Genomic DNA, 113,626 nt, shown 5'->3' on the forward strand with positions numbered 1-113,626 from the left:
CCGAGCCTTCGCGGCCTTGCTCGGCAAAGCCGAACACGTCGGTGAGCACGGCGGCGGTCTTCTCGGCGGAGTCGAGCAGCAGGGTGATCCCATGGAAGCCGCGGATGGCGTGCTCGGCCGGGATGTCGCCATTGCTGTAGCCGGGCTCGTTCTCCGCGCCGGGAACGCCGACCAGCGCCAGCGCCATGCCGTCGGGATCGGTGAAGGGCAGCACGGATTCGCCGAAGCGCTTCTCCAGCGCCTCATAGGCGATGCCCTTCTCGGTGAGGCGCTGCGTCCAGTAGCCCAGCGAGCGCTGCGGTACGCGGAACGCGGTCTGGTGCGTTTCGCCGACGCCGCGGCGGCCCGGCCGCGCGCCGGCCCAGGGGAAGAAGGTCAGGATGGTGCCGGGGCGGCCGGTCTCGTCGCCATAATAGAAGTGATAGGTGCCGGGATCGTCGAAATTGACGGTCTTCTTGACGAAGCGCAGGCCGAGGTCGCGGGTGTAGAAGCCGAAATTGCGGATCGCATCGCCGGCGATCGCGGTCACGTGGTGCAGTCCGGGCATGTGGATCTCCTGTCGGGAGGCCCCGAAGGGCCGTTGAACTCCTGGATGCAATATTGGGCTGCTTTGATTTGGAGACAATCCGTGCTCTTGTGACGTCTCTGTCTACGATTTGGCGACAATGACAGTCCGGGAACGATGGACAAGCTTGGCAGCCTCAGGGCCTTCGTGAAGGTGGTTGAAAGCAGCAGCTTTGCCGAGGCCGGCCGGCAGCTGCGGCTGTCGCGCTCGGCGATCTCGAAATATATCGGCGAGCTCGAGCAGAGCCTCGGCGTGCAGCTGATCGTCCGCACCACCCGTCACGCCAGCCCGACCGAGGCCGGTCAGCGCTATTTCGAGCGCGCGGTCGCGATCCTGGCCGATCTCGACGCCGCCGATCAAGCCGTCAGCCAGTCGCAGGCCGCGCCGCGCGGGCTGTTGCGCGTCAACGCACCGATGTCGTTCGGCACGATGCGGCTCGGGCCTGTCGTGGCCGACTTCATGGGGCGCTATCCCGAACTGCAGCTGCAGATCGTGCTCAGCGACGATCTGCTTGATCCCGTGCAGGACGGTTTCGACGTGACCTTGCGGATCGCCGAGCTGGAATCATCGAGCCTGGTGGCGCGGCGGATCATGCCGGTGGAGCGCGTGATCTGCGCCGCGCCGTCCTATCTCGCGAAGCACGGCACTCCCGCGAGCCCGGACGCGCTGCGCCGTCACACCTCGCTGACCTATGGCTTCCTGATGACCGGCAACCAATGGAAGCTCAGCGGCGCCGATGGCGACCACTGGATCCAGCCGGCCTGGAGCTTGTGCGTCAACAACGCCGAGGTGCTGCGCGACGTCGCCATCAAGGGGCAGGGCATCGCGCTGATCCCGCGCTTCATCGCTGCGGACGCGCTCGCCAGCGGCGCGCTGACGGCGATCCTGGCCGGCTACACCGCGCCGCCGCTGACGCTCTATGCGATCTATCCGCCGACCCGGCATCTGTCGGTGAAGGTCCGGTTGTTCATCGATTTCCTGGTCGAACGCTTCGGCCCGAGCGGGGCGTGACCACGCCTTGGGCCCGTGGTGATCGGCAAAACGGCTCGAAGCTTTAACCCGGCGCTGCTAGGGTTCGGGCGGCAGCAGAAAGGGAGCGCGGATGGGGCGGCTGAGCACGCATATTCTGGACACGGTCAGGGGCAAGCCCGCGGCCGACGTCGCGATCGATCTCGATGCGCTGCAGCCGGATGGCTCCTGGCGCCGCGTCAAGCAGGTCCGGAGCAATGCCGACGGCCGCACCGACCAGCCGGTGCTGGCGGGCGACGAGCTCACGGCCGGCACCTACATGCTGACCTTCCACATGGGCGCCTATTTCAAGGCGCACGGCCTCGCCTCCGAGGAGCCGCTGTTCCTCGACCTGATCCCGCTCCGCTTCACGGTCGGCGACGCCGCTGCGCACTATCACGTGCCGCTGCTCGCGACGCCCTGGAGCTATCAGACCTATCGCGGGAGCTGAGACGGATGACTGTTGATTCCTATCCACGCGACATGGTCGGCTACGGCCGGACGCCGCCGCATCCGCGCTGGCCCGGCGATGCCCGCATCGCCGTGCAATTCGTGATCAACTACGAGGAGGGCGGCGAGAACAACATCCTGCATGGCGACGCCGCCTCCGAGGCGTTCCTCTCCGAGATCGTCGGCGCGGCGGCCTGGCCGGGCCAGCGCCACATGAACATGGAGTCGATCTACGAGTTCGGCTCGCGCGCCGGCTTCTGGCGCCTGTGGCGGATGTTCACCGCGCGCAAGCTACCGGTGACGGTGTTCGCGATCGCCACTGCGATGGCGCGCAACCCGGAGGCCGTCGCGGCGATGAAGGAGGCCGGCTGGGAGATCGCCTCGCACGGCCTGAAATGGATCGACTATCGCGACTTCTCCGAAGCCGACGAGCGCGCCCATGTCGAGCAGGCGATCCGGCTGCACACCGAGCTCACGGGCGAGCGGCCGCTCGGCTTCTACCAGGGCCGCACGTCGGAGCACACGCTGGACATCGTCCTGAACGAGCAGGGCTTCGTCTACAGCGCCGATTCCTACGCCGACGAGCTGCCGTACTGGATCGAGGGACCGCATGGTCCGCAACTCATCGTGCCCTACACGCTCGACGCCAACGACATGCGCTTCGCCACCCCGCAGGGCTTCAACGCCGGCGACCAGTTCTTCGCCTATCTGAAGGACAGCTTCGACACGCTCTATGCCGAGGGAGCAGATGCGCCGCGCATGATGTCGGTCGGGCTGCATTGCCGGCTGGTCGGACGCCCCGGGCGCGCGGCCGCGCTGGCGCGTTTCCTCGACTACATCATGGGCCATGACAAAGTCTGGGTCGCGACCCGGCTCGACATCGCCCGGCATTGGATCCGAACGCATCCCCCGACTGGCGTGTGGCGTCCCTCGCAGATGTCGCGCGTGCTGTTCGTCGAGCGTTATGGCGACATCTTCGAGCATACGCCAGAGATCGCCGCGCGCGCCTACAGCGCCGGGCTCTCCGCGTTCGACGATTCCGCCGACGCGCTGCATTCGACGCTGATGAACGTCGTCCGCGCCATGAGCCAGGACGAGAAGTTGAAGCTGATCCGCGCCCATCCCGAACTCGCCGGGCGCGAGGCACTGACCGGCGAGATGACGCAGGATTCGGTCGGCGAGCAGGGCCGGCTCGGCTTCACCTCGCTGTCGCGCGCCGAGTTCGAGCGCGTCGCCGACATCAACCGCCGCTACCGCGACAAGTTCGGCATGCCGCTGATCGTCGCGCTGGCGCTGCACGCCGATCGTGCCTCGGTCGTCGCCGAAATGGAGCGGCGCATCAGCAACGACCTGGACGCCGAAATCGCCAACGCGGTCGATCAGATCGGCCATATCACCCGCGCCAGGCTGGCGAAGAAGTTCGATCAGGGGTGAGCGCGAGTCGTTGCAAGAGTCCGCCTTCAGCCGCACCGGCGGTAGGCTCCCTCGCCCCGTTCTTCACGGGGAGAGGGTTGGGGTGAGGGGCAGCCGCACGGGTGGTGTACGTCGAAGGACCTGTACCCCCTCACCCGGATCGCATCTGGCGATGCGATCCGACCTCTCCCCCGCAGCGGCCGGCTATCGCATCTGATCATCGGGGTTTTGCGCCCGTCCGTCTCTACATCGTCATGGCCGGGCCTGTCCCGGCCCTCCACGTCGTTCGGCGTGCTGAGAACGACGTGGATGCCCGGGACAAGCCCGGGCATGACGGAGTAACTAACTGGCAGGATCTTTCATCGCGACAGCCTCGTATCCGATGGCTCTGCCAGCTGTGGGATGAGGTGCAGACCGATCACGCCACGACATGCCTGCCTAAGCCACCAACAAGCTCTCCACCCGCGCCGCCACGTCCAGCAGCATGCGGTCGCGGCCGCGGGCGGCGATCAGTTGCAGTCCGAACGGCAGGCCCTGCGCATTGGTCCCGCACGGGATCGAGATCGCCGGCACGCCGGCATGATTGACGAACGGCGTGAACACCGCGTGGCCGCGCGGGCTGGCCGGCCGGCCGCCGATCTCGGACGGGCCGAGCTGCGTGAACGGCCAGGCCACGCACGGCACCGTCGGTGCCAACAGCACGTCGACGTCGAGGAAAAACGCAGCAAGGGCGCGCGCGATCTGCGTGCTTGCCTCGAGCGCGCGCGCGACGTCCGCGCCGCTCAGGCCGAGGCCGCGCTCGATCTGCTTGGCGATATCCGGATCGAACTGCGCGGGATCGCTGCGGAAGGCGTCGCCGAACAGCGCGGCCAGTCCGGCATGTTGCAGCGGCATGATCGCATCCTCGGCGAGGCCCGCGGGCCAGACGGGATCCTTGTCGACGACCAAAAAGCCGCCGGCACGCAGTCCGTCGACGGCTCGCTGCAGGCCGACGCTCACCTCGCCATCAACGGCGACGTCGAGGCCGAGCCGTGGTGAGAAGGCGATGCGCAGCGGCTGCGCTGGGCCGGCCGCTGCGACATCGATGGCATGCGGATCGCGCGGGTCGGGGCCTGCCATGACTTCGAAAGCGAGCCTGGCGTCGCCGACGTCGGCGGTGAGCGGCCCGACCACCGATATGCCCCAGCCGGCCTCGGGAAAACCCGGCCCGTAGGGGATGGCGCCATAGGACGGCTTGAAGCCGACGACACCGACGTGGGCCGCAGGCCGCCGGATCGACCCACCGGCATCCGTCCCGATCGCGAGCGGCACGAGCCCGGCTGCGACGGCGGTTACCGGCCCACCGGACGATCCGCCTGGCGTGAGATTGGAGTCCAGCGGATGACGCGTGGGGCCATAGAGCAGCGATGTGGTCACGCCCTTGCAGGCGAACTCCGAGGTCGCGCCGATGCCGACCACGACCGCTCCGGCGCGGCGCAGCCGGGCGACGGCAATGGCGTCCTCCGGGGCGATGAAGTCGGCAAACAGTAGCGAGCCCTGCGTGATGCGCCAGCCGCCGACCCAGATGTTGTCCTTGACCACCACCGGCACGCCGGCGAGCGGCAGCGACTCTCCCGCGGCGACACGCGCGTCGACCGCATCGGCCTCCGCACGGGTGCGCTCGGGATCGACCGTGACGACGGCGTTGAGATCACGCGCGGCGGCGATGCGCGTCAGCGCCTGGTCGGCCATCTCTCGTGCCGATGTCTCGCGCGCTGTGACGGCGCGGACGATGTCAGTTGCGTGCATGAGAACGCTCCATCAGCAGCACGGTTGCACCTGCGGCCGCCGTCACGCCGAGCGCAACGAAGCTGCCGCCAAGCCCGAAACGGGGCGTCAGGGCGGCCACGAGCGGCGGCGCTGCGACGAGCCCGAGAAACGAGACGGTGAGCACGGCGCCGGTGGCTTCCGCGACACGTCCGGGTTTGGCGAGATTGGCGATCTCGGCGATGAACACGCCGTTCCAGCCGCTTGCCGTCAGCCCGAACACCACCGTGAGCAGGATCAGGAGCGGCGTGCTCATCACCGCGCCGAACATCCCGAGCAGCAGCGCGCAGACCGCCATGCCGACACCTGCCATCACGAGAACCGCGCGCGCCGAGCGCAGCCGCGTCGCCACCACGCCCCAGCCGAGCCGCCCGATCAAGCCTGCGCCTTGCGCCGAGGCCAAGAGCCAGCCGGCCTCGACATGGCTCAGCCCGAGCTCTGCCGTGCCGAAGCTGACGTAGCAGGTGTTGAGGATCACCTGCATGCCGCTGAACGGGATCGAGGCGACGGCGAGCGCCGCCATGCGGCGGTCGGAGCTGACGAGCGCGAGCCGCTCCCGCAGCCCGAGATAAGGCATCGGCTCTGACTTGATCGCATAGGCAGGCCGCAGCCGCTCGAAGCCGACGAAGCCGATGACGGCGCAGGCGATCACGGCTGCATAGGCAGAGTTCGGCGCCAGCCCGACGGCCAACGGCGGCAGCAGCAGCGAGCCGGCCATGGCGCCGATCTGGCTGCCGGTCTGCCGGATCGAGAACACCATCGCGCGCTTGTCGGGCCGCACCAGCCGCCCGAGCAGCGCCGCGCTCGCCGGCGTCTCCGGTCCGGCGGCAAGGCCAAGCACCAGGCCGGCGACCAGCAACGCCCAGGCATGGCCGAATGTCGCCAGCGACATGCCGACGCAGACGATCACCGCGCACAGCGCCGCGACGCGCAGCGAGCCGAGCTTCTGCACCAATGTGCCGCCCCAGAACGAGGACACCAGGCTGATCGCAAACGCCGCGGTCGAGAACAGCGACAGCTGCTCGATGCTGATCCCGGCGCGCGGCGCCACGGTGCCCGGTGCGAACAGCGCCAGCGACACCAGCGCCTGCAGCGCGGTCATCGCCACCAGCGCAGGCCACAGCGGCGGCGCTGGCGCCGCGGCTTGTTTCGCGTCTATCATGCGGCGACAACGTAACAGTGGAGCAGCTGATGGCCGGCGGTATCTCGGTTCATGCGGTCGATGTGGCGAACGGGCGCCCGGCGCTCGGCTTGCGCGTCGCGATCTGGCGCGTGGCGCCCGATCGCACGCTGCTCGCCGAAGGCCAGCTCGGTGCCGACGGCACGTTGCAGGCGCCGGTCGTCAAGGGCGATGGCGTCACCGCCGGCGAGTATGAGGTGCTGTTTCATATCGGCGAGTTCTTCGGGGCAGCCGTCCAGAGAAAATTCCTGACCACAGTGCCGTTTCGTTTCGCGATCGACAAGGTCGAGGAGCATTTTCATTTGCCGCTGAAATTCACGCCCTGGGGCTATTCGATTTTCCGCGGGGCTTGAGGCGCTTCGCGCCGCGCCGTCGTATGCTGATGGTTGGAAGACCCTGCTTGCCGAGGAAGTGCTCGTCATGCCCGGGCTTGTCCCGGGCATCCACGTCCATCCGCGTATGCCGGCCGACGTGGATGGCCGGGACCGCCGGCCATGACGGCGCTGATGGAGACGGGCACGAACGAGCACCGATGGGACGTGCGCCATTTCACCCCGTCAGTCGCTTCGACAGCCCCGTCGTTCGCTCCATGATCGCCATCAGGGCCACGGTCGCTATGATCAGCACGCTCGATAATGCGGCGATGGTGACGTCGAGCTTGCCTTCGAGGTCCTGCCACATCCGGATCGGCAGCATGTCGGTGGCGGCATCGCGCAGGAACAGCGATACCGGGACGTTGTCGAACGACGACATGAAGGCGATGAAGGCGCCGGAGATGATGCCGGGGCGGATCAGCGGCAGCACGATGCGCCGGAACGTGTAGAGCCTGGACGCGCCGAGGATCGCCGAGCTTTCCAGCAGCGTCGGCTCGAGCTGCGCCAGCGCGGCCACGGTATTGCGGACCACATAGGGCACGCAGACGATGGTGTGGCCGATCACCAATGTCAGCAGCGACACCGGCAGGCCGATCAGCGAGAAGAACATCAGTGCCGCGAGTCCGAAAGCGAGCGCCGGCAGCACCAGCGGCGACATGAACAGCGAGTCCAGCAGCTTTGCAGTCAGTGCCTTCGAGCGCGAGATCGCCAGCGCCGCCGCGACGCCGAGCACGATCGACAGCCCCGTCGACCACAGCGCGACGACGACGCTGTTGCGCGCGGCGAATTGCAGCTGCCAGGCGTTCCACAATTCGACGTACCAGCGCGTCGAATAGCCCGGCGGTGGGAATTTCAGCGAGAAGCCCGACGTGAACGACACGATCACGACGACCAGCGACGGCGACACGATCAGGATCAGCGCCAGGATGGCGATGACGGTCATGACGATCTGGAAGCTCAATGCCTCCCAGTTGCGCTGCCGGCCGCTCATCGTGCATCTCCATAGCCGCGGGCGCGCCGCCCGAGCGTCGAGAACAGCGCGACGATGGCCAGCACCGCGAACAGGAAGATGATCGAGATGGCGGCGGCGAACGGCCAGTTCTGCAGCGTGGAAGCCTGCTGATAGAGATACATCGGCATGAACAGCATCTGCCCGCCGCCGACCAGCGACTGGGTGATAAAGGCGGTGATCGCAGCCGCATAGGTTAGGGTGCAGCCGGCGATGATGCCGGGCATCGACAGCGGCAGCATCACCTTGAAGAACGTGCGCCAGCTGCCGGCGCCGAGCGAGGCGGAGGCGTCGGAGAGATTGGGGTCGATGCGGCTGATCGCGGTGATCAAAGGCAGCACCATCAGCGGCATCTGCACCTGCGCAAGCGCCGCGATGAGCCCGCCTTGGGTGTAGATCATGCGCAGCGGCGTGCCGATCAGGCCGAGCGACTGCAGCACGGAATTGATGATGCCCTGCCGTCCCAGGATCACGATCCAGGCGAAGGTGCGGACGACGACGCTCGTGAGCAGCGGCAGCAGCACGATCATGATGATCAGGGTCTGCAGTCGGCTGCCGGAGCGTTGATACAGCCAGGCGATGGGATAGCCGAGCACGAGGCAAGCCAACGTCACCTCGGCGCCCAGCAGCAGCGTCGAGCCGAGCACGGCGAGGCTGAAGGGGTCGGTCAGGAACTTGATGTACTGGCCGAACCCCCACACCGTCGCCGCGGTATCGTTGTGGAGCGACAGATAGAACAGCTGCGCCAGCGGCAGCACGAAGAAGATCGCGAACACCAGGCCCAAGGGCAATGCGAGCCCGAGGCTGAAGCTGGTCACGTCTCCAGGTGCTGTCGTGGCGCTCTTCATGGCGTCAGATCTTGATGTCGCGGTTGAACTTCTCGATCCAGGACGCGCGCTGCTCGTTGATCTTCTTCCAGTCCTGGAAGACGAACTTCTTCTTCAGCTCCGCGGTGTCCTTGGCCAGCACCTTGGCGATCTCGCCGGACATCGCGACCTTGGTGTTGGTCGGCACGATCAGATAGGGCGAGTTCATCAAGGTGGTCTGTACTTCCGGCGACAGCGCCGCCTCGATCAGCTTGAAGGCAAGCTCCTTGTTCGGCGAGTTCTTGACGACGTGGATCGTGGTCTTGAACGCGATCGCGCCTTCCTTCGGCGCCACGAACTCGACCGGCACGCCGCGCGCTTTCAGGATCTGGATGGCGTTGAAATTGCCGGGCGAGATGTCGATCTGGCCTTGCTGGAACAAGGTCGCCAGCGCGCCGGGATTGGCAGCGACGGCGGCGAGGTTCGGCTTCAGTTCCTCCAGCGCCTTGAAGCCCTCGTCGACATTGGCTTCCGAGCCGCCGCGCATGCGTGCGATCTCGACCAGCCAGCCGGTGCCGAGCGTAGAGTTCAGATTGGTGATACCTACCTTGCCCTTGAACTCGGGCTTCCACAGATCGGCCCACGAGGTCGGCGGCGTCTTCACCGTCTCCGGGTTGTAGGTCAGGCCGACGACTTGGAAGAACGGCGCCGGGCCCATGCCGTCCTGCGCCTCCGGAATCAGGTCCTTGAAGTAGGTGCTCTTGTCGGCCGGGTAGGGATCGACGAGGTCCTGGCCGATCGCGACCAGCGCAGGACCCGGATCGTGCAGCATCACGTCGATCGGCGGGTTGGCCTTGGCGGCGTTGACCTTGGCGATCTGGTCGACCGACAGCATCGGGTCGAGCACGATGGGCGCATCGCCATTGGCCTTGCGGAAGGCGGGGACCAGCACCGCCTTGTGCGCCTCCTCCCAGCTACCGGTGAAGGTCGCGAACACCAGTGGCCGCGCCTGCGCGAGGCTGAGGCCGGGAAAGGCGTGCATGGCTCCCAGCGTCAAGGCGCTGGTCAGGAGCCGGCGGCGATCAAGCATCATGTTTCACTCCGATATGTCCTGTTGATTCTACTGCGGGAAAACGGTGGCGAGCCCCGGCGCGAGCGGTGCGATGCGCACCGGCGAGCCGGCGTCGCGCAGTGGCGTGTCGCCGGTGCGCGCCTGCGAGATCTTGATGCTGGATCCATCGCCGGCCCTGATCTCGTGGACGACGGTGGCGCCGAGCGGCAGCGCCATGCCGATCTCGCCGGCAAAGCCGGTGGCGTCGCTGACGAAGGTGAGATGCTCGGGACGCAGGCAGACGATGACCTTGTCGGAGGCACGAACGGGCTTCGGCGCACGCGCGATGATCTCGCCGCCGGCTTCCAGACCGACCTTGACATGATCAGCGTCGGTCGCGATCACGGTGCCCTTCATCCGGTTCGCGGTGCCGACGAAAGTGTTCACGAACAGCGTCTGCGGCTGGTCGTAGATCTCGGAGGGCGTGCCGAACTGCTCGAGGTGCCCGTGGCTGAGCACGGCGACGCGGTCGGCCATCGACAGCGCTTCCTCCTGATCGTGGGTCACGATCAGCGTGGTGGTCCCGGCCATGCGCTGCAGCCGCTTGACCTCGATCTGCATGTCGAGCCGCAAATTCTTGTCGAGCGCGGCGAACGGCTCGTCGAGCAGCAGGATCGACGGCTTGATCGCGAGCGCGCGCGCCAGTGCGACGCGCTGCTGCTGGCCGCCTGACAATTGCCGCGGCAGCCGCTCGCCGAATGCGCCGAGCTGCACCATGTCGAGCAGGCGCTGCGCTTCCTTGTTACGGGTCGACTTGTCGATGCCGCGCGCAGCGAGCCCGTAGCCGACATTCTCGGAGATCGAGAGATGCGGAAACAGCGCGTAGTTCTGGAACACGATGCCGACGGCGCGGCGATTGGGCGGCAGCGCATCGACGACGTCGTTGCCGATGATGACGCGGCCTTCGCTCTGGCCGATGAAGCCGGCGATGATGCGCAGCAATGTGGTCTTGCCGCAGCCGGATGGACCGAGCAGGGCGATGATCTCACCGCCCTTGACGTCGAGATTGATGTCGGAGACGGCCATCGTGCCGCTGGCAAAGCGGTGCGTGATCCGATCGAGAACGAGCGACTTGGCTTCCGATACGCTGGCCATAAGGCTTCCTGCTCAACTCAGCTGAAAAAGCAAAAAGCGTGCCGCCTTTTGAGGCAGTCGCGGTGGTTTGTGTACAAACGACGATTTGGCCGGTACCCGAATGCGCTCGGATGAGTCGGTCGACCCCGAGCGCGCAGTTTGCGTTCGCGGCTCACTCTCTCCCGACGTCATTCCGGGGCGCGCGTCAGCGCGAGCCCGGAATCCATACCCACGACTGCATGTGCGGATCCGAGAAAAAGCCGCGAGCGTCGCGTCGCCAAACGAAGGCCTGTGGCTATGGATTCCGGGCTCGCCCTTCGGGCGCCCCGGAATGACGTGGGGAGAGAGAGAGGACTCTCCACCGCGCCCGACCGTCCGACTACCCATCGCGATGCTCCAGCCGTGCGGCGAGCGCCTCCGGCAGGCCCGTCGTCGGCTTCGCTGCGGGGCGACGGAAGGTGCCTGCGGTGGCCTTGCGCATGTTCAGCGCCAGCAGCGCCTCGGCCTGCTTCACGGCCGCGATCACCTGGTCGACCACAGGCACGGGAATGCGATGCGCGACGCGCGCGGCGAGACCGGACAGGGGCGCGCCGGCGAAGATCAGCACGTCGGCCTCGTTCTCCTCGACCGCGCGCAGCGCCAGCTCGACCAGCAGTTCCTCCTTTTCGTGCTGCACGTCGGAGATCTGCTTGAAGCTGCCGTCGAGCATGCGGATGCCGGCGCAGCGCTCCATCAGGCCGTGCATGCGGACGCATTCCTCGTACCAGGGGCCGAGCGCCTGCGCGAAGGTGACGATGGCAAAGCGCCGGCCGGCCATGCAGGCGGTCAGCATTGCCGCTTCCGCCAGTCCGATCACCGGCACGTCGAACAATTCGCGCGCGGCGAACAGGCCGGGGTCGCCGAACGCCGCGATGATCGCCGCATCGAATGTCCCATGGCGCTCCGCCAGCATCTCCAGCGCGACGGCGCCGCCGATCTGCGCCTCGGCGCGCGTCGCGATGTAGGGTACGCCGCGCGGTGCGGTGCAGGGGATCAGCGTGGTGCCGGGCGCTGCGGCGTCACGGCCAACCTGCAGCATCAGTTCGGTGATGTCGGTGCGGATGTTGGGATTGAGCAGCAGGATGTTCATGACGCCTCGCGCGGGATGCGCGAGCTTGCCGAGGGATTGCCGGCTTGTCCAGGACGACGGTGCTCAGACCGCGCCCTTGACCACGATGCTGATCAGCGTGGCGAGCAGAGCAAGCATGGCGCCGATGCTCAGCAGCCGCCGCAGCTTCAAGAACCAGGCGCGGTGATCGTCGCCGCCGAAGCTGAACTCATCGAACACCAGCGCTGCCAGCAGCACGGCCGCGAGCAGCACCAGAGCGGGCAATGGCGGCAGCAGCAGCGCAACCCAGCCGAGCAAGGAGGGCGTCACGCCCCAGGCGATGCGCGGCCAGCTTGCCAACGCCGGTGTCTGCACCGCTATGCCCCAATGCAAGGCACCGAGGAAACTGACGATGACAGCGCCGTAGCCGATCTGCGCGCGCAAGGCCGAAGCCCGGATCGCCTCGTCACCGGCGATCGCCAGCACGGCAAGGCCGATGAAGGGGATCAGGCCTGCCAGGCCGAGGACGCGCATCGGTGCGGGGATGCCTGACAACATGATACTACCGTCCTCGCGGCGTGACAGAGGGAGCAGCGGCCATTCGGTCGCGCGCGGATCGGCAGCGGTCCGAGCAGTATTTCACCTCGTCCCAGTCGCGCGCCCATTTGCGCCGCCAGGCGAACGAGCGGCCGCACGCAGCGCAGGTCTTGGTCGGAAGGTCGGCCTTGCGTCGCATCTTCGGCATGCGCGTCACCACGGCACCGGCGCACCGCGCCAGTCATGGAAGCTGCCGGAGTCCTTGGCTTCGAGCCGGTCGATGACGCCGAGCAGGTGCCGCGCGGCCTCGGCCGGCGCAACGCCGGACCCCGCGGCGAACGGCGCCGACAGCCGTGTCGCCACCGTGCCGGGATGCAGCGCAACGCAGATCGCTTCGGGGGCGCGGCGGGCGAGCTCGATCGCGGCGCAATGCACGAGCTGGTTCAGCGCGGCCTTCGACGCGCGATAGCCGTACCAGCCGCCGAGCCGGTTGTCGCCGATCGAGCCGACCCGCGCCGACAGCGCGGCCAGCATGGCCTTGCCCTTGCGGGGCAGCCGCGGCAGCACATGCTTCATGATGAGCGCCGGCCCGGTCGCGTTGACGGCGAAGGCGCGGGCGAGCCGATCGGCATCGAGCTCGCGCCAGCTCTTCTCGGGCAGCGCGTCGCCGTCGTGCAGCATGCCGGTCGCGATGATGACGAGCCGGATCTCGCCGGCGCCGGCAATCAGCTCCGCCGCGCGCGCGATGCTCGACTCATCGGTGAGCTCGAAGCCTGGCGACGTGCTGCGGCCGAGACCGAGCACGGTATCGAAGTGATTGCTTTCGCTCAAAGCAGAACTCAGCGCCGCGCCGATGCCGCCGCTCGCCCCGAATACTGCAGCCACGCCGCCGCGCGGAAACGAGGCGAGCTTCGCGGCGTGCCGAGAAATAGCCGGGTGCGGCCCCGCCTCCGACTCCTGCGTCACCGCCGGCTGATCCGTCACGTTGTCCTCGCCGCCACCCGGACAGCCGCGCGGCTATCCACGGATGGAACGTCTCAACGACGAACTCGGATCAATGTGCCTCTTTTCAGTTCGAATGAGCGGCCTGGTGAGAGCCGAGCCCTCACAGCTTGGTCACATGCACCGCAGGCGTCGCGCCAACGTTCCATTTGCCGTCGATCGCGCGCTCGATCTGGGCGGCCAGCTGCAGCAGCAGGCCGTCATCGGCCTGCTTGCCGATCGCCTGGATGCCGAGCGGCAGGCCGTGCTCATTGGTGGCGAGCGGCAGCGAGATGGCCGGGACGCCGCAGAGATTGGCGAGCGGCGTGAAGGCGAAGTTGCGCCAGAGGTTCTCGAACCAGTCGAGCACGGAGGGATTGTCGCTGATCGTCAGATATTCGGTGGTGCCGATCTTCGGCGTCGGCAGCGCCGTGATCGGGGTGAGGATGATGTCCCAGTCCTCGAAGAACGCGCCGAAGGCGCGCGAGGTGGTGTTGAACACCGCCTGCATCGCCGCGCGCTCGGCGAAGCTGGTGTCCTTGCCGGCTTCCCAGATGCGGATGTTGATCGGCTCGATCAGGTCGGCCGGGGGCTGCGTCAGCTTGCGCTGCGCCAGCAGGTTGTTGATGACGATCGCGAAGTTCGAGATGTAGCACGTGGTCTGTGCCGCGAAGGCCTTGACGTAGTCGACATCGGGCAGCGCGTAGCCGACGTAATGGCCGAGGCTCTCGAGGAACTTGCCGACACGCGCCAGCTCGGCCGCGATGTGCGGCGTGGCGCGGTAGTCGCCCCATTGATGCGACAGCGCGATCCGGAGCTTGCCGGGATCGCGCTTGATCAGCTCGACATAGGGCTCCGGCGTTGTCCAGTACGGCATGAACTCGCCGGGCGCGCCGCCGCGGCAATGATCGACGAAGGCTGCGGTGTCGCGCACGCTGCGCGACTGGCAGCCCTGGATCGACACCAAGCCGGAGAGATCCGACAGATGCGGCGCGATCGAGAACACGCCGCGCGAGACTTTCAGCCCGATATTGCCGTTGACGCCGGCGGGAATCCGGATCGAGCCGCCGCCATCCGTGGCATGCGCGATCGGCACCACGCCGGCCGCGACCATCGCGGCACTGCCGGCCGACGAGCCGCAGGTCGTGTAGTCGGTATTCCACGGATTGCGCGTGACGTAGACGGCCGGATTCTCGGCCGAGCTGCAGACGCCGAACTCCGGCGTCGTCGTGCGCCCCATCAGGTTGAGACCGGCCTTGCGCATCTTCGACGTCAGATGCGTGTCGGCGGCCGGGCGGTTGCCGCGCATGAACAGCGAGCCTTGCTCCTGCAGCCGGCCGGCCATGGTCGGCCCGAGATCCTTCATCAGGAACGGCAGCCCGGCGAACGGCCCATCGGCATTGGCGCCGGCCTTGACCGGATCCTCGACCGCATCAGTGAACACTTCCACCACGCCCGAGAGCGCGGGATCGACCTCGGCGATCCCTTCCACCGCCTGCTTCGCCAGCTCCGCCGCGGTCAGCTCGCCGCTCCTGACACGCTCGGCCAGCGCCATGCCATCATGCCGGGTCCACTCGTCCCAGCTCATCGCCAAAGTCATCGTGCTCTGATCCTTCGCGCCCCGATCGTCATTCCTCGCGCGAGGCGGGCCATGATCAGTCGCAGTTCATTGTCCGGCTGCGCAAACCTTAGAGGGCAGGGGTCTCAAGTCAATCAAGCGCCGTGCATGCCGCCAATACGGTCCGCTCATGCTGCATCGCGTACCGCTGGTGGCAACTCGTTAACGAAAGGCTGACGCGCAGCCGGTGCCGGAAAGCGGGACTTAAGCTTTTGGCGGTAGCAGGGCAGGCGGCGGAGAACGGCACGGGATCACGCATGACCATCGAGGCAGTCGCAGCGGCGGACGCGCGCATGGTGTCGGGCTCACGCCCGGTGCCGGGTTCGTGGCGTCCGATCGGCGTCGCATTGTCGGCGTGGGGCGTGCTGTTTGCCATCGAGCTCGTCGCCGGCCTCTGGCTGACCGGCGGCCGGCTCGTGTTCGCGCTGGACGATGCCTACATCCATCTCGCCGTCGCCGATCAGATCCTCGCCGGCGGCTATGGCGTCAATGCCGGGGAGTTATCCTCGCCGAGCTCGTCGATCATCTGGCCTTATCTGATGGCGCTCACCGAGGCGATGCATCTGGGCCCATGGGGACCGCTGCTGGTCAGCGCGGCCGCCGCCGCCGCGACGATCGTCACGATTATGCGACTGTTGGAGCGGAGCCGCCTGTTCGAGGCGGAGCGTGCGTGGTTCATGGCGGTGATCTCGCTGCTGATGGTCTTCATCGTCAGCGCGATCGCGTTGCCGATGACCGGCCTCGAGCACAGTCTGCACGTCTGGGCGACCGTGACCACGCTCGCCGGTCTCGCCGAGGCCGCGCAGGGGCGGACGCCGAGCCGGCTGCAGCTCATCGCTCTGGTGTTGCTGCCGCTCATTCGCTTCGAGGGGGCGGCGCTCGCCTGCGCCGCGCTCGCCGCGCTGCTGCTGCTCGGACAGCGCCGCGCCGCCGCGGCATGCGCAGCCCTGATCGCCGCCGCGCTGCTGGCCTATGGCGCGCGCATGCACGCGCTCGGGCTGCCGCTGCTGCCGAGCTCGGTGCTGCTGAAGGCACGTATCGTCGAGGCGGCCTACGATCGGACCACCGCCCTCGGTGCGATCACCGACAATCTCATCATCGCCCTGATCAATCCGTACGGAAGGCGTCTGCTGCTGCTCGGCCTCGCCGTGGCCGTGACGGCCTGGTGGCTGCGCGCCGATCGCCGCGCGCTCATCGTCGCGGGCGCGGTGCTCGCCGCGATCGGCGGCCATGTCGCCTTCGGCCAATATGACTGGTTCCACCGCTACGAGGTCTATGTCATCGCGCTGGCCGCGGTGACTTGGCTGTGGCTGCTCGGCCGGCTCAAGCCTCTGCTCGATCGCCGCATGTCGGTTGCGCTCAACGTGCCGATGCTGCTGTTGCTGGGCTTCGCCGCGTGGCCCTACATGGACGCGGCCTGGGTGACGCCGACAGCCTCGCGCAACATCTACGAGCAGCAGTATCAGATGGGCCGGTTCGTGCGCGAGCTCTATCGCCGTCCCGTCGCGGTCAATGATCTCGGGCTGGTCGCCTACCGCAATCCGAACTACGTGCTCGATCTCTGGGGGCTCGGCTCGGAGCAGGTGCGCAAGGCCAGGCTCGCCGGCCAATACGGCCCGGCCGAGATGGCGGATCTCGCAGCAGTGCGCGACGTCGGCCTGGCCATGATCTACGACCGCTGGTTCCCGCGCGGCGTGCCCGCGACCTGGACCAAGGTCGCCGTGCTGCACAGTCCCTTTGTCACGGTCGCCGTCGGCGACGTCGCCTTCTATCGCACCGCTGCCGCTGACGCTGCCGATCTCAGCCGTGCGCTCGACGCGTTCGCCGCAGACCTGCCGGCGAATGTGAGCCTGGAGAGGCTCGCGCACTGAGCGGCCTTGACCGGGCGGCATGACGTTGATCAGCGTCAATGCGGCCGGTTCGCAGGCGTGGTCGACGATCTCAATGGACTTGTCGACCTTCGTTCTCTCGGCCGCCGCGCTGCTCGCGACGCCCGGCCCGACCAACACCCTGCTGGCCACCGCCGGCGCCGGCCGCGGCGCACGCGCCTCGTTGTCCCTACTACTCGCCGAGCTCTCCGGCTATCTGCTGGCGATCGCGACGCTGCGCCTCGTGCTCGGGCCGGTGCTGGCCGCCGCGCCGCTGTTCGGCCAGGCGCTGCGCTTCGCCGTCGTGCTCTATCTGCTGCAGCTTGCCGTCGCGCTGTGGCGCAATGGCAGCGATCATGCCGGTGAGGTCGCGCCGGTGACGTTCCAGCGTGTGCTCGTCACGACGCTGTTGAACCCGAAGGCCATCATCTTCGCCTTCACCTTGCTGCCGCCGGCGGAACTCGCGGCTGACCTGCGGCCGTTCGTGCTGGCGCTGGCGTGCTCCACGATCGTGATCGGCGGCGGCTGGATCGTGCTCGGCGCGACGCTACGCCGCGGTCTCGCTGCCCACGTGCCGGCCAGGATCGGCTATCGCTGCAGCGCCGCCGCGCTGGCGATGCTGGCCTGCGTGATCCTCGCGCCCGCGCTTGCCGGGCCGTGATACGGTTCCACTTGTTACATTGTTGCAGATCGACAACGCGACGGAGCGCGTGCTATCGGCTGGGCGAACAGGGGGCGCCGTGCGCAGCATCGGTCGACATCATCTCACGGGCGGTCCGCGCATGCTGCGCCGGATCGTCGTGCTGTTGATGATGGTGACCTATCTGCTCGCCGGCGCGCTGCACGGCAGCTGCGATCTCGACGTCGCGCATGCGCCGACCGGCAAGCCTGAGATCGCCGCGCTGCTCGACAAGGCCGGCCATTCCGATCCGCGCGCCATCTCCGGTCATCATTGTCACGGCTGCTTCTCGGTGGCCGTGCCGCAGCTGCAGCTCGCGATTGTTCCGGCCGACATCATCGCCGCGACCGATTGGCCGGTTCCGGCGCTGCGCACCGGCGTGCTGTCCGAGTCCGACTCGCCGCCGCCGAAATACCTGATCTGACGCATCGTGCCTGACGGCCTGCCCCGTCGATCATTGCTCGTCCAGACAGGTTCATCTTCATGCCATTCCCGGGAATGGCTGCGCGCGCGATTGGCGCCGCAGCCCTGCTCGCCGCGTCCGTGCACGGCGCGGCGGCGCAGACCTTGACCTTGCGCGAGGCGCTGTCGCGCGCGATCGCCGCCAGCCCGCGGCTCTCCGCCGCCGATCGCGACATCGGCATCGCCTCGGGCCAGCGGCTGCAGGCCGGCGCGCTGCTCAATCCCGAGCTGTCCTACGAGCAGGACAACTCCTTCGGCTCGGGCCAGTATCGCGGCACGCGCTCGGCCGAGACGACGTTGCAGATCAGCCAGGCGTTCGAATGGTTCGGCAAGCGCGACGCGCGCATCGCCGCCGGCCAGGCCGGCGTGCGGACCGCCGAGGTCCAGCGCCAGGCTGTCAGGCTCGAAGTGTTATCGGAGACCGCGATCGCTTTCGTGACCGTGCTCGCCACCCAGCGCCGCATCCAGATCCTCGACGATCAAGTCGCAGCTCTCGATCGGCTGACGCCCTTGTTGCGGCGGCGGGTCGAGGCCGGTGCATCGTCGCCGGCGGAAACCGGCCGCGCCGAGGTCGCCTCGGCGCTGGTGCGCGCCGATCGCGAGCGCGTCAAGGCGACCTTGGCGAGCGCGCGCCGCGAACTCGCGGTGCTGATCGGCGACAGTTCGGCGAAGCTCCCGACCGTGACCGGCCGCTTCGACGCGACCGCGCAGCCGCCGTCGTTCCAGACCGTGACGGCCGCGATCGACGCCAATCCGCAGCTGGTCCGTTGGACCGCCGTCTACGCGCAGCGCAACGCCGAGCTGCTGCTGGCGCGGCTGAAACCCTATCCGGACGTTCGCGTCAGCGCCGGCTGGCGGCACTTCAACGACACCCAGGACGACGCGGTCAGGCTGAGCGTCTCCGTACCCATCCCGGTGTTCGACCAGAACCAGGGCAACATCCTCTCCGCGCAGGAGAGCGTTGCCAAGACCGAGGCCGAACGCAAGGCCCACCGCAACACGCTGCTGGTGATCGCCGGCCGCGCCTACGATTCGCTGCAAGGGTCGCTGCGCGAGTTGTCGGTGCTGCGCGAGATCGCAATTCCCAAGGCGCAGGAGGCCGCGGACGAGATCGCGCAGGGCTACAGCGCCGGTCGCTTTTCCCTGCTCGAGGTGCTCGATGCGCAGGCCAGCGTGGCGCAGGCGCGGCTGCGCGAGCAGGAGGCGCTGCAGAACATTCATGTCGCGGTGGCGACCATCGAGGGGCTGGTCGGACGTCCCTTTACCTTGGCCCGGGAGACCGCGCGATGAGAGCCTTCACCGTCATCCTCGTTGCGATCCTCGCGGCCGCAGCCGGCGCGGGCGCGTCGCGGTTTCTGGTCGAGGCCGCGCCACACGTTGAACCAGCCGCGAGCCACGCAGATCACGCCGAGAAGGCGCCGAAGGACCATGTCGAGCAGGACGAGCACGGCGCCGACCGCATCCGCATCAGCGACGTCAAGCTCGCCGCCGCCGGAGTGACGCTGGCCGAAGCGGGACCGGCGACCTTGTCGGACACGCTGGCCTTCAACGGCGTGCTCCGGGCCAATCAGGAAGCGCTGGTGCAGGTGACGCCGCGCTTTCCCGGCATCGTCCGCGCCATCAAGAAGCGGATCGGCGACAGCGTCGCCAAGGACGAGCTGCTCGCGGCGATCGAGAGCAACCAGAGCCTGACGGCCTACGATTTGAAGGCGCCGATCGGCGGCACCATCATCGACCGCCAGATCTCGCTCGGCGAATACGCCTCCGAGCAGAAGCCGGCCTTCGTCGTCGCCGATCTCTCGACCATCTGGGTCGACCTCTCGATCTATCGCCAGGATCTCCGCCGCGTCCGGCTCGACGACGAGGTGCTGATCGATCCCGATGACGGCCGCGGCCCGATCAAGGGCAACGTCTCCTACATCGCGCCCGTCGGCGCCAGCGAGACGCAGACGGCGCTGGCCCGTGTCGTGCTGCCGAATACCGACGGCCGGCTGCGCCCCGGCCTGTTCGTCACCGCGCGGCTCGTGCTCGCCAAGCGCAGCGTCGCGGTCGCGGTGCGCGCCAGCGCGATCCAGACGCTGGAGAACAAGACCGTCGTGTTCGTCCGCGAGGAGGGCGACAAGATCGAGGCGCGGCCCGTCGCTACCGGCGAGTCCGACCCGACCTACGTCGAGATCCGCGACGGCCTGTCGCCCGGCGAGCATTACGTGGCCGAGAACAGCTTCGTCGTGAAGGCCGAGATGGGCAAGGGCGAGGCCGAGCATGATTGACGCCATCCTCGCCTTCGCGGTGCGCCAGCGCTGGCTGGTGCTGCTGGTCGCGCTCGCCGCAGCCGGGTTCGGCGCCTGGAATTTCACCCGGCTGCCGATCGACGCGGTGCCCGACATCACCAACGTCCAGGTGCAGATCAACACCAAGGCGCCCGGCTATTCGCCGCTCGAGACCGAGCAGCGCATCACCTTCCCGGTCGAGACGGCGATGGGCGGACTGCCGCGCCTCGATACCACGCGCTCGCTGTCGCGCTACGGGCTGAGCCAGGTCACCGTCGTGTTCCAGGACAGCACCGACATCTACTTCGCACGCCAGCAGGTCAACGAACGCATCCAGCAGATCAAGGACCAACTGCCGCCCGGCGTCGAAGTCGCGATGGGCCCGCTGTCGACGGGCTTAGGCGAGATCTTCATGTATGCGGTCGAGGCGAAGCCGGGCGCCAAGACGCCTGACGGTGCCGACTATTCGCCGACGGACCTGCGCACCGTGCAGGACTGGATCATCCGGCCGCAATTGCGCGGCGTACCCGGCGTGATCGAGGTGAACACCATCGGCGGCTTCGAGCGCCAGTTCCACGTGCTGCCGGACCCCGGCCGCATGATGGCCTACAAGATCAGCTTCCGTGACGTCATCGCCGCGCTCGCCGCCAACAACGCCAATGTCGGCGCTGGCTATATCGAGCGCAACGGCGAGCAGTATCTGGTGCGCGCGCCCGGCCAGGTCGGCAGTGCCGCGGAGTTGAAGGACATCGTGATCGGCGCGCGCGGCGGCACGCCGGTGCGGATCGGCGACGTCGCCGAGGTCGCGGAAGGACGCGACCTGCGCACCGGCGCGGCGACCCTCAATGGCGAGGAGACGATCCTGGGCACCGCGATGCTCCTGATCGGCGAGAACAGCCGCGCCGTGGCGCGTCGCGTCGCCGCCCGGCTCGACGACATCGCGAAATCGCTGCCCGACGGCGTGATCACGCGCACGCTCTACGACCGCACCCATCTGGTCGAGGCGACGATCCGAACGGTGGAAAAGAACCTGCTCGAAGGCGCCGCGCTCGTCGTCGTCGTGCTGTTCCTGCTGCTCGGCAACATCCGCGCCGCGCTGGTCACGGCCTGCATCATTCCGCTGTCGATGGCGATGACCATCACCGGCATGGTCGAGAGCAAGGTCAGCGCCAACCTGATGAGCCTGGGTGCGATCGATTTCGGCATTATCGTCGACGGCGCCGTCATTATTGTCGAGAACTGCCTCCGCCTTCTCGCCCAGACGCAGCACCGCAAGGGCGGCCTGCTTTCGACCTCGGAGCGCCTGCAGACCATCGTTGCCGGCGCGCGCGAGGTGATCGGGCCGAGCCTGTTCGGCACGCTGATCATCGCCGTGGTCTATCTGCCGGTGCTGACCTTGACCGGCGTCGAGGGCAAGATGTTCACGCCGATGGCGCTGACGGTGCTGATGGCGCTCGGCGCCGCCGTGCTGTTCTCGATCACCTTCGTGCCCGCGGCCGTTGCGATCTTCGTCACCGGCAAGGTCTCCGAGCAGGAGAACCTCATCATGCGGGGCGCGCGGCGGATCTACGCACCGCTGCTGCGCGGCGTGATCGCCTGGCGCATGACGGTCGCAGCCGTTGCAGTCGTGATCGTCGCGGCGAGCGGCGTGGCCGCGACCCGCATGGGCGGCGAGTTCATTCCGAGTCTCGACGAGGGCGACGTCGCGCTGGCCGCGCTGCGCATTCCCGGCACCAGCCTGACGCTGTCGGTCGACCTGCAGAAGGCGCTCGAAGCGAGGCTGCGCAAGATCCCCGAGGTGAAGGACCTGTTCACCCGCATCGGCACCGCCGAGGTCGCGACCGATCCGATGGCGCCGTCGCAGGGCGACGGCTACATCATGCTGAAGCCGCGCAGCGAATGGCCTGATGCGTCGAAGCCGAAGGCGGAGCTGGTCGCCGAGATCGAGGCGGCGGCCGACGAAATCCCCGGCAGCAACTACGAGATCTCGCAGCCGATCCAGCTGCGCTTCAACGAGCTGATCTCGGGCGTGCGCAGCGATGTCGGCGTCAAGATCTTCGGCGACGATCTCGACATCCTGCAGGGCGCGGCGCGCCAGGTCGAGGCGGCCATCCGCGGCATCAATGGCGCCACCGACGTCAAGACCGAGCAGGTCGCCGGCCTGCCGATCCTGACCGTGAAGATCGACCGCCAGGCGCTGTCGCGCTATGGCCTCAGCGTCGCCGAGGTGCAGAACGTGGTCGAGATTGCGATCGGCGGCAAGGCGGTGGGCAAGCTGTTCGACGGCGACCGCCGCTTCGACATCGTCGTCCGCCTGCCCGAGCGCCTGCGCGGCAATATCGATGCGATCCGCGCCATCCCGATCCCGCTGCCGGCCGGCGAGGACGCGGCGACAACGCCGCTGCGCGCCGCCTTGTCCGCAGGCCAGCCGCGCTACGTGCCGCTGTCCTCGGTCGCCGCGGTCGCTTCGGCGCCCGGGCCGAACCAGGTCAGCCGCGAGAACGGCAAGCGGCGCATCGTCGTCACGGCCAATGTGCGCGCCCGCGATCTCGGTTCGTTCGTCACGGAGGCACAAGCGGCCGTGGCCGAGAAGGTGAAGCTGCCGCCGGGCTACTGGATCGGCTGGGGCGGCCAGTTCGAGCAGCTGCTCTCCGCCACCAAGCGGCTCACCATCGTGGTGCCGATCGCGCTCGCGCTGGTGTTCCTGCTGCTGTTCATGAGCATGGGCTCGTTCGCCGACGCGGCACTGGTGTTTTCAGGCGTGCCGCTGGCGCTGACCGGCGGCATCGCCGCGCTGCTGCTGCGCGGCCTGCCGCTGTCGATCTCGGCCGGCGTCGGCTTCATCGCGCTCTCAGGCGTCGCCGTGCTTAACGGCCTCGTCATCATCGCCTTCATCGAGCGGCTGCGCCAGGAAGGGCACAGCATTCTCGCCGCGGTGGAGGAGGGCGCATTGGCGCGACTGCGGCCAGTGCTGATGACCGCGCTGGTCGCCTCGCTCGGCTTCGTGCCGATGGCACTCGCCACCGGAGCCGGAGCCGAAGTGCAACGCCCGCTCGCCACCGTCGTGATCGGCGGCATCATCTCCTCGACGATGCTGACCCTGCTTGTGCTGCCGGCACTCTACGTGCTGTTCAGGCGCGAGACACCGGCGGCGTGAGCTGTCTCAGGACTGGTGCCGCTTGGTGATCGCGACCCGCGTCGCCTGGCCGTAGAGGCCCGAGATCTGGTCGAACTGTGCGGTCGTCGCGTGCCGGACCTCGAAGGGTGGCGGGGAAGGCCGGAGCCGGGTTGCTCATCCGCGCGCGACTACGCTCTCCGCTAATTTGGAAAAATAAAAATCCATTGCGCTTTTTCGGAATTCGTGGTTCTCTACCGCATCCCGCCTCGTTGCGGAGGGGCGTATCGCGGTCGTCACGGCACGCGGGGCGGGGAGCGGTGGGCGTGGTGGATTGCAGCGCGGGGTTGCTCGCGCGGACGAACGATCTGTCACGCACGGTCAAGTCGCGCGGTCCTGACATCCCGACGCTGATGTCAACTCACGGCGGAGCTTTGCTTCGCCTGGGGATGGTGGCCAGAAAGCCCGGCGCACCAGGGAGAACGCGAAGCAGCCGTTAGACCATCGCGCAGGGAAGGCCGGGTGAATCCGGCTGCACCTGTGGTTCTGCCGCCTGCATTTTTTTCGCAGGCGGGCCGCAGGCGCCAGTCGGCGCCTGGCCTTCCCTGCGCCCTCTCGCAGTTCGAAGAGGGTCTCGTCTCTCATAGCTCGGGCCATCCTGCCGCGAGATCGATCCGTCATGTCGTGATGCCGTTCGAGAGCAGACATGGATACGACGCGGGAGGCGGACCTCAGGCTGTGGCTTCGCCCATCACAGCTTCAGCCGCTTGAACAGCGCTTCGGGGATCAGCTTGATGATCGTCATCACCAGCCAGAATCGGCGGCCGACATAGATCACGTCGCGCGGGCTCTCCTCGGCGGCCGCGAAGATGTCGGTGGCGACGCGTGCGGGGCTGACGGTGAGCGGCGCCGGCAGCTTGAGATGCGCGGTCATGCGGGTGCGCACGAAGCCGGGCTTGACGGTGACCACGCGCACGTTGCCAGCGAGCGCCATGCGGTTGCGCAGCCCGGACAGGAATTGCGAGAAGCCGGCTTTGGCCGCGCCATAGACGTAGTTGGAGCCGCGGCCCCTGTCGCCGGCCACCGAGCTGACGCCGACGAGGGTGCCGGAGCCGCGTGCCGCGAAAGCGTTGGCGAACAGCCCGAGCAGCAGGCTCGGCGCCTCGAAATTGGTGCGCATGATCATCGCGGCGTGGGCGAGGTCGTGCTCGGCGCGGCCTTGGTCGCCGAGCTCGCCGATCATCGAGATCACGGTGTCGGGCAGGGTGGAAAAATCCTCGACGAAGCTCGCGAGCGCCGCGGTGTCCAGCACGTCGATCGCATGCACGGCGACCTCGGTGCCGGTGCGCGCCTTGATGTCGTCGGCGTTGCGCCGCGCAGCTGCCGTGTCGCGCGCCGCGAGCGCGACCTGCCAGCCGCGTTCGGCATAGCGCAGCGCGGTGGCATGGCCGATGTCGGAGCTGCCGCCGATCACGAGCACGGTCTTCGAAGGAGTCATGGCTCAGATCCCCAATCGGGCCGAGAGGTGAGAGACGAGCTTGTCGGTCGCACCGATGCGGCGGCGGATGTCGCGCAAGGCCTCGAGCCCGGCATAGCCCGCGGTGAACGTGGCGCGCGACTGACGCGCGTCCTTGGCGAGATAGATCCGGCCGCCCGCTGCCGCGACGATGGTGTCGAGCTCGTCGAGGAAGCCGAACAGCGAGTCCTGGACCGGAAAGTCCATCGCCAGCGTGTAGCCGCGCAGCGGGAACGACATCAGGCCATGGCTGTCGCCGAGCTGCTTGAGCACGGCGAGGAACGAGGCGCTGCCGCGGCGCGCGACGCGATCGAGGATCTCGGCGAGCACGCTGCGCGCCGCATCGGCGGGGATCACGCATTGATGCTGCAGGAAACCGCGCGGACCATAGATGCGGTTCCAGTGAGCGATACTATCGAGCGGGAAGAAGTAGGGATCCCAGTGCACCAGCTGCGGCGTCGGCTGCCGCGCACCGCGGCCATAGTAGAGCGCGTTGAAGGCGCGCACCGTCAGCGGGTTGAGCGCGAAGCTGGGCACGATGGCCGGCATCGTCGGGCCGGATCGGCGCTGCGGCGGGAAGGCGTCGCGGGCCGGCGCGAAGCGGTCCTTGTCGGCCGGGCTGGCGTGGTCGGCGGCGTAGATCAGCGAGCGGCCGAGCGCGGGTCCGCGGGCGAGGCAGTCGATCCAGGCAACGGAATAGGTGTGGCCGGCCGTGGCCTCGAGGGCGGCGATGGCGGCGTCGAGATCGGCGGCGACATGCGTCTCCTGCACCAGCCAGCCGGTGGTGATCGGCATCAGGCCCAGCGTCGCCTCGACGATGATTCCGATCAGGCCCATGCCGCCGATGGTGGCGTGAAACAGCTCCGGCTGGCTGTGGCGCGAGCAGGTGACGATCTCGCCGCTCGGCAGCGCCAATCGCAGCGCGATCAGCTGATCGCCGAAGCCGCCGTCGCGGTGATGGTTCTTGCCGTGCACGTCGGCCGCGATCGCGCCGCCCACGCTGACGAATTTGGTCCCGGGCACCACCTTGAGGAAGTAGCCGCGCGGTACGAAGGCCGCGAGAATGTCCGCGATGGTGACGCCGGCTTCGACGGTGAGCTCGCCGCTCGCCGGATCGAAGCTGCGCATCCGGTTCAGGCCGTTCGACGACATCGTCGCCGCCATGCCGATCGCGGCATCGCCATAGGCGCGGCCTTGGCCGCGCGCGACGACGCCGGTACGGCCGGCGAGCAGCGGGGCAACGGCGTCGAGGCGCAGCGGCGCCAGCGGCTCGGTTGGAATGCGCGGATAGTTGCCCCAGCCGGCGAGGTCGCTCATGGCCGTGTGCTACAGGGCGGCGAACATGATCGCGCCCATGCTGCCGAGGGCGAGCCAGCTGACGCGGTCCTTCAGCGCGAAGATGACGGGATCATCGTCGATCAGGCCGCGCCGGGCGAACAGCATCACGCGCGCGATCCAGTACATGAGGATCGGACAGCAGGCCCACATGATCTGCGGGTGGCTGTACAGCGCCCGTACCGTGTCGGAGGAGATGTAGAGCGTGAAGATCACCACGGCATTGAAGCCGGCCGCGGCAGCCAGAATGGCGATCATCGACAGGTCGTCCGGCTGATAGTCGCGCGACATTGGCCGGTCGCCGCTGCTGCGGCGGTCGAGCTCGACGTAGCGCTTCACCAGCGCCAGCGCCATGAAGATGAACAGCGAGAAGGCGAACAGCCATTCCGACATCGCAACGCCGATCGCCACGGCGCCGGCGACCACGCGGATCGTGTAGAGCACGGCCAGCGTGACCACGTCGACCAGAGCGATGCGCTTGAGGCGGAACGAGTAGGCGGTGGTGAGCGCGAGGTAGCCCGCGAGGACGCCGAGGAACGGCGGCGAGATCGCGGCGGCGGTGGCGACCGCTGCTGTCAGCAGGATCGCCATGGTCGCAATCGCCTGCACCGGGGCGATCGCGCCGCTCGCGATCGGGCGCTCGCGCTTGGTGGCATGGGCGCGGTCGGCGGTGACGTCGAGCAGGTCGTTGAGGATGTAGGCCGCGGAGGCGCCGAGCGAGAAGGCGAGCGCCGCGAACAGTGCCGTTATCATTGCGCCCAGGCTGAATTGATGCGCGGTCAGCAGCGGCACCAGCACCAGGGCGTTCTTGGCCCACTGATGTACGCGCAGCAGCCTGGCCCAGACGCGCCAGCCGACGGCCGGCGCGGCGGCCAGCGGCGCAGCCGCCGCGGATCGGCGCCGAATGGGCGTGGCCCCGTCCGGCAGCGCATCGGACTCCTGGCCGAGATAGTCGAAGCCCTTGCTCCAGGAGTGCAGCAGGCTGAGCGCTTCCGGATCGAGCCGTGCGCCGTTCTCGGTGGCGGACCAGGCGGTGAACACGCCGAGATGCTGGGCGATGGCGCCGACCAGCGTTCCGTCATAGTGGTCGGATGCGAGATAGACCGGACGTCCCTCGCCCAGCGCCTTGAGCATGGTGCCGACGGTCTCGGTGTCATAGGCGAGCCGGGCCGGATCGAAATGCGCCGAGATCACCAGGCGTCGCTTGAATTCGACCGGGCCGCGCAGCACTGCGGCGGCAAGGGCAAAAATGGCCGAGGGGTGATGCGCGAGCTCGGACCAGATCGCCTCGCTCGACAGGCTGGTCTGTGCCAGCACCGCGTCGACATCGACGATCAGCGGGCGCCCGGCGCGCGGTTGCGCGTCACGGCTTGCGCCGGCATGAGCCGGATCGATCGTGTCGGAATAGGGAAGAGGCATGTCTCACCGCTCGTGGCGCCGCCGTCATCCTGCGGCGGGCTTCCCTAAGATCGTGTGAACCAAAAGCGATGAGATCGAACACGGAAAGCCGGCGCTAAGGATTTTCGGCCATGGATGCGCAGTCAGCAGCACGAGCGATGAATTCGACCGCCCTTTCAGCCCCCAAACTGCTCCGCATCGCCGGCGCGCTGCTTTGCATCGGCATTTCAGCGGCGTTCGCGGCGCGTTCGGTTAACGATCCGTTGTGGGCCGACGAACTGCTGACGGTGCATCTCCTGCAGGCGGCCAGCTTGCGCAAGCTGTGGGACGGCATCGCGCTCGGCATCGACGGCAATCCGCCGCTGTATCTTACGGCGGCCTGGCTTCTCACCAGATGGTTGCCGGCGTCGGTGTCCGTGGTCACCGTGCTCAAGCTGCTCAATCTCGCACTCGTCGCCGCTGGCCTCGCTGCGCTGTGGCATCTCGGCCGACGGGTGGCGTCCGCCGCGGCCTGCTGGGGCGGTGTTCTCATTCTCGTCACGCTGAACGAGAACCTGCTGTTCGCGGCCTTCGAGCTCCGCACCTATGCCTTCTATTTCGCCGCCGCCGCGCTCACCGCCCTGCTGCAGCAGCGGCTCATGGAGCACGGCCGGCCGCGCGACGTGCTCGGCCTCGCGCTCGGGTTTGCCGCGCTGTCGCTGTCGCACACGTTCGGTATCGTCTATGCCGGCTGCATCGCGCTGGCGGGGTGGCTGAGCCGGCCGCGCGACACCGCCGCGCTGCGCAGGATGCTGTCGGCGTTTGCTCCCTCGGTGATCCTGATGCTGGCCTGGAGCCCGGTGCTGCGTGAGCAGCTGAAGGTCGCGAGCCCCTATGGCTGGATCACGCGGCCGGGCTGGACTGATCTCGCCGAGGTGCTGTTCTCCTCGCAGCTGATCTTGGTGATCAGCCTGCTTGCGGCACCGTTCGTAGCCGCGACGGCCGTCACTCTGTTGCGGCGGCAGCAATTGCGGCCAAGGACGATCCTGGTCGCCGAACCGTGGCAACCGCTCCGCTATGTCGTACTCGTCGCCGCCGGCTTCACCGGCTTCGCGCTGTGCAGCTGGCTGGTGTCGCTGATCGCATTCCCGATCGTCGTCACGCGATTTTTCACGCCGCAGCTCGTGGTCTCATTCATGGCCGGAGTCGTGCTGAGCGAATGCATGCTCGCTGCGGCAACCCGCCGGCGTGCGGTGGTGATGTCGGTCGGCCTCGTACTCGCCGCGCTGATGCTGCGCAACGTCGTGGATCATGCGGCCACGCCTGTCCACGGCAGGTCGGTCTGCGCCGACGCGAGCGGCGGCTTTTTCGAGCGTGCCCTGGTGACGGGCGACTTGCCGGTGATCACCGACTCGCCGCACGTGTTCCTGCCGCGGATCGCCTACGCGTCACATCGCGACGCCTACCGCTTCGCGCTCGATTGGGACGTGGTCCTGAACTATCCGGACCGGTCGCGCGGCAATGCCGTCGACTATCACATCCTGCAGGGCCTGCAGACATGGCTGCCGATGCCCCAGGTGATGACCACGGCGGACATCCTGCGGGACAATCGTCCGTTCCTCGTGCTCGAAACCCCCGCGCGCAGCTGGTTCGTGCAGCTGCGGGCGACGCATCGGGTCGAGGCCGAGATGCTGGCACAGAGCGCCAGCGACGCGCCCGGCGAGGTGACCTGCACCTTGTGGAAGGTCACCCGCGCCGAGGCCGCGCGCTGAACGGAGCGGTGGCGTGATGGTCGCCCTGTTAGTTGAAGGACATCGGCGAAGGGCTCCCCGTCCAGCTAGAGGGCACCATGTTGCGTGCAACGCGCCGCAACGCCGGCGCGCGGGCCTGCCGCGTGACGCTGGACGCAGCTCCGTACATGGCCGAGCCGCCGTTCGGGTTCACGATCGTGTAGCCCGCGATCGAGCGCGGATGCTCGCGGGTGACGTGGCCGCCGGAATTGCCGTCATGCACGTACCAGACGTTGCCGGCGACCTGCTGCTGCAGGATCATGACATGACCGGAGCGAACCGCCGCCATGCCCGGTGCAGGTGCGGCGCGCGGAAAGCGGCGCCAATTGGCGGCCAGATTGAGCTCGGGAATGACGCGGCCAAACGTGTAGAGCGATGCCTCACAGCCGCAGAACGCGTGCGGACATCCCGACGGCCGGCCACCGACGACGCGGCCTTCGCCCGGGATCGAGGCCATCGCATTCATCACGGAGTGGTGACGGTACGAATAGTGATGGTGATGATGGTGGCGAGGACGCGCCTCGGCTTGAACGGAGAGAGCCAGCAATGCGGCGACGACAACAACTACGCGGTACATTCGGAGGACTCCTGTACACTGTGAAATCCCCCTGCCGCGCGCCAATCAACCGCCAAACGTGTCCTCAACATGGCCGAATCGCCCACGAGCCATGCAAATGCGGGAGCAAGCTGCCCGCTGGAACCTGGTTCCAAACGAACGCAAGTCATTGACTCCTGGATTCAATGGAATGAAGCGCTTACTACCTTGGATGTACTAATGAGAGCTACGACACGTAGTCAGGTTTTGATGGCCGCCGACATCCATCCTGTTAGCTCGTCGAGCATCATCGCGGCCGAAACGAACGACCCCTTGGAACGGGAGATGGAATGACGATTTTTCGTGGCAGTTGCCTGTGCGGTGAGGTCGCCTTCGCGGTCGATGGACCGCTCGACAGGTTTCTCAATTGTCATTGTTCGCGCTGCCGCAAGGCGAGCGGGACGGCGCATTCGTGCGAGGTGATCGTCGACGCCGCCGCGCTGCATTGGCTCAAGGGCGAAGACCGCGTGACGCGCTTCGACCTGCCCCAGGCACGCAGCTTCGCCACGGCATTCTGCGGCAGATGCGGCAGTCCGATGCCGCATCTCACGCGCAGCGGCCGTGAGGCGATCATTCCCGCCGGCGGCTTCGATCAACCGCTCGGCGCGACGCCCGACCGCCATGTCCACTGGGCCTCGCGCGCGGACTGGTACGTTAATGGTGAGGGATTGCTGATGGAGGATTGACGCGAGCGCGTACGGCACGGGCGGACGGCCTTCTGCCATTGACGCTCTTCTCGATTGGCTTATCTCTGATGAATCGCAAAGCAACCAAACTGGATACCGCCCTGATGACCGCACATGCCCGCAACTTTGATGCCGCCATCGATCCCGTCAAGCTCGACCGCCTCGCCGAGGTGGCGGTGCGGGTCGGCCTGCAATTGCAGCCGGGGCAGGATCTGTTGCTGACGGCGCCCTCCGTCGCGCTGCCGCTGGTGCGGAAGGTGGCGGAGCATGCCTACAAGGCTGGCGCGGGCATCGTGACCTCGTTCTTCTCCGACGAGGAACTGACGCTGGCGCGCTATCGCTTCGGTCATGATTCGAGCTTCGACCGCGCCGCCGACTGGCTCTATCAGGGCATGGCCAAGGCGTTCTCCGAAAACACCGCGCGGCTCGCGATCGTCGGCGACAACCCGATGCTGCTGTCCGGGCAGGACCCGTCCAAGGTCGCGCGCGCCAGCAAGGCCAACTCCAAGGCCTATCAGCCGGCGCTGGAGAAGATCACCAATTTCGAGACCAACTGGAACATCATCGCCTATCCGAGCGCGTCGTGGGCCAGGCTGGTCTTCCCCGACGTGCCCGAAGAGGTCGCGGTGGCGAAGCTGGCCGATGCGATCTTCGCGGCGTCGCGCGTCGACCGCGAGGATGCGGTGTCCGCCTGGGAGCGTCACAACGCGGTGCTGCGCGAGCGCACCGAATGGCTCAACGGCCAGCGCTTCAGCGCGCTGCACTACACCGGCCCCGGCATGGATCTGACGATCGGTCTCGCCGACGGTCACGAGTGGGAAGGTGGCGCTTCCACCGCGAAGAACGGCATCGTCTGCAACGCCAACATCCCGACAGAGGAGGTGTTCACGACGCCGCACTGCCGCCGCGTGTCCGGCCACGTCGTCAGCTCGAAGCCGTTGTCCTATCAGGGTACGCTGATCGACAACATCCAGGTCAAGTTCGAAGAGGGCCGCATCGTCGAGGCCAAGGCGTCGAAGGGCGAGGAAGTCCTGAACAAGGTGCTCGACACCGACGAGGGCGCGCGCCGGCTCGGCGAGGTGGCGCTGGTGCCGCACTCGTCGCCGATCTCGAAGAGCGGCCTGTTGTTCTACAACACGCTGTTCGACGAGAACGCGGCCTCGCATATCGCGCTCGGCCAGTGCTACTCGAAGTGCTTCGTCAACGGTACCTCGCTGTCGCCGCAGCAGATTGCCGCCCAGGGCGGCAACCAGAGCCTCATCCATATCGACTGGATGATCGGCGCGGCCGAGACCGACATCGACGGTGTCCACGCCGACGGCCGCCGCGTGCCGGTGTTCCGCAAGGGCGAGTGGGCCTGATCTCAAACGCGGCCGGCGGCTCATCACTCCATGAAACCGCCGGCTGCACGTTACTGTGCGTACGTTGCTTTGCTACTGAACAAAGACCGTAAATCTACTGCACTCATTGGTTGAATATTTGTTGTCTACGCGTCTTGATTAGCTCGTCATTAAGCACGACCGATAAGATTGACCCCTGTTGCTCAATTGATTCACAGGGAACGACAATGAGTGCCTCGCTCGCCGCCCCGGCACAGGGTCGGATTCGTTTTGGGCTGAAAGGCCAAATTCTTTGCCTGGGCGTCGTCGGTGTGGCGATCATCGGCTGCCTCTATCTCACGGGCCTGTCGATCGAACGCCGCAGCCAGCAGATTGCAGATCGCGTCGCGACCTTGGCCGGCTTGAGCGGCGGCATCTGGGAAGGGCTGCTGCAGGCCCGCGGGACTGCAACGGAATTCCTGCAGAAGCCGTCAGACGCCAAGGTCGCCGCGCATGAGCAGATCGTCACGTCGATCGGGTCGCGGCTTGAGCGTGTGGACGCCGTGCTCGCGGCGGCGCCCGATGACGAAACGGCGCGGCAGACCGCGTCGATGCGCCAGGCCATCACCGGCTATGCGACGCTGTTCGCCAATGTCGTGGCCGCGCAAAAGGGCATCGGCTTCGACGAGAATGACGGGCTCCAAGGGAAGCTGCGCGGCGCCGTCCGTTCGGTCGAAGCGCAGTTGACCAAACATGATCAGCCGCGCCTCGCTGTGCTGATGCTGATGATGCGCCGGCACGAAAAGGATTTCATGCTGCGCGGCGATCCGAAATACGGCGACGACCTGCGCAAGCGCGTCGACGAGTTTGGCATTGAGCTCGCAAAGTCCGAGCTGCCGGACGCCGTCAAGGCCGAGATCATCAAGCTGATGGATGTCTATCGCACGAGCTTTCTCGCTTACATGAGCGGCCAGACCAAGCTGCTGGGCGAGGCTGCGGAGCTGACGCGGCACTATGAGAGTGTCAGTCCGACGCTGCAAGCCATCAGGTCGGCGGCGGACCAGCGGCTCGGAATCGTCAAGACCGAGCTGGCCGGTGTGAAGGACACCGTGTTCTGGTCGATCTGCGTCACCGTGCTGATCACGGCGGCGGCGGCGTTCATGTTTGGCCGCTGGCTCGCAGCGCCGTTACTGAAGATGGCCCGCGCCATGGAGCGGCTGGCGCAGAACGATCTCGATGTCCGCCTGGAGCCGGTGAAACGCCGCGACGAGGTCGGCCAGATCTCGCGTGCACTCGGCATCTTCCATGGCAAGCTGCTGGAGAACCGACGGCTCACCGAGGAGCAGGCCCGGGCCAAGGAGGTTGCCGAGCGCGAGCGCAAGAAGATGTTCGCCGAGATGTGGGAGCTGCTCGAAACCGACCTCGATTGCGCCGTCGCCGAGGTCATGACCATCAGCGGCGACGCCTCGACCCGCAGCGCGCAGGCGGTGTCAGACGCGAAGACGATCGCGACTGAGGCCGGCATGGTGGCCGATGCGTCCGCGCGCGCGAGCAGCAACGTCACCACGGTCTCGAGCTCGGCTGAAGAATTGTCGGCCACGGGGCGGGAGATCGCGCAGCGGGCCGCCGAAACCGCGGAGCTCGCCAGCCGCGCCGCAAGGGAAGCGCAGCAGGCTGGGTCTACGGTCGCTGCGCTGAGCGATGCGGCCGAGCAGATCTCCTCGGTCGTCAGTACCATCGCCGAGGTGGCGGCGCAGACCAACCTGCTGGCGCTCAACGCCACCATCGAGGCGGCGCGGGCGGGCGAGGCCGGTGCCGGCTTCGCGATCGTCGCGCACGAGGTCAAGGCGCTGGCGCGCAAGACCTCCGAGGCCGCCGACGACATCGCCCAGCGCATCGATCGCATCTCCACCGCGACCACGAATTCCACTGCCGTGATCAGCAAGATCAGCGCGGCGATCGGCAGCATCGACGGCGCCAGTGCGGCGATGGCCGCCGCCGCCGAAGAGCAGGAGGCGACGTTGCGCGAGGTGGCGCGCAGCCTCGCCGAAGCCTCGTCGGGCGTCGCCATGGTCGCCGAGAAGGTCACCCGCATCTCCGGCCGCTCGACCGAGATCGAGCAGCAGACCCAGACCGTGTCGGAGCTCGTGAACGGCACCAATGGCCGGGTCTCCGAGCTGCGCGCCAATCTGATGGTGTCGTTGCGGACCTCGAGCCTCGGCGACCGCCGCTCCTCGGACCTGCGCCGCCCAGTCAGCATCGCCGCGCGGCTGCACGGCAGAGGCGGCCACGTCGACGGCACCCTGCTCGACATCTCCGGCGGTGGCCTGCGCTTCCGTGCCGGGATGGACGTGGTCGGCCTGGCCGAGCAGCAGCAGGTCAAGGTGGAATGCGCAGCGCTCGGCTCGGCCGAATGCGACATCGTGGCGATCGGCAATCGCGACGTCCATCTCAGCTTTCGCGACCTCTCCCGGGCACAGCGCGACGCCGTCGATCGGCTGCTTGCCGAGCTCGATCTCGCCGAGCAGGCGCATGTCGACGCCGCGCTGGAGGTCGCCGGCAAGATCGCGGCGGCGATCGAGCAGTCGATCGCTTCGGGTGAGAGCTCGGTCGCGCAATGGTTCGATTTCAACTATCAGCGCATCCCGGGCACCGACCCCGAGCAGTTCGATGCGCCGTTCACGGCGCTCTGCGATCGCCTGCTGCCGCCGTTGCAGGAGGCCGCGCTGGCGGCTGATCCGAATGTCGTGTTCTGCGTGGCGATCGACCGCAACGCCTACATTCCCACCCACAATCGCAAGGTCTCACAGCCGCAGCGGCGGGGTGAGCAGGTCTGGAACGTCGCGAACTGCCGCAATCGCCGCTTCTACAAGGACCGCGCCGGGATGGCGGCCGCACGGACGCTGCACGGCCACCTCGCGCAGCGCTACGAGCGCGATATGGGGGGCGGCGTGACCGTGCCGTTGAAGGAGATCGACGTGCCGATCCGCATTAGGGACCGCCATTGGGGCGGGCTTCGGCTTGCATTCAGGGAGTAGAGGAGCGAGCGATCGGACGATCGGGACGAGGCGATGGCGCAGCCCGCAACAATGCAGGCCGCGCCGGCCCGTCTTTGTTGCGACCTGTTTATTGCGACTTGGCCTGCGTGGTGGGCTCGACCGTGATGGTGATCCGCTCGGACATCACGGGCTTGTTGTGCGGGATATGGCTCCAGTCGCCGAGCACGAGCTGCAGCGTGTGCTTGCCCGGCGCGAGGTTGACCGACGCTTCGGTCTGGCCCTTGCCGAAATGAACGTGGCCGGTGTCGACCGGGATGGCCTCGTTGAGCGCGTCGCCTTCGAGCGCTGGCGCGTCGATCAGCAGGTGGTGATGCCCGGTGTTCGGCGCCTCGGTGCCGGACGGCGCCACGCCCATGCCGGACAGGCCGAAGCGGATCAGGACCGGCGAGGAAACCGTATCGCCGTCCTTGAGGTTGATGAAGTAGGACTTGGCATTGTCGGGCGCAGGCGTTTCGCCGGCCATGACTGCCGAAGTGGTTGCAATGGTGGCGGCGGACAGCGTGAGGGCGATGGCGAGGCTCAGTCGGCGCATCCTGGGAAATCCTTGTCTCTGCGGCGGCGGAAAATCTTTAAAGGTGACGGCACGATGCCAGATGGATCATGCGTCGCTAAGGGCATGACCGCATCTTGCAGTGCGGCCGAACAGTAGATCAGAAGGTTTGGCGAGGCCGCGAACAAAATGCGGCGTTCGCGTGACGTTTATAGCGCTGGCGTGGTTGTGATGCGACGGCAGGTCGCGGGTATCAGCTCAAATCTTAATGATCGCGGCAAGCGGCCATTAGGCGCAACCCGGCTACGGTCGCAGGCTCATGCCGGCGTCCATCCGGCCTTTTCAGTCCATGCATTCTGTAGTCGAGGTTTGCGATGTCCCCGTCCTTGATCGAAACCGCCAATCTCGCCGTCGACCTGACGCCGGCCCCGATCGAGCCGTCCTGGATCATCGAGGGCAATCCGACCGCGACCTCGTGCACCGTCGCACGCAGCAGCGACGGCCTGGGGTCGACCATCGTCTGGCACTGCACCGAGGGCAAGTTCAACTGGTACTATGATTTCGACGAGACGATCCTGATCCTGGAAGGCGCCATCGTGCTGGAGAGCGAGGGCATGCCGCCGAAGCGTTACGGGCCGGGCGACGTGATCTTCTTCCGCGATGGAGCGCATGCCAAATGGCACGTCGAGGGCCACGTCAAGAAGCTCGCCTTCTGCCTGAAGACCCAGCCTTACGTGCTCGGCCTCGCGGTGCGCGTGCTCAACAAGCTCAAGCGCATGTTCCTGACACCCGAAGGTCGCCGCGGCGCCAGTCTCGCGGGCGCCTAAACGCCATCGAGGATGATCACGGTCGGCATCGACGGCAGCAGTTCGCGCGACATCTTCAGGGTCCGCTCGGCGCGGCGGTCGATCTCGAATTGCTGGCCGATCTTGCGCATGAACTCGTCGAGCGGCGTAGCGAAACGGTGCATCGGCAGCACGACTGATGCGCGCAGCCGCTTGGTGATCTCGGAGATGCCGTCGAGCGACATCGTATAGGTGCCGTCGATCGGCACCATCACCACGTCGAGCCGCCCGATCGCCGGGAAATGCGTTTCGTCGAGCTTGACGTGCAGATGGCCGAGGTGGCCAATGCACAGGCCGGCGACCTCGAAGATGAAGATCGAATTGCCGTCCTTGATCATGTCAGCGCCCATGGAGTCGCTGAAATAGCGGCGGATGTCGGTGGTGATGTTGCGGATCAGCACGTCGCCGATGCGCTCGAACACCTGGGCCGGCTTGCCGTCATCGCCCCAGCCGCGCAGCACGTGCGGGATGCGCGGATCGGGCGCCAGCGTGTAGTGCGTCGAATGCGCCCGGTTCATGGTGATCACGTCAGGTAGGCGTCCGACCTGATAGGCGCCGCTGTAGTCGGTTGCGATGCGGATGCCCATCGGCGTGTCGATGAAGTAGGTCGAGTGGCCGGCATAGGTGATCGTCACCTCGTTGCCGGCTGCGGCCGCCTGCCGCAGGCTGACCGGCATCGCGCGGGGTGGCCCGCCGGCCATCGCCAGGCATTCGCTGGTCCGGGGCCCGGATCGCGCCAGCGCGGGCGATGCAAACGAGACCAGAACGGCAAGCAGCGAGACCAGCGAGCGCAGCATGGCGGTTCCTCTTCGACGGCACGTCCCAGTGTAGCGTCAAAAGCGGATCAGAACTATCCTCCTTGCAAAGCCCGGCGACAGGTTTGGGCATCGCGAACGTGGGAGGATGTCATGACCGATCGGGGCGGATCGTCGCAGGCGTTGCAGCCGGTGCGGACAATCGATGCCGGGGTGCTCAGCATTGCCTATGCCGAGCTTGGTCCTGCCGATGGTCCCGTCGTGATCCTGCTGCACGGCTATCCCTACGACATCCACTCCTATGTCGACGTCGCGCCGCGGCTCGCGTCGCAGGGCTGCCGGGTCATCGTCCCCTATGTGCGCGGCTACGGACCGACCCGCTTCCGTGATCCGTCGGCGCCGCGCTCGGGCCAGCAGGCGGCCGTTGGGGCCGACCTGATCGCGCTCATGGATGCGCTGGCGATCCCGCGCGCGGTGTTCGCGGGGTATGATTGGGGTGGACGCGCCGCCTGCATCGGCGCGGCGCTGTGGCCCGAGCGTTGCCTCGGCCTGGTCTCGGTGAACGGCTATCTGATCCAGGACATCGCCAGCGCCTTGGAGCCTGCGCCGGTGCCGCGCGAGTTTGCGTTCTGGTATCAATGGTACTTCCAGACCGAGCGCGGCCGGGCCGGGCTCGCCGCCAACCGCGCCGAGATTGCGCGCCTGCTCTGGCAGCAATGGTCACCGAATTGGCGCTTCGACGACGCGACCTTCGCGCGCTCGGCCGCGGCGTTCGACAATCCCGACCACGTCGACGTCGTGATCAACAGCTACCGCCACCGCTATGGACTGGCGGACGGCGACCCGCGCTATCAGGAGCTCGAGCGCCGGCTGGCGGCGCAACCCATCATCGACGTGCCGACCATCACGATCGATGGCGACAGCGACGGTGTGATCCCGGCGACGGACGGCCGGGCACACGCCGCGAAGTTCAGCAACCGCATTGCCCATCGCGTGATACCGCGTGCCGGTCACAATCTGCCGCAGGAGGAGCCCGAGGCGTTCGCCGCGGCGGTCATGGAGCTGCTGCGCTGATCGCCGTCACGTCCGCGCCGGGCTGAGCCTCCAGGCGGCAAACAGCAACGCTGCGGTCATCAGGCCGCAGATCAATGCGGCTTGCGGCAGCGCGAGTGCCAGCGCGGCCGTTGCTGCCCAGCCGATGGAGGAGAACGCCTCGGTGAACGTCGCGAGCCGCGACGAGGTCTGACGGCGGCGGAATTGGCTGCGCCGGGCCTGGATGCGGAACCACAGCTGGATGGCGGTGGACGAGATCGTGGCGACCAGAACGGCGGCTGCGGTCACCAGCGCCTGCGAGGGGGCGATCCAGCCGAATGCGAGCACCAGCGGCGCGAAGATCACGGCGATCGTGATCAGCACGACCTCGATCTTGGCGCGCACTACGCGTGCACTCGTCAAGGGTGCGGTGGCGACCAGTTCGGGAGCGTCTTCGCCGGAGATCGTGAGCCAGGCGAGGCCGCCGGCGAGTTGGCCCGCGGCCATCACGATAACCGGCGTGATCAGGATGACGGCCTGCGACGTGTCGGAGTAGCTGCGCCACAGCAGCAGCGCCGGCGGCACGAGATACAGCAGTTGCATCAGCGTCTGCGAGATCAGCCAGGGATCGCGCCGCAGCAGCACGAACTCCTTGCGTCGCAGCGCCTGTTGCCGCGATCCGCTGCGAAACGCTCTGATACGGGCTCCTGCGCGGTTGGAGACACCCTGGGCCGCCGCGCTGATCGCGGTGTCGGCGAAGCGCGGCGAGAACACCGTCATCACGAGGCCGAGCAGCAGCAGGCCGCTGGCGAGCAGGACCAGCAGCGCCTGTCCGTCACCGAGCGCCGCGCGGGCCGGCAGCCAGACGAGACTGTCCGGATCGGGCGCGATCGCGGCCGCTGCGTCCGAGGTGAGGACGGCGAAGCGCGACAGCGTGCCGTAGGATACGATCGCTGCAATCTGCAGCACGATCACGAAGCCGGCGCCGATCACGGCCGCCAGAATCTGGGCGACGAGCCGCGTGCGTGCCGCGCCGATCAGGCGAAACAGGATGATGGTGATCGCGATCGCCAGCGCCGCCGCAGACAGGCCGATGGCCGCGACCACCACGAAGGCAGCCAGCCAGCGCACGCCGCCTTCGATCAGCAGGACATCGATGAACGGCGTCGCCAGCAGCAGCGCCATGCTGGTGACGGACAGGGCGATGGCCGCGATCCGGACTGAGAAAATCTCCGCGAGGCGCACCGGTGACGACATGATCAGATCGAGATCGGCGCGGGCGTAGAATACGCGCGTGACCGATTCGATGGCCTGCGACAGCATCAGCGCCCACGACAGCATGATCGTCGCGGTGATGACGATCAGCGAGGTCTTGTCGAGCGGCGGCTGCAGGTCGGCGTAGCGGCCGACGACGGCCCAGGCCGGCAGATGCATGACGGCGCCGAACAGCAGCAGGCCGATGATGGCGGCGCGCGTCCGCCGGCGCCTGCCAGCGGTGATCATGCCGAGCCATTCCCGCCAGGCGAGTCTGAGCTCGTGACGGGCGAACCAAGCGAGCGTGGCCGTCCGGGTCATGCCGCCGGCTCGACGTCGACTAGCGCGATGAACAGCTCTTCCAGGCTGGTGTCGTTCTGTCCGTTCTGCTGACGCAGTTCGGCCAGTGTTCCCTCAGCCACGAGACGCCCGGCCGCGATGACCCCGATGCGGTCGGCCATGCGCTCGGCAACCTCCAGAATGTGGGTCGTCATGATCACGGTGCCGCCGCGGCGGACCCGTTCGGCCAGCAGTCCCTTGACGTGACGCGCGGACACGGCATCGAGGCCGGTGAGCGGTTCGTCCAGGATGATCAGTTGCGGATCGTGCACCAGCGCGCCGGCCAGCGCCACCTTCTGGCGCATGCCCTTGGAAAAGCCCTCGCAGCGTTCGTGCAGGTGGCGCTCGAGCCCGAGCGAGATCAGGAGCTCCTGCGCGGTCCGGCTGGATGTCGCGGGATCGATGCCCCAGAGGCCGGCGACGAATTCGAGATATTCGAGCGGGGTGAGCTTGTCGTAGATCATCGGCTCGTCGGAGACCCAGGCCATCACCTGCTTGGCGGCGATCGGCTCGCGCAACGCATCGATGCCGAAGATCTCGACGCGACCGGCGTCCGGGCGCAGCAGGCCCGCCACCATGCGCAGCGTCGTCGTCTTGCCGGCGCCGTTCGGGCCGACCAGCGCGTAGAACTCACCCGCGCGCACCACGAGGTCTAGTCCATCGACCGCCGGGCGCTCGAAACATTTTGTTAATCCTCGCACGGCGAGGGCAGGGCTGTCCGGGGTCATGGCCGCTCGTTCGGTTCGCGTCTGCAAATTGGACGCAACTCCTTGCGGCGCGGTGAACGGCCGCCGGCTGCGATCCTTGGGCGCCATCCCTGCCGGCTGTTCCCGCCGAAACCGGCGCGTGCCGCTCGGAGTGGAGTACATCACATCGTAGCGTCGGAATCACGCTCTGGGAGAGGGGGGCCAGCGCACACTCGTTCAGTTGGACGAGGCAAAGCGCCGGGTCGCCGTCCCGCCGGAGTCCGTCCCGGCGAGGGTCATGTCCGCCGCCAGCGTGGGCTCCTGCAAGCTCGAGATGCTCACCTCGTCGAACACGAACAGCGGCCGGATCTGTCGCGCGTCGCTGTCCTGAACAAGGGCCATGCGCTGATTGTCCAGCATCAGCCAGCGTCCATCGAGGCGGGCCGCGGTCACGGCATGGTCCTCGCCCCTGATAGCATCGCGAAGGATCACGATCCGCAGATCGTCGGCGGCGACACCGGCCAGCCGCAGCGCAACGAACTTGGCGATCGCGTAATCCTCGCAATCACCGGCACGGTGCTCGAACGTCTGCAGAGGAGAGCTCCACACGTCCATCTCGCCATATTCGGCAGAGTCGCTGGTGGCGCGAATGGCGAGGTTGATGGCGCGGTTGATCTCACCGAGCCGGGCGCGACCGTCCCGGGCGCGACCCTGGTCGACGATGGCAAGCAGGCGCAGGGCTGCCGATGATGCGCAGTGCTCGCGATCTCCATCGCACAAAGCGAGCTGGACGCGCTCATCGTCCAGCCGGTTGACGAGTTGCTGCCACTTGCTCCTCAGCGGGCCCGGTCCGAGGTCCAGCCGCAACAGGCCGAACGGCTCTGCGGCGCGCTCGAGGGTCGTTGCCAATCCCAATGGCTGCCCGACCGGCCCGGCGGCAACCGGCCCGGCGGTCCAGGCGGCGGCACTGGTTGCCAGCAGCACACACCAGCGGATCAACGCGTGACTGTTCATTTTGACGCCCTGCGCCGGATCTCTGCTCACGCGGTCTCACGCCTGAGGGAACCGGATCGTTGGCCGCAGCATCGGGCGGGGGACCTTGGGGTCCGCTTAATTTCCGCGCTTTCCGGGCGGAATCCGAACAATCCTGCTGAACGTTGTGTTGCGCCGATGCGACAAACTCTAACGAAAGGACCGAGTTGGACCCGCCAAAGGTCGCAAGACTGGGAACAATTCACGTCCAAGTTGCGTGCTGCTGACCGCGCAGAGTTGCGGCCGTACGCGTTACAATCTGTCAATTGCTGTTGGCGCGAACACACACCGACACTTGAATTTCGCTGATAACGCCAGGTCGGTGGCGACAGCGTGGTCGCGCCAAGTAAAACGTATATAAGTATTACTTATTTTGACTATCGAAGCGCGATTTTCACCGCTTCAATACTTGATAATTCAGCATTTGAATTTTTCAAGTGAGGCAAAAACTTGTCGAGTTGGCAGCAATCCCATGGAAAGAGGCTCTTCTTGCGGGTTGGAAGCACAAGCTGAAGATGGTTCCGCCAGACACGCCCCAGTGATATGCAGGCATTGAGCACAAATTCTTATGTAATAATTAACCATATGTCGGTGGCCCCGTGAATTACGCTGGCAAATTTGACGCCGCGCTTTTCTCCGATGGCCTTGGCGCGTCCGCGCATACCCATGCGCATGTGCGGCTCGACGCGCCGCCGGCCCACGCGCCGGCTGACGCGATCGTCGTTCCCGACGCTCACTTTCTTTTCAACGCCGAGTTCAAGCGGTCGGGTCTCGACTTGGTCCTGTCGTCCCAAGGGCGCGACATTGTTCTGACGGACTATTTCAAGGGCGAGAAGCGCGCTCCGCTGGCGTCGCCCGACGGCGCGCATCTCACCGGAGACCTCGTCGGAGCGCTCTCGGGCGCCGTGCAGGTCAGCCAGGCGGGAGCCGCGCCGAGCGCCGGCAAGGTGATCGGTCACGTCACCAAGCTTCAGGGCACGGCGACCGCGGTCCGCAACGGCGTCTCGATCATTCTTCACAACGGCGACAACGTCGAAAAGGGTGACGTGGTCCAGTCCGGCACGGACTCGACCCTCGGCATCACCTTCATCGACGGCACGGTGTTCGGCCTGTCCTCGAATGCGAGGATGGTGCTGAACGAGATGGTGTACGACCCGAACGGGTCGAACAATTCTTCGCTGATCAGTCTGGTCGCCGGGACGATCTCCTTCGTGGCCGGCGAGACGGCCAAGCATGGCGACATGAAGGTCGACACGCCGGTCGCGACCATGGGAATTCGCGGCACCGCCGTGCTGGTCGAGATCGACTTCACCGTGCCGGGGCAGGGCAGCCTGCCCGACGCCAAGTTCCAGGTGCTCGTCGAGCCCGATGGCCGCACCGGCTCCTACGTTCTGTTCGACAAGACGACACTGCAGCCGATCGCCGTGGTCAACCAGGCCGGCCAGCAGATCCAGATCAGCAATGGCGTGGTGAACCAGAGCGCGGTCCCGCTCTCGCCCGACATTCAGAAGCTCATCAACGACGTCTTCTCGCTCAAATTCACCGACAACAACACCAACCCCAAAACGACGACCCATTTCACCGACATCGGCGCGCTGCAGACGCTGACCGGGCTGAAGTTCGCCGACGGCACCAGCACGGTCCCGAAATTCGCGGTCACCGACATCACGATCACGACGACGACCACGACCACGACGACGACCGAGCCGCCGTCGCACATTCCCGGGCCGCCGGAGGTCAGGGTTCTCGACATCGCCGGCCGGCTGACGACGGCCTTCGCGCTGGCGGAGCGTGCGGGCCAGACCGGCGTGAGCAGCGATCTCGACACCGTTCTCAGCCGCGTCAATTTCGCCGACATCAATCCCGGCGACCAGCCGACCGTCTCGGTGAAATTCAGTTCGTTTGCCTACAAGAGCGCGCAACAGACCGATGTCACCGGGACGTTGAACGCGCTGCAGTTGAAGGACGCGCTGGCGACGGCCGTGAAGGTCACGGTGACGGCGGATCCGACCAACAAGAATTACGGCTCGGCGACGCTGACCTACAGCGTCCCCGACAACGCCTTCGATTTCCTCGCGGCCGGCGAGAAGCTGACGCTGACCTACATCGTGCGCGTCGACAACAATTTCGCGCCGGCCAACGAATACTCGGAAGTGCCGATCACCATCACGGTGACCGGCACCAACGACCAGCCCGAGATCACGGCGAGCGTTCAGCCCATTGCCTTCGCGGGCGGCACCAGCGTGCCGGGTGGGCCGCTGACGACGGATGATCCGACCTCGGGCACGCTTACCTTCGATGACGTCGACCTCACCGACACCCACAGCGTCTCGGCCAAGCTGAGCGGCGCTGTGCTGGAGGGCGGCGGCAACGTTCCGCCGGCGCCGCTGGCGTTGTTCGAGCAGGCGCTCACCGCGTCACTCGTGACGGACAGCACCGGGAGCGGTACCGGCAAGATCGACTGGAGTCTGGCCGATCTTCCGGTCTATGTCGCCGATTTCATTCCGGCCGGAAAGACGCTGACGCTCACCTACACGGTGACCGTCACGGACTCTCAAGGGGCGACCTCGACCCAGACGATCACGGTAAGCATCACCGGCACCGACGATCCGGCCGTGGTCTGGATCGCGACGACGCAGGGGCAGTCCGGTGAAGGCAGCGGTGCCCAATTTCTGTTGTGGGATGACGGAGCGAACTGGGCGACCGGTCTGGCACCGACGGCAGGCGACGACGTCATCATCATCACCGATCAGTTGCACGGCCTGACGCCGGCTTTCCCGGTGACGATCGATGCCGACGCCTTCGCCAAGTCGGTCAGCCTGAACGATTTCGGCGGCGGGGCCATCCCGCAGCTGGACAATCACGGCACGCTGTCGATCAGCGGCGCGCTCACGGCCAGGGCCGATGCGCATATCATTAATTTCGCGAACGCGACCGTCACCGTCGGCGGCTCGGCGCAGATGCTGGACCAGAGCGTGCTGCACAATGCCGGCACGGTGCTGCTGGCTGGCGGCGGCGAGTTCGGCGCTGCAGCCGGCATCACCAACACGGGGACGATCGAGCTGTCCGGCGGCGTGCTGACCGTGCTTGGCAGCATCGAGAATGCCGAAGAGGACAGCTCCGGCGTGATCCAGGTCGATCGCGGGGCGAGCTTGACGCTCGATGGCGGCCGCATCGACGGCGGCACCATCGTGATCCAGGGCGCTCCCGTGGTTCATACCTTCGGAACGCTCGGGGACGGCGAAGACGCGCCGCCGCAACAGCCCGACGGCCTGCTGGTGTTGAACGATGGCGCTGTCATCAGCAATGGCGAGCTGAGCAATTTCGGCACGATCGATGTATCCGGGCTGGGCAATACGTTCTCGGACGAGAGCGTCACCAATGCCGGCCTGATCGACGTCAAGGCCGGCGGCGAACTCACGCTCGGTGTTGACACCGCGGTCGACAACACGGCGGGCGCGATCGCGGTCGAGAATGCCGCCAAGCTCACGCTGACGAGTTCGAGCGTTGCCGGCGGCACGCTGACGAATAAGGCCAGCGGAACGATCTCGTTGAGCGGTCACGCGGCGGTCAGCGGCGGCGTACTCGGGAATTCCGGCGTGATCGACGTGTCCGGCGCTGGCAATGCGCTGGAGGACGAGAGCGTCACCAACGGCGGCCTGATCGACATCAAGGCCGGCGGCGAGCTCGCGCTTGGTGTTGACACGGCGGTCGACAATGCGGAAGGCGCGATCACGGTCGAAAATGCCGCCAAGCTCACGCTGACGAATTCGAGCATTGCTGGCGGCACGCTGACGAACGAGGTCGGCGGAACGATTGCGTTGAGCGGTCACGCGGCGCTGACCGGTGGCACGCTCGGCAATTCCGGCGTGATCGCCGTGTCTGGCGCCGGCAATGCGCTGGAGGACGAGAGCGTCACCAACGACGGCCTGATCGACGTCAACGCCGGCGGCGAACTCGCGCTCGGTGTTGACACCGCGGTCGACAATGCGGAAGGCGCGATCACGGTCGAAACTGCCGCCAAGCTCACACTGACGAATTCGAGCATTGCCGGCGGTGCGCTGACGAACGAGGTCGGCGGAACAATCGCGTTGAGCGGTCACGCGGCGGTCAGCGGTGGCACACTCGGCAATTCCGGCGTGATCGCCGTGTCCGGCACCGGCAATGCGCTGGATGACGAGACGATCACCAACGCCGAGGCGGCCGCGATCACGATCGCGCTGGGGGGCGCTCTGTCGCTTGCGGGCACCAGCATTGCTGGCGGCGTGATCTCCAGCCAGGGCCTGATCGAGGTGGCCGGCGACAGCAGCATCGACGGCAGCGCGCTCGAGGGCGGCGCAATCCAGATCGGACATGCCGGCGGCGTGAACGGGGGCCTTGTCAACACCGGCGACGGTCCGTCCGCCCCATCTTGGGTGCCCGCAACCCTCCTCGTTGAGGGCGGTACGGCGGTGAGCGATGCCACGATCGGCATCGATCCCGGCTCCGTCCTCGAGGTCGCCTCGGCGGCGGGTGCAACGATGACCAGGGTGGCCGTCGACAACTCCGGAATGGTCCAGGTCGACCAGGGCTCCCTGCTGGTGCTCGAGGACAGCACTGTCACCGGCGGTGACCTCGTGAATCGCGGGACCGTGCACGTCGAGACCAAGACCGTGACCACGTTCGACGGTGTCAATATCGACAACGACGGTGGCGTGATCATCATCGACGATGCTGGCAATGCTCCGGTGCCGTCGACGCTGATGTTGGACGGCAACACCGTTCTGACCGGCGGCACGCTGAGCGTCGGCATCGTCGGCACGCTCGAGATTGCCGGCGGCGACGTGACCCTGGCCGGCATGCATGTCGAGAATCTCGGCACCTTCATCGTCGATCTCGATTCCGTTCTCGCCCTCGTCGGCACGGACGTCGTCGGCGACGGCACGCTGTACATTCATGGCACGCTCACCGCGAGCGGCCTCAGCAGCCTCGGCGGCACGATCATCAATGACGGGACGATCGAAGTCGTCGGCGGCACGTTGGAGATCAACGGCTCGATCTCCGGCCTTGGAACCATCGCAATCGATGCCGGCGCAATCCTGCACTTCGGCGCCGGCAACACCCAGACGATCGACTTCAGCGGCCTTGGCGGCAGCGAGCTTGTCGTCGACGACAGCGGCTTCTCGGTCGATGGTGTCGGCTCCTCCATCAAAATCGCCGGCCTCGACGTCTCCGACACGATTGATCTGTCGACGATCAGATGGGATGCGGCGACGACGACGGCGGCGTACGACTCGACGACCGGCATTCTGACCGTCAGCGACGACGACGGCGACAGCGTCAACCTGATCCTGACCGGCGCCGACTATTCGGGCGCGCACTTCGTCGGCAGCGATGACCACCATGGCGGAACGCTGATCACGCTGGCGGCCCAAGACTCCGCGCCGGTCATTGCCAATCCAAGCCAGACCGGATCGATCGGCGAGACGGCACAGCAGACCGGCGCGTCGAATCCGCACAGCGTCGGCGGCACCATTCAGTTCACCGACGCTGACCTGACGGATCGCCCCACCGCCGCCATCCTGTCAGGCGCGCAGAGCGTGAGCTGGACCGGAGCCGACCAGACCGATCTGTCCGGTCACTTGAGCTCGGGGCAGATCGCTGCGCTGGAGCAGGCGCTGCAACTGAGTCAGAGCGGCAACACCAACAACGGCACGGTCGACTGGACCTATACGGTCGCAGATGGCGCGCTCGATTTCCTTGGCGCCGGCCAGACCGTCAAGGTCACCTCGACGGTCACGATCAGCGACGGCAAGGGCGGCAGTGCGACCTCGACAATTGTGGTCACCATCACCGGTACCAACGACCAGCCGGTCGTCACCTCGGCGCTCCAGACCCGCGAGATCGCCGAGCAGGCGGGCACCTCCGACTCCAGTCAGCTGGATGGCGCGACCGGCGTGATCACCTTCACCGATGCCGATGCCACCGACACCCATGCGGTCAAGGTCACCGGCGTTGCTGTCGAGGGCGCGCATGACGGCCTTCCGTCCGACAGCTCGGTCCTGCTGAGCTGGCTGTCGCTCGGGCAGCTGAAGGAGTCCAGCAATGGCGGCACCGGATCGCAGGCCTGGAGCTTCTCGGCGAAGGACAAGGTGTTCGACTATCTCGGCGTCGGCCAGCATGTGACGCTGACCTACACCGTCGAGATCAACGACGGTCACGGCGGCGTGGTCGACGTGCCCGTCACCATCAAGGTCAACGGTGCCGAGGATGCGCCGGTCATCACGGGTGAGACCAACCCGATCGTCCAGACCGTGGTCCTGTCCCAACACGCGACTGTGCTCGCGAGCGGCGCCTCGGTGAATGCCGAGGGGATGCCGACCGAGACGTTCGACGATTCGTCGACAGGCAGCACGTCGGGCAACGGGCGCGGCCACGGCAGCTTCCAGAGCGCGGCGCTGCATGCGACCTTCACGGCGAGCGGCGACGCAGGAATCGTGCATGGATCCTCGCCGGTGTCGGCGGCGCCCTTTATGTCTGACGGCGCCGACAAGACCGGTTATCTCAGCATCGGCAATCACGCGCAGGAGACCATCACCTTCGACAGCGCCAAGAACAGTTTCGGGCTGTATTGGGGCTCGGTCGACGCCTACAACAGCATCTCGTTCTACAACGGCACCAAGTTGATAGCGTCCTATACCGGCAGCGACGTGGCGCCGCTGCTCGCCAATGGCGGGCAGAACTCGCTGGCCTCCAACGGCTATGTCGAATTCCTCGGATTGGCGCCGTTCAACAAGGTCGTCCTGGCGAGCAGCCAGGATGCGTTCGAGCTCGACAACGTCTCGGCCGGCACCATTGCGGGTCAGCCGGTCAAGCTGGCAAGCGGCATGTCTGGCACCCTGTCGGTGATCGACAAGGACATCGGCGACGTGTTGACGGCCTCGGTGCTCGGCAATGGCGTGGTCAAGTACTCCGGCGCGGAGAGCCTGCCGGAGACCGTCCATGTCGAGGCGCTGGCCAGCGCAGGGGCGATCACGTTCGACAGCGTGACGTCCCACGGTGGCACCGAGGTGCTGCATTGGAGCTACCATCCCGACGCCGTGAACCTGGATTTCCTGCAGCCGGGCGACACGCTGACCGTGACCTATCAGGCAAAGGTCAGCGACGGCCACGGCACGTCGGGCGCGCAGCCGCTGACGGTCACGCTGACGGGCAATGGCGCGACGACCGTCAACGGCACCGACCAGAACGACAACTTCGTCAATGTCGGCGGCGGCGTCACGATCTTCGGCAAGGCAGGCAACGACACCTTCGTCTTCAACCCCCATTTCGGCAGCGCCACGATCGGCGACCTCGATCTCGCGAAGGATATCGTCGAGATCGATCGTTCGCTGTTCGCAAGCGTCGAGGCGCTCGTCGGCGCGGCGCAGTCGGCCAATGGCGGGCACGACACCGTCATCACCGATGCGGCGCATGATACGCTGACGCTCAAGGGCGTGACGCTCGATCAGTTCAAGGCGCATCACGACGGTTTCCACCTGGTCTGAGCCGCCGACCTTGCAGCGGCGCTCTTTCAGCTGGATCGCGGGACACACGCTTTTCCTGGATGAGTCTCGAATCGCCGGTCTCGGCATGATATCGGAAGCGGCATGAAGCGTTTGAGGGCAGTGCCACGATGGTTCGCGCGCAAGTTCGGCTATGCGCGCATGATCTGCCTGCTGCTGTTGGTCGCCTTCGCGGCGGTGCGTAAAGTCGATCCCGCCCCGATGCAGGAGCTGCGTCTTCGTACGTTCGACACTTTCCAGGCCCTCAGTCCGCGGATGAAGACCGTCCGTCCGGTCACGATCGTCGATATCGACGAGAGGAGCCTCGCCGATCCCAAGCTGGGACAGTGGCCGTGGCCACGGACGCGGATCGCCGAGATCATCGAAAAGCTGACGCAACTCGGCGCCGTCGTCATTGCTTTCGACGTCGTGTTCGCCGAGCCGGACCGGTTGAATCCGGCACTTGCGGCTGAGACATTTCCCAATCTCGACGAGGTGACGCGCGAGAAGCTGAAGGCGCTGCCGTCGAATGATCAGGTGCTAGCGGATAGCTTGCGGCGATCGCGGATCGTCGTTGGTGAGTCCGGCAGCAACGAGGTGCGCGCCGACCTCGACAAGACCTTGCCCGTCACGGGCGTTGCCACGCTCGGGCCCGACGCCATTCCCTTTATGGAGAGTTTCCCGGGATTGTTGCGGAACGTTCCGGTGATCGAGCATGCGGCGTCCGGACGCGGGCTGTTTACGATTCCATCGGAGCTCGACGGCATCATCCGCCGCGTGCCGATGATCATGCAGGCGCAGGACATCACGATGCTCTCACTCAGCTTCGAGATGCTCCGTGTGGCGACCGGCTCGGACACGGTGCTCATCAGGACCGATATCGGCGGCATCACCGGCCTTCGCCTCGCCGGCTTCGAGATCCCCACCGACCGCACGGGCAAGATCTGGCTGCACTATGCCGGCCATGATCCCTCGATCTATGTATCGGCCATCGACGTGCTCGAGGGACGCGTGGCGCCCGACAAGATCGCAAGGAAACTGGTCCTGATCGGACCATCGGCGATCGGTCTGAACGACATCAAGACGACGCCGGTCGACCCGGCCATACCCGGGGTCGAAGTACATGCCCAGGTACTGGAATCCGTGCTGACGGGAGCCATCCTGAAGCCGCCGTCCTGGGGCATTGCGGCCGAGTTCTTCGGTTCTTTGCTGCTCGGCCTGCTCGTGATCGTATTCGCGCCAAAACTCGGCGCCGTCACGTTGGTGATCGTCGGAGCCGTGATCGCGGCAGCCTTGATCGGCACGTCCTGGTTCTCCTATGCGCAGCATCGTGTCCTGATCGACTTCACCTATCCGATGCTGTCGACGACGGCGATCTACCTGACGCTGATCTTCGCCAATTTCGTCCGTGAGCAGAACCAGCGTCGGCAGATCCGCGCCCACTTCGGGCAATATGTTTCGCCCGCCCTGGTCGAACGTCTCACCCAGTCGCCGCCCAAGCTTGGCGGCGAGGAGCGCGAGATGACGATCATGTTCTCCGATGTGCGTGGTTTCACCACCATTTCGGAGAGCTACAAGCACGATCCGCAGGGCCTGACACGGTTGATGAACCGGTTTCTGACGCCGCTGACCAACGCGATCCTGGCGCGCCAGGGCACGATCGACAAATACATGGGCGACGCCATCATGGCGTTCTGGAATGCCCCTGCCGATGATCCCCAGCATCATCTGAATGCATGCGAGTCCGCGATCGACATGCTCGTATGCGTCGACGAGCTGAACCGGGCGCGCGAGCAGGAGGCCAGGGACGGCGGTCACGTCTACATCCCGCTCAACATCGGCATCGGTCTCAATACCGGCGTGTGCGTCGTCGGTAATTTTGGCACGGACCAGCGCTTCGACTATTCAGTGCTGGGCGACAGCGTCAACCTTGCCTCCCGCCTCGAGGGTCAGTCCAAGGAATACGGCTTCCCCGTCATCGTCGGCTCGGCGACGGCGATGGCAGTCAAGGACAAGCTCGCAATCCTCGAGCTCGACTTCATCATGGTGAAGGGCAAGACCGAGCCGGAGGTGATCTACGCCATCGCCGGCCGCGAGGACGTGATGTATTCCGAGCGCTTCCAGCTGTTGCGCAACCTGACAATCGAGATGCTGGCCGCGTATCGCAGCCGCGACTGGGACGAGGCGCTGGCCGCGATCGCACGTGGACGGAAGAACGACGACGCGAAGGAGCTGACGAAGCTGTTCGATCTCTACGAGGCGCGGATTGGCAACTACCAGCAGAACCCGCCGCCGGACGACTGGAACGGCGCCCACGCGCTGACGTCGAAGTAGCCGGGGTCCGTGGGGTGGGCAAAGCGGCGCCGTAGGCGACGCGTGCCCACCATCGACGGCGGTGGGCGCGGGCGGTTGGCACGGCGCGCGACAGACCTTGAATGGTGAGGCCGAGCACGGCGCGCTTTTGCCACCCTAGAATTCTTCGTTGGGTCGGATCTGACCGACACAACAACAATGTCATCCCGGTGAACGCCGGGATCCATAACCACCGGCCCTTGTTGGTGGACTAGCTGGCTGGCAGCGGCCGGGACGACAGTCTCTCCGTCGTCATTGCGAGGAGCGGAGCGACGAAGCAATCCAGAGTCGTTGGCTTGGCCCTGGATTGCTTCGCTTCGCTCGCAATGACGGCCTCGAGCGTTGGCGGCTCTCACTCCGCGCCGATCGTCGTCAGGTCCTGGAACCAGTGCTGGGCCTGGATGAACTTCTTCACCTTCGGCGACAGCGCATGCGGGTTGGTGTCGTGCACCACCCAGACCAGCACGGCGTCATCGACCACCGCCGCATGGGCCTGCGCGATCAGTTCGTCCTGCTTGGCCGGATCGAACGTCTGCTTGGCCTCTGCGATGAGCGCATCGACCTTCGGATTCTTATAGCCGCCCCAGTTCACGCCGACAGGCGCGATCTGGTCGGAGGCAAAGAACCGGACGATAGCGTAGAGCGGATCGGAGGTGACATAGGCGATGTTGTTGGCGGTGATGCCGGCGTTCATCTCGTCGGCGGCGCCCTTGCGCCAATGCGTGTACAGCGTCTCCAGCTCGACGACCTTGAAGTCGATGTCGATGCCGATCTCCTTGAAGCTCTGCTGCAGGAATTCGTTCATCGGCAGCGACAGCATCTGTCCCGTGCCGCCTTGCGCGATGATGAAGGTCGTCTTCAGCGGCTTGGCTGGCGAGTAGCCGGCTTCCTCCACCAATTTCCTGGCGGCAGCCAGATCATACTTCAGCTCGAAGCTTGGCTTGCCGAACCACGGGCTCGACGGGTCGACCTGGCCCTTGGCCGGCTTGGCCAGGCCGTTCATCAGGCCGACGACTTCATCGCGGTTGATCGCCAGGTTGAGGGCCTTGCGCAGCCGGATGTCGGTCCAGGGCGAGCCTGGAAGCACGCTGAGATGATAGTTCCAGACGTGCGGCGTGACGTTGTCGACCAGCTTCATTCCGGCGGCCTTGAGCTGCGGAACGGCGTCCGGCGCCGGCGTCTCGATCAGGTCGACCTGGCCAGCGAGCAGCGCGTTGGTGCGCGTCAGCGCCTCCGGCATCGGCACCAGCACCAGCTTGTCGGTCTTCGGAATGCGGTCCTTGTTCCAATATTCGGAATTCTTCGAAAGCTCGGCGAGCTCGCGCGGCACCAGCTTGGTCAGCTTGAAGGGACCGGTGCCCGAGGGCTGGCTGGCGAACTTGTCCCAATCCTTGCCGAGCTTCTCGTACTGCGCCGGGCTCGAAATCAGGAACCACAGCATCTGATAGGGGAAGAACGAGTCGACCGTCTTGGTCGTGATCTCCACGGTGGAGTCGTCGATCTTGGCGTAGCTCGCCACCGATGGCAGGCGCGTCTTCACCTGTGCGCTCTGCCGCTTGTCGAACTGCGGTGCCTTATCATTGAGCACCTTCTCCAGATTCCAGATCACCGCATCGGCATTGAAGTCGCTGCCGTCGTGGAACTTGACGCCCTTGCGCAATGCGAAGCGCCACTTGGTCTTGTCGGCGTCATCGACCTTCCACTCGGTGGCGAGACCCGGGATCAGCTTGCCGGGCTTGTCGGCGACGCTCATGTCCCAGGCCACCAGCGGATCGTAGATCGTGTAGCCGGTAAACTGATAGGCGCCGGCGCCGCGATCAGGCTGGCCGGTCGTCAGCGGGACGTCGGCCATCGAGATGCCGTAGCGCAAGACGGTTTCGGCGCGCGCGGCCACGGCAGAGAGGCCGAGCGCAAGCGCAGTGGCGAGCAAGGACAATTTCATACGCATCAGGATGAAGCTCCGTGAAATCCGGATCAAATTCGATGCGGAAACCTGCAATCCGGGTGCCAAAGCCCCGATCAGATCATTTGAGTACAAACGGTTGTGACCACGCGTCGCAGAGGAGCGCTCGGGAGCAGTGCTGGCATAGGCGTTGCATAACGCTGCCCAGAATTTAGCCAGCGGATCGGAGACCTTGATCGTGCTTTTGCGTCCAGCGACCTCAATGATGAAGCGCGCAGCCGTTGCGGCCGCGATGATGACGAGCGCAGCTTTCATCGCGCTGCCGGTGCAGGCCGGCGCCGAATCCGTGCTGCGCATCGGCATGACCGCCGCCGACATTCCGCGCACGCTCGGCCAGCCCGACCAGGGTTTCGAGGGCAACCGCTTCACCGGCCTCACGATGTATGACGCGCTGACCGCGTGGGACCTGTCGTCGGCGGACAAGCCGAGCGTCGTCATTCCCGGCCTCGCCACCGAATGGAAGGTCGATGATGCCGACAAGACGAAGTGGACGTTCAAGCTGCGCCCCGGCGTCACCTTCCATGACGGCGCGCCGTTCAATGCTGACGCCGTGGTGTGGAACGTCGAGAAGGTGCTGAAGCAGGATGCGCCGCAATTCGATCCGAGCCAGGTCGGCGTCACCGCCTCGCGGATGCCGACGCTGGCCTCGGCGCGCAAGATCGACGATCTCACCGTCGAGCTGACGACCAAGGAGCCGGACAGCTTCCTGCCGATCAACCTCACCAACCTGTTCATGGCGAGCCCGAGCAAGTGGCAGAAGCTCTTTGAGGCCGCGACTGGTGCTGACGACAAGGCGAAGTCGCAAGCCGCATGGGCGGCGTTCGCCAAGGAGGCCTCGGGCACCGGCCCGTGGAAGATGAGCAAGTTCACGCCGCGCGAGCGGCTGGAACTGGTCAAGAACGAAGCCTATTGGGACAAGGCGCGGGTGCCCAAGGCCGACAAGATGATCCTGCTGCCGATGCCGGAGGCCAATGCGCGCACGGCGGCGCTGCTGTCCGGGCAGGTCGACTGGGTCGAGGCGCCGGCGCCGGATGCGCTGCCGGAGATCAAGCAGCGCGGCTTCAAGCTCTACGCCAATGAGCAGCCGCATGTCTGGCCGTGGCAGTTCTCGCGCATCGAGGGCTCGCCCTGGAACGATATCCGCGTCCGCAAGGCCGCCAATCTCTGCATCGATCGCGAAGGTCTGAAAGATGGTCTGCTGGCCGGGCTGATGGTGCCCGCCACCGGCACCTTCGAGAAGGGCCATCCTTGGCGCGGCAACGTCACCTTCGAGATCAAGTACGACAAGGCCGCAGCGCAGAAGCTGATGCAGGAGGCGGGCTTCGGCCCGAACAAGAAGCTGGAGGTGAAGACGCAGACCTCGGCGTCGGGCTCCGGCCAGATGCTGCCGCTGCCGATGAACGAGTATCTGCAGCAGGCGCTCGCGGAATGCTATTTCGACGTCAAGCTCGACGTCATCGAGTGGAACACGCTGTTCACCAATTGGCGCCGCGGCGCCAAGGATGCGTCCGCGAACGGCGCCAACGCCACCAACGTCACCTATGCGGCGATGGATCCGTTCTTCGCACTGGTGCGCTTCCTGCAGTCGTCCATGGCGCCGCCGGTGTCGAACAATTGGGGCTTCATCAACAATCCGAAGTTCGACGAATTGGTGAAGAAGGCGCGCCAGACCTTCGATCCCGCCGAGCGCGACAAGGCGCTGGCGGAGCTGCACGCCGCCTCGGTCGACGACGCTGCGTTCCTCTACGTCGCCCACGACGTCGGCCCGCGCGCGATGAGCCCGAAGGTGAAAGGCGTGGTGCAGCCGAAGAGCTGGTTCATCGACTTCTCGCCGATCTCGGTGGAGCCGTAAGGCTCCATCCTCCACTCGTCGTCATGGCCGGGCTTGACCCGGCCATCCATCTTTGACCCGTGGTGGGGACCGCGTGGATGCCCGGGTCAAGCCCGGGCATGACGATGGATAGACCTTCAAAAGGTGACTCGTGCTCTCTTATGCTGCAAGGCGGATGGTCTATGCGATCCCGATCATCATCGGCGTCGCGCTCGTCTGCTTCATGCTGGTCCACATCACGCCGGGTGATCCCCTCGTCGCGGTGCTGCCGGCCGACGCGTCGCAGGAGCTGGCGCAGCAGCTGCGTACAGCCTACGGCTTCGACAAGCCGCTGCCGGTGCAGTTCGGGCTATGGCTGTGGCGCGCCGTCAATGGTGATCTCGGCAGCTCGATCGCGACCGGCCGTCCGGTGCTGGCCGAGGTGCTGCGCGCGGTCTCCAACACCGTGACCTTGGCGATCGCCGCCGCCATCATCGGCTTTTCGCTCGGCCTGTTCTTCGGCCTCGTCGCCGGCTATTTCCGCGACACCTGGATCGACAAGGTCGCGACCTCGATCGCCATCGCCGGCGTGTCGTTGCCGCACTATTGGCTCGGCATGGTGCTGGTCATCATCTTCTCGGTCGAGCTGAACTGGCTGCCGGCCGTCGGCGCCGGTCCGTCCGGCTCGGGTGCCTGGGCGTGGGACTGGGCGCATATCCGCTTCCTCATTCTGCCTGCGATCACCACCTCGGTGATCCCGATGGGCATCATCACTCGCACCGTGCGGGCACTGACGGGCGACATTCTGAGCCAGGACTTCGTCGAGGCCTTGCGCGCGAAGGGCCTGCGCGAGACCCAGGTGTTTCGTCACGTGCTGAAGAACGCCGCGCCGACCGCGCTCGCGGTCATGGGCCTGCAACTCGGCTACATGCTCGGCGGCTCGATCCTGATCGAGACGGTGTTCTCGTGGCCCGGCTCGGGCCTGCTGTTGAACTCCGCGATTTTCCAGCGTGACCTGCCGCTGCTGCAGGGTACGATCCTGGTGCTGGCGATGTTCTTCGTCATCCTCAACCTCGTGGTCGACATCGCGCAGGCCGCGATCGATCCGCGCATCAAGCGGGGCTAGCGATGAGCGTCACGTCCCCGAGCGCGATCAACGATCAATCCCTGCAGGCCGCGCCAGTGGCCAACGCGCGCGGCTATTGGGAGACCGTCGGCCGCCGCATCGTCAGGGACAAGGTCAGCATGGTCTGCGTCGCGATCCTGCTGCTGATCTTCCTCTCGGCATTGCTGGCGCCGTACCTGCATCTCCCCGATCCCTATCAGGGCTCGATGATCCGCCGCCTGCGTCACATCGGCACGCCGAACTATCCGCTCGGCACCGACGAACTCGGCCGCGACATGCTGGCGCGGCTGATCTACGGCGGCCGGCTCTCGCTGCTGATCGGCATCTCACCGGTCATCCTCGCTTTCGGCATCGGCACCATGCTCGGCCTCGTCGCCGGCTATGTCGGCGGCTGGGTCAACACGATGATCATGCGCACCATCGACGTGTTCTACGCCTTTCCCTCGGTGCTGCTGGCGATCGCGATATCAGGCGCGCTCGGCGCCGGCATCACCAACTCCATCGTGTCGCTGACCATCGTGTTCGTGCCGCAGATCACGCGCGTCGCCGAGAGCGTCACCACGGGCGTGCGCAACCGCGATTTCGTCGAGGCCGCACGCGCGTCGGGGGCCAATGCCTTCACCATCATGCGCGCGCACATGCTCGGTAACGTGCTCGGCCCGATCTTCGTCTACGCGACCGGCCTGATCTCCGTGTCGATGATCCTCGCCGCCGGCCTCTCCTTCCTCGGCCTCGGCACCAAACCGCCGGAGCCGGAATGGGGCCTGATGCTGAACACGCTGCGCACGGCGATCTACGTCAATCCCTGGGTTGCGGCGCTGCCGGGCGCGATGATCTTCGCGGTGTCGATCTGCTTCAATCTGCTCAGCGACGGCCTGCGCAGCGCGATGGATATTCGGAGCTGATAATGGCCGTGCCAGCTTTATTGGAAAATCGCTCGGCATCGGCGGTGCACCTCTCCCCTTGTGGGAGAGGTCGGATTGCATCGCCAGATGCAATCCGGGTGAGGGGTCTGTCTCCGCGGATAGAGACCCCCCATCCGTCGCGGACTGCGTCCGCGCCACCTTCTCCCACAAGGGGAGAAGGGATCCACGCGGCGGCAGCGAGGTGATTCTCATGAGCGAGCCTGCAGTCGTCACTGGCCTCGCCCCCATCGAGGACCTCGGTGGCAAGGCGCAGCCGTTGCTGCGGGTCGATGGGCTGACGAAACACTTCCCCGTGCGCGGCGGGCTGTTCGGCGCACGCAAGACGGTGCGGGCCGTTGACGATGTGTCGTTCAACATCAGCAAGGGCGAGACCGTCGGCATCGTCGGCGAGTCCGGTTGCGGCAAGTCGACGACGGCGCGGCTGTTGATGCATCTGATGGAGCGCGATGCCGGCGAGATCATCTTCGATGGTCGCCAGGTCGGCCACGAGATCTCCTTGCGCGAGCTGCGCCGCGGCATGCAGATGGTGTTTCAGGACTCCTATGCCTCGCTCAATCCGCGCCTGACGATCGAAGAGTCGATCGCGTTCGGGCCGAAGGTGCATGGCATGATGGATGGTGCGGCACGCGCGCTGGCGCGCGAGCTGCTCGGCAAGGTGGGCTTAAGGCCCGAGATCTTCGCCAACCGGTACCCGCACGAGATCTCCGGCGGCCAGCGCCAGCGCGTCAACATCGCCCGCGCGCTGGCGCTGTCGCCGCGACTCGTCATCCTCGACGAGGCGGTGTCGGCGCTCGACAAGTCGGTCGAGGCCCAGGTGCTCAATCTGCTGATGGACCTCAAGCGCGACTTCGGCCTGACCTATCTGTTCATCAGCCACGACCTCAACGTCATCAACTACATCTCCGACCGCGTGCTGGTGATGTATCTCGGCGAGGTCGTCGAGCTCGGTCCGGTCGAGCAGGTCTGGGCGAAACCGGCGCATCCCTATACGCGGGCCCTGCTGGCGGCGATGCCGTCGTCGGATCCGGACAAGCGCACCGAGGTGCCGCCGCTCTCCGGGGATCCGCCCAACCCGATCGATCCGCCGCCGGGTTGCCGCTTCCACACCCGCTGTCCGTTTGCCGAGGCGCCATGCGCGAATGTCGCCCCAAGGTTGACGGAGCTGGATACAATGGGCCATCAGGCCGCCTGCCACATGGCGATCCCAGGTTCGGGGCACAGCCGCGCACCAGCCGCCTGACGGTAGGACATCAGCAGCGAGAAGCGGAATGACCAGACCCACGCCCCAGCAAGTCCATGCCATCGCCGAGGCCTCCGGCCTGCCGGTCGATAAGGAGGTTGCAAACCGGATTGCCGACGCCATCGGGCCGGCCTTCGACAATTTCGCCGCCGTTGCCGGCACCCTGCCGTTCGACCTGGAGCCTTCGAGCTACGTCGTGGCGCAGACCCTGAAGGTGGGCCGATGAGCACCGAACCTGCGTTGATGACCCTGACCGAGGTGGCGAAGGCCATCGCGGACAAGAAGCTGTCCTCGGTCGAGGTGACGCGCTCCTGCCTGCACCGCATCGCACAGTGGCAGCCGAAGCTGAACGCCTTCATGGCGCTCGAGTCCGAGTCGGCGCTGAAGCTGGCAGCCGAGGCCGATGCTGTTCTTGCGAAGGACGGGCCGAAGGGGCCGCTGCACGGCGTGCCGCTCGCCCACAAGGACATGTATTACGAGGCCGGCCACATCTCGACCTGCGGCTCGCTGATCCGGCGCGACTTCGTCGCGACGACGACCTCGACCGCGCTGCAGCGGCTGAAGGATGCCGGATCGATCCGGCTCGGCACGCTGCAGATGGCCGAGTTCGCCTATGGTCCGACCGGCCACAACGCCCACTATGGTCCGGTGCACAATCCCTGGAAGCTCGGTTACGTCACCGGCGGCTCGTCGTCCGGCTCGGGCTCGGCGGTCGGCGCCCGTCTGACGTTTGCGGCGCTCGGCTCGGACACCGGCGGCTCGATCCGGACGCCCGCGAATTTCTGCGGCGTCACTGGCCTGAAGGTTACCTGGGGACGCGTCAGCCACGCCGGCGCGATGCCATTGTCGCAATCGCTCGACACGGTCGGGCCGCTGGCGCGGACCGCAGAAGATTGCGCGCTGCTGCTTGGCCTGATGGCCGGTGCGGATCCCGAGGATCCGACCGCCAGCGCCGTTCCGGTGCAGGACTATGTCGCGGCAACCAAGGCCTCGATCAAGGGGCTCAAGATCGGCGTCCCCAAGTCATTCTACGTCGACGATCTCCATCCCGAGGTGGCGCGCTGCCTCGATGCGACGATTGCGGTGCTGAAGACCGAAGGCGCCGATGTCGTGCAGGTCGAGCTGCCCGACCAGCGCCAGCTCACGGCCGCTTGCCAACTCGTGCTGGCGGTCGAGGCCGCCGCGTTCCACAAGCGCTGGATGATCGAGCGGCCGCAGGACTACGGGCCGCAGGTGATGATGCGGCTGCAGCTTGCGCTGGCCGTGTCCGGCGTGACCTATCTCGAGGCGCTGCGCTGGCGTGGCGCCGCGCTGGCCGCGCATGTCGCAGCGACCTCCGGCGTCGATGCGATCATCGCGCCGGCATCGCCACTCGTCACGCCGTCCATCGCGGAGAGCGATGTCGGCGGCGCGCCTGGTGCGGAAGCCCTGATCCAGCACATCACGCGTTTCACAAGGCCTGTTAACTATCTCGGCCTGCCGTCGCTGGCGATTCCCTCCGGCTTCACGTCAACAGGCCTGCCCGTCGGCATGCAGTTGATTGGCCGCTCGTTCGACGAAGCCACCATCCTCACCATCGGCGCCGCCTTCCAGCGCGCGACCGACTTCCACGCGCGTGTGCCGACGCTGCCATGAGGCGTAGCATTCGCTCCACACATTCGGTGTCGTCGCGGCCAAGCCTGACGTCGCGCAGCGACGGCGGGCGCCGAGCCGGGATCCATAACCACCGGCCGTCATGTTGCGATGGCTCGGAGTGGCGATCGTGCCACGAACGTGGATCGGGAGTATGGGTCCCGGGTCGGCGCACGACGGCGCGATGCGCCGACGTGCTTGCCCGGGACGACACCGAGTTCGTCAGGAACGAATTGCCATGACCAACCTCGTCGAGATCAACGACCTCACCATCCGCTTCACCGGCGAGCGCAACGTGCATGCGGTGAACGATGTCAGCCTGTCGCTGGGCGATGGCGAGGTGCTCGGGCTGCTCGGCGAGTCCGGATCAGGCAAGAGCGTGACGATGCGGGCGTTGATGCGGCTACTGCCGCGGAAGCGGACGCAGATCTCCGGTAGCGTCCGAGTGTTGGGCCGCGACGTGCTCGCCATGGGCGACGAGGAGCTGTCGCAGTTCCGCGGCCGCACCGTGTCGATGATCTTCCAGGAGCCGGGGCTGGCGCTCGATCCGGTCTACACCATCGGCCGACAGATCGCCGAGACGGTGATGCGCCACGAGGGCAAGAGCTACGCCGAGGGCACCGCGCGTGCGCTCGAGATGCTCGAAATCGTCAGGATCCCCTCGGCCAAGCGCCGCCTCGAATCCTATCCGCATGAGATGTCCGGCGGCATGCGCCAGCGCGCGATGATCGCGCTGGCGCTTGCCTGCCGTCCCAAGGTGCTGCTCGCCGACGAGCCGACCACCGCGCTCGACGCCACCGTGCAGATCCAGATCCTATTGCTGCTGCGCGAGTTGCAGCGCGAGCTCGGCATGTCGGTCATCTTCGTCACCCACGACATCGGCGTCGCCATCGAGATCTGCGACCGCGTGGCCGTCATGTATGCCGGCCAGATCGTGGAGCAGGGCGCGTTGCGCGACATCGTGCGCCGGCCCGTTCATCCCTATGCGCGCGGCCTGCTGGCCTCCACCATCCATGGCGCCAAGCGCGGCGAGCGGCTGCAGACCATTCCGGGCACGCCGCCGTCACTCGACCAGGCGCCGCAGAGCTGCTCGTTCGCGCCACGCTGCAGCTTCGCCCAGCCGCGCTGCTCGGAGGCGATGCCGCCGAGTGTCGAGCTCGGGCCGCAGCGGTTCGCGCGCTGTATTCTCGCCGAGGCGCCCGTGGGTGTGGCGGCGACGTAACGGTTGCCGGTGAAACGCGCCACGCATGTGAGGAACTGCGGACGGCGTGTCGAACCCTTGCGGCAGCCCCGCTAGGATGGCCCCTGCGCGGACATGTTCATCAGCGCCAAGTGGGGGCATCCGATGCACGTATCGAACGAAGGTATCTTGGTCATCCTGTTCGTCGGCCTGATCGCGGGCTGGCTGGCCGGCAAGATCGTGCGCGGCACCGGCTTCGGCCTGATCGGCGACATCGTGATCGGCGTGCTCGGCGCCTTCGTTGCCAGCTTCCTGTTCCCGCGGCTTGGCGTTCATCTGGGGACCGGGCTGGTGTCGGAGATCGTCTATTCCGCCCTCGGCGCCATCATCCTGCTGCTGGTCGTCCGCTTGGTGCGGACCGGCGGCCGGCTCTAGGGCTCTGGACCCGGCCGTCTGAACGTTTGCGCGGTGCGCCACGACACATCCTGCGTACGGCTTATTTACGCTAAGGTGAGTGACGTTGGACGCTTGCCGCAGGAATCAGTATATTTCGCCTTGTTTGCCGCCAGTTTGTGATTTTGATCGGCGGCGCCGCAGCTCATTTTGATCAATCGAAGAGATGGTATTGATGGCGGTCGCACCGCACGCAAGGCAATCCGAGCTCAGCGAAGCCTTGCGCGGCTGCCGCAGCGCCTTCATCGGCGTCGGAGTGATGAGCTGCATCATCAATCTGCTGTACCTGACCGGCTCCATCTTCATGCTCGAGGTCTATGACCGCGTGCTGCCGAGCCGGTCGGTGCCGACCCTGATCGGTCTCATCATCATCGCCGCCGGGCTCTACGCCGCGCAGGGTGCGCTCGACATGATCCGCAGCCGGATTCTCGGCCGGGTCGGCACCGCCCTGGACGAGAGCCTCAACGCGCGGGTGTTCGAGACCGTGGTGCGGCTGCCGCTGTCGACCGGGGGCCGCAACGAGGGTCTGCAGCCGCTGCGCGATCTCGACAACATCAGGAGCTTTCTCGGCAGCCAGGGGCCAAGCGCGTTCTTCGATCTGCCGTGGCTGCCGCTGTATCTCGCGATCTGCTTCGCATTTCACGTCATGCTCGGCGTCACCGCGCTGGTCGGCGCCATCATCCTGGTTGCGCTGACGCTGGTCACCGAGTTTCTCACCCGCACGCCGGCCAAGGAGGCGATGGGGCTCGCCGCCCGCCGCAATGATCTGGCCACCGCGAGCCGGCGCAACGCCGAGGTGCTGGTGGCCATGGGCATGACCGGGCGGCTGATGCAGCGCTGGGGCGAGACCAACGAGAAATATCTCGCGGGCAATCAGCGCGCCAGCGACGTCGCGGGCGGGCTCGGCGCCATCGCCAAGGTGCTGCGCATGATGCTGCAGTCGGCGGTGCTCGCGGTCGGCGCCTATCTCGTCATTCATCAGGAGGCCACCGCCGGCATCATCATCGCGGGCTCGATCCTGAGCGCACGGGCGCTCGCGCCGGTCGATCTCGCCATCGCGCATTGGAAGAGTTTTGTCGCCGCGCGCCAGAGCTGGCGCCGCCTCAGCCAGCTGCTGCAGACGATGCCGGAGCGTGCAGCGCCGACGCAGCTACAGCCGCCCGTCAGCAAGCTCGCGGTCGAGGGCATCTCGATCGTCGCGCCGGGCGATCAGAAAGCGATTGTCCAGGATGTGAGCTTCACGCTGTCCGCCGGCAATGGCTTGGGCATCATCGGTCCGAGCGCGTCCGGCAAGTCGTCGCTGGTGCGGGCGCTGGTCGGCGTGTGGCGCCCGGTGCGCGGCCATGTCCGGCTCGACGGCGCGGCGCTCGACCAGTGGTCGACGGACGAGCTCGGCCGCCACATCGGCTATCTGCCGCAGGATGTCGAGCTGTTCGCGGGCTCGGTGGCGCAGAACATCTCCCGTTTTGATCCGAACGCCTCCGCGGACGGCATCATCGCCGCCGCCAAGGAGGCCGGCGTCCACGACATCATCATCAAGATGCGCGACGGCTACGACACCCAGATCGGCGAGCAGGGCGCGGCGCTGTCCGCCGGGCAGGCCCAGCGCGTCGCGCTGGCGCGCGCGCTCTACGGCAATCCGTTCCTGATCGTGCTCGACGAGCCCAATTCCAATCTCGACACCGAAGGCGACGAGGCGCTGTCGCGGGCCGTCCGCTCGGCGCGGGCGCGCGGCGCGATCGTCGTCGTGGTCGCGCACCGGCCGATCGGCATCGAGGCGGTCGATCAGGTCCTGGTCATGAAGGATGGCCGTGCGCAGGCGTTCGGGCCGAAGGAAACGGTGCTGGCCCAGGTGCTGCAGCCGCGCCCGCCGGCGCCGATCAAGATCGTGTCGGAAGCCGGCGTGGCGAAGTCGTGAGGAGCCGGATCGCATGAGCAGCCAGGTCATCATCGGCCCCGTACCGGGATTGCAGAAGCCGGAGAGCGCAAAGCAGTCGATCCGGCGCCACCTCATCGTCGGCATGGCCGTCGTGGTTGCGGTGGCCGGCGGGCTGGGCGGCTGGGCGGCCACGCAGCAGATCTCCGGCGCGCTGATCGCGCCCGGCCAGATCGTCGTCGAGTCCAACGTCAAGAAGGTGCAGCATCCGACCGGCGGCGTCGTTGGCGAACTGCGCGCGCGTGACGGTGACGTGGTGAAGTCCGGCGATATCGTCGTCCGGCTCGACGACACCGTGACCAAGGCGTCGCTCGCCATCGTCACCAAGAATCTCGACGCGCTGCAGGCGCGCGCCGCCCGGCTCGAGGCGGAGCAGCGCGGCTGGGCCAAGATCCTGTTCCCACCGCAAATCCTGCAGCGCATGAGCGATCCCGACGTCAAGAGCCTGACCGCGAGCGAGACCAAGCTGTTCGAGGTCCGCGTCAACGGCCGCATCGGGCAGAAGGCGCAGCTGCGCGAGCGCGTGGCCCAGCTGACCGAGGAGATCGAGGGGCTGTCGGCACAAGTGAGCGCCAAGGATCAGGAGATCACGCTGGTGCAGAAGGAGCTCGACGGCGTGCGCCAGCTCTACGAGCAACACCTGGTGCAGCTGTCGCGCCTGACGACATTGGAGCGCGACGCCGCCCGCCTCAATGGCGAGCGCGCGCAATTCATCGCCGCCCGCGCCCAGGCCAAGGGCAAGATCAGCGAGACCGAGCTGCAGATCATCCAGGTCGACAAGGACATGGTCAGCGAGGTCTCCAAGGATCTGCGCGAGACCACCGACAAGATCGGCGAGTTCGTCGAGCGCAAGGTCACCGCCGAGGACCAGTTGCGCCGCGTCGACATCCGGGCGCCGCAGGACGGCATGGTGCTGCAGTCCTCGGTGCACACCGTCGGCGGCGTCATCACCGCCGGCGACACCATCATGCTGATCGTGCCGCAGAGCGACGATCTGCAGGTCGAGGCCAAGGTCAATCCGCAGGACATCGACAAGCTGCAGGTCGGACAGAAAACCTTGCTGCGGCTGTCGGCCTTCAACCAGCGCACCACGCCGGAATTGAACGGCGTCGTCAGCCGCGTCTCGCCCGATGTCACCACCGACCAGCGCACCGGCCAGAGCTACTACACCATCCGCGTCTCGATGTCGCCGGAGGAGATCGCGCGTCTCGGCGACGTCAAGCTGATCCCGGGCATGCCGGCCGAAGCCTTCGTCCAGACCGGCGACCGCACTGTCATCTCCTATCTGATGAAGCCGCTGCACGACCAGCTGATGCGCGCCTTCCGGGAGAAATGAGGGCTGCGGCCCTTCTCGCTTAAGCCACCGTCGGCGCCACAAACTCGCTGTCATCCCCTCGAACGCGGGGATCCATAACCACAGGCGGATGTTGGTTTGCTCAGCGGGGCAACGCCCAGCGTGCCCCAATCGAGATCACGCGGTATGGGTCCCGGATCAGCGCCCGCCGCCGCTTCGCGTCGTCAGGCTTGTCCGGGACGACAGCGGATTATGTGTCGAGATGCTTGAGTAAAAGCTGCAGCGCGCTTTTCGCGAACAGCTGCATGTTGGCGAAACGATCGCTGCTGCCGCTTTCCAATGTCACCACGGCTGACGCCGGGCCATCGACCGCAAAGCACGCATGCCCTGCGGCATCGCCGTAGCGGTTGCCGGTCGGGCCCGCGGCGCCGGTCTCCGACAAGCCCCAGTCGGTCGCAAAGCGCGTCCTGATCTGCTTGGCCAGCAGCGCCGCATAAGGCTCCGAGGCCGAGCGGATGCCCTTCATCGCCTCGTCGGGAATGTCCATCAGCACGCGGCGCGCGTCGCGGGTGTAGACCACGGCGCCGCCGAGGAAGTAGGCCGAGGCTCCGGGCACGGCGAGCAGGGATGCCGCGATCAAGCCGCCTGCCGAGGACTCCGCCACCGCGATGGTCTGCTTGCGCGCGATCAACCGCGCGGCAACCTGTTCGGCAACGGCAATCAGTTCGTTCATGACAGACCTCGCTCGGCTCCAGCCGCACCGTCAAAAGAAACGGGCGGCATCGGATGATGCCGCCCGCGACGTCAACAGACAAGCCGATCAGGCCGCGGCAGGCTCGCGTGCTGCGACCGCCTGCCGGCCACCGCGATAGACGGTTGCCGCCGCGATGATGCCGAGCACGGCGGCGAACATCAGCCAGAAGCCGGGCGAGGCCTTGTCGCCGGTCTTCTCGATCAGCCAGGTCGCCGCGAATGGCGTGAAGGTGCCGAACAGCGCTGCGGCGAGCGCGAAGGCCAGCGAGAAGCAGGTGGTGCGGACATGCGCCGGCACGATCTCGACGAGCGCACCCAGCATGGTGCCGCTGTACATGCCGAAATAGAACGAGAACATCATCTCGACCGCCAGCATCTTGCCGAAGCTGGGCGCCGCCACCAGCCAGCTCAGCGCCGGATAGGCCGTCAGCAGCGACAGCGTCGCGATTCCGATCAGCACCGGCTTGCGGCCGATCTTGTCGGAGAGCGCCCCGCCGACCGGATTCCAGATGAAGTTGGTCACCGCGACCAGCAGCGTCACCAGCAGAGCGTCCGCGGTCGACAGCTTCAGCACCGTCTTGCCGAAGGTCGGGGTGTACACGGTGACGAAGTAGAACGTCGTCGTGGTCAGGATCGCGATCATCATGCCGAGCAGCACGATGCGCCAGTTGGCCAGCGCCGAGGCGAAAACCTCGCTGGTGGTCGGGTGCTTCTTCATCGCCAGGAAGGCCGGCGTCTCCTCCAGCGTGCGGCGCAGGAAGAAGATCAGCGGGATGATCAGGCAGCCGACGAAGAACGGGATGCGCCAGCCCCAGGCGGTCACGGTGGCGGCGGGCATGCTCTCGCTGAGCAGATAGCCGAGGATGGAGGCGACGAAGATCGCGACCTGCTGGCTCGACGATTGGAACGAGGTGTAGAAGCCGCGGCGGCCCGGCGTTGCGATTTCCGACAGATAGACCGAGACGCCGCCGAGCTCGACGCCCGCCGAGAAGCCCTGCAGCAGGCGGCCGAGCAGCACGATGATCGGCGCGGCGACGCCGATGGTCGCGTAGGTCGGGCAGAACGCGATCACGACGGTGCCGGCGGCCATGATGCCAAGCGTCACGATCAGTCCCTGGCGGCGGCCGATCTTGTCGATATAGGCGCCGAGCACGATAGCGCCCACCGGGCGCATCAGCGCGCCGAGCCAGAACACGCCGAACGTATTCAGCAGCGACGCCGTCTCGTCTGATGACGGGAAGAACGCCTTGCCGATCGCGGCGGCGTAGAACCCGAACAGGAAGAAGTCGAACTGCTCGAGGAAATTGCCGCTGGTGGCGCGCAGGATCGCGCCGATGCGCGACTTGATGTTGGCCGGCTGCTGGGCTGGGGTGGATGACACGCGCGAAACTCCTGCCGTCGAGTGGCTCGTGCGGAAGTCATTCTGCGCCGGCCGGTGGATGGGTGCGACAATCTGCCATGCGACATCTTGTCAGCCAATAGATTTGATAGCCAAATCCTTAAGGCTGAACGGGATTTTGCGAGAGGCCCTTCTGCTGCGCTGCACCCTTGAGCCACTGCCGGAACGCCTTCAGCTTCAGTGGATCGGTCCGGCCCTCAGGGGTGACCAGATAGAAGCCGGCGTCGCTGGGCAGCGTCATCTTGAACGGGACGACGAGGCGGCCCTTGGCGATGTCGTCCTGGACGTAGGCGGTCCGCCCGATCGCGATGCCGAGCCCGTCGATGGCGGCCTGGACGGTCATCAGCGACAGGTCGAAGCTCAGCCTGCTCTGCCGCGACATCTCCACCGGCAGGCCGGCCGCGGTTAGCCAGAGACGCCAATCGTCGTCATAGCCGGCGCTCGCCTGCAGCAGCGTGTGGTGCGCGAGGTCCTCCGGGCAGCGCAGCGGCCGGTCTCCCTGCAGCAGCGCCGGGCTGCAGACCGGAAACAACTCGTCGGCCATCAGCCATTCGGCGCGCACGCCCGGCCAATGGCCGCGGCCGTAGCGGATCGCGGCGTCGACGTCGTCCTTGCGGAAATCGACCAGGCCGGTCGAGGTCGTGATGCGCACGTCGATGCCGGGATGGGCCTCCTGGAACGCGGTCAGCCGCGGCAGCAGCCATTTGGCGGCGAGCGAGGCGATGGTCGAGACCGTCAGCACCTTGGCGTTGTCCTTGCGGACCAGCCGCTCGGTCGCCAGCCTGAGATCGTCGAATGCCGCCCGAACCAGCGGGAGGTAGTCGCGCGCTTGCGGGGTCAAAGCCAGGCTGCGGTTCTGCCGGACGAACAGCCGCAGCCCGAGTTCATCCTCCAGGCGCTTGATCTGATGGCTGATGGCAGTCTGCGTCACGTTCAACTCGGACGCCGCACGGGTGAAGCTGAGATGCCGCGCCGCGGCCTCGAACGCCCGCAATCCGTTCAGCGACGGCAGCCGAGTCATGTCCAGCCTCCCCAACGCATGATTTTAATTCATCCGAAGCGGTAGTAAATGTCGTTTGTGGATGAAGCACAAGCCCTGGATAGTACACCCTCAAGGTATTTCCAGGAGGCTTCCATGTCCCTCTACGTCGCCTCGTCAATGACGAAACATCATGATCAGGGCTTTTGGTCCGGGGTCGGCGAGCTGCTCGCGGCCTGGCGTTTCCGCTACCGCACGCGCCATGAGCTGGCGCAGTGGTCGGAGCGCGATCTGCACGATCTCGGCCTGTCCCGCAGCGATATCGCCGCCGAGATCGACAAGCCGTTCTGGCGGGCCTGAGCCCCTCACTCTGGCCGCCACGCCGGCGCCGCTTCGTAAAGGAGGGCGCCGGCAACTTCTTTCCTGAGGACGCCTGCCATGCTGACGCCCGCTGTCGCCGATCTCGTTGCGTCTGACGTCATTCACACCCGGCGCGGCGAGTCCGTCCGGCTGCACTTCGTCACGCCCGATGATGCGGAGGCGCTGCAGGCCTATGTGCGGTCCTTGAGCGCGAGCTCACGCCACAAGCGTTTCCTCGGCGCGCTCAGCGAGCTGCCCAAGGCCGTGCTCGACGATTTCGTCGCGCTCGGCCGCAACGACCGCTACAGCCTCGTCGGGACGATGGATCACGAGGGCATCGTGGCGGAAGCGCGCTATGCGCTCGATCGCGTCACGGGCCGCGTCGAATTCGGCCTTTCGGTGCACGACCGCTGGCACGGCCACGGCATCGGCCCGGCGCTGATCGCCGATCTCGAACGCCGCGCGCTCGCGCTCGGCGGCGTCATGCTGTCGGGCGACGCGCTCAGCAGCAACAGCGTCATGATCGCGCTGGCCCGCAAGGCCGGCTTTACGATCCAGCCGCATGCCGATGATTGGACCCTGGTGCGGTTCGAGAAGGGGCTGAGCGCCGACCATCCGCGGCGCGTTTTTTTGCGCTGATTGAAGGATGATCGTCATCTCACGAGCGGTCCGTAGGGTGGGCAAAGGCGCGTTCACCGCTCCGTCCTTATGACCCCCCGCCGACGCGCCGTGCCCACCGTCTCGCAGCGAGCGAACAGCACAATGGTGGGCACGTCGCACCGGGTGATGCTGCGCATCACGCGGCGCGCCTTTGCCCACCCTACAGAACGCCACCTCTCAGAACGTCTCCACCCATGGCCGGAGCTCCATCTCCCAGCTCCAGGCGCTGCGTGGCTGCTGCAGCACGCTCCAATAACTCGCCGCGATCGCGTCGGGATCGAGCATCGAGTCCGGCCGCTCCGCCGGCTCCTGGCGTGCCGCGCTCCTGATGCCGCCATCGATGACGAAATGCGCGACGTGGATGCCCTGCGGCGACAGCTCGCGCGCCATGCTCTGGGCCAGGCCGCGTAGTGCGAACTTGCCCATCGCGAACGGCGCCGATTGCGCATAGCCCTTCACGCTCGCCGAGGCGCCGGTGAACAGGATCGCGCCGTGCTTGTTCGGCAGCATGCGCTGCGCCGCCTGCTGTGCCACCAGGAAGCCGCCGAACGCGCTGACGGAGATCGACTGCTGAACGTCGGCGGGAACGAGATCGACCAGCGCTCCGCGCGCCCGCGCGCTGGCATTGTAGACCACGAGGTCGGGCTCGCCGATCTCGCGCGTCACGAGGCCGAACAGCCGCTCGACCTCCTCGGGATCGGTGGCGTCGCACGGATAGGCCCGGGCGCCGGTCTCGTTGCAGATCGCGCCGAGCTTCTCGGTCTTGCGTGCCGCCAGCGCGACGCGAATCTTCTCACGCGCGAACAGCCGCGCCAGCGAGGCCGAGAGCCCTTCGCCGGCACCGACGATCAGGGCGATCTTGTAGGCAGGGATGTCCATGGGCATGTCCTCGGAAAGCGTCCGCAGCCATCAAGCTAATGTACCGGCGGCCGTCTTCCTATGGCTGATCCCCACAATTCTGCCTGATATCAGGCCGGCCGCGGCTGCAATCCGGCGAGGCAGCCGATCTCCTCCAGCACGACGTCGAGACGGCTGCGGTCATGCAGGAAGGCGTATTTGCTCCGGAGCATCTGTAGGGAACGCGCATGATATTTCTGCGGCTTCTGCGTCCAGACGGCGTCGCCGAGCTGAACGCTGAAGACGTCGCGATTCCTGGCCATCGCCTGTTCATTGGCAAGCGTCCACGGCATGAACAGCGCGCCGACCTGGCGGGTCAGGATCGGCATCAGCGTCAACGACAATTCGGGCCACAGCTCGAAGTCGCCTTCCGCCCGCGGCCACAGCATGCGCTGGATCCAGGCCAGCAGATGCGGCGCATTGCCCTCGATCAGCGCGCCGGCGGTCGGGTCCGTCCACAGCTCGTAGAACTGGCCCCAGAGGCCGAAATCACCATACGCCGGCCGGCCGCCGAACAGATACGGCCTGACGGCGAGGTGCCGTTCGAGCAGGCCGATCATCTCGACAAAGCCCTGTTCGATCTGCGGCGCGTTGACCTCGTTCGATCCGACATACCAGAGCCGCTCGACCATGCGGGCGCGGATCTTCTCCGCAACGTTGCCGAAGTCGGCCTCGCCGGCCTTGGGCGCGACCATGCGGGCGATGCGGCCGGCTGACGCACGCTGATCGACGTCGCGCGCCCAGCGATAATGGAACATCCATTTGTTGCCCCACTCGTCGCCGAACTCCTCGATCAGCGCCGAGATGAAGCTCGTCAGCACGTCGCCGGGATGGATCGATGCGTCCGGGAATTCGAGCTCCAGCGCGTCGATGATCGGGGTCGAATCCTGCAGCGGCGTCTCATCGGGCGCGACCACCAGCGGAATGATCGGCAGCTTGGCGTGACGGCGGTACTCGGCCTCGCTTTCCGCGTTGCGCAATATCCAGTGATGCGGGATGCCCTTGTAACGCAGATACGATCGCACCTTGACCGAATAGGGCGACATCTCCGCCCCGAAGATGCGATAAACCTCCGTCGGCTGATGGGTCATGGATCTGCTCCCAGTTCGGCGTACGCCGTGCCCTGGTGTATCCGATCAGGCGCAACCTGTCGAAGAGTCCCTAAGAACACTTGAGCCTAAGAAGACTTGCGGAAACGAACGAGGGCTTAACGATCATGCATCAGTTCCTGAAGCGCGATGACGTCATGACTGGCGGGAAGCGACCGGAGCTGCTGGCGCCCGATACCACCGGCCTGAACTTCTATCGCGCCGATCCGGCACTGGCCGATCTCCTGCGCATCCATCTGCCGGAGGCGCTGGTCCGTCATCTGGTGCCGCATCTCGACCGGCTCGGCGAGCTTGCTGGCGGGTATCTCGACGAATGCGCCCGGCTGGCCGACCGCCATGGACCGGTGCTGCACCAGCGCGACCGCTTCGGCCGCGACGTGCAGTGGATCGAATATCACCCGGCCTATCGCGAGCTCGAGCGCGCCGCGTTCGGCGAGTTCGGCATCCATGCGATGTCGATCCGCAAGGGCATTCTCGGCTGGCCGCACAAATATCCTGTCACCGCCAAGCACGCCTTCACCTTCCTGTTCAACCAGGCGGAGTTCGGGCTCGGTTGTCCGATCAACGTCACCGACGGTTGCGCCAAGCTGCTTGCGAGCTTCGGCAGCGCGGCGCTCAAGGCCAGATATCTCGACGGCCTGACGCAGACTGATATGCGCAAGCTGACCCAGGGCGGCCAGTTCATGACCGAAAAGGAGGGCGGCTCCGACGTCGGCACGCTGACGACAGTGGCCGTGGCCGAGGGCGATCATTGGCGCCTGCATGGCGAGAAATGGTTCTGCTCCAATGCCGATGCCAAAGTGGTGATGCTGCTGGCGCGGCCGCAAGGTGCCGAGAGCGGCACGCGCGGTGTCGGCCTTTTCCTGATGCCGCGCTTTCTCGATGACGGCAGCCAGAACCACTATCGGATCGTGCGCTTGAAGGAGAAGCTCGGCACGCGCTCGATGGCCTCGGGCGAGATCAAGCTGGACGGCGCCATAGCCTATGCGGTGGGCCGGCTCGATCGCGGCTTCGTGCAGATGGCCGAGATGGTGAACTCCTCGCGTCTCTCCAACGGTGTGAAGTCGACCGCGCTGATGCGCCGCGCCTGGCACGATGCCATCACGGTCGCCCGCAATCGCGTGGTGTTCGGACAACGCATCGTCGACTTGCCGCTCGGTCGTCGCCAGCTCATGAAGATCCTGCTGCCGACCGAGCAGGCGCTGTCGATGAGTTTCGTGACGGCTGATGCGCTCGACCGCGCCGAAGCGGGCAGCCAGGACGCCGCGGCGCTGCTGCGCATCCTGACGCCGGTGTTGAAATTCCGCGCCACCCGCGATGCCCGCAAGGTCTGCGGCGATGCCTTGGAGATGCGCGGCGGCATCGGCTATGTCGAGGAGTTCGCCACCGCGCGCCTGCTGCGCGACGCACATCTCGGATCGATCTGGGAGGGCACCGGCAACATCGTCGCGCTCGATGCACTGAAGCGCGCGGTCGGCCGCCACGGCGCGGAATCGACGCTGGCCGCCGACCTGCATGCGCGTCTCGACGACAGCGCCGCCGTTCCGCAGGCATGGCGCGATCAGCTGCATCGCCTCGTCGATCGCGCCATAGGATTCGCGCGCGAGGTCGCGGGCCGCGCCGACAACGAAGCCGAATTCCGCCGCGCCACCAGCCTGCTGTATCACACGGCCAGCGCTGTCACGCTGACCTGGGAAGGCGCGCGCATTCATGCGATGCGCGGTGATGCGCGGCGGTTGTTGTTGGCGAAGCTCGTGGTCGATCATCGGCTGACGCCGGCCGATCCGTTCCGGCTCACGGAAAACAAAGCGGATGATGCGATGGCGTCGCTGCTGCTCGGCGAGCGCGATGCGGCGATGGAGGAGGTTGGCGAACTGATATCGGCGGCGTAGGCTCGCTATGAAATATGGAATGAACTGCGATGCGTGGCAGCCTCGTCACCACGGCAACGGTGCCCCCCTCTCCCCTTGTGGGAGAGGGTGGCTTTCATGCGCAGCATGAAAGCCGGGTGAGGGGTTGCCACGGGCGCGGAGTTTGCTGTGTGGCACGAACCCCTCACCCAAGCGAGCTTGTGGTCGATAGTTGTGTAGCCCTCTCCCACAAGGGGAGAGGGCGCAGCCATCGGCGCCGGAAGGACTACTCGTTACGCTGCTCAATAAAGCATAACAAAACAGGGAGAACGCAATGAAAGCCGCCGTGCTGATGGAGGTCAACAAGCCGCTGGTGATCGAGGACATCAGCGTGCCCAAGCCGGGGCCGCGCGAGGTGCTGATCCGCACGGCGGTCGCCGGGCTCTGCCATTCCGACCTGCACTTCATCGAAGGGCTGTATCCGCATCCGCTGCCGGCCGTGCTGGGTCATGAGTCCGCTGGAATCGTCGAGCAGGTCGGCTCCGACGTCACCTATGTGAAGCCGGGCGACCACGTCGTCACCTGTCTCTCTGTATTCTGCGGCACTTGCGACAACTGCACCACGGGTCGCCCGGTGCTGTGCACCGACACCACGGTTAAGATGCTGCCCGGTGCCTCCAACCGGCTGTCGTGGGGACGGTCCGAGAAGCTGCACCAGTTCCTCAACCTGTCGTCCTTTGCCGAGCAGATGCTGGTGCACGAGAACGCCATCGTGAAGATCCGCAACGACATGCCGCTCGAGCTCGCCGCGCTGATCGGCTGCGGCGTCATCACCGGCTATGGCGCGGTCGTCAATACCGCGCGGGTGACGGCCGGCGAAACGGTCGCGGTGATCGGCTGCGGCGGTGTCGGCATGGCGGCGATCAACGGCGCCGAGATCGCGGGCGCGGGCCGCATCATCGCCATCGACACCAACCCGGCCAAGCTGCAGCTCGCGACCAAGCTCGGCGCCACCGACATCATCAATCCCGCCGACGGCGATGTCGTCGCGCAGGTGCGTGAGCTGACCAAGGGCGGCGTGCACCACGCCTTTGAGGTGCTCGGGCGCAAGGAGACCGCCGAGCAGGCCTTCGCCATGCTGGCGCCCGGCGGCACCGCGACCATCGTCGGCATGATCCCGTTCGGCCAGAAGATCGAGCTGCACGGCTTCGACTTCCTTCGGGAGCGCCGCATCCAGGGCTCGTCGATGGGCTCCAACCACTTCCGCGTCGACATGCCCCGCCTCGTCGAATTCTACCTGCGCGGCAAGCTGCACCTGGAGGACTGGATCTCGGCCAAGCTGAAGCTGTCCGAAATCAACGAAGGCTTTGCCAACATGAAGGCCGGCAAGACCTTGCGCAGCGTGATCATGTTCGACGCGTGATGGAAGAGGTCGCAGGTGATGCGGCTGATGAGGTCGTGGGAGCCTGTCGATCAGTTGCTCGTCATGCCCGGGCTTGACCCGGGCATCCATCCTCTCTCGTAGATGGATGGCCGGGTCAAGCCCGGCCATGACGATGGAGACGACGGCTGGTTGTGGCAAGGCGTTGTGAAAAACGCCGGACTCCAACTAATCCGCGAACATCGGTGGCGGCACGAAGCCGCCGAATTCACGCTCGATCAGTTCGGCGAGCTTCAGCGGCGTACGGTCCTCGAGGAACGGGCCGACGATCTGCACGCCTACGGGCACGCCATTGGCAAGCCCGAGCGGGATCGCGGTCGCCGGCAGTCCCGGCAACGTGGCGATGCCGGGCCACGCCAGCTGATCGGTATAGACATGGTCGACGCCGTCGATGCTGATGCGGCGCTGTTCCTGGTCGGGCGAGTGGTCGTGCGGATATGCCGGGATAGGCATGATCGGACAGATCACCGCATCGAAACTCTCGAACAGCGCCCGCCATTGCGCGCGCAGGCCGATGCGGCCGTTGCTGGCCTGCACCCAGTCGCGGTGACTGAGCGCAATGCCGCGCAGGCGCTCGGCACCCAGGCTCATGGCCTGCTTGGGAAGATGTGCGGCCGCCTGAACCGCGCCGGCATGGACCTCCGGCGGCATCATCGCGCCGAGAAAGCCGAGCAGCAGACGCATGTAGATCCGGCTGGACGCAGCGAAGTCCGGCAGCAGCGGGCTGTCGCTCACGACATGGGCCCCCGCCTTGGCGAGATCGGCGGCGAGCCGCTCGATCGCACCGCGCACGCTTACATCCGTCGGCAGCAGCGGATCGCTTGCGATCACCAGCACGCGGAACTCCTGCAGCCGCGCATGGCGCGCCGCCGGCAGCTCGAGGCGATAGGCCTTCCCGCCCTCAAGCGGATCGGGACCGGCGATGACATCGAGCAGCAGCGACAGGTCCGCGGCCGAGCGCGCCATCGGGCCGACCACGGCGAGGTCCGCCTCGCCAGGCATCGGCGGGAACGGCGGCGGCGTGTGGCCGCGCGAAGGCGCGAGGCCATGGGTCGGCTTGTGCGCCGTGACGCCGCAATGAAACGCCGGCGCCCGCAGCGAGCCGCCGATGTCCGAGCCGAGCGACAGCGACCCGTAGCCGGCCGCCAGCGCCGCCGCCGACCCGCCGGAGGAGCCGCCTGGCGTGCGGCCGAGATCATACGGGTTGTTGGTGGTGCCGTAGATGTCGTTGTAGCTCTGCCAGTCGCCGAGCCCGAGCGGCACGTTGGTCTTGCCGAGCACGATGCCGCCGGCGTCCTTGACGCGTGTGACGATGAGCGCGTCCTCGGCCGCGATGAAGTCCTTCTGCTGCGGAAAGCCCCAGGTCGTCGGCAGGCCGGCGACGTTGAAGGACTCCTTCACGGTCATCGGCAGCCCGAGCAGCGGCCGCCGCTCGCCACGCGCAAGCCGTTCGTCGGCAATGCGTGCGGCGTCGAGCGCGCGCTCGAAATCGCGCGCGCAGATGGCGTTGATCTTGTCGTCGTGTCGCGTGATGCGATCGATGGCGAGCTGCGTCAGCTCGACCGAGGAGATCTCGCGATCCGCCAGCGCCTTCGCCGTCTCGACGGCGGTTGCAAACGTCCATTGCGATGCGGCCAAGGGTCCAACTCCGGTGGGGTAAGGAAGGCCCTGTTGTAGCCGACGCCAATGGCGGTGGCTTGACCGAAATTGCTGGCCTGCACGTCAGCCCGGCAGCATGCGCTGCATGACGCGATCGCGATACACGAAGATGTGCGCCAGGGCGGCGCCGACATGCACGACGATCAGGATCAGCAGCAGCCATTCGGCCGCCTGGTGCAGCCCGTCGATGGCGCGGTTGCCGGCCGGGTTGCGCGCCGCCAGCATCGGCAGCTGGAACAAATAGAAGTACGACACGCTCCAGCCGCGGAACGAGGCGAACAGCCAGCCGGTGATGGTGCTGGCGAGCACCATGACATAGAGCATCCAGTGCACGGCTTCCGAGCTCAGCCGCTGCCACGGCGGCAGCGAGCTTTCAGGTGCGACCGGATGTGTCAGCCGCCAGACGAAGCGCACCAGGATCAGCGCGAGAATGGTGAGGCCGAACGAGATGTGCAGGATCATCGGCGCGCCCGGCGGCGTGCTGGCGTGCAGATCGGGCATCAGCCAGCCGATCGGATATTGGATGGCGAGCAGCGCCACCACCAGCCAGTGCAGGATCTTCGCAGGCGTGCCGTAATGCAGGCGTGGCGTCATGACGAGCCTTCTGTTGCGATCGATGAGGCGCAATCAGCAATCAGGGCGGAAGTTCCGCCATGCATGCTCAGGCCGCTCCGATCAATATCCCCACCCCTAGCACGATGATGCCGCCGAGCACGATCTGGAACACGGCCTGCAAGAAGGGCGTGTCCATGTAGCGGGCGCGAATATAGGCGATCGCCCACAATTCGAAGAACACGACGAGGCAGGCTATCGCAGTCGCGATCCAGAACGCGTTCGTCCAGGAATCGGGCACCAGATAGGGCATCGTATGGCCGAGGCCGCCGAGCGTCGTCATCGCGCCGCAGACGGCGCCGCGCAGCAACGGCGAGCCGCGGCCGGTCAGCGAGCCGTCGTCGGACAGCGCCTCGGCAAAGCCCATGCTGATGCCGGCGCCGATCGAGGCGGCGAGACCGACCAGGAAGGTCTGAAAATTCTGATGCGTGGCGAAAGCGGCAGCGAACAACGGCGCGAGCGTCGACACCGAGCCGTCCATCAGGCCGGCGAGGCCGGGCTGCACATATTGCAGCACGAACACGCGCCGCCGTGTCTCGTCCTCCTTGTGGCGGACGTCGGGGCTCAGGATCTGGTCGGTCAGCTTGGCGGCGACCTGCTCGTGGCCTTTCTCGGCCAGCGCGAGATCGCCAAGCAGCCTGCGCACGCCGACGTCCTTGGCCTGCTCGGCCGCCTTGGCGTAGAAGCGCTCGGCCTCGAACTCCATCGTGGCGACCTCCTTGCGGATGGCGTCGAGCGACAGGTTCTTGGTCAGCCAGATCGGGCGGCGCTGCATGAAGCCCTTGACGTTCTCGCGCCGGATCGGCGGCAGGTTCTTGCCGAAGCGCTCCTCATAGAGTTCCAGCAGCATGTGGCGGTGGCCCTTCTCCTCCTCGGCCATCTGCTCGAACAACTTCGCCGAATCCGGATACCGCTCCGCAAGGTCCTCCGCGAAGCTCATGTAGATGCGGCCGTCTTCCTCTTCGGCCGAGATCGCGATCGCCAGGATCTCGCGCTCGGTGAGGTCGGCGAAATTCTTCATTCCAAGATCCCCGGATCTGTCGCTCTCAACATTCGTGTGTTTAGAACGTTTCTAAAGTGTATAGGAATTTGCCGCAACGCGGTCAAACTCCCGCCGCCCCGTGGTCGCGAAACCTTTCGTGATGGCTCATTCAAGCTGCAGTCATGGAACTGCGAGGATAGTTCGTCGTTCGCGGTTCGCGTAGCCACCTAAGGAGTTCCAATGGACAGCGTCAAATACCGGCTCAAAGATCCTGGCTTGGCGCCGCGCCGCACCAGGATGGATATTCCGGGCTGGGCAGGAGAACGGCAGCCGCGCGCGAATGGCTCGCATGAGCAGGTCTGGCACTGCGTACCATTCTCTGAAGGTGCGCAATATGGCATCGAGCTGTTTTACCCCTACGCATTCGAGCTGCAGGTGACGACGCGCGACGGCAGACTGGAGCTGTCGGGGGACTGGGGCGAGCCGCCCAGCCCGAGCCTGCAATGGCCGCCGTTCCGCAACTTCGGCGATGCGTTCTACACCTATCAGATCCTGCTCGATCTCAAGGTCCCCAAGGGCTTTGCCATCCGGACCGAGCCGCATCCGCGCTTCTATACCGACCGCACCGATACCTGCCCGATCGCCGTGCCGGCGCTGGTGCGCAACTTCTGGCCGATGCTGTTCTTCTGCGTCTTCAAGGCGCCGGCGGAGGGCCGCACGCACATCTTCCGCCCCGGCGAGCCGTTCGCGCAGGTCATCGTCATCCCGGAGGAGGCGAACTTCACGGTCGAGCCGATGAGCCCCGACGAGGCGGCCGAGCGCGAGCTGCAATCGCGCCGCATCCATGCCAGCCGGCCCGTGCTCGCCAAGGAGACCGAATGGGTGTCGAATACCGACACGGTGTTTGACGGCACCTATCGTCATCTGCACCGCGCGGCCAAGGAGAAGGCGCGCAAGTCCTGATCAGACTTACGTCCTCAGCGCGCGCGCCATCGCCTTCGGCCAGCAGACGTTTTGCTCGCCCGTCTCCACGTCGTCATGGCCGGGCTCGTCCCGGCCATCCACGTCGTTCTCAGCGTGCTGAACGACGTGGATGCCCGGGTCTTCGCCGCCCCGAAGCGGCTTCGGCCGCGCAGGCGGGACAAGCCCGGGCATGACGGAGAAATAAACTGACAGGCTCGCTCGTCGCGACAGCTCCACAACGATTTGCTGCGGCTCTTTCCTCAAAGAAAAGGGCACCGACCCCGCGGCCGGCGCCCTTCGGACCGTCATCTCACCGCGATCAATAGCGATCGTAGTACCAGTGATGGTGATGATGGTGGTGGTGATGGTAGTAGCGGCGCGGCACCACGTAGACCCGGGGGCCGTAGCCGTACCCATAGCCAGGGCCGTAGCCGTAGCCGCGCCAGTAGCCATGGTGATGGTGGTGATGATGGTGGTGGTGGTGGTACCACTGCGCCAACTGAACCCTCGGCTCGTCCGCCTGCGGTCCCTGCTCGTCGAGCGCCTGCAGCACCTTTGCGGCATCCGGAATCGGCTCGAGAAGGTCGGCGTAGGAATTGACCTTCAGCACATCGGTGGGGGCTGGAGCCGCCGACGCCTGAGTCGTGCCGAGCGCGCCGACGGCGGCAACTGCGCCGAGCAAGCCTGCGATCTTCTTATCCATAAATCATCTCCTGATGCGCATCGCCCGAATGCCAAAACGTCGCACCCCGAATGTTCGTTCCTCGATTCGCCTGATAAGTCAGAACGGAGTCCGAAATCAGGCTGTCGATTTGTTCAGGAACGTTAACAGGAGCTCATTGACATGGTCATGCTGCTCCTGCTGCACCCAATGACCGGCGCGATCGATCAGCTCGCACATGATCATGTTGGTACACACTCGGGATTGCATCGCTTCAAACACGCCGGGCCGTTGGTAGATGCCCCAGTCTTGCAGACCGGAGATGAATGCAGACGGAACGTCGATGGTGCGATCCGACCAGGTCTGCAATTCCGCGTCGAACAGGCCTGACGTGCCGCAGCGATACCATTGCAGCCCGCCCTGGAAGCCAGTTCGTTCATATTCGGCGGCGTAGATCGCGAGCTCGCTGTCAGGCAGCCAGTGATTGGCCGCGATCGCCGCGGCGTCAGGCATCTCCTCGGCGACAGTCTCGGCCATCGTCTTGGCGAGGTCCATCACATAGTAGGTCGGCAGCTTGGCCAGCTCGTCTGCGCTCCACGCCTGCAACGGATACGGCTTGTTGTCGGGCCAATCGGCGCTCTTGTGGTGATAATAGGCCCGCAGGAAATCATGCAGTCCTTGCGGGGCCTTGACCATGTCGGCGTTGGCCTGCCGCGTGGAGTAGTACCATTGATAGTGCTTGCGCGGTCGCGGCAATGCCGCGAGTTCGCGGTGCACGGGATCTTCTTGCGGCGCAACCGGCCGGTCGGCGATGCCGAACGGCGCTGGCGGCGGACCTGGGAACGGCGCGCTCATCATCACCACTGATCGAAAGACGTCGGGGCGGATCAGCGCGCACCACGCCGCGACCGGGCTGCCGAAATCGTGGCCGACGACGGCCGTATGGCGGTGGCCGAAGGCATAGACGACGCCGAGCGCGTCGCGCACCAGATTGGTGAAGCGAAATGGCGCGAGGTCGCCGTCATATTCGGCGCTCCAGCCGGTGGAGCGGCCATAGCCGCGCTGGTCCGGCGCCAGCACGTGATAGCCGGCCGCCGCCAGCGCCGGCATCACCTTGCGCCAGCTATAGGCGATCTCGGGAAAGCCGTGCAGCAGCACCACGCAGGGCCGGCCCGGTGTTTCGAAGCCGGCTTCGAGGACGTGCATGCGCAGACCGTTGATGCCGTCGACGTAACGGCTGCGGATGGAGGACGGAAGGGGGAGCGGGGGAAGTTGGTGAAGAGATGTCATCGCGGCCCTCATCAGTGTCGTCCCGGCCTTGAGCCGGGACCCGTAACCACAGGACGATGTGGTGAGGCTGACTGGCAGCTCCAGCCTTCGCAAAACTCAAGACGGCGGTTATGGGTCCCGGCTCAAGGCCGGGACGACACCGTTGGTGAGGCTACGCCGCGCCCTTCTTCGGCCAATAGCGCTCGCGCAAATGGCGCTTGACCAGCTTGCCGGTCGGGGTGCGCGGCAGCTCCGGCTCGAAGTCGATCGAGCGCGGGCATTTGAGCGGCGACAGGTGTTGGCGGCAGAACAGGATCAACTGCTCCTCGAGCGCCTTGCCGGCGCGGGCCATGTCGTGCGGCTGCACCACGGCCTTGACCTCCTCGCCCATCTCCTCATTGGGCACGCCGAACACCGCGACATCGGCGACATCGGGATGGGTGATGAGCACGTCCTCGGTCTCCTGCGGGTAGATGTTCACGCCGCCCGAGATGATCATGTAGGACTTGCGGTCGGTGAGATAGAGGAAGCCGTCGGCGTCGAGATAGCCGACATCACCGAGGGTCGACCAGCCCTTGTCGTTGTAGGCGCGTTTCGTCTTCTCCGGATCGTTGTGATAGGAGAAGACCGGCGCGTCGGCGAAATAGACCGTGCCGATCTCGCCGGTCGGCATCTCCTGATCGTCCTCACCGAGGATCTTGATCTTGCCGACCACGGCGCGGCCGACGCTGCCGCGATGCTCGAGCCATTGCTTCGAGGTGCACACGGTGACGCCGTTGCCTTCGGAGCCGGCATAGTACTCGATCAGGATCGGCCCCCACCACTCGATCATCCTGGCCTTGACGTCGACCGGGCAGGGCGCCGCGGCATGGATCGCGCCCTTCAAGGTCGAGACGTCGTACTGCTTGCGGACGTCCTCCGGCAGCTTGAGCATGCGCACGAACATCGTCGGCACCAGCTGCGACTGCGTCACCTTGTACTTTTCGACCAGCTTAAGAAACTCCTCGGCGTCGAAATGCTCCATGATGATCGACGTGCCGCCGAGCACCGAGACCATCATGTTGAAGCGCAAGGGAGCGGCGTGATAGAGCGGCGCCGGCGACAGATAGGTGCTCTCGGCATTCATGCCGCACATGTCGGCGCAGAGCACGCGCAGGAACGGGTTCGCCTGGTCGATCGGATTGCCTTCGAAATCCTTCTTGATGCCCTTCGGCCGTCCGGTCGTGCCTGACGAATACAGCATGTCGTAGCCGGCGACCTGGTCGGCGATCGGTGTCTTTGGCTGTGCGCCGGCTTCCTTGTCCCAGGAGCGGAAGCCGGGCTCGGGCTCGTCGACCATGAAGAACAGCGGACCGTCATTCGACACGAGGTCGCGCACCTGCTCGGCGCATTTCGGCGAGGTGATGAAGACCTTGGCGCCGCAATCCTTGATGATGTAGGCGATCTCGTCCTTGGTGAGATAGCGGCTGATCGCGGTGTAGTAGAGGCCGGAGCGCTGCGCGGCCCAGGCGATCTCCATGAAGGCAAGCCGGTTCTCCATCAGGAACGCGACGTGATCGCCGGCCTTGAGGCCGAGCGCACGGAACAGCTGGGCGCCCTGGTTGGAAAACTCGTCGAGCTCGCGATAGGTGATGGCCTTGCCGGTCCCCGCCATCTGATAGGCGATCTTGTCGGGATGGCTCTGGGCGTGGATGGAGGGGTGGGTCATGATGGGCTCACCGCGGATGAAAGGAAAAGGTGTCGTCCAGGCCTTGAGCCGGGACCCATAACCACAGGAAGCTGTGGTGAGAGCGAGCTGTGGCTCCAGCTTGCCCAACATTCAATTCGGTGGCTATGGGTCCCGGCCTAGTGCGCAATTGCGCACTAGGCCGGGACGACACCGTTGGTGCTGTGAGAGCTAGAGTCTCTCGACGATCGTCACATTGGCCATGCCGCCGCCCTCGCACATGGTCTGCAAACCATAACGCTTGTTGCGGGCCTTCAGCGCATGCAGCAGCGTGGTCATCAGCTTGGTGCCGGAGCCGCCGAGCGGATGGCCGAGCGCGATCGCGCCGCCATTGACGTTCAGCCGGCTCGGATCGGCGCCGGTGCTCTTCAGCCACGCTGTCGGGACCGAGGCGAAGGCCTCGTTGACCTCGTAGAGGTCGATATCGTCGATCGACATGCCGGCCTTCTGCAGCGCGCGTTGCGTTGCCGGCAGCGGCGCCTCCAGCATGATGACGGGATCGCCGCCCATCATGGTCATGTGATGCACGCGGGCCAGCGGCTTGACGCCGAGCGACTTCAGGCCGCGCTCGTTGACGACCATCACGCCCGACGCGCCGTCGCAGATCTGGCTGGCGCTGGCGGCCGTCAGCTTGCCGTTCTCGGCGATCAGCTTGACGCCCTTGATGCCGTCGAGGCTGACGTCGAAGCGGATGCCCTCGTCGATATGATGGGTGTCGGTCGAGCCGTCTGCACGGGTGATCTGCAGCGGAATGATCTCGTCCTTGAAGTGCCCTGCCTGCGTCGCCGCGATCGCGCGCTGGTGGCTGTTATAGGCGTACTCGTCGAGGTCATCCTTCGACAGCCCGTACTTCTCCGCCATCATTTCCGCGCCGGTGAACTGGCTGAACTGGATGTTCGGATAGCGGCTCTCCATGCTCGGGCTCTTGTAGTGCCCGAAGCCGTTCTTCGCCGGCAAGGTGGAGGCAAGGCCCATCGGCACGCGGGTCATCGACTCCACGCCCGCGGCGATCACGACGTCCATCGCGCCCGACATCACTGCCTGCGCGGCGAAATGCAGCGCCTGCTGCGACGAGCCGCACTGGCGGTCGATCGAGGTGCCCGGCACGCTCTCCGGCAGCTTCGAGGCCAGCACTGCGTTGCGGGCGATGTTGGTCGACTGCTCACCGGTCTGCATCACGCAGCCCATGATCACGTCCTCGACCTGGTCCGGCGCGGCGCCGGAGCGCTCGACCAGCGCGTCCAGCACCTTCGCCGCCAGATCAGCCGGATGCCAGCCGGCCAGACGGCCGCCCTTGCGGCCGCCGGCCGTGCGTGCAGCCGCGACGATATAGGCTTCCGCCATGAGGTTTCCTCCCTAGACTTGGTTCGTGATTGCCGGCGATTTAAATGCGCGATTGAGGCTTAGTCAATCGATCAATTAACTCTTGAGATCAACTCCGGCTTCGGCTTATCTGCCCCGATCAAGCGCGAGATGGATCTTGGGACCTCAGCTTCAGAACAGCGTGCCGGAGAAACTTCCCGCGGGGCGGAATGCCACCGCGGAGAAGCTGCTGGTCGCCGCCAGCGAGCTGATGATCCAGAGGTCTTCGATCGAGATCTCGCTCAGCGACATCGCGCAGAAGTCCGGTTCGAACGCCGCATTGGTCAAATACCATTTCGGCAACAAGGACGGCCTGCTGCTGGCGCTGCTTGCCCGCGACGCGGCGACCGAGGTCGCCCATCTCGAATTCCTGCTGGCGCAGCCGATCTCGCCGACCGCGAAGCTCAAGCTGCACATCAACGGCATTATCCGCGCCTATCACCGGTTTCCCTACATGAACCGGCTGATCCATTATCTCCTGCACGAGAGCAGCCCCGAGGCCGCTGACGAGGTGTCGAAGTTCTTCGTCGCGCCGCTGCTGGATTTTCATCGCCGGTTGATCGAGGAGGGCGTCGCCAAGGGCGAGTTCCGCGTCGTCGATCCGGTGCTGTTCTACACCAGCCTGATCGGCGCCTGCGATCACCTGTTCTTTGGCCGCCACGCGATGTCGCGCGCGATCGGCGTCGGCCCGGTCACCGATGATGTCTGCCGCCAGTACATCGCCCATATGGAGGCGCTGATCTGCGGCGGGATAGTGAAAGGGGCGAATGGCGAATAGGGAGTAGCGAGTAGGGGATATCCTGCCTTCCCTATTCGCTACTCCCTATTCGCCACTCGCCAACAACAAAACGGAGGAAACGCACCATGCAACTCAACAACGTTGCCGTTCTCATCACCGGCGGTGGCTCGGGTCTCGGCGCCGCCACCGCGCGCGCCATGGCCGCCAAGGGCGCCAAGATTGCCGTGCTCGACCAGAGCAAGGAGAACGCGGAGAAGGTCGCTGCCGAGCTCAACGGCGTTGCCATTCATGCCGACGTCACGGACGAAGAGCAGGTCAAGGCCGGCCTGGCCAAGGCGGAAGCCGCGCACGGCATCGCCCGCGTGCTGGTGAACTGCGCCGGCATCGGCGGCTCGCAGCGCATCGTCGGCAAGGACGGCGTCTATCCGCTGGCCAAGTTCGCCCGCATCATCAACGTCAATCTGATCGGCACGTTCAACGTGCTGCGCCTGTTTGCCGAGCGCCTCGTCACAGCGGAGGCGGTCGGCGAGGAGCGCGGCGTCATCATCAACACGGCCAGCGTGGCAGCTTACGAAGGTCAGATCGGCCAGATCGCTTATTCGGCGTCGAAGGGCGGCGTCGTTGGCCTCACGCTGCCGGCGGCACGCGATCTCGCCAGCCAGAAGATCCGCGTCAACACCATCGCACCCGGCCTGTTCCTGACGCCGCTGCTGATGGGCCTCAACGAAGAAGCGCGCAAGAGCCTGGGCGCTCAGGTGCCGCATCCGGCCCGCCTCGGCGACGCCACAGAATACGGCAACCTCGCCGTCCACATCGTCGAGAATCCGATGCTGAACGGCGAAACCATCCGCCTCGACGGCGCCATCCGCATGGCCCCGCGCTAACCACAACCTCCGCTGTCGTCCCGGCTTCGAGCCGGGACCCCTACTCCGCGGCGTCTGTGAGAGGCACTCTGGCAGACACCGCGCCCTGACCAATCAAGCCGGTGGCTATGGATCCCGGCGTTCGCCGGGACGACACTGAGGGTGGAGCGCGCCATGTCCCAACCGCTGCTGATCGAGCATGACAACGGCGTCGACCATGTGACGCTCAATCGTCCGGAGAGCCTGAACGCGCTCGATCCGGCACTGATCGATGCGCTCAACGCCTATTTCGAAAGCCTGCAGCGCAACGGCACGACGCGCGTCGTGGTGCTCAAGGGCGCTGGCAAGAACTTCTGCGCTGGCCTCGACCTCAAGGCCGCGATGCAGCGGCGCGGTGGCGTCAACGAGCCGCCCAGCGTCACCGAATCCTTGGACTCGCAGCGCCGCATCGCCGACATCGTGATGCTGATGCGGCGCTGTCCGCAGCCGATCATTGCGCTGGTGCAGGGCGCCGCCGCCGGCGGCGGCTTCGCGCTGGCGCTCGCCGCCGACATCCGCATCGCTTCGCGTTCGGCGCGGATGAACTGCGCCTTCATCAAGCTGGGGCTCGGCGGCTGCGACATCGGCACCAGCTACTTTTTGCCGCGCCTCGTCGGCGTCTCCGTCGCCTCCGAGCTGATCCTCACCGGACGCTTCATCGGCGCCGAGCGTGCGCTCATGGTGGGCCTGGTGTCGGAGATCGTCGAGGACGACATGCTCGACAGCGCCGCTGCACCCTTCATCGGTGCGATGATCACGGCCTCGCCGGTCGGGCTTCGCCTGTCGAAGGAATGCCTCAACATGAGCGTCGATGCGTCGTCGATCGAAGCCGTGATCGCCATGGAGGATCGCAACCAGGTGCTGTGCAGCCGCTCGGAAGATTTCAAGGAAGGCATTACGGCCTTCCTCGAGAAGCGAAAGCCGGTCTATACCAACCGCTAGATATCAAGATCCGCAAAGGACGATATTTCGGGAGACGCAAAATGGACGGAACGGCAGCGAAGGTGCTGGAGAAGCCGGCATTCCGCAAGGTCAACTGGCTGGCGCGCGACATCGATGTCGAACGGCGGGGGGATGGCGTGATCGTCATCAAGTCGCGCATTCCGCTGCAGGCCTACGAGCCGCATCTCGCCGCGCCGTTGGCGCGCTGGGCCAAGGAGGCGCCGACGCGGACCTGGCTCGCGCAGCGCAGCGGACCCGAGCGGCAATGGCGCAAGCTGTCCTATGTTGAAGCCAAGCGTACCGTCGACGGACTGACGCAGGGTCTGCTCAATCTGAAACTCGATGGCCGCCCGGTCGCGATCCTCTCTGGCAATTCCATCGAGCATGCGCTGATGACCTTCGCCGCGATGCAGGCACGCTCCCCGGCGGCGCCGGTGTCGCCGGCCTATTCGCTGATGAGTCACGATCACCTCAAGCTGAAATATCTGTTCGGGCTGGTGAAGCCGGGCGTCGTCATGGTGCAGGACGGCCCGACCTTCGAGAAGGCGCTGAAGGCACTCGACCTCGCCGGCGTCACCGTTGTCCATGTCGCGCGTCCGTGCGAGGGCATCCCGAGCGTCAGCTTCGCGGATCTGGCCGCGACGCCGGTGACATCTGAGGTCGAGACGTCGATCGCGCAGATCACGCCTGACACCGTCGGCAAGCTCCTGTTCACCTCCGGCTCGACCGGCATGCCCAAGGCGGTCATCAACACCCAGCGCATGATGTGCGCCAATGCGGCGATGATGATGCAGACGCGTCCGCGCGGGCCTGATGCGCCGATCTCTACCGTGCTCGACTGGATGCCGTGGAATCACACCATGGGTGGCAACGCGCTGTTCAATCCGCTGCTGATCGAGGGCGGCACGCTGTACATCGACGACGGCCGGCCGATGCCCGGCATGTTCGACGAGACGATCAAGAATTTGCGTGAGGTGTCGCCGACCTACTACGCCAACGTTCCCGCGGGCTATGCCGCACTCGCCGCGGCGATGGAGAAGGACGATGCGCTGTGCCGCTCGTTCTTCAAGGATCTGGGCATCATGGCCTATGGCGGCGCGCGGCTGCCGGACGATCTCTACGAGCGCATGCAGGCGCTGGCGGTCAAGACTACCGGCGAGCGCATCGTGTTCTACACCGGCTGGGGCTCGACCGAGACTGCGCCGACCTCGACCGGCACCTATTGGAACACCGAGCGCGTCGGCCTGATCGGCCTGCCGTTCCCCGGCGTCGAGCTGAAGATGGTGCCGACCGGTGACAAATACGAGCTGCGGCTGCGCGGCATCAACGTCATGCCCGGCTATCTCGGCCAGCCCGAGCTGACCAAGAAGGCGTTCGACGACGAAGGCTTCTACTGCATCGGCGATGCCGGCCTGTTCGTCGATCCCAATGATCCGGCGCAGGGCATCATCTTCGCCGGCCGCGTCGTCGAGGACTTCAAGCTGACGACCGGGACCTTCGTGCATGTTGGCTCGCTGCGCACCGATGCGATCGCGGCCGCCACGCCGGCGATCCACGATGCGCTGGTGGCCGGGCAGGATCGTGAGTATGTCGGCCTGCTCGCGTGGCCGAACCTGCACGCCTGCCGGCAACTGGTCGGCAATCCCGATGCGACCTTCGAGGACGTGGTGAAACATCCGGCGGTGATCGACTGTGTCCGCCGCGGACTTCAGGCACATAATAAAGAGTGCGAAGGCGCCAGCAGCCGGCGCATCGGCCGCGCCATGCTGATGGTCGAGCCGCCGTCGATCGACGGCCACGAGCTGACCGACAAGGGCTACATCAACCAGCGCGCCGGCCTCGACCGCCGCGCAGCCCTGGTGGAGCGGCTCTACGCTGATGTGCCCGACTCCGACGTGATCGTGCTGTGATGAGGCCCATCTCTTTCCACTCGTCATACCGGGATGCGTGCGCAGCACGCAGGCCCGGAATCCATAACCACGATCGTGAGTATGGATTCCGGGCTCGCGCTCCGCGCGCCCCGGAATGACGGCGAGTTTTAGATCCGACTTCCAAGGCGAGTGACATTCATGAACTTCGATTTCTCCGACGACCAGAAACAGCTGCGGGACCAGGCGCGGAAATTCCTCGCCGAGAAGTGCCCGCCCAAGGCGGTGCGCGTCGTGCTCGACGGCAAGGAGCCGTATGATCGCGCGTTGTGGAAGGGCTTTGCCGAGATGGGCTTCCTCGGCGTCGCGATCCCCGAGGAGTATGGCGGCGCGGGCGCCGGCCATCTCGAGCTGTGCGTGATCGCCGAGGAAGTCGGCCGCGCGCTGGCGCCGGTGCCGTTCTCGTCGACGGTCTATCTCGCCGCGGAAGCACTGATGCTGGCCGGCAGCGATGCGCAGAAGCAGGCGTGGTTGCCGAAGATCGCGAGCGGCGAGACGATCGGCACCCTGGCGCTGTTCGAGGGCACCGGCAATCCGTCGCCGAAGGCGATCAAACTTGAGGCTGCCAATGGGGTGATCAACGGCGTCAAGAAACCGGTCGCCGACGGCGCCATCGCCGATCTGATCATCGTCGCGGCGCGCACCGCCTCGACCGGCCGCGACAGCGACGTCTCGCTGTTCCTGGTCGATACGAAGGCTGGCGGCGTCGAGGCCAAGGCGCTGACCAATCTCGACCCGACCCGTGGCCAGGCCGAGCTCACTTTTACGAACTGCAAGGCGGAGCCGCTCGGCGCTGCCGGCGAGGGCTGGAGCATCCTCACCCAGGTGCTCGACCGCGCGGCCGTGCTGACCGCCTTCGAGCAGGTCGGCGGCTCCGACCGTGCGTTGGAGATGGGCCGCGACTACGCGCTCGACCGCATCGCCTTCGGTCGTCCGATCGGCTCGTTCCAGGCGGTCAAGCACATGCTGGCCGACATGTATGTGTCGGCGACCTTGGCCCGCTCCAACTCCTACTATGGCGCCTGGGCGCTCTCGACCAACGCCCCGGAATTGCCGGAGGCCGCGGCCTCGGCGCGCATCAGCGCGACGCAGGCGTTCCAGCACTGCGCCAAGAACAACATCCAGGTCCATGGCGGCATGGGCTTCACCTGGGAGTTCGATTGCCACATGTACTACCGCCGCGCCAACGCGCTCGCGCTCGGCCTCGGCAGCCTGTCGTATTGGGAAGACCAGCTGATCGACCGCATGCGCAAGCGCAATGCGGCATGAATTCGTAGGTGGGCAAAGCGAAGCGTGCCCACCATCCCCGTCAAGTGGCTGCAACGGTGGGCACGGCTCGTTGCGCCTTTGCTCACCCTACGAGAGCAGGGTTTGAAACATGAACTTCGATGACACCCCACAAGAGGCTGCGTTCCGCGCCGAAGCTCGTGCGTGGATCGCCGCCAACGCGCCGAAGCAGTACGAGGACGAGCTGCGCGCCTCCTCGCTCGGCCGCACCGCGCTGAAGAATGCCAATATCCTCGAGGTCGCCAAGGCCTGGCAGAAGAAGAAGGCCGATGCCGGCTGGGCCTGCCTGCACTGGCCGAAGGAGTATGGCGGCCGCGGTTCGTCGCCGATCGAGCGCGTGATCTGGCAGCAGGAGGAGGGGCCGTTCGGCAAGCTGTCGGGCATGTTCATCATCGGCCACGGCATGTGCGGGCCGACCATGATGGCCTACGCATCGGAGGAGCATAAGCGGCAGTACCTGCCGCCGCTGGCGTCGGGCGAGAAGGTGTGGTGCCAGCTGTTCTCCGAGCCGGCCGGCGGCTCCGACGTCGCGGGCCTGCGCACCCGCGCCGAGAAGCGCGGCGACGAGTGGGTGATCAACGGCCAGAAGATCTGGACCTCCGGCGCGCATTACTCCGACTACGGCATCCTGCTGACGCGCACCGATCCAACCGTGCCGAAGCACAAGGGCCTCACCATGTTCTTCCTGGATATGAAGAGCAAGGGCGTCGATATCAGGCCGATCAAGCAGGCCAGCGGCCATTCGGATTTCAACGAGGTCTATTTCACGGATGTCGTGATCCCGGACTCGCAGCGGCTCGGCGCCGTCAATGACGGCTGGAACGTCGCGCTCACCACCCTGATGAACGAGCGCATGTCGATCGGTGCCGGCGTCTCCACCGGCTTCCCCGAGCTGTTCGACTTCTGCTCCAACCTGATGCTGGACGATCGACCCGCGATCGAGGACCGCAACGTGCGCTCGAAGCTGGCGAGCTGGGCGGTGAGGGCGAGCGGACTGAAATACACCAGCATGCGCGCCATCTCGGCGCTGTCGAAAGGCGAGCGCCCCGGTCCGGAGAACTCGATAGGCAAGCTGGTCGCGGGTTCGATGGTGCAGGACGTCGCGGCTTTCGCGCTCGATCTGCAGGGCGCGGCTGGTGTGCTGAGCGGTCCCGAGGCGGAGCTGGCCGGGCGCTTCCAGGCGATGCTGCTGCGCGCGCCCGGCACCCGCGTCGAAGGCGGCACCGACGAGATCATGCGCAACATCATCGCCGAACGCGTGCTCGGTTTGCCTGGCGATATCCGTGTCGACAAGGACCTGCCGTTCAACCAGGTCCCGACGAAGGGACGTGCCTAGTTACTGTCGTAGGGCGGGTTAGCGCAGCGTAACCCGCCGTGGACCACGCGACGTCAATCAAGTGGCGGGTTACGCCTTCGGCTAACCCGCCCTACGTAGATCAAGTGAGGGCTAGGGCATGAACTTCGACGACACCCCTGAGGAAGCCGCCTTTCGCGAGACCGCGCGCGCCTGGATCGCCGCCAATGCGCCGAAGGAGCTGGAGGAGGAGCTTGCGAGCTCCTCGCTCGGGCGCATCCGGCTGAAGCATGCCGACATCGTCGAGGTCGGCAAGGCCTGGCAGAAGAAGAAGTCCGACGCCGGCTGGAGCTGCCTGCACTGGCCGAAGGAGTACGGCGGCCGCGGCGCGACGCCGATCGAGCGCGTGATCTGGCAGCAGGAAGAGGGCGTCTACGGCAAGCTGACGCAGCCGTTCCAGATCGGCGAGGGCATGTGCGGTCCGACGGTGATGGCCTATGGCAGCGAGGAGCACAAGCGGCGCTATCTGCCGAAGCTCGCTGCGGGCGAGGAGATCTGGTGCCAGCTGTTCTCCGAGCCGGCCGGCGGCTCTGATGTCGCGGGCCTGCGCACCCGCGCCGAGAAGCGCGGTGACGACTGGGTGATCAACGGCCAGAAGATCTGGACGTCGGGCGCGCACTACTCCGACTACGGCCTCCTGATCACACGCACCGATCCGAACGTGCCGAAGCACAAGGGTCTGACGATGTTCTTCCTGGACATGAAGAGTCCTGGTGTCGAAGTTCGTCCGATCAAGCAGGCCAACGGCATGCAGGAGTTCAACGAGGTCTATTTCACGGATGTCGTCATCCCGGACTCGCAGCGCCTCGGCGCGGTCGGCGACGGCTGGAACGTGTCGCTGACGACGTTGATGAACGAGCGCATGTCGATCGGCGCGCGGCTCGCCACCGGTTTTCCGGAGATGTTCGAGTTCTGCGCGAACCTGATGACCGACAACGGGCTTGCGATCGACGATCGCGCCACGCGCTCCAAGCTGGCGTCGTGGGCGGTCAAGGCCAGCGGCCTGAAGTACACCAGCTACCGCGCGATCTCGGCGCTATCCAAGGGCGAGCGTCCCGGGCCGGAGAACTCGATCGGCAAGCTGGTCGCCGGCGTGATGCTGCAGGACATCGCGACCTACGCGATGGACCTCGAAGGCGGCGCCGGCGTGCTCACCGGTGCGGACGAAGGCATGACGGGGGGACAGTTCCAGCAGATGCTGCTGACCTCGCCCTCGATGCGCATCGCCGGCGGCACCGACGAGATCCTGCGCAACATCATCGCCGAGCGCGTCCTCGGCCTGCCCGGTGATATCAGGGTCGACAAGGATGTGCCGTTCAACAAGGTCCCGACCAAGGGACGTAGCTAACCCTCATCCTGAGGAGCTGCGCAGCAGCGTCTCGAAGGATGAGGCCCGTCTGGGGCCTCATGGTTCGAGACGGCGCTGCGCGCCTCCTCACCATGAGGTGTGAGATCGGTCGAGACGAGAGCCAATCGCATGGAAGCAAAAGCCGTGTCCGCCAACACAGACCCCATCACCATTCTCGAAGAGTTGATGGCCGCACGTTTCTCGTGCCGCAGCTTCCGCGCCGATCCCGTGCCGCGCGCGACCATCGAGCGTATTCTATCAGCTGCGCAGAAGACAGCGTCGTGGTGCAACAGCCAACCTTGGCGCGTCGAGATCACGAGCGGCCCGGCCACCGAAGCGTTCCGCAAGATGATGTACGCCGCCGCATCGGGCGGCAAGCCGGCGTCGGGCGACTTCCCGTTTCCGCGCGAATACAAGGGCGTCTATCTGGAGCGGCGGCGCGAGAGCGGCTTCCAGCTCTATAACGCGCTTGGCATCGAACGTGGCGACAAGGCCGGCTACGCCAGGCAGGCGCTGGAGAACTACAATCTGTTCGGCGCGCCGCACGTGGCAATCATCCATAGCGACGAGGCGCTTGGCACCTATGGCGCGATCGACTGCGGCGGCTACGTCACGAGCTTCATGCTGGCGGCGCAGGCGCTCGGTGTGGCCACGGTGCCGCAGGCCGCTCTCGCGTTTCATTCCGACCTGGTGCGGCAGCACTTCGGTCTCGGTGACGATCGCAGGATCGTGTGCGGCATTTCGTTCGGCTATCCCGACCTCGACCACAAGGCCAACTCCTACCGGACCAGCCGTGCGCAGCTGGCCGATACGGTGCGCTTCGTCGAGGAATGAGCAGGTTGGCGATTGGCCGAGACAGCGAAGTCTTGCGCGGCCTGACTCCGCGTCGTGTGGCTCTCGGCGCATGGCGCAGATCGTTCCACCAAGCCACTGTTGCAGACGTATTCGCTGCGTCGATCGGCGTTGCGCAGCGATGCCATGTGTCGAAAATTTATTAAAAAATGTTGCCAGGATGCTTGCCGTGGACTCCGCAAGCATTCCTCGTTCGCGGCGAATTCGATGCGGCCTTGCACGCTAGCTGCGTTCGCGGCCTCGCAAAGGCAAACCTATTCGGTTCTGAAATCAAAGCCTTGCTGGCACTCTCGGCGCGGAACCTCGCGAGCGCCTGCTCGACGCTGCGCCGCGACGTGCCGGAAAAATCCCTAGTGGCTGCTGTCGCTCGCCTTGGGCGCACACTTTTCCTTGAGCTCGTGAGCTTCGAGCAATGATATTGACAAAATCCTTTCCAACATTTTGAGTTGCATCGCGCGAGCGTCCACGATGCAGAATTGCAGACGCTCGATGATCTTCTCGATTGAAGGTTCAGTCACGGTTCAAAAACCTGAAGTGTCAGCGATGGATTCCTTGAACATGCCGTCCAACCTCTATGCCCTGGAGGTGGATGAGGCGACGCTCCTGGGTCACCGCCTCCTGAAGGCGTTCCACCGAATGAGGCTGACGCGGCACCGTGAGCAGCTCATTGCGCTGGCTGAACGGCTGGTGGAAGATGAAGAAAGATTTCCGGCAGGGCCAGGCGGCTGACATCTTCGAGCCCCTGCCAAGTCAACGTCGGTCGCGTCAGGCCGATCTGTTTGCATAGCGACTGCCACGTGGTTTCGTCACAATCCACCAGAACGGCCATCACCGACATTCCGTCCATCAGATGAGGCACGCCCAGCGGCCGCGCCTTCCAGCCGCACTTTTCAAACCGCGGCAGCCACCAGCTTTCGAGCACGATGGAGAACCCGGTCAGGCCGATCGAGATGCCGTATTCCATGATCGCGGTCAGCAGCAGCATGTCGATGCGCGGACCCGCATGCTCGCCGCGGCGCTCGGGGATTACGAAGATGCGTGACAGCTCGTAGACATCCGGGCGTTGGATCGGGCCGCGCAGATTCAGATAGGGAAAGATGTCGCTCATCAAAGTCGGCATCAGCGTCGGCACCGCGCGCATCGAGCCGATCAGCTGGCCCTTGTCGATGCAGAACAGATAGACCGAATCCTCGGTGTCGAACTGGTCGATCTCGCGTCCGTCGGGGCGATCGAGGGCCATCCATTTGCGCTGCTTGACGTAGATGTCGTGGCGCAGTCGGTAATAAGGATCAAAATATTTTTCGTAGAGCGCGCGATTATCTTTTCGAACGACATGAATCTCAGGCATCGAAACCCCCGGTCGTCTGAAGCAATATGGGGCTTGCAGATTGCCGATGTGGTTCGATTGATCCAGTGGCAAAAACGCCAGATCAGATCGTGATCTCACCGTTGACAAGAGCGGTCGCAACCGTCGCCGTCTTGTTCTTGGTTTCCAGCTTGCGCTGAGCCTCCTCGAGATGCCAACGCACGTTGCGTTCGGACACGCCGAGAATGCGCGCCGTCTCCCACGCCGTCTTGCCGCGTGCCGCCCAACTCAGCACCTCGGCTTCGATGCGCGACAGGCGACGGTTCTGGCCGGTCGCCGCACGCGCCAACGCGCGCAGCCGCTGATGCGTGAACATGCTGATGAGGTGCAGCGCGCCGCGCGCATCGGTCGCGAGGTTGGGCTGCTCGCCTGCCAGGCTGACTGCACCCACCGCGTCGTCGTAATGGATCGGAACGCAGAAGCCTTCGTTCAATCCGAAGTCGCGTGCGCGCGTCATCACCTTGTGTGCGCCCGGCTCGTCCTGGCGGTCATACGGCGCTTCCGACCACAAGAATGGATTCAAGGTCGACAGGCAGTGACGGGGGATTGGATCGAAGCGATGAAACTGCTCCCGCGCGTACATGTCGAACCATTCCGGCGGCCAGCCATTGGCCAGGATGGTTTGCTGCAGCGATTGACCCGCGGTCGGCACGCCAGCCATGATGTAGGCGTGGAAGCCGAGGTCGCCGATCACCTTCTCGAATTGGGAGAGCACGCTGGCGCTGGTCTTCGACGCCTCGATCGCGTCGACATAGTCCAGAGCCCGCCGACCCCAATACGCGTCTATCACTTGCATGTGAAAGTCTCCGCCCAAGTCCAAGCTAGCCATGGACAAAAGGCTGTCAACCGCAAATTGGAGCTTTACGTCGATAGTTCGCTGAGCGTGTGTCAGCACACCGGCTGCATACAGCACGATGCATGCAAAACATGTTGGTCCGAGATGCGCATTGCGCTCAGAATTTCGGCGTTCGCTTTTCTGCAAACGATTTCATGCCTTCTCCGATCTCTGTTCCGACCAGGCTGTCCTGATGCCTGCGACGGGCCGCCGCATCGTCGAGCGTCCCGCGCGCAAATTCGTTGATGGCCCGCTTCATGCCGCGCATGGCAACCGGCGCGTTGCCAGCCAGCAGCGCTGCTAATCGATCGACCTCGGTATCGAGGGCGTCGGCGGCCACCATCCCGGTGAGATAGCCGATGCGCAGCATCTCCGCGGCGCCGATCTTCTCGGCCGTCAGGAACAGCCGCTTGGCATTGTCGAGCCCGAGCCGCGAGACGTAGCGCTTGATGCCATTGGGGTAGTAGTGCAGGCCGAGCCGAGCGGCGGGCATGAACATCTCGGCCGTATCGATGCCGATGCGGAAGTCGCAGGCCAGCGCCAGGTCGGTGGAGCCGCCATAGACGCCGCCATTGATACGGCAGATCGTCGGCAGCGACAGATCCTCCAGCCGGTCGGCGACCGCTTCGAAGGACGGGCCCGCGCCGCCGGCCGGGCTGGTCTCGGCGCCGCCGATCGACCCGAGGTCGTAGCCGGCGCTGAAGGCGCGCCCGGTTCCGGTCAGGACGAGCACGCGCAGGCTCTCATCCGCTTCGATGCGATCAAACAATGCGATGAGCACACCGAGATCTTCCGCCTGCAGACGGTTGAGATGACGGGGACGGTTGAGCCGGATGGTGGCGCGCGGTCCGTCGATGGTCAGAACCGGCGTGCTGGGCGCATCCTCGACTGCCGAGGTGGGTCCGTCGGTCATGTCCTGTTCTCCATTGCGCGGCGTTGGGCTTCGGCGTCGATGCTCTGCACCAGATCCGGATGGCGCGCCATCAGCACGCGGAAATCGACGAGGTCGAGAACCAGCAGCTTAGACAACTGGATGGTGCTGATATTGGCGGAGCGCAGGTTGTTTCCAAGCAGGGCCATTTCGCCGAAGAATGCGCCTTCGCCCAGCCGGATCTTCTTGCCTGGGAGATCCACCTCGACCTCGCCGGCGGCGATGAAGTACATGCAGTCGCCCGGGTCGCCCTTGCGGATGACGGTCGTGCGTGGCGGCAGGTCGATCGTGCGCAGCATCTGCGTGACGTCGGCGATGGTCGATGGACCGAGGCTGGCGAAGAACGGCACCCGGCTGACCGACTCCCAGGTCTTGAGGAAATTGTCGCGGCGGGTCTCGGCCGCGAAGCCGGTTGCGAGAATGCCGGTCCAGAGACCGAACACGCCGAGGCCGGAGATCATCACGGCGGCCGCGACCAGGCGGCCGAGCGGCGTGATCGGCACCACGTCGCCATAGCCGGTGGTGGTCAGCGTCACCACCGCCCACCACAGCGCCGAGGGAATGGTGCCGAAGGTCGCCGGCTGCTCGTCGTGCTCTAGCGAATATTCGGCGACGGAGCCGAGAAACAGCACCATCAGGAACAGCGCGAGCACCGAGAGCAGCGAGCGCGACTCGACCACCATCACGCGCCGCAACTGCCGCAGCCCGGGGATGCCTGGAATCACCTTGCCGACCCAGGTGACCGCAAGCAGCCATGCCGCACGCGGCGGCACGCCGGCGACAAGCGCAGCCGGCACGGCGAGCGCTGACACCGTGTCCAGCAGGCCGCGGCCCGACAGCAGGTAGTTTGCGGCACGGCCAAGCCGCGCGGCCTTGTGAACCCGGGCCAGCCATTGGGCGACAAAAAAAGCAAGACATCCCCACAGCAGGGCGATGATCCCGCGGCCGGCCACCTCGTAGGCCGAGTCCATCGTCAGCAGGACCATGGCGGCCATGCCGAGCGCAACGGCCAGGTAGGTGGCCCGGGTCAAATTGCGCCCGGCCGTTGCCGCCAGGAATGCCCCCAGGGCAGGGAAGTGCTGCGGTTTGGCCATGGAAGGCGGGGGCCTGTCGCTGATCGAAAGCTGGAGGGATGTCGGCGCAAAGTGCCCCGAGCGGGGAAGGCCCGTCAACGATGCCGGGCGACCGAATGGGCGTCATCGGCCCGGTGCAGGACCGGGCTTGCGGGAATTTTTTGTCTCCAGGTCGATTACCGGTTCAAACGTCGTCTGTTCGCCGTATATCAGAAGTGGGCATGGACACATAAACTAGCCATGAGAGGCCGGAACAAGGCATTCGGCCCTCCTGCATTTAAGAGTCTGGTTGATCCCGATGGATACCTCTCACCTGGTCGAACATGCAGGCGCCGCCGGCAGCCTCTTCGCGTCGATCTTCGTGGTCGCTACGTTGTCGATGCGGACGATGATCCCGCTCCGGATCTTCGCGATCCTCACCAATATCGTGCTGATCGCCACCGCGGTGCCGGTGCACAACTATCCGGTGCTGGTGCTGCACGGTGTGCTGCTGCCGCTCAACAGCTATCGCCTGCACCAGATGCTGCAGCTGGTTCGCGACGTGAAGCAGTCGGTCAACAGCGACCTGTCGATGGAGTGGCTGAAGCCGTTCATGACCGAGCGCAAATGCGGCGCCGGCGAGGTCCTGTTCTACAAGGACGAGAAGGCCGACAGCATGTACTACATCGTCAGCGGTCGTTTTCGCCTGGTGGAATCCGGTATCGAGCTGCCGGTCGGGGCGATCGTGGGCGAGTTCGGCATGATCTCGCCGTCCAATACCCGCACCCAGACCCTGGAATGTGTCGAGGGAGGGCTGATCCTGTCGGTGTCCTACGACCAGGTCGAGCAGCTCTACGTCCAGAATCCCGCCTTCGCGTTCTACTTCCTGCGCCTTGCCAGCGCCCGGCTGTTCCAGAACATCGAAACGCTCGAGCGGCGGCTGGCGCAGCAGACCGCCGCCGCGCCCGTCGCCAAATCGGCGTGATCCGGGGGGCCTGGAGCACGTGGAAAGCGTCCGGTCCTCGCTTCGCTACCTGTTCGCCGACTTCATCGGCGACCACGAGGGTGATCCGCCCTTTCTGCCCGAGCGCCTGCCGGAGGCCGCCGTCCCGGTGGTGAGCGATGGCATTCATCTGCTGATGGAGTATCAGGGCGCGACCTACGCGCAGCTCTATGTCGATCGCATCAAGCGGTTCGTGCGCAGATCGGACGTCGATGCCGCCATGCTCTGCGAGATCGCGCAGCACCTTGCCGAGCGCATGGCCTATGAGGACCTGATCCGGATCGCGCAGCTGCGATTGATGAGCCTGGAGAGAGGGCGCAGGCCGGGCGGGCGGGAGACCGACGACGTCAGGCGGTTTCGCCTCGACGAACTGCTCGGCGCCCTGCCGCAGGCGGTCGCCGATTCTATGTCGACGGGCTTCGAGCAGATCGGCTGGCTCGGCCGGCGCCGGATCAAGGTCCGCTTCTCGGTCCGGTCGCGGTTTGCGGTGCGCCGCCTCAAGCTGATGGCTGGCCTGCGGCGGTGGCGGCTGCAGTCGGTTCGCTATGTCGAGGAACGGGCCTGGGCCGAACGGTGGCTGCACATGATCGCGCGCGCGCTCGACAAGCAGCCGGCTGCGGCACACGCCGTGATCGCGACGGCGACGATGATCCAGGGACAGGGCGATGCCTACCGGCAGGGGCTGGCGGATTGGCACGCCATCATTAACGGCTTGGCCAAGCCGACCTTCGACGGCGTGCTGCCGATTCGCGATCTCGCCGCCGTCATTGCCGAAGCCCGTGCCGTCGCGCTGGCGGAACCCGGCCAGGGGGCGTTGACGCGGTGCATTGCGGAGATCCGCGCACGGGCGACGGCGACACCGAGGACCAACGCGGCCGAATGATTTTCGCGGCAATGCGGTAGGTAACCTTACCTGCCCGGAAAGTCCGGGCAGGGGTAGCAGAGTGCGATGCGTGGTTCCCTTTCGCGTGCAATTCGCTATCGGAGATGTCATAAACGTCGCATACGCGTCGAATTGGCCGGGTATTCTCATCAGATTGCGCTGAACGCCTTCAGTTCCCGGTGCGTCCAAGGGTTAGTGTAGCGAGAGCGTCAGCTTTGTCTTTTCCCGCTTTGTCGTCGCAGGTCCCGGTTGGTGCGCTGGTCGGCTGGATGCTGCTGCTCACCTTCAAGCACGTCATTGCCGACTTCGTCCTGCAGAACGCCTGGATGGCCTATGGCAAGGACCAGCGGAAGGGCTGGGCGTTGCCGCTGCTGGTGCACTGCCTGATCCATCTCGCCGTGGCGATGGTGCTGATCCTGATCGTCGCGCCGAAGTTCTGGTTCGTCGCCGTGATCGACTTCGCCATCCACATCACCATCGACCGGCTCAAGGGCATCTGCTCGTCGCGATTCGGGGTGACTCTCGAGCATCCCTGGTTCTGGACCCTGATTGGCGTCGACCAGGCGCTGCATCATCTCACTGGCTTCGCGCTCTCGATCTTCATGGCGGCCAACGGCTGACGGACGGCGAGCCGAGCCGGGCCTCCGGCGGCTGTCTGCGCCGGCTATGCCCGCTCTCGAACATGGTTAACCCCGCGTTAGCGATTTGCGTTGCATCCTTCATGCAAGAGGATTCAACCAATGCTTCCAAGCCGAAGTGCCTTCGACAGCGATGCCTGCCCGGTCGGCGACGAGCTTCTCGGCGCGCTGTATCGTGCGGACGAGAACGGGCTGCCTGCGCTGGTCGAGACCGTGTCGGCGGACGTCCGGGCCATGCTGGCGCTGTTCTGCTACCGCCGCACCCATCTGCATGCGCTCGCGCTGGCGATCGCATCGAGCTGCAGCGAGCAGGATCTTCAGCAGTTCGGCGGACGGGTCGGCATGGTGCTCTACGCGCAGTCGCGCAGCAGCAAGAGCGGGCGGGGCAGTCCGCAGACCACCCGGAAGCCGATCTCGCTGTCGACCTCGCCGTTGTCGGTGATGACCCCGCTCGACGACGACCTCGACGACGAGCTCGTGCCGGTGAGCGCCTGAGCGACCTCGCTCAGCTCAGCGCGGGCAGACCGAATTTGCGGCGTGCCATCCGGCATTCATCGTCACCCGGCATGCAGGTCCGACACACCTCGGGGCGGATGGCGTAGATCCGGCAGGCGACGCTGCGGGCGATCTCGCCGTCGAGCGCGCAGCAGCGGTCGCCCTCGCAGCGCATGCCCGACAGCCTGTCGTTCACCAGCTCCGGCGGGATGAGGTCCAGCGCCTCATCCTCCTCGATCGTGAAGCGCGGCCAGTTCGACGAATAGGCGCAGCAGGCCCCGCAGCTTTGACAGGGGCTGCTGTCAGTCGCGTCGGACATCGGTTCAGACATCTTTGGGAACCTCCCACACCAGGCTCCGTCGCCACTTCGCCCGCAACGCCTCGCGCCGTTCGGGATATTTGTCGTCGAGATAGGTCGCCTCGACGACGCGATCCGTCCTGAAGCTGCGGAAGTCGCGGCGCAATTCGCACCAGGCGGCGAGGATGCGCACCGCGTCGTGATAGCCGATCGCGATCGGCCAGATCACGCGCTCACTGTCGCGGCCCTGCTCGTCGCGATAGCGCAAGCGGATCTTGCGTCCCTCATGGATCTGCGAGCGCGTGCGCGACATGTCGATGCGGTCGGGCTCGCGCGTCCAGGGCCGTGGCGCGCGGCTCGCCGGCTCCAGCACGAACGGCCTCAAGCGCTCCGGCACCGTGTCGGCGATCTTGGCCATCAGATCCTCGGCGGCGCGCGCGAGCACCGGGTCGGCATTGACCGACACCCATTGCGCGCCGAGCACGGCAGCCTCGATCTCGTCCGGCGTCAGCATCAAGGGCGGCAGATCGAAACCCTTTTCGAGGATGTAGCCCATGCCGGCCTCGCCGCGAATCGGCACGCGCTGGCCGATCAGCGTGGCGATGTCGCGATAGATCGTGCGCTTCGACGTTTCGAGCTCGGCCGCGATCGCGTCCGCCGTCAGCGGCCGCCGCGTGCGTCGGAGCACCTGGATGATCTGGAACAGCCGGTCGGCGCGTCTCATGGTGTGTCCTGCGGAAGCGATCACCCCGCCGATGCTGACAGGATGCTGGCAGCAGCCCGTCCTTATACCGGGCCAACAACGAGAATGAAGGGGTGATGTCGATGATGATGCTTTATGGCCTGGGCCTGGCCACCACGCTATTGCCGCTGCTGACAGCATGGTGGCAGCAGCATGTTCGTAGCGTCCGGCGCCTGCTCAGGAAGTCGGGAGTGCTGTCATGATCACATTGTTCGGTTTGGGCGCGGGCTTCGGCCTGCCGGAGATCAGCCCCTTCGTCACCAAGACGGAGGTGCAGCTGAAGATGGCGGGTCTTCCCTATCGGAAGCAGCGGGCGATGCCGCCCGCTTCGCCCAAGGGGCAACTGCCTTTCATCGACGACGACGGCGCGCTGATCGCGGATTCGACCTTCATCCGCGCCCATGTCGAACGCCGCTACGGCTACGATTTCGATGCCGGGCTCGATCTGCGGGCGCGGGCGCAGGCCTGGGCGTTCGAGCGCATGGTCGAGCACCATCTGTATTTTGCACTGGTCGGCGCACGCTGGGTCGATCCGGTCAACTTCGCCAAGGGGCCGGCGCACTTCTTCGACGGCGTGCCGGCCGACCGCCGCGAGAAGCTGCGCGAGGACGCGCAGTTCCGCGTCGCCGAGAACTATCTGATCTCCGGCCTCGGCCGCCACGCGCCCGACGAGGACGTCGACCTCGCGGCGCGCTCGCTGCGAGCGCTGTCGGTGCAGCTCGGCGAGCGGCCGTATCTGATGGGCGATCGCCCCTGCGGCACCGACGCGACGGCGTTTGCCGTCATCGCCGGCATCCTCACACCGTTCTTCGACTCCGAACTGCGCCGGCGCACCGAGGGATTTGGCAATCTCGTCGCCTACGCCGAGCGCATGATGGCGCAGTATTATCCGGAGTTCGACTGGAGCCGGGCGGCCGAGGCTGCGTGAGCTAGACCGACGGTGTCGACTGGCCCTTCAACCGGGCCAGCTCGGCTTCGAGTTCAGCAATGCGTGCATCGCGCACCGCGAGCGCTTCCGCGACGTCGGCGGCGTCGAACTTCTGCGGAATGTGCTGCGGGCAGTTGGTGTCCCAAGCCTCGATCGTGAACAGGATCACCTGCTCGGGCCGTGCCTTGTAGCCCTTGGGCATCAAGGACTGCAGCAGCGCGGGATCATCCTCCACCACCTTGGCCGTGCCCCAGATCTTCACCCGGCGGCGATGCGCATAGTCCATCACGAAGATGTAGGCGCGCGGATTCTCCGCCAGATTGCCCTGGGTGATGTACTGCTTGTTGCCGCTGTAGTCGGCAAAGGCCAGCGTGCGGCTGTCGAGCACCTTGAGAAAACCCTTCGGCCCGCCGCGATGCTGGATGTAGGGCTGGCCGTCGGCCGAGGCGGTGGCGAGGTAGAAGCTGGTGGCCGCGTCGACGCGGGCGACGAGATCGGCATCGACGTCGTGGCGAAAGCCGCGGGTCTGCTCGACATGCGCATAGCTCTCGCGTGATCCCTTGTGCGCCTGGATCGCTCTCACCGCCGGGGAGAACATGACCTCGCCTGGCGCTCGGATGGTGGTCTGGGTCATCGCAACGACTCCTTGGTCTCTGCGGCTGTGATCGCCGCCGTTCCAGCCAATATGACCTCGATCGGCATCTGAAATAATCAGGACGATTGACACTGGATCGTTGCAAATGTTGCAATGATGCGATGGACCGTATCGACGCCATGCAGGCCTTCGTCACCGTCGCCGAGCTGAGGGGCTTCGCTCCGGCGGCGCGTCGGCTCAAACTGTCGCCGTCGGCGGTGACGCGCCTGGTCGCCGCGCTCGAGGAGCATCTCGGCGTGCGGCTGCTGCAGCGCACGACCCGCTCGGTGACGCTGACCGATTCCGGGCGGCGCTATCTCGAGCGCGCCCGCCGCATCCTGGCCGATCTGGCGGAGGCGGAGCTCGCCGCCGAGAGCGAGCGGCTGCAGCCCGCCGGGCGTCTCGTGGTCTCCGCGCCGGTCGGTTTCGGCCGGCTGCATGTCGGCCCGGTGATGTCGGATTATTTGAGCCGCTATCCCGACGTCTCGGCCGAGCTGCGCCTCGAGGACCGCCAGATCAATCTGGTGGAGGACGGCGTCGACTGTGCCGTGCGGATCGGCCATCTCGACGATTCCTCGCTGGTTGCCCGTCAGGTCGGCAGCATGCGGCGAATCGTCGTCGGCGCGCCCGCCTACTTCAAGGCGCATGGCGAGCCGCGGGCACCGGAGGCGCTGGCGAAGCACCAGACCATCCTGTTCGGTTCGGCGGACGAATGGCGCTTCGTGACCGACGGAAGCGAGCTGCGCGTCACGGTCAGTGCCAGGTTCGTCACCAACAATGCCGACGCCGCGATCCAATATGCGGAAGCTGGCGGCGGGGTGACGCGGGTGCTGGCCTATCAGGCAGCCGACGCGCTGCGTGCCGGCCGGCTGAAGCGCGTGCTGGCCAAACACGAGCCGCCGCCGGCGCCGATCCACATCGTGTTTCCAAGCTCGCGCCTGCTATCCGCCAAGGTTCGCGCGTTCGTCGATCTGGTCACCGAAACCTGCGACTGGCGCTTCGGCTGAGCCCGTTCGCCGGTCACTCCTTCCTGGGCACGACGTGGAACGTCGCGTTCGCGCGCGCGATGACGAGGTCGTCGGCGCGCACCAGGCAATGCGCGAACGACACCGTCCGCCCGCTCTTGATGACGTCGCTCTCGACGCTGAGCCACTGTCCGATGCCGGCGCTGCCGATATAGTCGACCGCGAGATTGATCGTCACCAGCGACGCCTCCCAGCCCAGCGCCTGGGCGCAGCTGTAGCCCATCGCATTGTCGGCCAGCGATGCGATCAGGCCGCCATGGATCAGCCCGCGCGAATTGGTGTGCGGGGTCGCGAGCCGCAGGCCGAGGATGACCGCCTTGTCCGTTGTCTTCGCGAACAGCGGCTCCCAGGGATCCGTGAACGGGCTCTTGCGAAAATGCGGTTCGAATCCGGCCGGAATGCTGCTCATGCGCGTCTCGATCGTTGCTGATGATGTCTGCAGTGAACGACGTCCGCGCGCGTTTTGCACCGCCTACAAAGTTTCAAACGGGTTTTGCGCGCGCGTTTGAAACGCCGCGCGTCCGCTCCGGCGGACGGGCTCGGACGCCGTCCGGTCCGGCGCTGCGGCAATTTCGTGGTGTGCCGCTGCCGCCGCGCAATTTCGGGTGCACGGGAGATCCTTAACGTGTTAATGAAATCGCCTGCGCCTGCGACTTTCGTTTGCCAGACGTTCGCCGGACTTGCGCTGGCCGAAGCGATAGGCTCCGCTGGGCGCGTGCACCGGTGGCCTGCCTGCCGCCGCGCTTGCAATGATGGTTATATGCTATAACAATGAAGCAAAGGGCCCTCGAAGGCCCACCATGGAAGGAGACGATGCCGATGAGGAAGACGCTTCTGGCGTTGGCGCTGGCTGCCGGTGTGACCACCCCCGCGCTCGCGCAGGACAAGACGTTCGATCTGAAGATCTCGCACTGGGTCCCCGCCAGCCATCCGCTGCAGAAGGCGCTGGAGGATTGGGCCGCGTCGGTCGAGAAGGCCTCGGGCGGCACCATCAAGGGCAAGGTGTTCCCGGCGCAGCAGCTCGGCAAGGCGTTCGACCATTACGACATGGCGCGCGACGGCATCGCCGACGTCACCTACGTCAATCCCGGCTATCAGCCCGGCCGCTTCCCGATCATCGGCGCCGGCGAGCTGCCGTTCCTGATCTCCGACGCCAAGGGCGGCTCGGAAGGCCTCGACGCCTGGTATCGGAAGTATGCCGAGAAGGAGATGAAGGACGTCAAATACTGCCTCGCCTTCGTCCACACGCCTTCCGCCTTCCATACGCGCACCAAGAAGGTCGTGATGCCCGAGGACGTCAAGGGCATGAAGATCCGCCCAGCGGATGCGACCATCGCCAATTTTGTCACCCTGCTCGGCGGCACCAACGTGCAGTCGTCGGCGCCCGAGGTGCGTGACATCATCGAGCGCGGCGTCGCCGACGGCGTCACCTTCCCGGCCGGCTCGCTGGTGCTGTTCGGTGTCGACAAGGTCACGAAGTACCACATGGACGCGCCGTTCTACGTGACGACCTTCGTGTTCGTGATGAACAAGGACAAGTATAACCAGATGTCGGCGATGCAGAAGAAGGCGATCGACGACAACTGCAACACGGAAGCTGCCGGCAAGGTCGGCGAGCCCTGGGGCAAGTTCGAGGACGCCGGCGTCGACAAGATCAAGGCGGAAGCCGGCCAGGAGGTCTACAAGCTGACGCCTGAGCAGAGCGCCGCCTGGAAGAAGGCCTCCGAGCCGCTGTTCAAGACCTGGGCCGACGGCGTCAAGAAGACCGGCATCGACGCCGACGCCGCCATGACCGAACTGAAGGCCTCGCTCGCCAAGTACAACGCGCTGGCGCAGTAAGTCTTCTCATACTCAAACTGTTGCGCGGCGGACGATGCGCCCCCTCTCCCCGTTCTTCACGGGGAGAGGGTCGGGGTGAGGGGCCGCCGCACGGTTGGTGTTTGCCGTTACGCAACAGCTCGCTCCCGATCTTCAATCTCTACGCCAGGCCTTTTGACAAGCCTTTTGACACGGGGACGCCATGCAGCGCGCCTTCATGGACCGGATCATCGATGGGATCGAGTGGATCGCCGCGTTCTTCGTCGGCATCGTCGCGCTCGACATCTTCCTGTCGGTGTTGCTCCGCAACACGCTGAACTACGCGATCCCGGATTCGTTCGACATCGGGCGCATGCTGCTCGGCATCCTGATCTTCTGGGGCATTGCCGCGACATCGTATCGCGGCACCCACATCACCGTGGACCTGATCTGGGGCAATGTCGGCCCGCGCTACCAGCGCTGGATCGACATCTTCGCCACCCTGGTGCTGCTGTTCGTCGTCACGGTGCAGACCTGGACCCTGTTCGACAAGGTGCGCGGCACCTATGAGGACAACGTCCTCACCTACGATCTGCACATGCCGACTTGGCCGTTCTTCGCCATCGCCTGGATCGGCGACGTCTCAGCCGTGCTGTTGATCGCCATCAGAACCTATCGCCTGATCTTCCATCCCGAGGAGATTCATGACCCTCACGTCAAGCCCACGGAGTAGCGCCGCATGAGCACGGATGCGGTTGCCGTCATCGGCTTCGTTGCGCTGTTCGCGCTGATGCTGCTGCGCGTGCCCGTCGGCATGGCGATGGGGCTCGTCGGCGTGTCCGGCTTCGCCTATCTCGTCAACGGCACGGCGGCGCTGAAGCTGGTCGGCCAGACCTCGATGCGCACGGTCACCGACTACACCTTCGGCGTGATCCCGATGTTCCTCTTGATGGGGACGTTCGTCTCCAACTCCGGCATGAGCCGCGAGCTGTTCCGCGCCGCCAACGGCTTCGTCGGCCATCTGCGCGGCGGCCTCGGCATCGCCACCGTCGCCGCCTGCGGCGGCTTCGCCGCGATCTGCGGCTCGTCGGTGGCGACCGCCGCGACGTTCTCGGCGGTGGCCTATCCCGAGATGCGCCGCTTCGGCTATCCGCAATCCTTCGCCACCGGCGTCATCGCGGCCGGCGGCACGCTCGGCGCGATGCTGCCGCCGTCGACCGTGCTCGCGGTCTACGGCATCATCACCGAGCAGGACATCGGAAAGCTGTTCATCGCCGGCATCATCCCCGGCCTGCTGGCGATGACCATGTACATGATCACCATCACGGTGATCGGCAAGGTCAGGCCGGACTTCCTGCCGAAGGGCGAGGCGCCGCCGTGGTCCGAGCGCATCAAGGGCCTCAAGGGCATCTGGGCGCCGATGCTGCTGTTCCTGTTCGTGATCGGCGGCCTCTACGGCCTTCCCTTCCTGCCGCGCTTCACGCCGACGGAGGCCGGCGGCGTCGGCGCGACCGGCGCGTTCCTGATCGGCGTATTCACCGGACGGCTGAACAAGGAGAAGATCCTGGCCTCGCTGCTGCAGGCGACGCGCACGGCGGCCGCTGTGTTCACTGTGCTGATCGGCGCGCTGATCTTCGGCTACTTCCTGACGGTGACGCAGACGCCGCAGAAGGTGACGGAATTCCTCACCGGCCTCGGCCTCGGCCCCTACGGCGTGCTGGCGCTGATCATGGTGATGTATCTCGTGCTCGGTTGCCTGATGGACGCCATGGCGATGATCATCCTCACCGTGCCGATCATCTTCCCGGTGATCTCGCATCTCGGCTTCGATCCGATCTGGTTCGGCGTCATCATCGTGATGACCGTCGAGCTCGGCCTGATCCATCCGCCGGTCGGCATGAACGTGTTCGTGATCAAATCCGTGGTGAAGGACGTGTCGTTCTCCACCATCTTCAAGGGCGTGCTTCCGTTCGTAGCCACCGACCTGATCCGCCTGGTGATCCTGATCGCCTTCCCGCTGCTCGCCACGTGGCTTCCCCAACAGATGGCCCGCTGATGACCGCACCCGCTCTCGAGACCCGCTACGTCTTCACTCTCACTGTCTCGATCGGCGATGTGACGAGTGCCGGCGAGACCGGCATCGGCGTGCGCCGGATCATTCCGATCCATGGCGGCGAGGTGAAGGGCCCCGGCCGCAACGGCGAAGGCGTCAGCGGCAAGATCTGCAATTTCGGCGCCGACTTCCAGATCATCCGGCCCAGCGAGCTGATCGAGCTCGAAGCCAAATACGCCTTCGAGACCGACGACGGCGCCACCATCTACGTCGAGAACCGCGGCATCCGCTTCGGGCCGATCGACCTCCTGCAGAAGCTGAAGCGCGGCGAGCCCGTCGATCCCAAGCTGATCTACTTCCGCACCCATCCCCGTTTCGAGACCGGCCACGAGAAGTATCGCTGGCTGATGGAGCACGTCTTCGTCGGCTCCGCCGCCCGCCACGCCGACCGCGTTATCATCGACGTGCACATGGTGCTGTAGGCCGGGGTGCTTCCCCACCCACCGCTGTCGTCCCTGCGAACGCAGGGACCCATACCGCGGAATCTCTCGGTGAGGCACAACTCCCAGTCATCGTCCCATCAGGGCCGGTGGCTATGGGTCCCTGTGCGTTCGCAGGGACGACAGCGGAGTGTGCGGATCCGCTGGTGGCCGCTCTTCCCTCCGGGCTGTCCCCATGAGGATTCGGCACTCTTGCGACGAGCAATCCTGCTACTGAGTTACTCCGTCATGGCCGGGCTTGTCCCGGCCATCCACGTCGTTCGGCATGCTGAGAAAGACGTGGATGCCCGGGACAAGCCCGGGCATGACGGAGTCTCAAGCTGGCAGACGGGTTGATGTGCAAACCGTCGCTCGAAGGCCGCTGAGACGGACAATTAATCCTCGTCGTCCCAACCCGAAACCCGGCCATAGCCGCCGTGGTCGCAATTGCGGTGGCGGTGGACCGGCACGTAGCGGTAGCCCTCATAGCCGTAGCCGTCATACGCCGCGTCGCGATAGTGCGACCGATAGACCGGCGCGGGCTCATAGGCTTGCGCTTCCGACGCGATGGCGCCGCCGACGAGCGCGCCGACCAAAAGACCTCCGATCAGCGCCGCATTGCGCCCATCATGCGCCTGAGCCGGCGCCGCGCCGGCGAGCAGGGTGGCGGTCACGGCAATTGCGGCGATGCCGCCAGCGAGAGACGTCTTCAGCGAAACCATGGTCCCCTCCATTGGGAAGTGTGGTGACGGTGATGGTCTACATGGTGGGCTTTGAAGCCGTGCTGAACGGGCCGTTGTCGACCGTTCACTTGGGCGACCGGCCTGGCCGAGGATGAGCGCCTGTGCGTGTGGCACCCCCACCCCCGACCCCTCCCCGCAGCCACAATCGCTGCGCGATTGCGGCCGGGGGAGGGGAGTGCACCGGTGTCGGGGCGATATTTGTATTTCCGTAATTAAGAAATATATTGCGATTTATCAGAATTCATGATTGTATCCCCGCATCCCGTCCCAAGCCGAGGGGCGTAGCGCGCGATCGTCACGACACGCGGGGCGGGGAGCGGTGGCCGCGATCATGCCGCAGCGTGAGCCTTGCTTGCGCGGACGAACGGCGTAGCGCGGACGCGAAGTCGTGTGGTTCTGACCTCCCGGTGCCGAGGTCAAGCGGACGTCCGCGCGGATGCGCGGCGTCGGCGACGGGGTCAATCAGCCGGTCCCCGGGGAGAGCACGAAAGAAGCGTGAAGACCATCGCGCAGGGAAGGCCGGGTGATTCCGGCTGGACCTGTGGTTCTGCCGCCTGAATTTTTTTCAGCAGGCGGGCCGCAGGCGTCAGTCGGCGCCTGGCCTTCCCTGCGCCCTCTGCATCAGAGGGTGAAGACGATCAGCAAACCCCGGGCGCGTTTCCGCCGCGGGAACGCCGCATCATGCCCCTTGTCGTTATGTCATTTGCCTTTGCGCCGCCGCGCCTTACGATGCCGCGCGCTGCGTCGTGGTGTTGATCCGGCGCCGCTCATTTTTGCATTGCACAACAGGATGTCAGGTGCCGGTCATTGACTCCTGCTGATATCGTTATAGAACATAACTATTCTGAACAGGACACAATCAAGCGATGGGAAACGCCGACACCACGCCAGCGGGCGATCCGTCTCTGCTGCAGATCGAACAGCAGGGCGCCGTCCTGACCATCGGGCTCAATCGCCCCGCCAAGCGCAATGCGCTGAATGACGGCATCATCCTCGCCATCGGCGAGTGCTTCGCCAGCCTGCCCGACGACGTCCGCTGCGTCGTGATTCATGGCCTGGGCGACAATTTCTCCTCCGGCCTCGATCTCTCCGAACTACGCGAGCGTGACGCCACCGAAGGCCTTGTGCATTCGCAGATGTGGCACCGCGTGTTCGACCGCATCCAGTATTGCCGCGTGCCGGTGATCGCCGCGCTGAAGGGCGCCGTGATCGGCGGCGGCCTCGAGCTCGCCTGCGCCGCGCATATCCGTGTCGCCGAGCCGTCCGCTTACTTCGCGCTGCCCGAGGGCCAGCGTGGCATCTTCGTCGGTGGCGGCGGCTCGGTGCGGCTGCCGCGCCTGATCGGCGTCGCCCGCATGATGGACATGATGCTGACCGGCCGCGTCTATTCGGCGACCGAAGGCTCGTCCTACGGCTTCGCGCAATATCTCGTCGACGCCGGCGCGGCGATGACCAAGGCGCTCGAACTGGCAACGAAGATCGCGGGCAACGCCCCGCTCACGAACTTCGCGGTGCTGCAGGCCCTGCCGATGATCGCCGAGGCCAACCCGCAGACCGGCCTGCTGATGGAATCGCTGATGGCCACGGTCGCGCAGAGCGACAAGGAGGCCAAGGGCCGCATCCGCGCCTTCCTCGATCACAAGACAGCCAAAGTGAAGCCGACGTGACATGACTGCGCAAACAACAAAAAGCACACAGGGAGGAACGGACGACACGGCGCGCAGCGCCAGTGTGCATCCGTTGCGCGCCATCTCCTTCAACGATCCCGTCGTCACCATCGACCGCCGCGACGACGGCACCATCTATCTCCGGCCGAAGCAGCCGCTGGGTGAGTTTCCGCAGCGGATCACCGATCGGCTGCATCATTTCGCGAAGGCGACGCCCGACCGCGTGTTCATGGCCGAGCGCGTCGGCCCCGAAGGCTGGCGCGAGCTGAGCTACGCGACCTTGCTGGCGGCGAGCCGGCACATTGCTTCTGGCCTGCTCGCCCGCGGCCTATCGCCGGATCGTCCGGTCATGATCCTGTCGGGCAATTCGGTCGACCATGCGCTGGTCGCGTTCGGCTCGCTTTATGCCGGCGTGCCGTTCTGCCCGGTGTCGCCGGCCTATTCGCTGGTGTCGCGTGACTACGGCAAGCTCGCCTACCTGATGAAGCTGCTGACGCCCGGTCTCATCTTCGTCGACGATGCCGACAAGTTCGCGGATGCGCTGATCGCCAATGTGCCCGAGGGCACCGAGATCGTGGCGTCGTTCGGCTCGGTGCCGGGCCGCAAGGTCACGATGCTCGCCGATCTCATCGCCTCACCGCTGTTTGCCGGCCTCGATGCCATCAACGACAAGATCGGCCCGGACACGATCGCGAAATTCCTGCTGACCTCGGGCTCGACCGGCAATCCCAAGGCCGTGATCAACACCCAGCGCATGATCTGCGCCAACCAGGTGATGATCCGCGAGACGCTCGCCTTCCTGAAGGACGAGCCGCCCGTCATCATCGACTGGCTGCCGTGGAATCACACCTTCGGCGGCAACCACAACATCGGCCTGACCCTGTTCAATGGCGGCTCGATGTATCTCGATGCCGGCAAGCCGGTGCCGGGCGGCATCGAGGAGACCGTGCGCAACCTGCGCGAGATCTCGCCGACGGTCTATTTCAACGTACCCAAGGGCTACGAGTCGCTGCTGCCGTATTTCCGCGAGGATCCAGGCCTGCGGAAGACGTTCTTCAGCCGGCTGCATGCGATGTTCTTCTCCGGCGCAGCACTTGCGCCGCACGTCTGGAACGAGCTCGACGAGCTTTCCGTGGCCGAGACGGGCTACCGCGTGCCGATGCTGACCGGCCTCGGCTCGACCGAGACCGCGCCGTTCTTCATGTCGGTCAATCCGCGCACCAGCCGCTCCGGCCATGTCGGTCTGCCGGTGTCGGGCAACGAGGCCAAGCTCGTGCCCAACAACGGCAAGATGGAGGTACGCGCCAAGGGGCCGAACGTGACGCCGGGCTACTGGCGCCTGCCGGAGGTCTCGGCCGCGGCGTTTGATTCCGAGGGCTACTACCAGATGGGCGATGCGCTGAAGCCCGTCGATCCCAACGACCTCAATGCCGGCTTCGATTTCGACGGCCGCGTCGCCGAGGATTTCAAGCTGGCCTCGGGCACCTGGGTCTCGGTCGGACCCTTGCGGGCGCGCTTCGTCGCGGCCTGCGCACCGCTGGCGCGCGACGTGATCATCGCCGGCATCAACCGCGACGAGATCTCGGCGATCGTGGTGCTCGACCTCGACGGCTGCCGGCTGATCAACCCGACGCTGCCGATGGACGATCTCGCCGCGACGGCCGCGGATCCGCTGATCGTCGCGGCCTTCCGCGAGCGCTTCGCCAAATTCCAGGCGACCGCGACCGGTTCCTCGACGCGCATCACACGCGCCGTGCTGCTCGGCACGCCGCTGTCGATCGACAAGGGCGAGGTCACCGACAAGGGCTCGATCAACCAGCGCTCCGTGCTGGAGAATCGCAAGGACCTGATCGAGCGCATCTACGCCGCGACGCCGGGCGACGACGTCATCTTCGCCCGCTAATCAAGGCATTTTAGGGAGAAACGACATGTTGTTGAAGGATCAGGCCGCCATCGTCACCGGCGGCGCCTCCGGCCTCGGCGCCGCCACCGCCCGCAAGCTGGCGTCGCAGGGCGCCAAGGTCGCCGTGTTCGACCTCAACGCCAAGCTCGCGGCCGAGGTCGCGGCCGAGATCAACGGCGTCTCGGTGGTCTGCGACGTCTCCGACGCTGCGGGCGCGGAAGCCGGCGTCGCCGAAGCCGTCAAGGCGCTCGGCCAGCAGCCGCGCGTGCTGGTGAACTGCGCCGGCATCGGCGTCGCCAAGCGCGTCGTCGGCCGTGACGGCCCGATGGCGCTGTCGGATTTCGAGAAGGTCATCAAGGTCAACCTGATCGGCTCGTTCAACATGCTGCGCCTGGTGACCAACGGCATGACCAAGCTGGAGCCGCAGGCCACCGGCGAGCGTGGCGTCGTCATCAACACCGCCTCCGTCGCCGCCTATGATGGCCAGATCGGGCAGTCGGCCTATTCGGCGTCGAAGGGCGGCATCGTCGGCATGACCCTGCCGATCGCGCGCGAGCTGGCGCAGTTCGGCATCCGCGTGCTGACCATCGCGCCCGGCCTGTTCCTGACCCCGCTGCTCGCCAACCTGCCGCAGGAGGCCCAGGATTCGCTCGCCGCCGCGATCCCGTTCCCGCGCCGGCTCGGCCACGCCGACGAGTTCGCAGCACTTGCGCTGCACATGGTCGAGAACCCCTACCTCAACGGCGAAGTCGTCCGGCTCGACGGCTCGCTGCGCATGGCGCCGAAGTAGGTGCCGCGCGCCGACGTTCTTATGGCTGTCATTCCGGGACGACGCGCAAGCGTCGGGCCCGGAATCCATTTGGCGTCGGGCGCAGTGGAGACATGGATTCCGGGCTCGCGCTCCGCGCGCCCCGGAATGACGACGGAGAGAAACGTAGGGTGGGCAAAGCGTAGCGTGCCCACCGCCACTGAAAATGGTGGGCACGGCGCTGCGCGCCTTTGCCCACCCTACGGACCGTCATCGGCGATGGAGTGAGGCTTCCCAAACATGTTCGTTCACCGCCGCGACGTGCAGATCCAGTGGGGCGACTGCGATCCCGCCAACATCGTCTACTATCCGCGCTACTTCGCGATGTTCGACGATGCGACCTCGGTCATGTTC

At 65.9% G+C, this 113,626-nt stretch carries 100 protein-coding genes (2 of these 100 cut by a window edge); 56 read left to right on the plus strand and 44 right to left on the minus strand.

Features of this window, described 5'->3' with window-relative positions; translation table 11 throughout:
* Nucleotides 1–547: the 5' portion of a ring-cleaving dioxygenase gene (locus ACQR1I_RS01785; protein WP_434865466.1), read on the minus strand. 392 nt of this gene lie to the left of the window's left edge; only the first 547 of its 939 coding nucleotides appear in the window; the start codon lies at nt 545–547; its stop codon lies off the left edge, out of view.
* Between the two features lie 135 nt (nt 548–682).
* Between ACQR1I_RS01785 and ACQR1I_RS01790 the strand changes: the two genes are divergently transcribed.
* The 3 genes from ACQR1I_RS01790 (at nt 683) to puuE (ending at nt 3,457) form a co-directional block, all read left to right on the plus strand.
* Complete coding sequence (locus ACQR1I_RS01790; protein WP_434865467.1) at nt 683–1,576, plus strand: LysR family transcriptional regulator; 894 nt, start codon at nt 683–685, stop codon at nt 1,574–1,576.
* A gap of 91 nt (nt 1,577–1,667) precedes the next feature.
* Entirely contained in the window at nt 1,668–2,024 is a 357-nt protein-coding gene (gene uraH, locus ACQR1I_RS01795) for a hydroxyisourate hydrolase (protein ID WP_434865468.1), read from the plus strand.
* A 5-nt stretch (nt 2,025–2,029) separates the two neighbouring features.
* Nucleotides 2,030–3,457 carry an allantoinase PuuE gene (gene puuE / locus ACQR1I_RS01800; protein WP_434865469.1) on the plus strand — a complete coding sequence of 476 codons (1,428 nt, stop codon included), beginning with the start codon at nt 2,030–2,032 and terminating at the stop codon, nt 3,455–3,457.
* A 417-nt stretch (nt 3,458–3,874) separates the two neighbouring features.
* On the opposite strand, the gene ACQR1I_RS01805 is transcribed toward puuE, so the two are convergent.
* Nucleotides 3,875–5,224 carry an amidase gene (locus ACQR1I_RS01805; protein ID WP_434865470.1) on the minus strand — a complete coding sequence of 450 codons (1,350 nt, stop codon included), beginning with the start codon at nt 5,222–5,224 and terminating at the stop codon, nt 3,875–3,877.
* Nucleotides 5,211–6,404: an MFS transporter gene (locus ACQR1I_RS01810; RefSeq protein ID WP_434865471.1), complete on the minus strand. Its 1,194-nt coding sequence runs from the start codon at nt 6,402–6,404 to the stop codon at nt 5,211–5,213. Before ACQR1I_RS01810 ends, ACQR1I_RS01805 begins: the two co-directional genes overlap by 14 nt.
* A gap of 29 nt (nt 6,405–6,433) precedes the next feature.
* Here ACQR1I_RS01810 and ACQR1I_RS01815 point away from each other — a divergent pair, with 29 nt between their 5' ends.
* Nucleotides 6,434–6,775 (plus strand): hydroxyisourate hydrolase, encoded by a 342-nt coding sequence (locus ACQR1I_RS01815; RefSeq protein WP_434865472.1) that lies wholly within the window; start codon nt 6,434–6,436, stop codon nt 6,773–6,775.
* A gap of 196 nt (nt 6,776–6,971) precedes the next feature.
* On the opposite strand, the gene ACQR1I_RS01820 is transcribed toward ACQR1I_RS01815, so the two are convergent.
* The 9 genes from ACQR1I_RS01820 to ACQR1I_RS01860 form a co-directional block, all read right to left on the minus strand.
* Nucleotides 6,972–7,787, minus strand: a complete 816-nt coding sequence (locus tag ACQR1I_RS01820; protein ID WP_434865473.1) for an ABC transporter permease — start codon at nt 7,785–7,787, stop codon at nt 6,972–6,974.
* Nucleotides 7,784–8,653 carry an ABC transporter permease gene (locus ACQR1I_RS01825; RefSeq protein ID WP_434865474.1) on the minus strand — a complete coding sequence of 290 codons (870 nt, stop codon included), beginning with the start codon at nt 8,651–8,653 and terminating at the stop codon, nt 7,784–7,786. Before ACQR1I_RS01825 ends, ACQR1I_RS01820 begins: the two co-directional genes overlap by 4 nt.
* 4 nt (nt 8,654–8,657) lie before the next feature.
* Complete coding sequence (locus ACQR1I_RS01830) at nt 8,658–9,704, minus strand: ABC transporter substrate-binding protein (RefSeq protein WP_434865475.1); 1,047 nt, start codon at nt 9,702–9,704, stop codon at nt 8,658–8,660.
* Between the two features lie 27 nt (nt 9,705–9,731).
* On the minus strand, nt 9,732–10,817 hold the full coding sequence (locus ACQR1I_RS01835) for an ABC transporter ATP-binding protein (RefSeq protein WP_434865476.1): 1,086 nt from the start codon (nt 10,815–10,817) through the stop codon (nt 9,732–9,734).
* A gap of 358 nt (nt 10,818–11,175) precedes the next feature.
* On the minus strand, nt 11,176–11,925 hold the full coding sequence (locus tag ACQR1I_RS01840) for an aspartate/glutamate racemase family protein (RefSeq protein WP_434865477.1): 750 nt from the start codon (nt 11,923–11,925) through the stop codon (nt 11,176–11,178).
* Nucleotides 11,926–11,988: 63 nt separating this feature from the next.
* Nucleotides 11,989–12,441, minus strand: coding sequence for a DUF3429 domain-containing protein (locus tag ACQR1I_RS01845; protein ID WP_434865478.1), 453 nt, complete (start codon nt 12,439–12,441; stop codon nt 11,989–11,991).
* A gap of 4 nt (nt 12,442–12,445) precedes the next feature.
* Nucleotides 12,446–12,628 carry a DUF2256 domain-containing protein gene (locus tag ACQR1I_RS01850; protein ID WP_434865479.1) on the minus strand — a complete coding sequence of 61 codons (183 nt, stop codon included), beginning with the start codon at nt 12,626–12,628 and terminating at the stop codon, nt 12,446–12,448.
* Nucleotides 12,629–12,633: 5 nt separating this feature from the next.
* Complete coding sequence (locus tag ACQR1I_RS01855) at nt 12,634–13,404, minus strand: SDR family NAD(P)-dependent oxidoreductase (RefSeq protein WP_434865480.1); 771 nt, start codon at nt 13,402–13,404, stop codon at nt 12,634–12,636.
* A gap of 121 nt (nt 13,405–13,525) precedes the next feature.
* Nucleotides 13,526–15,001, minus strand: a complete 1,476-nt coding sequence (locus ACQR1I_RS01860) for an amidase (protein WP_434865481.1) — start codon at nt 14,999–15,001, stop codon at nt 13,526–13,528.
* A gap of 275 nt (nt 15,002–15,276) precedes the next feature.
* Here ACQR1I_RS01860 and ACQR1I_RS01865 point away from each other — a divergent pair, with 275 nt between their 5' ends.
* From ACQR1I_RS01865 to ACQR1I_RS01890, 6 genes are all read left to right on the plus strand, one after another.
* On the plus strand, nt 15,277–16,890 hold the full coding sequence (locus ACQR1I_RS01865) for a hypothetical protein (RefSeq protein WP_434865482.1): 1,614 nt from the start codon (nt 15,277–15,279) through the stop codon (nt 16,888–16,890).
* A gap of 19 nt (nt 16,891–16,909) precedes the next feature.
* A complete protein-coding gene (locus tag ACQR1I_RS01870) occupies nt 16,910–17,548 on the plus strand; it encodes a LysE family translocator (protein WP_434865483.1) in 639 nt (212 codons plus the stop codon).
* A 121-nt stretch (nt 17,549–17,669) separates the two neighbouring features.
* A complete protein-coding gene (locus tag ACQR1I_RS01875) occupies nt 17,670–17,990 on the plus strand; it encodes a hypothetical protein (RefSeq protein WP_434865484.1) in 321 nt (106 codons plus the stop codon).
* 59 nt (nt 17,991–18,049) lie between these two features.
* Nucleotides 18,050–19,318, plus strand: a complete 1,269-nt coding sequence (gene ihpA / locus ACQR1I_RS01880) for a divalent metal ion exporter subunit IhpA (RefSeq protein ID WP_434865485.1) — start codon at nt 18,050–18,052, stop codon at nt 19,316–19,318.
* Complete coding sequence (gene ihpB / locus ACQR1I_RS01885; protein ID WP_434865486.1) at nt 19,315–20,298, plus strand: divalent metal ion exporter adaptor subunit IhpB; 984 nt, start codon at nt 19,315–19,317, stop codon at nt 20,296–20,298. The genes ihpA and ihpB overlap by 4 nt, the downstream gene beginning before the upstream one ends.
* Entirely contained in the window at nt 20,291–23,455 is a 3,165-nt protein-coding gene (locus tag ACQR1I_RS01890; RefSeq protein WP_434865487.1) for an efflux RND transporter permease subunit, read from the plus strand. The genes ihpB and ACQR1I_RS01890 overlap by 8 nt, the downstream gene beginning before the upstream one ends.
* Before the next feature lie 709 nt (nt 23,456–24,164).
* On the opposite strand, the gene ACQR1I_RS01895 is transcribed toward ACQR1I_RS01890, so the two are convergent.
* From ACQR1I_RS01895 to ACQR1I_RS01905, 3 genes are read right to left on the minus strand one after another with little or no spacing between them, the layout of a single operon-like run.
* Nucleotides 24,165–24,911 (minus strand): SDR family oxidoreductase, encoded by a 747-nt coding sequence (locus ACQR1I_RS01895; RefSeq protein ID WP_434865488.1) that lies wholly within the window; start codon nt 24,909–24,911, stop codon nt 24,165–24,167.
* A 3-nt stretch (nt 24,912–24,914) separates the two neighbouring features.
* Nucleotides 24,915–26,246 (minus strand): FAD-binding oxidoreductase, encoded by a 1,332-nt coding sequence (locus tag ACQR1I_RS01900; RefSeq protein WP_434865489.1) that lies wholly within the window; start codon nt 26,244–26,246, stop codon nt 24,915–24,917.
* A 9-nt stretch (nt 26,247–26,255) separates the two neighbouring features.
* Nucleotides 26,256–27,683: a UbiA family prenyltransferase gene (locus ACQR1I_RS01905; RefSeq protein ID WP_434865490.1), complete on the minus strand. Its 1,428-nt coding sequence runs from the start codon at nt 27,681–27,683 to the stop codon at nt 26,256–26,258.
* 137 nt (nt 27,684–27,820) lie between these two features.
* Between ACQR1I_RS01905 and ACQR1I_RS01910 the strand changes: the two genes are divergently transcribed.
* A complete protein-coding gene (locus ACQR1I_RS01910) occupies nt 27,821–29,413 on the plus strand; it encodes a hypothetical protein (protein WP_434865491.1) in 1,593 nt (530 codons plus the stop codon).
* 28 nt (nt 29,414–29,441) lie between these two features.
* Here the strand turns inward: ACQR1I_RS01910 and ACQR1I_RS01915 are convergent, their stop codons facing one another.
* Together ACQR1I_RS01915 and ACQR1I_RS01920 are read right to left on the minus strand one after the other, a co-directional pair.
* A complete protein-coding gene (locus ACQR1I_RS01915) occupies nt 29,442–30,008 on the minus strand; it encodes a hypothetical protein (protein ID WP_434865492.1) in 567 nt (188 codons plus the stop codon).
* Between the two features lie 218 nt (nt 30,009–30,226).
* A complete protein-coding gene (locus ACQR1I_RS01920) occupies nt 30,227–30,400 on the minus strand; it encodes a hypothetical protein (RefSeq protein WP_434865911.1) in 174 nt (57 codons plus the stop codon).
* On the opposite strand from ACQR1I_RS01920, the gene ACQR1I_RS01925 reads away from it, so the two are divergent.
* The 3 genes from ACQR1I_RS01925 to ACQR1I_RS01935 all read left to right on the plus strand — a co-directional run bounded on the left by ACQR1I_RS01925 (nt 30,317) and on the right by ACQR1I_RS01935 (nt 35,069).
* Entirely contained in the window at nt 30,317–30,712 is a 396-nt protein-coding gene (locus ACQR1I_RS01925; RefSeq protein WP_434865493.1) for a GFA family protein, read from the plus strand. The genes ACQR1I_RS01920 and ACQR1I_RS01925 overlap by 84 nt on opposite strands.
* A 104-nt stretch (nt 30,713–30,816) precedes the next feature.
* Nucleotides 30,817–32,073, plus strand: a complete 1,257-nt coding sequence (locus tag ACQR1I_RS01930; RefSeq protein WP_434865494.1) for an aminopeptidase — start codon at nt 30,817–30,819, stop codon at nt 32,071–32,073.
* Between the two features lie 206 nt (nt 32,074–32,279).
* Nucleotides 32,280–35,069 carry a methyl-accepting chemotaxis protein gene (locus ACQR1I_RS01935; RefSeq protein ID WP_434865495.1) on the plus strand — a complete coding sequence of 930 codons (2,790 nt, stop codon included), beginning with the start codon at nt 32,280–32,282 and terminating at the stop codon, nt 35,067–35,069.
* A gap of 88 nt (nt 35,070–35,157) precedes the next feature.
* Here the strand turns inward: ACQR1I_RS01935 and ACQR1I_RS01940 are convergent, their stop codons facing one another.
* Complete coding sequence (locus tag ACQR1I_RS01940; RefSeq protein WP_434865496.1) at nt 35,158–35,622, minus strand: DUF4399 domain-containing protein; 465 nt, start codon at nt 35,620–35,622, stop codon at nt 35,158–35,160.
* A gap of 332 nt (nt 35,623–35,954) precedes the next feature.
* Between ACQR1I_RS01940 and ACQR1I_RS01945 the strand changes: the two genes are divergently transcribed.
* Nucleotides 35,955–36,407 (plus strand): cupin domain-containing protein, encoded by a 453-nt coding sequence (locus ACQR1I_RS01945; protein WP_434865497.1) that lies wholly within the window; start codon nt 35,955–35,957, stop codon nt 36,405–36,407.
* Here the strand turns inward: ACQR1I_RS01945 and ACQR1I_RS01950 are convergent.
* A complete protein-coding gene (locus ACQR1I_RS01950) occupies nt 36,404–37,222 on the minus strand; it encodes an MBL fold metallo-hydrolase (RefSeq protein ID WP_434865498.1) in 819 nt (272 codons plus the stop codon). The two genes, ACQR1I_RS01945 and ACQR1I_RS01950, sit on opposite strands and share 4 nt — an antisense overlap.
* A gap of 111 nt (nt 37,223–37,333) precedes the next feature.
* Between ACQR1I_RS01950 and ACQR1I_RS01955 the strand changes: the two genes are divergently transcribed.
* A complete protein-coding gene (locus ACQR1I_RS01955) occupies nt 37,334–38,254 on the plus strand; it encodes an alpha/beta fold hydrolase (protein WP_434865499.1) in 921 nt (306 codons plus the stop codon).
* A 6-nt stretch (nt 38,255–38,260) separates the two neighbouring features.
* Here the strand turns inward: ACQR1I_RS01955 and ACQR1I_RS01960 are convergent, their stop codons facing one another.
* The 3 genes from ACQR1I_RS01960 to ACQR1I_RS01970 form a co-directional block, all read right to left on the minus strand.
* Entirely contained in the window at nt 38,261–39,787 is a 1,527-nt protein-coding gene (locus tag ACQR1I_RS01960) for a permease (RefSeq protein WP_434865500.1), read from the minus strand.
* On the minus strand, nt 39,784–40,533 hold the full coding sequence (locus tag ACQR1I_RS01965; RefSeq protein WP_434865501.1) for an ABC transporter ATP-binding protein: 750 nt from the start codon (nt 40,531–40,533) through the stop codon (nt 39,784–39,786). The genes ACQR1I_RS01960 and ACQR1I_RS01965 overlap by 4 nt, the downstream gene beginning before the upstream one ends.
* Before the next feature lie 195 nt (nt 40,534–40,728).
* Nucleotides 40,729–41,505 (minus strand): transglutaminase-like cysteine peptidase, encoded by a 777-nt coding sequence (locus ACQR1I_RS01970; RefSeq protein WP_434865890.1) that lies wholly within the window; start codon nt 41,503–41,505, stop codon nt 40,729–40,731.
* A gap of 617 nt (nt 41,506–42,122) precedes the next feature.
* On the opposite strand from ACQR1I_RS01970, the gene ACQR1I_RS01975 reads away from it, so the two are divergent.
* Together ACQR1I_RS01975 and ACQR1I_RS01980 are read left to right on the plus strand one after the other, a co-directional pair.
* Nucleotides 42,123–49,049 (plus strand): Npun_F0296 family exosortase-dependent surface protein, encoded by a 6,927-nt coding sequence (locus ACQR1I_RS01975; RefSeq protein ID WP_434865502.1) that lies wholly within the window; start codon nt 42,123–42,125, stop codon nt 49,047–49,049.
* Nucleotides 49,050–49,151: 102 nt separating this feature from the next.
* Entirely contained in the window at nt 49,152–51,380 is a 2,229-nt protein-coding gene (locus tag ACQR1I_RS01980) for a CHASE2 domain-containing protein (RefSeq protein WP_434865503.1), read from the plus strand.
* Between the two features lie 370 nt (nt 51,381–51,750).
* Here ACQR1I_RS01980 and ACQR1I_RS01985 read toward each other — a convergent pair whose 3' ends face one another.
* On the minus strand, nt 51,751–53,346 hold the full coding sequence (locus tag ACQR1I_RS01985; protein WP_434865504.1) for an ABC transporter substrate-binding protein: 1,596 nt from the start codon (nt 53,344–53,346) through the stop codon (nt 51,751–51,753).
* A 217-nt stretch (nt 53,347–53,563) separates the two neighbouring features.
* Here ACQR1I_RS01985 and ACQR1I_RS01990 point away from each other — a divergent pair, with 217 nt between their 5' ends.
* The 10 genes from ACQR1I_RS01990 (at nt 53,564) to ACQR1I_RS02035 (ending at nt 65,000) form a co-directional block, all read left to right on the plus strand.
* Nucleotides 53,564–55,213 (plus strand): ABC transporter substrate-binding protein, encoded by a 1,650-nt coding sequence (locus ACQR1I_RS01990; RefSeq protein WP_434865891.1) that lies wholly within the window; start codon nt 53,564–53,566, stop codon nt 55,211–55,213.
* 130 nt (nt 55,214–55,343) lie between these two features.
* The gene (locus ACQR1I_RS01995; protein WP_434865505.1) at nt 55,344–56,297 is read left to right on the plus strand and encodes an ABC transporter permease; all 954 of its coding nucleotides are present in this window, start codon (nt 55,344–55,346) and stop codon (nt 56,295–56,297) included.
* Between the two features lie 2 nt (nt 56,298–56,299).
* Nucleotides 56,300–57,202, plus strand: a complete 903-nt coding sequence (locus ACQR1I_RS02000) for an ABC transporter permease (protein WP_434865506.1) — start codon at nt 56,300–56,302, stop codon at nt 57,200–57,202.
* Nucleotides 57,203–57,413: 211 nt separating this feature from the next.
* Nucleotides 57,414–58,463 carry an ABC transporter ATP-binding protein gene (locus ACQR1I_RS02005; RefSeq protein WP_434865507.1) on the plus strand — a complete coding sequence of 350 codons (1,050 nt, stop codon included), beginning with the start codon at nt 57,414–57,416 and terminating at the stop codon, nt 58,461–58,463.
* Between the two features lie 28 nt (nt 58,464–58,491).
* Nucleotides 58,492–58,689, plus strand: coding sequence for a hypothetical protein (locus ACQR1I_RS02010; protein WP_434865508.1), 198 nt, complete (start codon nt 58,492–58,494; stop codon nt 58,687–58,689).
* Nucleotides 58,686–60,098: an amidase gene (locus ACQR1I_RS02015; protein WP_434865509.1), complete on the plus strand. Its 1,413-nt coding sequence runs from the start codon at nt 58,686–58,688 to the stop codon at nt 60,096–60,098. The genes ACQR1I_RS02010 and ACQR1I_RS02015 overlap by 4 nt, the downstream gene beginning before the upstream one ends.
* Before the next feature lie 235 nt (nt 60,099–60,333).
* Nucleotides 60,334–61,317, plus strand: coding sequence for an ABC transporter ATP-binding protein (locus ACQR1I_RS02020; protein WP_434865510.1), 984 nt, complete (start codon nt 60,334–60,336; stop codon nt 61,315–61,317).
* 123 nt (nt 61,318–61,440) lie between these two features.
* Nucleotides 61,441–61,710, plus strand: a complete 270-nt coding sequence (locus tag ACQR1I_RS02025) for a GlsB/YeaQ/YmgE family stress response membrane protein (protein ID WP_434865892.1) — start codon at nt 61,441–61,443, stop codon at nt 61,708–61,710.
* A 193-nt stretch (nt 61,711–61,903) separates the two neighbouring features.
* Nucleotides 61,904–63,646, plus strand: a complete 1,743-nt coding sequence (locus tag ACQR1I_RS02030; protein ID WP_434865511.1) for a type I secretion system permease/ATPase — start codon at nt 61,904–61,906, stop codon at nt 63,644–63,646.
* 13 nt (nt 63,647–63,659) lie between these two features.
* On the plus strand, nt 63,660–65,000 hold the full coding sequence (locus ACQR1I_RS02035) for an HlyD family type I secretion periplasmic adaptor subunit (protein WP_434865512.1): 1,341 nt from the start codon (nt 63,660–63,662) through the stop codon (nt 64,998–65,000).
* A gap of 208 nt (nt 65,001–65,208) precedes the next feature.
* Here ACQR1I_RS02035 and ACQR1I_RS02040 read toward each other — a convergent pair whose 3' ends face one another.
* The 3 genes from ACQR1I_RS02040 to ACQR1I_RS02050 all read right to left on the minus strand — a co-directional run bounded on the left by ACQR1I_RS02040 (nt 65,209) and on the right by ACQR1I_RS02050 (nt 68,131).
* Nucleotides 65,209–65,691 (minus strand): CinA family protein, encoded by a 483-nt coding sequence (locus ACQR1I_RS02040; protein WP_434865513.1) that lies wholly within the window; start codon nt 65,689–65,691, stop codon nt 65,209–65,211.
* Between the two features lie 87 nt (nt 65,692–65,778).
* Nucleotides 65,779–67,092 (minus strand): MFS transporter, encoded by a 1,314-nt coding sequence (locus tag ACQR1I_RS02045; protein ID WP_434865514.1) that lies wholly within the window; start codon nt 67,090–67,092, stop codon nt 65,779–65,781.
* Nucleotides 67,093–67,210: 118 nt separating this feature from the next.
* Nucleotides 67,211–68,131, minus strand: coding sequence for a transcriptional regulator GcvA (locus ACQR1I_RS02050; RefSeq protein ID WP_434865515.1), 921 nt, complete (start codon nt 68,129–68,131; stop codon nt 67,211–67,213).
* 114 nt (nt 68,132–68,245) lie between these two features.
* On the opposite strand from ACQR1I_RS02050, the gene ACQR1I_RS02055 reads away from it, so the two are divergent.
* Both ACQR1I_RS02055 and ACQR1I_RS02060 read left to right on the plus strand, forming a co-directional pair.
* Nucleotides 68,246–68,449, plus strand: a complete 204-nt coding sequence (locus ACQR1I_RS02055) for a DUF1127 domain-containing protein (RefSeq protein ID WP_434865516.1) — start codon at nt 68,246–68,248, stop codon at nt 68,447–68,449.
* 78 nt (nt 68,450–68,527) lie between these two features.
* Nucleotides 68,528–69,088: a GNAT family N-acetyltransferase gene (locus tag ACQR1I_RS02060; protein ID WP_434865517.1), complete on the plus strand. Its 561-nt coding sequence runs from the start codon at nt 68,528–68,530 to the stop codon at nt 69,086–69,088.
* A 198-nt stretch (nt 69,089–69,286) separates the two neighbouring features.
* Here the strand turns inward: ACQR1I_RS02060 and ACQR1I_RS02065 are convergent, their stop codons facing one another.
* Both ACQR1I_RS02065 and ACQR1I_RS02070 read right to left on the minus strand, forming a co-directional pair.
* Nucleotides 69,287–69,988: an SDR family NAD(P)-dependent oxidoreductase gene (locus tag ACQR1I_RS02065; RefSeq protein ID WP_434865518.1), complete on the minus strand. Its 702-nt coding sequence runs from the start codon at nt 69,986–69,988 to the stop codon at nt 69,287–69,289.
* Nucleotides 69,989–70,077: 89 nt separating this feature from the next.
* Nucleotides 70,078–71,097: a glutathione S-transferase family protein gene (locus tag ACQR1I_RS02070; protein ID WP_434865519.1), complete on the minus strand. Its 1,020-nt coding sequence runs from the start codon at nt 71,095–71,097 to the stop codon at nt 70,078–70,080.
* 125 nt (nt 71,098–71,222) lie between these two features.
* On the opposite strand from ACQR1I_RS02070, the gene ACQR1I_RS02075 reads away from it, so the two are divergent.
* Nucleotides 71,223–73,007, plus strand: coding sequence for an acyl-CoA dehydrogenase family protein (locus ACQR1I_RS02075; protein WP_434865520.1), 1,785 nt, complete (start codon nt 71,223–71,225; stop codon nt 73,005–73,007).
* Between the two features lie 292 nt (nt 73,008–73,299).
* Complete coding sequence (locus ACQR1I_RS02080; RefSeq protein WP_434865521.1) at nt 73,300–74,388, plus strand: Zn-dependent alcohol dehydrogenase; 1,089 nt, start codon at nt 73,300–73,302, stop codon at nt 74,386–74,388.
* Between the two features lie 186 nt (nt 74,389–74,574).
* Here the strand turns inward: ACQR1I_RS02080 and ACQR1I_RS02085 are convergent, their stop codons facing one another.
* The 3 genes from ACQR1I_RS02085 to mbfA all read right to left on the minus strand — a co-directional run bounded on the left by ACQR1I_RS02085 (nt 74,575) and on the right by mbfA (nt 77,698).
* Nucleotides 74,575–76,044 carry an amidase gene (locus ACQR1I_RS02085; RefSeq protein ID WP_434865522.1) on the minus strand — a complete coding sequence of 490 codons (1,470 nt, stop codon included), beginning with the start codon at nt 76,042–76,044 and terminating at the stop codon, nt 74,575–74,577.
* 84 nt (nt 76,045–76,128) lie between these two features.
* On the minus strand, nt 76,129–76,659 hold the full coding sequence (locus tag ACQR1I_RS02090) for a cytochrome b (RefSeq protein WP_434865523.1): 531 nt from the start codon (nt 76,657–76,659) through the stop codon (nt 76,129–76,131).
* A 67-nt stretch (nt 76,660–76,726) separates the two neighbouring features.
* Nucleotides 76,727–77,698, minus strand: coding sequence for an iron exporter MbfA (gene mbfA, locus ACQR1I_RS02095; protein WP_434865524.1), 972 nt, complete (start codon nt 77,696–77,698; stop codon nt 76,727–76,729).
* A 201-nt stretch (nt 77,699–77,899) separates the two neighbouring features.
* On the opposite strand from mbfA, the gene ACQR1I_RS02100 reads away from it, so the two are divergent.
* Nucleotides 77,900–78,622, plus strand: coding sequence for a hypothetical protein (locus tag ACQR1I_RS02100; RefSeq protein WP_434865525.1), 723 nt, complete (start codon nt 77,900–77,902; stop codon nt 78,620–78,622).
* 319 nt (nt 78,623–78,941) lie between these two features.
* Here the strand turns inward: ACQR1I_RS02100 and ACQR1I_RS02105 are convergent, their stop codons facing one another.
* From ACQR1I_RS02105 to ACQR1I_RS02120, 4 genes are all read right to left on the minus strand, one after another.
* Entirely contained in the window at nt 78,942–79,325 is a 384-nt protein-coding gene (locus ACQR1I_RS02105; RefSeq protein ID WP_434865526.1) for a hypothetical protein, read from the minus strand.
* Between the two features lie 96 nt (nt 79,326–79,421).
* Entirely contained in the window at nt 79,422–80,489 is a 1,068-nt protein-coding gene (locus ACQR1I_RS02110; RefSeq protein WP_434865893.1) for an alpha/beta fold hydrolase, read from the minus strand.
* Nucleotides 80,490–80,724: 235 nt separating this feature from the next.
* Nucleotides 80,725–82,260, minus strand: coding sequence for an acyl-CoA synthetase (locus ACQR1I_RS02115; protein ID WP_434865527.1), 1,536 nt, complete (start codon nt 82,258–82,260; stop codon nt 80,725–80,727).
* A gap of 189 nt (nt 82,261–82,449) precedes the next feature.
* Entirely contained in the window at nt 82,450–83,622 is a 1,173-nt protein-coding gene (locus ACQR1I_RS02120; protein ID WP_434865528.1) for an acetyl-CoA C-acetyltransferase, read from the minus strand.
* A 136-nt stretch (nt 83,623–83,758) separates the two neighbouring features.
* Here ACQR1I_RS02120 and ACQR1I_RS02125 point away from each other — a divergent pair, with 136 nt between their 5' ends.
* The 8 genes from ACQR1I_RS02125 (at nt 83,759) to ACQR1I_RS02160 (ending at nt 92,974) form a co-directional block, all read left to right on the plus strand.
* Nucleotides 83,759–84,418, plus strand: coding sequence for a TetR family transcriptional regulator (locus tag ACQR1I_RS02125; protein WP_434865529.1), 660 nt, complete (start codon nt 83,759–83,761; stop codon nt 84,416–84,418).
* Between the two features lie 86 nt (nt 84,419–84,504).
* Nucleotides 84,505–85,263: an SDR family NAD(P)-dependent oxidoreductase gene (locus ACQR1I_RS02130; protein ID WP_434865530.1), complete on the plus strand. Its 759-nt coding sequence runs from the start codon at nt 84,505–84,507 to the stop codon at nt 85,261–85,263.
* A gap of 153 nt (nt 85,264–85,416) precedes the next feature.
* On the plus strand, nt 85,417–86,223 hold the full coding sequence (locus ACQR1I_RS02135) for an enoyl-CoA hydratase/isomerase family protein (RefSeq protein ID WP_434865531.1): 807 nt from the start codon (nt 85,417–85,419) through the stop codon (nt 86,221–86,223).
* A gap of 41 nt (nt 86,224–86,264) precedes the next feature.
* A complete protein-coding gene (locus ACQR1I_RS02140; protein ID WP_434865532.1) occupies nt 86,265–88,133 on the plus strand; it encodes an AMP-binding protein in 1,869 nt (622 codons plus the stop codon).
* A 159-nt stretch (nt 88,134–88,292) separates the two neighbouring features.
* Nucleotides 88,293–89,420, plus strand: a complete 1,128-nt coding sequence (locus tag ACQR1I_RS02145) for an acyl-CoA dehydrogenase family protein (protein WP_434865533.1) — start codon at nt 88,293–88,295, stop codon at nt 89,418–89,420.
* Between the two features lie 109 nt (nt 89,421–89,529).
* Complete coding sequence (locus ACQR1I_RS02150) at nt 89,530–90,774, plus strand: acyl-CoA dehydrogenase (RefSeq protein WP_434865534.1); 1,245 nt, start codon at nt 89,530–89,532, stop codon at nt 90,772–90,774.
* 118 nt (nt 90,775–90,892) lie between these two features.
* On the plus strand, nt 90,893–92,140 hold the full coding sequence (locus ACQR1I_RS02155) for an acyl-CoA dehydrogenase (protein WP_434865535.1): 1,248 nt from the start codon (nt 90,893–90,895) through the stop codon (nt 92,138–92,140).
* A 186-nt stretch (nt 92,141–92,326) separates the two neighbouring features.
* A complete protein-coding gene (locus ACQR1I_RS02160; protein WP_434865894.1) occupies nt 92,327–92,974 on the plus strand; it encodes a nitroreductase in 648 nt (215 codons plus the stop codon).
* Between the two features lie 682 nt (nt 92,975–93,656).
* Here ACQR1I_RS02160 and ACQR1I_RS02165 read toward each other — a convergent pair.
* The 4 genes from ACQR1I_RS02165 to ACQR1I_RS02180 form a co-directional block, all read right to left on the minus strand.
* On the minus strand, nt 93,657–94,340 hold the full coding sequence (locus ACQR1I_RS02165; RefSeq protein WP_434865895.1) for an acyl-homoserine-lactone synthase: 684 nt from the start codon (nt 94,338–94,340) through the stop codon (nt 93,657–93,659).
* Between the two features lie 82 nt (nt 94,341–94,422).
* A complete protein-coding gene (locus ACQR1I_RS02170; protein ID WP_434865896.1) occupies nt 94,423–95,154 on the minus strand; it encodes a helix-turn-helix transcriptional regulator in 732 nt (243 codons plus the stop codon).
* A 157-nt stretch (nt 95,155–95,311) separates the two neighbouring features.
* Nucleotides 95,312–96,106, minus strand: a complete 795-nt coding sequence (locus tag ACQR1I_RS02175) for an enoyl-CoA hydratase/isomerase family protein (RefSeq protein WP_434865536.1) — start codon at nt 96,104–96,106, stop codon at nt 95,312–95,314.
* A complete protein-coding gene (locus ACQR1I_RS02180) occupies nt 96,103–97,218 on the minus strand; it encodes a cyclic nucleotide-gated ion channel (RefSeq protein WP_434865537.1) in 1,116 nt (371 codons plus the stop codon). The genes ACQR1I_RS02175 and ACQR1I_RS02180 overlap by 4 nt, the downstream gene beginning before the upstream one ends.
* A gap of 277 nt (nt 97,219–97,495) precedes the next feature.
* On the opposite strand from ACQR1I_RS02180, the gene ACQR1I_RS02185 reads away from it, so the two are divergent.
* From ACQR1I_RS02185 to ACQR1I_RS02200, 4 genes are all read left to right on the plus strand, one after another.
* Nucleotides 97,496–98,161: a Crp/Fnr family transcriptional regulator gene (locus ACQR1I_RS02185; protein WP_434865538.1), complete on the plus strand. Its 666-nt coding sequence runs from the start codon at nt 97,496–97,498 to the stop codon at nt 98,159–98,161.
* Between the two features lie 19 nt (nt 98,162–98,180).
* Nucleotides 98,181–99,062, plus strand: a complete 882-nt coding sequence (locus tag ACQR1I_RS02190; RefSeq protein ID WP_434865897.1) for a DUF6537 domain-containing protein — start codon at nt 98,181–98,183, stop codon at nt 99,060–99,062.
* Between the two features lie 269 nt (nt 99,063–99,331).
* A complete protein-coding gene (locus ACQR1I_RS02195; protein ID WP_434865898.1) occupies nt 99,332–99,682 on the plus strand; it encodes a DUF3307 domain-containing protein in 351 nt (116 codons plus the stop codon).
* A gap of 120 nt (nt 99,683–99,802) precedes the next feature.
* The gene (locus ACQR1I_RS02200; RefSeq protein ID WP_434865539.1) at nt 99,803–100,195 is read left to right on the plus strand and encodes a hypothetical protein; all 393 of its coding nucleotides are present in this window, start codon (nt 99,803–99,805) and stop codon (nt 100,193–100,195) included.
* Nucleotides 100,196–100,205: 10 nt separating this feature from the next.
* On the opposite strand, the gene ACQR1I_RS02205 is transcribed toward ACQR1I_RS02200, so the two are convergent.
* Both ACQR1I_RS02205 and ACQR1I_RS02210 read right to left on the minus strand, forming a co-directional pair.
* The gene (locus ACQR1I_RS02205) at nt 100,206–100,526 is read right to left on the minus strand and encodes a YkgJ family cysteine cluster protein (RefSeq protein ID WP_434865540.1); all 321 of its coding nucleotides are present in this window, start codon (nt 100,524–100,526) and stop codon (nt 100,206–100,208) included.
* Nucleotides 100,519–101,217: a helix-turn-helix transcriptional regulator gene (locus ACQR1I_RS02210; protein WP_434865541.1), complete on the minus strand. Its 699-nt coding sequence runs from the start codon at nt 101,215–101,217 to the stop codon at nt 100,519–100,521. Before ACQR1I_RS02210 ends, ACQR1I_RS02205 begins: the two co-directional genes overlap by 8 nt.
* Before the next feature lie 95 nt (nt 101,218–101,312).
* On the opposite strand from ACQR1I_RS02210, the gene ACQR1I_RS02215 reads away from it, so the two are divergent.
* Nucleotides 101,313–101,438 carry a hypothetical protein gene (locus ACQR1I_RS02215; RefSeq protein WP_434865542.1) on the plus strand — a complete coding sequence of 42 codons (126 nt, stop codon included), beginning with the start codon at nt 101,313–101,315 and terminating at the stop codon, nt 101,436–101,438.
* Nucleotides 101,435–102,163, plus strand: coding sequence for a glutathione S-transferase family protein (locus tag ACQR1I_RS02220; protein ID WP_434865543.1), 729 nt, complete (start codon nt 101,435–101,437; stop codon nt 102,161–102,163). Before ACQR1I_RS02215 ends, ACQR1I_RS02220 begins: the two co-directional genes overlap by 4 nt.
* Nucleotide 102,164: 1 nt before the next feature.
* Here ACQR1I_RS02220 and ACQR1I_RS02225 read toward each other — a convergent pair whose 3' ends face one another.
* Entirely contained in the window at nt 102,165–102,797 is a 633-nt protein-coding gene (locus tag ACQR1I_RS02225; RefSeq protein WP_434865544.1) for a pyridoxamine 5'-phosphate oxidase family protein, read from the minus strand.
* Between the two features lie 122 nt (nt 102,798–102,919).
* Between ACQR1I_RS02225 and ACQR1I_RS02230 the strand changes: the two genes are divergently transcribed.
* The gene (locus ACQR1I_RS02230; RefSeq protein WP_434865545.1) at nt 102,920–103,804 is read left to right on the plus strand and encodes a LysR family transcriptional regulator; all 885 of its coding nucleotides are present in this window, start codon (nt 102,920–102,922) and stop codon (nt 103,802–103,804) included.
* A gap of 13 nt (nt 103,805–103,817) precedes the next feature.
* Here the strand turns inward: ACQR1I_RS02230 and ACQR1I_RS02235 are convergent, their stop codons facing one another.
* On the minus strand, nt 103,818–104,231 hold the full coding sequence (locus tag ACQR1I_RS02235; RefSeq protein WP_434865546.1) for a PaaI family thioesterase: 414 nt from the start codon (nt 104,229–104,231) through the stop codon (nt 103,818–103,820).
* Nucleotides 104,232–104,641: 410 nt separating this feature from the next.
* Here ACQR1I_RS02235 and ACQR1I_RS02240 point away from each other — a divergent pair, with 410 nt between their 5' ends.
* From ACQR1I_RS02240 to ACQR1I_RS02255, 4 genes are all read left to right on the plus strand, one after another.
* Nucleotides 104,642–105,661 carry a TRAP transporter substrate-binding protein gene (locus ACQR1I_RS02240; RefSeq protein WP_434865547.1) on the plus strand — a complete coding sequence of 340 codons (1,020 nt, stop codon included), beginning with the start codon at nt 104,642–104,644 and terminating at the stop codon, nt 105,659–105,661.
* Nucleotides 105,662–105,842: 181 nt separating this feature from the next.
* On the plus strand, nt 105,843–106,352 hold the full coding sequence (locus ACQR1I_RS02245; RefSeq protein WP_315722155.1) for a TRAP transporter small permease: 510 nt from the start codon (nt 105,843–105,845) through the stop codon (nt 106,350–106,352).
* A 6-nt stretch (nt 106,353–106,358) separates the two neighbouring features.
* Nucleotides 106,359–107,675 carry a TRAP transporter large permease gene (locus ACQR1I_RS02250; RefSeq protein WP_434865548.1) on the plus strand — a complete coding sequence of 439 codons (1,317 nt, stop codon included), beginning with the start codon at nt 106,359–106,361 and terminating at the stop codon, nt 107,673–107,675.
* A complete protein-coding gene (locus tag ACQR1I_RS02255) occupies nt 107,675–108,154 on the plus strand; it encodes a DUF3237 domain-containing protein (protein WP_434865549.1) in 480 nt (159 codons plus the stop codon). The genes ACQR1I_RS02250 and ACQR1I_RS02255 overlap by 1 nt, the downstream gene beginning before the upstream one ends.
* Nucleotides 108,155–108,546: 392 nt before the next feature.
* Here ACQR1I_RS02255 and ACQR1I_RS02260 read toward each other — a convergent pair whose 3' ends face one another.
* Nucleotides 108,547–108,873 (minus strand): hypothetical protein, encoded by a 327-nt coding sequence (locus ACQR1I_RS02260; RefSeq protein WP_434865550.1) that lies wholly within the window; start codon nt 108,871–108,873, stop codon nt 108,547–108,549.
* An 887-nt stretch (nt 108,874–109,760) separates the two neighbouring features.
* Here ACQR1I_RS02260 and ACQR1I_RS02265 point away from each other — a divergent pair.
* The 4 genes from ACQR1I_RS02265 to ACQR1I_RS02280 form a co-directional block, all read left to right on the plus strand.
* Entirely contained in the window at nt 109,761–110,561 is an 801-nt protein-coding gene (locus tag ACQR1I_RS02265) for a crotonase/enoyl-CoA hydratase family protein (protein WP_434865551.1), read from the plus strand.
* Nucleotide 110,562: 1 nt separating this feature from the next.
* The gene (locus ACQR1I_RS02270; RefSeq protein WP_434865552.1) at nt 110,563–112,464 is read left to right on the plus strand and encodes a feruloyl-CoA synthase; all 1,902 of its coding nucleotides are present in this window, start codon (nt 110,563–110,565) and stop codon (nt 112,462–112,464) included.
* A gap of 25 nt (nt 112,465–112,489) precedes the next feature.
* Nucleotides 112,490–113,254 carry an SDR family NAD(P)-dependent oxidoreductase gene (locus tag ACQR1I_RS02275; protein WP_172183461.1) on the plus strand — a complete coding sequence of 255 codons (765 nt, stop codon included), beginning with the start codon at nt 112,490–112,492 and terminating at the stop codon, nt 113,252–113,254.
* Nucleotides 113,255–113,512: 258 nt separating this feature from the next.
* Nucleotides 113,513–113,626: the beginning of an acyl-CoA thioesterase gene (locus tag ACQR1I_RS02280; protein ID WP_434865553.1), read on the plus strand. Its footprint extends 306 nt past the window's final position; the window shows 114 of its 420 coding nt (coding positions 1–114); its start codon is at nt 113,513–113,515; the stop codon falls past the right edge of the window.

Origin of the sequence: Bradyrhizobium sp. HKCCYLS2038, assembly GCF_051167655.1 — a bacterium.
Lineage (GTDB): Bacteria > Pseudomonadota > Alphaproteobacteria > Rhizobiales > Xanthobacteraceae > Bradyrhizobium.

What these genes read in the sequence shown, in the direction of transcription:
- ACQR1I_RS02055 (WP_434865516.1), top strand. Translation starts at nt 68,246, where the DNA reads ATGTCCCTCTACGTCGCCTCGTCAATGACGAAACATCATGATCAGGGC.
- ACQR1I_RS02275 (WP_172183461.1), top strand. Translation starts at nt 112,490, where the DNA reads ATGTTGTTGAAGGATCAGGCCGCCATCGTCACCGGCGGCGCCTCCGGC.
- uraH (WP_434865468.1), top strand. Translation starts at nt 1,668, where the DNA reads ATGGGGCGGCTGAGCACGCATATTCTGGACACGGTCAGGGGCAAGCCC.
- ACQR1I_RS02245 (WP_315722155.1), top strand. Translation starts at nt 105,843, where the DNA reads ATGCAGCGCGCCTTCATGGACCGGATCATCGATGGGATCGAGTGGATC.
- ACQR1I_RS01825 (WP_434865474.1), bottom strand. Translation starts at nt 8,653, where the DNA reads ATGAAGAGCGCCACGACAGCACCTGGAGACGTGACCAGCTTCAGCCTC.
- ACQR1I_RS02150 (WP_434865534.1), top strand. Translation starts at nt 89,530, where the DNA reads ATGAACTTCGATGACACCCCACAAGAGGCTGCGTTCCGCGCCGAAGCT.
- ACQR1I_RS02160 (WP_434865894.1), top strand. Translation starts at nt 92,327, where the DNA reads ATGGCCGCACGTTTCTCGTGCCGCAGCTTCCGCGCCGATCCCGTGCCG.
- ACQR1I_RS01955 (WP_434865499.1), top strand. Translation starts at nt 37,334, where the DNA reads ATGACCGATCGGGGCGGATCGTCGCAGGCGTTGCAGCCGGTGCGGACA.
- ihpA (WP_434865485.1), top strand. Translation starts at nt 18,050, where the DNA reads ATGCCATTCCCGGGAATGGCTGCGCGCGCGATTGGCGCCGCAGCCCTG.
- mbfA (WP_434865524.1), bottom strand. Translation starts at nt 77,698, where the DNA reads ATGAAGAATTTCGCCGACCTCACCGAGCGCGAGATCCTGGCGATCGCG.
- ACQR1I_RS02070 (WP_434865519.1), bottom strand. Translation starts at nt 71,097, where the DNA reads ATGACCCATCAGCCGACGGAGGTTTATCGCATCTTCGGGGCGGAGATG.
- ACQR1I_RS02255 (WP_434865549.1), top strand. Translation starts at nt 107,675, where the DNA reads ATGACCGCACCCGCTCTCGAGACCCGCTACGTCTTCACTCTCACTGTC.
- ACQR1I_RS01990 (WP_434865891.1), top strand. Translation starts at nt 53,564, where the DNA reads ATGATGAAGCGCGCAGCCGTTGCGGCCGCGATGATGACGAGCGCAGCT.
- ACQR1I_RS02260 (WP_434865550.1), bottom strand. Translation starts at nt 108,873, where the DNA reads ATGGTTTCGCTGAAGACGTCTCTCGCTGGCGGCATCGCCGCAATTGCC.
- ACQR1I_RS01865 (WP_434865482.1), top strand. Translation starts at nt 15,277, where the DNA reads ATGACCATCGAGGCAGTCGCAGCGGCGGACGCGCGCATGGTGTCGGGC.
- ACQR1I_RS02115 (WP_434865527.1), bottom strand. Translation starts at nt 82,260, where the DNA reads ATGACCCACCCCTCCATCCACGCCCAGAGCCATCCCGACAAGATCGCC.
- ACQR1I_RS01870 (WP_434865483.1), top strand. Translation starts at nt 16,910, where the DNA reads ATGACGTTGATCAGCGTCAATGCGGCCGGTTCGCAGGCGTGGTCGACG.
- ACQR1I_RS01815 (WP_434865472.1), top strand. Translation starts at nt 6,434, where the DNA reads ATGGCCGGCGGTATCTCGGTTCATGCGGTCGATGTGGCGAACGGGCGC.
- ACQR1I_RS02080 (WP_434865521.1), top strand. Translation starts at nt 73,300, where the DNA reads ATGAAAGCCGCCGTGCTGATGGAGGTCAACAAGCCGCTGGTGATCGAG.
- ACQR1I_RS01985 (WP_434865504.1), bottom strand. Translation starts at nt 53,346, where the DNA reads ATGCGTATGAAATTGTCCTTGCTCGCCACTGCGCTTGCGCTCGGCCTC.
- ACQR1I_RS01940 (WP_434865496.1), bottom strand. Translation starts at nt 35,622, where the DNA reads ATGCGCCGACTGAGCCTCGCCATCGCCCTCACGCTGTCCGCCGCCACC.
- ACQR1I_RS01950 (WP_434865498.1), bottom strand. Translation starts at nt 37,222, where the DNA reads ATGCTGCGCTCGCTGGTCTCGCTGCTTGCCGTTCTGGTCTCGTTTGCA.
- ACQR1I_RS02215 (WP_434865542.1), top strand. Translation starts at nt 101,313, where the DNA reads ATGTCGATGATGATGCTTTATGGCCTGGGCCTGGCCACCACGCTATTG.
- ACQR1I_RS01850 (WP_434865479.1), bottom strand. Translation starts at nt 12,628, where the DNA reads ATGCCGAAGATGCGACGCAAGGCCGACCTTCCGACCAAGACCTGCGCT.
- ACQR1I_RS01970 (WP_434865890.1), bottom strand. Translation starts at nt 41,505, where the DNA reads ATGAACAGTCACGCGTTGATCCGCTGGTGTGTGCTGCTGGCAACCAGT.
- ACQR1I_RS01810 (WP_434865471.1), bottom strand. Translation starts at nt 6,404, where the DNA reads ATGATAGACGCGAAACAAGCCGCGGCGCCAGCGCCGCCGCTGTGGCCT.
- ACQR1I_RS02225 (WP_434865544.1), bottom strand. Translation starts at nt 102,797, where the DNA reads ATGACCCAGACCACCATCCGAGCGCCAGGCGAGGTCATGTTCTCCCCG.
- ACQR1I_RS02240 (WP_434865547.1), top strand. Translation starts at nt 104,642, where the DNA reads ATGAGGAAGACGCTTCTGGCGTTGGCGCTGGCTGCCGGTGTGACCACC.
- ACQR1I_RS02030 (WP_434865511.1), top strand. Translation starts at nt 61,904, where the DNA reads ATGGCGGTCGCACCGCACGCAAGGCAATCCGAGCTCAGCGAAGCCTTG.
- ACQR1I_RS01900 (WP_434865489.1), bottom strand. Translation starts at nt 26,246, where the DNA reads ATGAGCGACCTCGCCGGCTGGGGCAACTATCCGCGCATTCCAACCGAG.
- ACQR1I_RS02180 (WP_434865537.1), bottom strand. Translation starts at nt 97,218, where the DNA reads ATGGCCAAACCGCAGCACTTCCCTGCCCTGGGGGCATTCCTGGCGGCA.
- ACQR1I_RS02015 (WP_434865509.1), top strand. Translation starts at nt 58,686, where the DNA reads ATGAGCACCGAACCTGCGTTGATGACCCTGACCGAGGTGGCGAAGGCC.
- ACQR1I_RS02005 (WP_434865507.1), top strand. Translation starts at nt 57,414, where the DNA reads ATGAGCGAGCCTGCAGTCGTCACTGGCCTCGCCCCCATCGAGGACCTC.
- ACQR1I_RS01895 (WP_434865488.1), bottom strand. Translation starts at nt 24,911, where the DNA reads ATGACTCCTTCGAAGACCGTGCTCGTGATCGGCGGCAGCTCCGACATC.
- ACQR1I_RS02230 (WP_434865545.1), top strand. Translation starts at nt 102,920, where the DNA reads ATGGACCGTATCGACGCCATGCAGGCCTTCGTCACCGTCGCCGAGCTG.
- ACQR1I_RS02265 (WP_434865551.1), top strand. Translation starts at nt 109,761, where the DNA reads ATGGGAAACGCCGACACCACGCCAGCGGGCGATCCGTCTCTGCTGCAG.
- ACQR1I_RS02090 (WP_434865523.1), bottom strand. Translation starts at nt 76,659, where the DNA reads ATGACGCCACGCCTGCATTACGGCACGCCTGCGAAGATCCTGCACTGG.
- ACQR1I_RS02170 (WP_434865896.1), bottom strand. Translation starts at nt 95,154, where the DNA reads ATGCAAGTGATAGACGCGTATTGGGGTCGGCGGGCTCTGGACTATGTC.
- ACQR1I_RS02065 (WP_434865518.1), bottom strand. Translation starts at nt 69,988, where the DNA reads ATGGACATCCCTGCCTACAAGATCGCCCTGATCGTCGGTGCCGGCGAA.
- ACQR1I_RS02010 (WP_434865508.1), top strand. Translation starts at nt 58,492, where the DNA reads ATGACCAGACCCACGCCCCAGCAAGTCCATGCCATCGCCGAGGCCTCC.
- ACQR1I_RS01915 (WP_434865492.1), bottom strand. Translation starts at nt 30,008, where the DNA reads ATGTACCGCGTAGTTGTTGTCGTCGCCGCATTGCTGGCTCTCTCCGTT.
- ACQR1I_RS02060 (WP_434865517.1), top strand. Translation starts at nt 68,528, where the DNA reads ATGCTGACGCCCGCTGTCGCCGATCTCGTTGCGTCTGACGTCATTCAC.
- ACQR1I_RS02120 (WP_434865528.1), bottom strand. Translation starts at nt 83,622, where the DNA reads ATGGCGGAAGCCTATATCGTCGCGGCTGCACGCACGGCCGGCGGCCGC.
- ACQR1I_RS02235 (WP_434865546.1), bottom strand. Translation starts at nt 104,231, where the DNA reads ATGAGCAGCATTCCGGCCGGATTCGAACCGCATTTTCGCAAGAGCCCG.
- ACQR1I_RS02185 (WP_434865538.1), top strand. Translation starts at nt 97,496, where the DNA reads ATGGATACCTCTCACCTGGTCGAACATGCAGGCGCCGCCGGCAGCCTC.
- ACQR1I_RS02210 (WP_434865541.1), bottom strand. Translation starts at nt 101,217, where the DNA reads ATGAGACGCGCCGACCGGCTGTTCCAGATCATCCAGGTGCTCCGACGC.
- ACQR1I_RS02110 (WP_434865893.1), bottom strand. Translation starts at nt 80,489, where the DNA reads ATGCACGTCCTCGAAGCCGGCTTCGAAACACCGGGCCGGCCCTGCGTG.
- ACQR1I_RS01925 (WP_434865493.1), top strand. Translation starts at nt 30,317, where the DNA reads ATGACGATTTTTCGTGGCAGTTGCCTGTGCGGTGAGGTCGCCTTCGCG.
- ACQR1I_RS01790 (WP_434865467.1), top strand. Translation starts at nt 683, where the DNA reads ATGGACAAGCTTGGCAGCCTCAGGGCCTTCGTGAAGGTGGTTGAAAGC.
- ACQR1I_RS02195 (WP_434865898.1), top strand. Translation starts at nt 99,332, where the DNA reads ATGCTGCTGCTCACCTTCAAGCACGTCATTGCCGACTTCGTCCTGCAG.
- ACQR1I_RS01905 (WP_434865490.1), bottom strand. Translation starts at nt 27,683, where the DNA reads ATGCCTCTTCCCTATTCCGACACGATCGATCCGGCTCATGCCGGCGCA.
- ACQR1I_RS01965 (WP_434865501.1), bottom strand. Translation starts at nt 40,533, where the DNA reads ATGACCCCGGACAGCCCTGCCCTCGCCGTGCGAGGATTAACAAAATGT.
- ACQR1I_RS02220 (WP_434865543.1), top strand. Translation starts at nt 101,435, where the DNA reads ATGATCACATTGTTCGGTTTGGGCGCGGGCTTCGGCCTGCCGGAGATC.
- ACQR1I_RS01845 (WP_434865478.1), bottom strand. Translation starts at nt 12,441, where the DNA reads ATGTTGTCAGGCATCCCCGCACCGATGCGCGTCCTCGGCCTGGCAGGC.
- ACQR1I_RS02205 (WP_434865540.1), bottom strand. Translation starts at nt 100,526, where the DNA reads ATGTCTGAACCGATGTCCGACGCGACTGACAGCAGCCCCTGTCAAAGC.
- ACQR1I_RS02100 (WP_434865525.1), top strand. Translation starts at nt 77,900, where the DNA reads ATGGACAGCGTCAAATACCGGCTCAAAGATCCTGGCTTGGCGCCGCGC.
- ACQR1I_RS02165 (WP_434865895.1), bottom strand. Translation starts at nt 94,340, where the DNA reads ATGCCTGAGATTCATGTCGTTCGAAAAGATAATCGCGCGCTCTACGAA.
- ACQR1I_RS02135 (WP_434865531.1), top strand. Translation starts at nt 85,417, where the DNA reads ATGTCCCAACCGCTGCTGATCGAGCATGACAACGGCGTCGACCATGTG.
- ACQR1I_RS02270 (WP_434865552.1), top strand. Translation starts at nt 110,563, where the DNA reads ATGACTGCGCAAACAACAAAAAGCACACAGGGAGGAACGGACGACACG.
- ACQR1I_RS02020 (WP_434865510.1), top strand. Translation starts at nt 60,334, where the DNA reads ATGACCAACCTCGTCGAGATCAACGACCTCACCATCCGCTTCACCGGC.
- ACQR1I_RS01935 (WP_434865495.1), top strand. Translation starts at nt 32,280, where the DNA reads ATGAGTGCCTCGCTCGCCGCCCCGGCACAGGGTCGGATTCGTTTTGGG.
- ACQR1I_RS01860 (WP_434865481.1), bottom strand. Translation starts at nt 15,001, where the DNA reads ATGACTTTGGCGATGAGCTGGGACGAGTGGACCCGGCATGATGGCATG.
- ACQR1I_RS02200 (WP_434865539.1), top strand. Translation starts at nt 99,803, where the DNA reads ATGCTTCCAAGCCGAAGTGCCTTCGACAGCGATGCCTGCCCGGTCGGC.
- ACQR1I_RS01910 (WP_434865491.1), top strand. Translation starts at nt 27,821, where the DNA reads ATGAATTCGACCGCCCTTTCAGCCCCCAAACTGCTCCGCATCGCCGGC.
- ACQR1I_RS02130 (WP_434865530.1), top strand. Translation starts at nt 84,505, where the DNA reads ATGCAACTCAACAACGTTGCCGTTCTCATCACCGGCGGTGGCTCGGGT.
- ACQR1I_RS01840 (WP_434865477.1), bottom strand. Translation starts at nt 11,925, where the DNA reads ATGAACATCCTGCTGCTCAATCCCAACATCCGCACCGACATCACCGAA.
- ACQR1I_RS01835 (WP_434865476.1), bottom strand. Translation starts at nt 10,817, where the DNA reads ATGGCCAGCGTATCGGAAGCCAAGTCGCTCGTTCTCGATCGGATCACG.
- ACQR1I_RS01945 (WP_434865497.1), top strand. Translation starts at nt 35,955, where the DNA reads ATGTCCCCGTCCTTGATCGAAACCGCCAATCTCGCCGTCGACCTGACG.
- ACQR1I_RS01830 (WP_434865475.1), bottom strand. Translation starts at nt 9,704, where the DNA reads ATGATGCTTGATCGCCGCCGGCTCCTGACCAGCGCCTTGACGCTGGGA.
- ACQR1I_RS01805 (WP_434865470.1), bottom strand. Translation starts at nt 5,224, where the DNA reads ATGCACGCAACTGACATCGTCCGCGCCGTCACAGCGCGCGAGACATCG.
- ACQR1I_RS02035 (WP_434865512.1), top strand. Translation starts at nt 63,660, where the DNA reads ATGAGCAGCCAGGTCATCATCGGCCCCGTACCGGGATTGCAGAAGCCG.
- ACQR1I_RS01930 (WP_434865494.1), top strand. Translation starts at nt 30,817, where the DNA reads ATGACCGCACATGCCCGCAACTTTGATGCCGCCATCGATCCCGTCAAG.
- ACQR1I_RS02140 (WP_434865532.1), top strand. Translation starts at nt 86,265, where the DNA reads ATGGACGGAACGGCAGCGAAGGTGCTGGAGAAGCCGGCATTCCGCAAG.
- ihpB (WP_434865486.1), top strand. Translation starts at nt 19,315, where the DNA reads ATGAGAGCCTTCACCGTCATCCTCGTTGCGATCCTCGCGGCCGCAGCC.
- ACQR1I_RS01980 (WP_434865503.1), top strand. Translation starts at nt 49,152, where the DNA reads ATGAAGCGTTTGAGGGCAGTGCCACGATGGTTCGCGCGCAAGTTCGGC.
- ACQR1I_RS02175 (WP_434865536.1), bottom strand. Translation starts at nt 96,106, where the DNA reads ATGACCGACGGACCCACCTCGGCAGTCGAGGATGCGCCCAGCACGCCG.
- ACQR1I_RS01820 (WP_434865473.1), bottom strand. Translation starts at nt 7,787, where the DNA reads ATGAGCGGCCGGCAGCGCAACTGGGAGGCATTGAGCTTCCAGATCGTC.
- puuE (WP_434865469.1), top strand. Translation starts at nt 2,030, where the DNA reads ATGACTGTTGATTCCTATCCACGCGACATGGTCGGCTACGGCCGGACG.
- ACQR1I_RS02250 (WP_434865548.1), top strand. Translation starts at nt 106,359, where the DNA reads ATGAGCACGGATGCGGTTGCCGTCATCGGCTTCGTTGCGCTGTTCGCG.
- ACQR1I_RS02075 (WP_434865520.1), top strand. Translation starts at nt 71,223, where the DNA reads ATGCATCAGTTCCTGAAGCGCGATGACGTCATGACTGGCGGGAAGCGA.
- ACQR1I_RS02025 (WP_434865892.1), top strand. Translation starts at nt 61,441, where the DNA reads ATGCACGTATCGAACGAAGGTATCTTGGTCATCCTGTTCGTCGGCCTG.
- ACQR1I_RS02105 (WP_434865526.1), bottom strand. Translation starts at nt 79,325, where the DNA reads ATGGATAAGAAGATCGCAGGCTTGCTCGGCGCAGTTGCCGCCGTCGGC.
- ACQR1I_RS01960 (WP_434865500.1), bottom strand. Translation starts at nt 39,787, where the DNA reads ATGACCCGGACGGCCACGCTCGCTTGGTTCGCCCGTCACGAGCTCAGA.
- ACQR1I_RS02000 (WP_434865506.1), top strand. Translation starts at nt 56,300, where the DNA reads ATGAGCGTCACGTCCCCGAGCGCGATCAACGATCAATCCCTGCAGGCC.
- ACQR1I_RS02145 (WP_434865533.1), top strand. Translation starts at nt 88,293, where the DNA reads ATGAACTTCGATTTCTCCGACGACCAGAAACAGCTGCGGGACCAGGCG.
- ACQR1I_RS01890 (WP_434865487.1), top strand. Translation starts at nt 20,291, where the DNA reads ATGATTGACGCCATCCTCGCCTTCGCGGTGCGCCAGCGCTGGCTGGTG.
- ACQR1I_RS02040 (WP_434865513.1), bottom strand. Translation starts at nt 65,691, where the DNA reads ATGAACGAACTGATTGCCGTTGCCGAACAGGTTGCCGCGCGGTTGATC.
- ACQR1I_RS01875 (WP_434865484.1), top strand. Translation starts at nt 17,670, where the DNA reads ATGCTGCGCCGGATCGTCGTGCTGTTGATGATGGTGACCTATCTGCTC.
- ACQR1I_RS01920 (WP_434865911.1), bottom strand. Translation starts at nt 30,400, where the DNA reads ATGACAATTGAGAAACCTGTCGAGCGGTCCATCGACCGCGAAGGCGAC.
- ACQR1I_RS02050 (WP_434865515.1), bottom strand. Translation starts at nt 68,131, where the DNA reads ATGACTCGGCTGCCGTCGCTGAACGGATTGCGGGCGTTCGAGGCCGCG.
- ACQR1I_RS02155 (WP_434865535.1), top strand. Translation starts at nt 90,893, where the DNA reads ATGAACTTCGACGACACCCCTGAGGAAGCCGCCTTTCGCGAGACCGCG.